The 113,532-nt window shown below is 61.2% G+C and carries 104 protein-coding genes, 1 other RNA gene and 1 pseudogene (2 of these 106 cut by a window edge); 58 read left to right on the plus strand and 48 right to left on the minus strand.

The genetic code is table 11. The features are described from left to right. On the plus strand, positions 1-534 hold the 3' portion of the coding sequence (locus tag J2Y83_RS20750; RefSeq protein WP_253397851.1) for a CPBP family intramembrane glutamic endopeptidase. It extends 258 nt beyond the left edge of the window; 534 of the gene's 792 nt are visible here — the last part of the coding sequence; its start codon lies beyond the left edge, outside the window; the stop codon is at positions 532-534. Positions 535-607: 73 nt separating this feature from the next. Next, positions 608-2,173 (plus strand): methyl-accepting chemotaxis protein, encoded by a 1,566-nt coding sequence (locus J2Y83_RS20755; protein WP_253397853.1) that lies wholly within the window; start codon positions 608-610, stop codon positions 2,171-2,173. 109 nt (positions 2,174-2,282) lie between these two features. On the opposite strand, the gene J2Y83_RS20760 is transcribed toward J2Y83_RS20755, so the two are convergent. Next, positions 2,283-2,975, minus strand: coding sequence for an alpha/beta family hydrolase (locus J2Y83_RS20760; RefSeq protein ID WP_253397855.1), 693 nt, complete (start codon positions 2,973-2,975; stop codon positions 2,283-2,285). A gap of 79 nt (positions 2,976-3,054) precedes the next feature. Between J2Y83_RS20760 and ccoN (J2Y83_RS20765) the strand changes: the two genes are divergently transcribed. The 14 genes from ccoN (J2Y83_RS20765) to hemN all read left to right on the plus strand — a co-directional run bounded on the left by ccoN (J2Y83_RS20765) (position 3,055) and on the right by hemN (position 17,229). Next, a complete protein-coding gene (gene ccoN, locus J2Y83_RS20765) occupies positions 3,055-4,479 on the plus strand; it encodes a cytochrome-c oxidase, cbb3-type subunit I (protein ID WP_253397857.1) in 1,425 nt (474 codons plus the stop codon). A 10-nt stretch (positions 4,480-4,489) separates the two neighbouring features. Further along, positions 4,490-5,098, plus strand: a complete 609-nt coding sequence (gene ccoO / locus J2Y83_RS20770; RefSeq protein ID WP_253397860.1) for a cytochrome-c oxidase, cbb3-type subunit II — start codon at positions 4,490-4,492, stop codon at positions 5,096-5,098. Between the two features lie 3 nt (positions 5,099-5,101). Continuing rightward, positions 5,102-5,308 carry a cbb3-type cytochrome oxidase subunit 3 gene (locus tag J2Y83_RS20775; RefSeq protein WP_247401676.1) on the plus strand — a complete coding sequence of 69 codons (207 nt, stop codon included), beginning with the start codon at positions 5,102-5,104 and terminating at the stop codon, positions 5,306-5,308. Next, entirely contained in the window at positions 5,305-6,252 is a 948-nt protein-coding gene (gene ccoP, locus J2Y83_RS20780) for a cytochrome-c oxidase, cbb3-type subunit III (RefSeq protein WP_247401677.1), read from the plus strand. Before J2Y83_RS20775 ends, ccoP (J2Y83_RS20780) begins: the two co-directional genes overlap by 4 nt. Before the next feature lie 483 nt (positions 6,253-6,735). After that, positions 6,736-8,178, plus strand: a complete 1,443-nt coding sequence (gene ccoN, locus J2Y83_RS20785; RefSeq protein ID WP_247401678.1) for a cytochrome-c oxidase, cbb3-type subunit I — start codon at positions 6,736-6,738, stop codon at positions 8,176-8,178. Beyond that, complete coding sequence (gene ccoO / locus J2Y83_RS20790; RefSeq protein ID WP_253397862.1) at positions 8,178-8,786, plus strand: cytochrome-c oxidase, cbb3-type subunit II; 609 nt, start codon at positions 8,178-8,180, stop codon at positions 8,784-8,786. The genes ccoN (J2Y83_RS20785) and ccoO (J2Y83_RS20790) overlap by 1 nt, the downstream gene beginning before the upstream one ends. A gap of 6 nt (positions 8,787-8,792) precedes the next feature. Next, positions 8,793-8,978 carry a CcoQ/FixQ family Cbb3-type cytochrome c oxidase assembly chaperone gene (locus tag J2Y83_RS20795; RefSeq protein ID WP_016775513.1) on the plus strand — a complete coding sequence of 62 codons (186 nt, stop codon included), beginning with the start codon at positions 8,793-8,795 and terminating at the stop codon, positions 8,976-8,978. Next, on the plus strand, positions 8,975-9,952 hold the full coding sequence (gene ccoP / locus J2Y83_RS20800; RefSeq protein WP_253397864.1) for a cytochrome-c oxidase, cbb3-type subunit III: 978 nt from the start codon (positions 8,975-8,977) through the stop codon (positions 9,950-9,952). The genes J2Y83_RS20795 and ccoP (J2Y83_RS20800) overlap by 4 nt, the downstream gene beginning before the upstream one ends. Positions 9,953-10,289: 337 nt before the next feature. Beyond that, positions 10,290-11,705, plus strand: a complete 1,416-nt coding sequence (ccoG, locus tag J2Y83_RS20805; protein ID WP_253397866.1) for a cytochrome c oxidase accessory protein CcoG — start codon at positions 10,290-10,292, stop codon at positions 11,703-11,705. Positions 11,706-11,720: 15 nt separating this feature from the next. After that, complete coding sequence (locus J2Y83_RS20810; RefSeq protein WP_253397868.1) at positions 11,721-12,260, plus strand: FixH family protein; 540 nt, start codon at positions 11,721-11,723, stop codon at positions 12,258-12,260. 115 nt (positions 12,261-12,375) lie between these two features. Then, entirely contained in the window at positions 12,376-14,826 is a 2,451-nt protein-coding gene (locus J2Y83_RS20815) for a heavy metal translocating P-type ATPase (protein WP_253397870.1), read from the plus strand. 22 nt (positions 14,827-14,848) lie between these two features. Beyond that, positions 14,849-15,067, plus strand: a complete 219-nt coding sequence (gene ccoS / locus J2Y83_RS20820) for a cbb3-type cytochrome oxidase assembly protein CcoS (RefSeq protein ID WP_253397872.1) — start codon at positions 14,849-14,851, stop codon at positions 15,065-15,067. Continuing rightward, complete coding sequence (locus tag J2Y83_RS20825; RefSeq protein ID WP_253397874.1) at positions 15,060-15,743, plus strand: sulfite exporter TauE/SafE family protein; 684 nt, start codon at positions 15,060-15,062, stop codon at positions 15,741-15,743. Before ccoS ends, J2Y83_RS20825 begins: the two co-directional genes overlap by 8 nt. Positions 15,744-15,846: 103 nt before the next feature. Next, positions 15,847-17,229: an oxygen-independent coproporphyrinogen III oxidase gene (hemN, locus tag J2Y83_RS20830; RefSeq protein ID WP_253397876.1), complete on the plus strand. Its 1,383-nt coding sequence runs from the start codon at positions 15,847-15,849 to the stop codon at positions 17,227-17,229. Between the two features lie 5 nt (positions 17,230-17,234). Here the strand turns inward: hemN and J2Y83_RS20835 are convergent, their stop codons facing one another. Continuing rightward, positions 17,235-17,732, minus strand: coding sequence for a hypothetical protein (locus J2Y83_RS20835; protein WP_253397878.1), 498 nt, complete (start codon positions 17,730-17,732; stop codon positions 17,235-17,237). A 155-nt stretch (positions 17,733-17,887) separates the two neighbouring features. On the opposite strand from J2Y83_RS20835, the gene fnr reads away from it, so the two are divergent. After that, a complete protein-coding gene (fnr, locus tag J2Y83_RS20840; protein WP_017845249.1) occupies positions 17,888-18,622 on the plus strand; it encodes a fumarate/nitrate reduction transcriptional regulator Fnr in 735 nt (244 codons plus the stop codon). Positions 18,623-18,703: 81 nt separating this feature from the next. Continuing rightward, the gene (locus J2Y83_RS20845; protein ID WP_253397880.1) at positions 18,704-19,252 is read left to right on the plus strand and encodes an adenine phosphoribosyltransferase; all 549 of its coding nucleotides are present in this window, start codon (positions 18,704-18,706) and stop codon (positions 19,250-19,252) included. 54 nt (positions 19,253-19,306) lie between these two features. Here the strand turns inward: J2Y83_RS20845 and recR are convergent, their stop codons facing one another. The 4 genes from recR to dnaX all read right to left on the minus strand — a co-directional run bounded on the left by recR (position 19,307) and on the right by dnaX (position 23,604). Beyond that, positions 19,307-19,909, minus strand: a complete 603-nt coding sequence (recR, locus tag J2Y83_RS20850; protein ID WP_017845247.1) for a recombination mediator RecR — start codon at positions 19,907-19,909, stop codon at positions 19,307-19,309. A gap of 66 nt (positions 19,910-19,975) precedes the next feature. Then, complete coding sequence (locus tag J2Y83_RS20855; protein WP_253397882.1) at positions 19,976-21,010, minus strand: NADP-dependent oxidoreductase; 1,035 nt, start codon at positions 21,008-21,010, stop codon at positions 19,976-19,978. A 169-nt stretch (positions 21,011-21,179) separates the two neighbouring features. After that, a complete protein-coding gene (locus J2Y83_RS20860; protein WP_017527493.1) occupies positions 21,180-21,518 on the minus strand; it encodes a YbaB/EbfC family nucleoid-associated protein in 339 nt (112 codons plus the stop codon). Between the two features lie 43 nt (positions 21,519-21,561). Next, positions 21,562-23,604, minus strand: coding sequence for a DNA polymerase III subunit gamma/tau (gene dnaX, locus J2Y83_RS20865; protein ID WP_253397884.1), 2,043 nt, complete (start codon positions 23,602-23,604; stop codon positions 21,562-21,564). Positions 23,605-23,736: 132 nt separating this feature from the next. Here dnaX and J2Y83_RS20870 point away from each other — a divergent pair, with 132 nt between their 5' ends. After that, positions 23,737-24,498 (plus strand): substrate-binding periplasmic protein, encoded by a 762-nt coding sequence (locus J2Y83_RS20870; protein ID WP_253397886.1) that lies wholly within the window; start codon positions 23,737-23,739, stop codon positions 24,496-24,498. A gap of 53 nt (positions 24,499-24,551) precedes the next feature. After that, positions 24,552-24,923: a VOC family protein gene (locus J2Y83_RS20875; protein WP_253397888.1), complete on the plus strand. Its 372-nt coding sequence runs from the start codon at positions 24,552-24,554 to the stop codon at positions 24,921-24,923. Here the strand turns inward: J2Y83_RS20875 and J2Y83_RS20880 are convergent. Continuing rightward, positions 24,837-25,802, minus strand: a complete 966-nt coding sequence (locus J2Y83_RS20880) for a DMT family transporter (protein WP_253397890.1) — start codon at positions 25,800-25,802, stop codon at positions 24,837-24,839. The genes J2Y83_RS20875 and J2Y83_RS20880 overlap by 87 nt on opposite strands. Before the next feature lie 102 nt (positions 25,803-25,904). Between J2Y83_RS20880 and J2Y83_RS20885 the strand changes: the two genes are divergently transcribed. Continuing rightward, on the plus strand, positions 25,905-26,774 hold the full coding sequence (locus J2Y83_RS20885; protein WP_253397892.1) for a LysR family transcriptional regulator: 870 nt from the start codon (positions 25,905-25,907) through the stop codon (positions 26,772-26,774). A 222-nt stretch (positions 26,775-26,996) separates the two neighbouring features. On the opposite strand, the gene ffs is transcribed toward J2Y83_RS20885, so the two are convergent. From ffs to J2Y83_RS20915, 6 genes are all read right to left on the minus strand, one after another. Further along, an RNA gene (gene ffs / locus J2Y83_RS20890) (signal recognition particle sRNA small type) lies at positions 26,997-27,093 on the minus strand. A gap of 144 nt (positions 27,094-27,237) precedes the next feature. Continuing rightward, entirely contained in the window at positions 27,238-28,407 is a 1,170-nt protein-coding gene (locus J2Y83_RS20895) for a zinc-binding metallopeptidase family protein (protein ID WP_253397894.1), read from the minus strand. A 102-nt stretch (positions 28,408-28,509) separates the two neighbouring features. Continuing rightward, complete coding sequence (gene ligA, locus J2Y83_RS20900) at positions 28,510-30,876, minus strand: NAD-dependent DNA ligase LigA (RefSeq protein ID WP_253397896.1); 2,367 nt, start codon at positions 30,874-30,876, stop codon at positions 28,510-28,512. An 87-nt stretch (positions 30,877-30,963) separates the two neighbouring features. After that, positions 30,964-31,827, minus strand: coding sequence for a cell division protein ZipA (zipA, locus tag J2Y83_RS20905; RefSeq protein ID WP_253397898.1), 864 nt, complete (start codon positions 31,825-31,827; stop codon positions 30,964-30,966). A 259-nt stretch (positions 31,828-32,086) separates the two neighbouring features. Further along, positions 32,087-35,575 carry a chromosome segregation protein SMC gene (gene smc / locus J2Y83_RS20910; protein WP_253397899.1) on the minus strand — a complete coding sequence of 1,163 codons (3,489 nt, stop codon included), beginning with the start codon at positions 35,573-35,575 and terminating at the stop codon, positions 32,087-32,089. Between the two features lie 2 nt (positions 35,576-35,577). Next, positions 35,578-36,237 (minus strand): GntR family transcriptional regulator, encoded by a 660-nt coding sequence (locus J2Y83_RS20915; protein WP_253397901.1) that lies wholly within the window; start codon positions 36,235-36,237, stop codon positions 35,578-35,580. Positions 36,238-36,517: 280 nt separating this feature from the next. On the opposite strand from J2Y83_RS20915, the gene xdhA reads away from it, so the two are divergent. The 4 genes from xdhA to guaD all read left to right on the plus strand — a co-directional run bounded on the left by xdhA (position 36,518) and on the right by guaD (position 42,705). Continuing rightward, the gene (xdhA, locus tag J2Y83_RS20920) at positions 36,518-37,966 is read left to right on the plus strand and encodes a xanthine dehydrogenase small subunit (RefSeq protein ID WP_253397904.1); all 1,449 of its coding nucleotides are present in this window, start codon (positions 36,518-36,520) and stop codon (positions 37,964-37,966) included. Beyond that, entirely contained in the window at positions 37,959-40,358 is a 2,400-nt protein-coding gene (gene xdhB / locus J2Y83_RS20925; protein WP_253397906.1) for a xanthine dehydrogenase molybdopterin binding subunit, read from the plus strand. Before xdhA ends, xdhB begins: the two co-directional genes overlap by 8 nt. A 190-nt stretch (positions 40,359-40,548) precedes the next feature. Further along, positions 40,549-41,388, plus strand: coding sequence for a xanthine dehydrogenase accessory protein XdhC (xdhC, locus tag J2Y83_RS20930; protein ID WP_253397909.1), 840 nt, complete (start codon positions 40,549-40,551; stop codon positions 41,386-41,388). A gap of 12 nt (positions 41,389-41,400) precedes the next feature. Next, positions 41,401-42,705: a guanine deaminase gene (guaD, locus tag J2Y83_RS20935; RefSeq protein ID WP_253397911.1), complete on the plus strand. Its 1,305-nt coding sequence runs from the start codon at positions 41,401-41,403 to the stop codon at positions 42,703-42,705. A gap of 125 nt (positions 42,706-42,830) precedes the next feature. Here guaD and J2Y83_RS20940 read toward each other — a convergent pair whose 3' ends face one another. Continuing rightward, positions 42,831-43,595 (minus strand): GntR family transcriptional regulator, encoded by a 765-nt coding sequence (locus tag J2Y83_RS20940; protein ID WP_253397913.1) that lies wholly within the window; start codon positions 43,593-43,595, stop codon positions 42,831-42,833. Positions 43,596-43,822: 227 nt separating this feature from the next. Here J2Y83_RS20940 and J2Y83_RS20945 point away from each other — a divergent pair, with 227 nt between their 5' ends. After that, positions 43,823-45,013: a benzoate/H(+) symporter BenE family transporter gene (locus tag J2Y83_RS20945; RefSeq protein WP_253397915.1), complete on the plus strand. Its 1,191-nt coding sequence runs from the start codon at positions 43,823-43,825 to the stop codon at positions 45,011-45,013. A gap of 55 nt (positions 45,014-45,068) precedes the next feature. Here J2Y83_RS20945 and J2Y83_RS20950 read toward each other — a convergent pair whose 3' ends face one another. Next, on the minus strand, positions 45,069-45,413 hold the full coding sequence (locus tag J2Y83_RS20950) for a YggL family protein (RefSeq protein ID WP_253397916.1): 345 nt from the start codon (positions 45,411-45,413) through the stop codon (positions 45,069-45,071). A 237-nt stretch (positions 45,414-45,650) separates the two neighbouring features. Between J2Y83_RS20950 and dacB the strand changes: the two genes are divergently transcribed. Continuing rightward, the gene (dacB, locus tag J2Y83_RS20955) at positions 45,651-47,111 is read left to right on the plus strand and encodes a D-alanyl-D-alanine carboxypeptidase/D-alanyl-D-alanine endopeptidase (protein ID WP_253397918.1); all 1,461 of its coding nucleotides are present in this window, start codon (positions 45,651-45,653) and stop codon (positions 47,109-47,111) included. An 87-nt stretch (positions 47,112-47,198) separates the two neighbouring features. Here the strand turns inward: dacB and J2Y83_RS20960 are convergent, their stop codons facing one another. Together J2Y83_RS20960 and rlmKL are read right to left on the minus strand one after the other, a co-directional pair. Next, positions 47,199-49,613 carry a sensor domain-containing diguanylate cyclase gene (locus tag J2Y83_RS20960; RefSeq protein WP_253397920.1) on the minus strand — a complete coding sequence of 805 codons (2,415 nt, stop codon included), beginning with the start codon at positions 49,611-49,613 and terminating at the stop codon, positions 47,199-47,201. Between the two features lie 138 nt (positions 49,614-49,751). Next, the gene (rlmKL, locus tag J2Y83_RS20965) at positions 49,752-52,022 is read right to left on the minus strand and encodes a bifunctional 23S rRNA (guanine(2069)-N(7))-methyltransferase RlmK/23S rRNA (guanine(2445)-N(2))-methyltransferase RlmL (RefSeq protein WP_253397922.1); all 2,271 of its coding nucleotides are present in this window, start codon (positions 52,020-52,022) and stop codon (positions 49,752-49,754) included. Positions 52,023-52,553: 531 nt separating this feature from the next. Between rlmKL and rmf the strand changes: the two genes are divergently transcribed. After that, on the plus strand, positions 52,554-52,769 hold the full coding sequence (gene rmf / locus J2Y83_RS20970; RefSeq protein WP_002553055.1) for a ribosome modulation factor: 216 nt from the start codon (positions 52,554-52,556) through the stop codon (positions 52,767-52,769). 124 nt (positions 52,770-52,893) lie between these two features. On the opposite strand, the gene J2Y83_RS20975 is transcribed toward rmf, so the two are convergent. From J2Y83_RS20975 to sctC, 5 genes are all read right to left on the minus strand, one after another. Continuing rightward, positions 52,894-53,922, minus strand: coding sequence for a quinone-dependent dihydroorotate dehydrogenase (locus J2Y83_RS20975; RefSeq protein WP_253397924.1), 1,029 nt, complete (start codon positions 53,920-53,922; stop codon positions 52,894-52,896). An 86-nt stretch (positions 53,923-54,008) separates the two neighbouring features. Beyond that, on the minus strand, positions 54,009-54,470 hold the full coding sequence (locus J2Y83_RS20980) for a transglycosylase SLT domain-containing protein (protein WP_301295034.1): 462 nt from the start codon (positions 54,468-54,470) through the stop codon (positions 54,009-54,011). After that, positions 54,470-54,847, minus strand: a complete 378-nt coding sequence (locus J2Y83_RS20985) for a winged helix-turn-helix domain-containing protein (protein WP_253397926.1) — start codon at positions 54,845-54,847, stop codon at positions 54,470-54,472. The genes J2Y83_RS20980 and J2Y83_RS20985 overlap by 1 nt, the downstream gene beginning before the upstream one ends. Positions 54,848-55,015: 168 nt before the next feature. Continuing rightward, entirely contained in the window at positions 55,016-55,231 is a 216-nt protein-coding gene (locus tag J2Y83_RS20990) for a FliM/FliN family flagellar motor switch protein (RefSeq protein WP_017845218.1), read from the minus strand. A gap of 14 nt (positions 55,232-55,245) precedes the next feature. Beyond that, complete coding sequence (gene sctC, locus J2Y83_RS20995; RefSeq protein ID WP_253400425.1) at positions 55,246-56,712, minus strand: type III secretion system outer membrane ring subunit SctC; 1,467 nt, start codon at positions 56,710-56,712, stop codon at positions 55,246-55,248. A 270-nt stretch (positions 56,713-56,982) separates the two neighbouring features. Here sctC and J2Y83_RS21000 point away from each other — a divergent pair, with 270 nt between their 5' ends. The 5 genes from J2Y83_RS21000 to cobA all read left to right on the plus strand — a co-directional run bounded on the left by J2Y83_RS21000 (position 56,983) and on the right by cobA (position 62,677). Continuing rightward, on the plus strand, positions 56,983-58,209 hold the full coding sequence (locus tag J2Y83_RS21000) for a CmpA/NrtA family ABC transporter substrate-binding protein (protein ID WP_253397928.1): 1,227 nt from the start codon (positions 56,983-56,985) through the stop codon (positions 58,207-58,209). 13 nt (positions 58,210-58,222) lie between these two features. Further along, positions 58,223-58,798: an ANTAR domain-containing response regulator gene (locus J2Y83_RS21005; RefSeq protein ID WP_253397930.1), complete on the plus strand. Its 576-nt coding sequence runs from the start codon at positions 58,223-58,225 to the stop codon at positions 58,796-58,798. Positions 58,799-59,025: 227 nt separating this feature from the next. Beyond that, entirely contained in the window at positions 59,026-60,237 is a 1,212-nt protein-coding gene (locus J2Y83_RS21010) for a nitrate/nitrite transporter (protein ID WP_253397933.1), read from the plus strand. Then, positions 60,237-61,907: a bifunctional protein-serine/threonine kinase/phosphatase gene (locus tag J2Y83_RS21015; protein ID WP_253397935.1), complete on the plus strand. Its 1,671-nt coding sequence runs from the start codon at positions 60,237-60,239 to the stop codon at positions 61,905-61,907. Before J2Y83_RS21010 ends, J2Y83_RS21015 begins: the two co-directional genes overlap by 1 nt. Positions 61,908-61,933: 26 nt before the next feature. Continuing rightward, positions 61,934-62,677 (plus strand): uroporphyrinogen-III C-methyltransferase, encoded by a 744-nt coding sequence (cobA, locus tag J2Y83_RS21020; RefSeq protein ID WP_253397937.1) that lies wholly within the window; start codon positions 61,934-61,936, stop codon positions 62,675-62,677. Positions 62,678-62,737: 60 nt separating this feature from the next. Here the strand turns inward: cobA and J2Y83_RS21025 are convergent, their stop codons facing one another. The 8 genes from J2Y83_RS21025 to ppsA form a co-directional block, all read right to left on the minus strand. After that, a complete protein-coding gene (locus J2Y83_RS21025; protein ID WP_253397939.1) occupies positions 62,738-63,721 on the minus strand; it encodes an OmpA family protein in 984 nt (327 codons plus the stop codon). A gap of 107 nt (positions 63,722-63,828) precedes the next feature. Beyond that, positions 63,829-64,419 carry an RNA polymerase sigma factor SigX gene (gene sigX, locus J2Y83_RS21030; protein WP_247398988.1) on the minus strand — a complete coding sequence of 197 codons (591 nt, stop codon included), beginning with the start codon at positions 64,417-64,419 and terminating at the stop codon, positions 63,829-63,831. Between the two features lie 87 nt (positions 64,420-64,506). Then, positions 64,507-65,331: a mechanosensitive ion channel family protein gene (locus J2Y83_RS21035; RefSeq protein WP_017845209.1), complete on the minus strand. Its 825-nt coding sequence runs from the start codon at positions 65,329-65,331 to the stop codon at positions 64,507-64,509. A gap of 2 nt (positions 65,332-65,333) precedes the next feature. Next, complete coding sequence (locus J2Y83_RS21040) at positions 65,334-65,579, minus strand: CrfX protein (RefSeq protein ID WP_253397941.1); 246 nt, start codon at positions 65,577-65,579, stop codon at positions 65,334-65,336. 86 nt (positions 65,580-65,665) lie between these two features. Beyond that, the gene (locus tag J2Y83_RS21045; RefSeq protein WP_253397943.1) at positions 65,666-66,661 is read right to left on the minus strand and encodes a zinc transporter ZntB; all 996 of its coding nucleotides are present in this window, start codon (positions 66,659-66,661) and stop codon (positions 65,666-65,668) included. Between the two features lie 25 nt (positions 66,662-66,686). Then, a complete protein-coding gene (rraA, locus tag J2Y83_RS21050) occupies positions 66,687-67,178 on the minus strand; it encodes a ribonuclease E activity regulator RraA (protein WP_017845207.1) in 492 nt (163 codons plus the stop codon). A 189-nt stretch (positions 67,179-67,367) separates the two neighbouring features. Beyond that, a complete protein-coding gene (locus tag J2Y83_RS21055; protein ID WP_253397953.1) occupies positions 67,368-68,357 on the minus strand; it encodes an alpha/beta fold hydrolase in 990 nt (329 codons plus the stop codon). Positions 68,358-68,463: 106 nt separating this feature from the next. Continuing rightward, positions 68,464-70,839: a phosphoenolpyruvate synthase gene (gene ppsA / locus J2Y83_RS21060; protein ID WP_253397955.1), complete on the minus strand. Its 2,376-nt coding sequence runs from the start codon at positions 70,837-70,839 to the stop codon at positions 68,464-68,466. A gap of 178 nt (positions 70,840-71,017) precedes the next feature. Between ppsA and ppsR the strand changes: the two genes are divergently transcribed. Continuing rightward, complete coding sequence (ppsR, locus tag J2Y83_RS21065) at positions 71,018-71,836, plus strand: posphoenolpyruvate synthetase regulatory kinase/phosphorylase PpsR (RefSeq protein ID WP_253397957.1); 819 nt, start codon at positions 71,018-71,020, stop codon at positions 71,834-71,836. A 65-nt stretch (positions 71,837-71,901) separates the two neighbouring features. Here the strand turns inward: ppsR and J2Y83_RS21070 are convergent, their stop codons facing one another. Next, entirely contained in the window at positions 71,902-73,326 is a 1,425-nt protein-coding gene (locus J2Y83_RS21070; protein ID WP_253397959.1) for a PLP-dependent aminotransferase family protein, read from the minus strand. A gap of 160 nt (positions 73,327-73,486) precedes the next feature. Here J2Y83_RS21070 and J2Y83_RS21075 point away from each other — a divergent pair, with 160 nt between their 5' ends. Genes J2Y83_RS21075 through J2Y83_RS21095 form a run of 5 tightly spaced genes read left to right on the plus strand, consistent with a single transcriptional unit; the run spans position 73,487 to position 78,977 of the window. Beyond that, positions 73,487-74,380: a DMT family transporter gene (locus J2Y83_RS21075; RefSeq protein ID WP_162231523.1), complete on the plus strand. Its 894-nt coding sequence runs from the start codon at positions 73,487-73,489 to the stop codon at positions 74,378-74,380. Positions 74,381-74,415: 35 nt separating this feature from the next. Then, positions 74,416-76,278: a molybdopterin-synthase adenylyltransferase MoeB gene (moeB, locus tag J2Y83_RS21080; RefSeq protein ID WP_253397961.1), complete on the plus strand. Its 1,863-nt coding sequence runs from the start codon at positions 74,416-74,418 to the stop codon at positions 76,276-76,278. Between the two features lie 23 nt (positions 76,279-76,301). Then, positions 76,302-77,216 carry a PLP-dependent cysteine synthase family protein gene (locus J2Y83_RS21085; RefSeq protein ID WP_253397963.1) on the plus strand — a complete coding sequence of 305 codons (915 nt, stop codon included), beginning with the start codon at positions 76,302-76,304 and terminating at the stop codon, positions 77,214-77,216. A 37-nt stretch (positions 77,217-77,253) separates the two neighbouring features. Beyond that, the gene (locus J2Y83_RS21090) at positions 77,254-78,246 is read left to right on the plus strand and encodes a serine O-acetyltransferase (protein WP_253397965.1); all 993 of its coding nucleotides are present in this window, start codon (positions 77,254-77,256) and stop codon (positions 78,244-78,246) included. A gap of 2 nt (positions 78,247-78,248) precedes the next feature. Then, positions 78,249-78,977, plus strand: a complete 729-nt coding sequence (locus J2Y83_RS21095; RefSeq protein WP_253397966.1) for an alanyl-tRNA editing protein — start codon at positions 78,249-78,251, stop codon at positions 78,975-78,977. A 73-nt stretch (positions 78,978-79,050) separates the two neighbouring features. Here the strand turns inward: J2Y83_RS21095 and J2Y83_RS21100 are convergent, their stop codons facing one another. From J2Y83_RS21100 to J2Y83_RS21140, 9 genes and pseudogenes are all read right to left on the minus strand, one after another. Next, entirely contained in the window at positions 79,051-79,980 is a 930-nt protein-coding gene (locus J2Y83_RS21100) for a hypothetical protein (protein ID WP_253397968.1), read from the minus strand. Between the two features lie 188 nt (positions 79,981-80,168). Beyond that, a complete protein-coding gene (gene prpD / locus J2Y83_RS21105) occupies positions 80,169-81,653 on the minus strand; it encodes a 2-methylcitrate dehydratase (protein ID WP_253397970.1) in 1,485 nt (494 codons plus the stop codon). Between the two features lie 122 nt (positions 81,654-81,775). Then, a pseudogene (locus J2Y83_RS29910) lies at positions 81,776-81,961 on the minus strand (putative methylaconitate Delta-isomerase PrpF); the annotation flags it as partial. Between the two features lie 256 nt (positions 81,962-82,217). Further along, the gene (gene prpF, locus J2Y83_RS21115; protein ID WP_253397972.1) at positions 82,218-83,408 is read right to left on the minus strand and encodes a 2-methylaconitate cis-trans isomerase PrpF; all 1,191 of its coding nucleotides are present in this window, start codon (positions 83,406-83,408) and stop codon (positions 82,218-82,220) included. Between the two features lie 11 nt (positions 83,409-83,419). Next, complete coding sequence (gene acnD, locus J2Y83_RS21120) at positions 83,420-86,014, minus strand: Fe/S-dependent 2-methylisocitrate dehydratase AcnD (RefSeq protein ID WP_253397974.1); 2,595 nt, start codon at positions 86,012-86,014, stop codon at positions 83,420-83,422. A 129-nt stretch (positions 86,015-86,143) separates the two neighbouring features. Further along, positions 86,144-87,271 carry a bifunctional 2-methylcitrate synthase/citrate synthase gene (prpC, locus tag J2Y83_RS21125; RefSeq protein WP_253397976.1) on the minus strand — a complete coding sequence of 376 codons (1,128 nt, stop codon included), beginning with the start codon at positions 87,269-87,271 and terminating at the stop codon, positions 86,144-86,146. Positions 87,272-87,312: 41 nt separating this feature from the next. Then, positions 87,313-88,206, minus strand: a complete 894-nt coding sequence (gene prpB / locus J2Y83_RS21130; protein ID WP_253397978.1) for a methylisocitrate lyase — start codon at positions 88,204-88,206, stop codon at positions 87,313-87,315. Then, a complete protein-coding gene (locus tag J2Y83_RS21135) occupies positions 88,203-88,925 on the minus strand; it encodes a GntR family transcriptional regulator (RefSeq protein ID WP_373423739.1) in 723 nt (240 codons plus the stop codon). Before J2Y83_RS21135 ends, prpB begins: the two co-directional genes overlap by 4 nt. A 48-nt stretch (positions 88,926-88,973) precedes the next feature. Beyond that, a complete protein-coding gene (locus tag J2Y83_RS21140) occupies positions 88,974-89,150 on the minus strand; it encodes a hypothetical protein (RefSeq protein ID WP_247401168.1) in 177 nt (58 codons plus the stop codon). A gap of 47 nt (positions 89,151-89,197) precedes the next feature. On the opposite strand from J2Y83_RS21140, the gene J2Y83_RS21145 reads away from it, so the two are divergent. From J2Y83_RS21145 to J2Y83_RS21170, 6 genes are all read left to right on the plus strand, one after another. Beyond that, positions 89,198-89,746 (plus strand): ATP-dependent zinc protease family protein, encoded by a 549-nt coding sequence (locus J2Y83_RS21145; protein ID WP_247401171.1) that lies wholly within the window; start codon positions 89,198-89,200, stop codon positions 89,744-89,746. Positions 89,747-89,751: 5 nt separating this feature from the next. Then, positions 89,752-91,284 (plus strand): inactive transglutaminase family protein, encoded by a 1,533-nt coding sequence (locus J2Y83_RS21150; protein WP_247401188.1) that lies wholly within the window; start codon positions 89,752-89,754, stop codon positions 91,282-91,284. Continuing rightward, positions 91,284-92,270 (plus strand): alpha-L-glutamate ligase-like protein, encoded by a 987-nt coding sequence (locus J2Y83_RS21155; protein ID WP_247401191.1) that lies wholly within the window; start codon positions 91,284-91,286, stop codon positions 92,268-92,270. The genes J2Y83_RS21150 and J2Y83_RS21155 overlap by 1 nt, the downstream gene beginning before the upstream one ends. Positions 92,271-92,369: 99 nt before the next feature. Continuing rightward, positions 92,370-93,713 (plus strand): aminodeoxychorismate synthase component I, encoded by a 1,344-nt coding sequence (pabB, locus tag J2Y83_RS21160; RefSeq protein WP_253397980.1) that lies wholly within the window; start codon positions 92,370-92,372, stop codon positions 93,711-93,713. Positions 93,714-93,940: 227 nt separating this feature from the next. Then, positions 93,941-94,243 carry a type II toxin-antitoxin system HigB family toxin gene (locus tag J2Y83_RS21165; RefSeq protein WP_046489372.1) on the plus strand — a complete coding sequence of 101 codons (303 nt, stop codon included), beginning with the start codon at positions 93,941-93,943 and terminating at the stop codon, positions 94,241-94,243. Beyond that, complete coding sequence (locus J2Y83_RS21170; RefSeq protein ID WP_017848481.1) at positions 94,243-94,599, plus strand: helix-turn-helix domain-containing protein; 357 nt, start codon at positions 94,243-94,245, stop codon at positions 94,597-94,599. The genes J2Y83_RS21165 and J2Y83_RS21170 overlap by 1 nt, the downstream gene beginning before the upstream one ends. A gap of 70 nt (positions 94,600-94,669) precedes the next feature. Here the strand turns inward: J2Y83_RS21170 and thrH are convergent, their stop codons facing one another. Then, positions 94,670-95,287: a bifunctional phosphoserine phosphatase/homoserine phosphotransferase ThrH gene (thrH, locus tag J2Y83_RS21175; protein ID WP_253397982.1), complete on the minus strand. Its 618-nt coding sequence runs from the start codon at positions 95,285-95,287 to the stop codon at positions 94,670-94,672. Between the two features lie 152 nt (positions 95,288-95,439). Between thrH and J2Y83_RS21180 the strand changes: the two genes are divergently transcribed. From J2Y83_RS21180 to J2Y83_RS21190, 3 genes are all read left to right on the plus strand, one after another. Beyond that, the gene (locus J2Y83_RS21180; protein ID WP_253397984.1) at positions 95,440-96,174 is read left to right on the plus strand and encodes a phosphoadenylyl-sulfate reductase; all 735 of its coding nucleotides are present in this window, start codon (positions 95,440-95,442) and stop codon (positions 96,172-96,174) included. Between the two features lie 462 nt (positions 96,175-96,636). Next, the gene (locus J2Y83_RS21185) at positions 96,637-98,166 is read left to right on the plus strand and encodes an NCS1 family nucleobase:cation symporter-1 (RefSeq protein WP_253397986.1); all 1,530 of its coding nucleotides are present in this window, start codon (positions 96,637-96,639) and stop codon (positions 98,164-98,166) included. Positions 98,167-98,178: 12 nt separating this feature from the next. Further along, entirely contained in the window at positions 98,179-98,901 is a 723-nt protein-coding gene (locus tag J2Y83_RS21190) for an aspartate/glutamate racemase family protein (protein WP_253397988.1), read from the plus strand. 15 nt (positions 98,902-98,916) lie between these two features. On the opposite strand, the gene J2Y83_RS21195 is transcribed toward J2Y83_RS21190, so the two are convergent. Continuing rightward, on the minus strand, positions 98,917-99,840 hold the full coding sequence (locus J2Y83_RS21195) for a LysR family transcriptional regulator (protein ID WP_253397990.1): 924 nt from the start codon (positions 99,838-99,840) through the stop codon (positions 98,917-98,919). A 126-nt stretch (positions 99,841-99,966) separates the two neighbouring features. Between J2Y83_RS21195 and J2Y83_RS21200 the strand changes: the two genes are divergently transcribed. Continuing rightward, on the plus strand, positions 99,967-100,713 hold the full coding sequence (locus tag J2Y83_RS21200) for a 3-oxoacyl-ACP reductase family protein (RefSeq protein ID WP_017848487.1): 747 nt from the start codon (positions 99,967-99,969) through the stop codon (positions 100,711-100,713). Positions 100,714-100,732: 19 nt separating this feature from the next. Here J2Y83_RS21200 and J2Y83_RS21205 read toward each other — a convergent pair whose 3' ends face one another. Beyond that, positions 100,733-101,422 carry an HAD-IA family hydrolase gene (locus J2Y83_RS21205; RefSeq protein WP_253397992.1) on the minus strand — a complete coding sequence of 230 codons (690 nt, stop codon included), beginning with the start codon at positions 101,420-101,422 and terminating at the stop codon, positions 100,733-100,735. A gap of 90 nt (positions 101,423-101,512) precedes the next feature. Beyond that, positions 101,513-102,481 carry an NAD-dependent epimerase/dehydratase family protein gene (locus tag J2Y83_RS21210; protein ID WP_253397993.1) on the minus strand — a complete coding sequence of 323 codons (969 nt, stop codon included), beginning with the start codon at positions 102,479-102,481 and terminating at the stop codon, positions 101,513-101,515. 93 nt (positions 102,482-102,574) lie between these two features. On the opposite strand from J2Y83_RS21210, the gene J2Y83_RS21215 reads away from it, so the two are divergent. From J2Y83_RS21215 to J2Y83_RS21240, 6 genes are all read left to right on the plus strand, one after another. Continuing rightward, a complete protein-coding gene (locus J2Y83_RS21215) occupies positions 102,575-103,459 on the plus strand; it encodes a LysR family transcriptional regulator (protein WP_253397995.1) in 885 nt (294 codons plus the stop codon). Positions 103,460-103,513: 54 nt separating this feature from the next. Then, positions 103,514-104,092: a DUF4337 domain-containing protein gene (locus J2Y83_RS21220; RefSeq protein ID WP_253397997.1), complete on the plus strand. Its 579-nt coding sequence runs from the start codon at positions 103,514-103,516 to the stop codon at positions 104,090-104,092. Positions 104,093-104,169: 77 nt separating this feature from the next. Then, positions 104,170-104,829, plus strand: coding sequence for a M24 family metallopeptidase (locus J2Y83_RS21225; RefSeq protein WP_253397999.1), 660 nt, complete (start codon positions 104,170-104,172; stop codon positions 104,827-104,829). Between the two features lie 18 nt (positions 104,830-104,847). Further along, a complete protein-coding gene (locus tag J2Y83_RS21230) occupies positions 104,848-105,201 on the plus strand; it encodes a gamma-glutamylcyclotransferase family protein (RefSeq protein ID WP_253398001.1) in 354 nt (117 codons plus the stop codon). 93 nt (positions 105,202-105,294) lie between these two features. Continuing rightward, entirely contained in the window at positions 105,295-105,630 is a 336-nt protein-coding gene (locus J2Y83_RS21235) for a hypothetical protein (protein WP_253398003.1), read from the plus strand. Positions 105,631-105,707: 77 nt separating this feature from the next. Then, on the plus strand, positions 105,708-106,748 hold the full coding sequence (locus tag J2Y83_RS21240; protein WP_253398006.1) for a DMT family transporter: 1,041 nt from the start codon (positions 105,708-105,710) through the stop codon (positions 106,746-106,748). Between the two features lie 30 nt (positions 106,749-106,778). On the opposite strand, the gene J2Y83_RS21245 is transcribed toward J2Y83_RS21240, so the two are convergent. Then, positions 106,779-108,338, minus strand: a complete 1,560-nt coding sequence (locus J2Y83_RS21245) for a sensor domain-containing diguanylate cyclase (protein ID WP_253398008.1) — start codon at positions 108,336-108,338, stop codon at positions 106,779-106,781. A 1,304-nt stretch (positions 108,339-109,642) separates the two neighbouring features. On the opposite strand from J2Y83_RS21245, the gene J2Y83_RS21250 reads away from it, so the two are divergent. The 3 genes from J2Y83_RS21250 (at position 109,643) to J2Y83_RS21260 (ending at position 111,177) form a co-directional block, all read left to right on the plus strand. Continuing rightward, positions 109,643-109,981 (plus strand): hypothetical protein, encoded by a 339-nt coding sequence (locus J2Y83_RS21250; protein ID WP_126589571.1) that lies wholly within the window; start codon positions 109,643-109,645, stop codon positions 109,979-109,981. 25 nt (positions 109,982-110,006) lie between these two features. Then, a complete protein-coding gene (locus J2Y83_RS21255; RefSeq protein WP_253398010.1) occupies positions 110,007-110,687 on the plus strand; it encodes an SOS response-associated peptidase family protein in 681 nt (226 codons plus the stop codon). A gap of 103 nt (positions 110,688-110,790) precedes the next feature. Continuing rightward, positions 110,791-111,177, plus strand: coding sequence for a DUF2513 domain-containing protein (locus tag J2Y83_RS21260; RefSeq protein ID WP_253398012.1), 387 nt, complete (start codon positions 110,791-110,793; stop codon positions 111,175-111,177). 74 nt (positions 111,178-111,251) lie between these two features. Here the strand turns inward: J2Y83_RS21260 and J2Y83_RS21265 are convergent, their stop codons facing one another. From J2Y83_RS21265 to J2Y83_RS21275, 3 genes are all read right to left on the minus strand, one after another. Further along, entirely contained in the window at positions 111,252-112,046 is a 795-nt protein-coding gene (locus tag J2Y83_RS21265) for a DNA adenine methylase (protein WP_253398014.1), read from the minus strand. Positions 112,047-112,203: 157 nt separating this feature from the next. Then, positions 112,204-113,253, minus strand: a complete 1,050-nt coding sequence (locus J2Y83_RS21270) for a phage portal protein (RefSeq protein ID WP_253398016.1) — start codon at positions 113,251-113,253, stop codon at positions 112,204-112,206. Next, positions 113,253-113,532, minus strand: the 3' portion of a protein-coding gene (locus J2Y83_RS21275; protein WP_253398018.1) for a terminase ATPase subunit family protein. It continues 1,478 nt past the right edge of the window; only the last 280 of its 1,758 coding nucleotides appear in the window; the start codon falls outside the window, past its right edge; its stop codon occupies positions 113,253-113,255. Before J2Y83_RS21275 ends, J2Y83_RS21270 begins: the two co-directional genes overlap by 1 nt.

Consider the following 113,532-nt stretch of genomic DNA (forward strand, 5'->3'; position numbering starts at 1 on the left):
GCCGATGCCGTGCCCTTCTCGATGTACCTCAACCAGGACAAACCGCTGATCGGTTTTTGGCTGCTGCTGGCCTGCCCGTGGATTGTGGCGCGGCGTTCATTGCGCCTGTCGATCTGCGTCACCGCCTTGGCGTTGACCCTGACAGCCATAGCGGCACTGGGCGGCGCGGCGTTGCTGGGGATCATCAGTTGGGCACCGAAGTGGCCGGAACAGGCATGGTTGTGGGTGCTGAATAACCTGTTGCTGGTGACGCTGGTGGAAGAAGCGCTGTTTCGCGGCTACATTCAGGGCGGCCTGAGCCAGCGCCTCAAACACTTGCCCTACGGCGAAAACCTCGCATTGCTGCTGGCCGCTCTGCTATTCGGCCTTGTACACCTGAGCGCGGGCTGGCAGTGGGTGCTGCTGGCCAGCATCGCTGGCGTCGGCTATGGCCTTGCTTATCGTTTTGGCGGCCTGGGCGCGGCGATTGCTACGCATTTCGGCCTTAATTTGCTGCATTTCGGACTGTTTTCCTACCCAATGCTCGCCGGCTGATTATTGCAAAAATAAGTTAAATAAATGATCGCCATCGCCGATACCCATTGAAAGCCTTGCGGATTGAATAACCATGCGTAATAACCAACCCGTTACCCAGCGCGAACGTACTTTCCCCGCTCAGCAACGGTTGATCTCCACCACAGATGCCAAGGGTGTCATCACTTACTGCAACGACGCTTTCGTCGAAATCAGTGGTTTCTCCCGCGACGAACTGGTGCGCGCCCCGCACAACCTGGTTCGCCACCCGGACGTTCCGGGGGCTGTGTTCGCACACATGTGGTCCACGCTCAAGCAAGGCTTGCCATGGATGGGCATCGTCAAGAACCGCTGTAAGACCGGCGATCACTACTGGGTTAACGCCTATGTGACGCCGATGTTCGACGGCAACCAGGTGGTCGGCTATGAATCGGTGCGCATCAAGCCCACCGCCGAGCAGATCCGCCGGGCCGAAGCGCTCTACCAACGCATCAATAAGGGCAAGTCCGCCATTCCCCAGCGGGACAAGTGGCTGCCGGTGCTGCAGGACTGGCTGCCGTTTATTCTGGTCAGCCAGCTGAGCTTCATGATTGGCGCGTCGCTCAATTCCCACTGGGGCTTTGCCCTCGCGGCGGGGTTGTCGGTGCCGTTGGGCCTGCTGGGCCTGAGCTGGCAACAGCGCGGCCTCAAGCGTTTGCTGCGCCTGGCCGAACAGACCACCTCCGATCCGTTGATCGCGCAGATGTACACCGACAGCCGTGGCGCCCAGGCGCGCCTGGAAATGTCGATCCTCAGCCAGGAGGCACGTCTGAAGACCTGTCTCACGCGCTTGCAGGACACCGCCGAACACCTCAACGAGCAGGCGGCGCAATCCAACACCTTGGCGCACAACAGCTCCAGCGGCCTGGAACGCCAGCGCGTGGAAACCGAACAGGTGGCCACCGCAGTCAACCAGATGGCGGCGACGACCCAGGAAGTCGCCAGCCATGTGCAGCGCACGGCCGACGCCACCCAGGAAGCCAATCGCCTGACCGGGCGCGGCCGCGATATTGCCGGGGAAACCCGCGCGGCAATTCAGCGGCTGTCGGCCGCGGTTGGCGAGACCGGCGTGACCGTCACCCAACTGGCCAAGGACAGCGATGAAATCGGCGGCGTGGTCGACGTGATCAAAGGCATTGCCGACCAGACCAACCTGCTGGCCTTGAACGCCGCGATCGAAGCCGCGCGTGCCGGTGAGATGGGCCGTGGTTTTGCGGTGGTTGCCGACGAAGTCCGCCAACTGGCGCAACGCACGGCTGAATCGACCGGGCAGATCCATACCCTGATCGCCAAGCTGCAGCAAACCGCTGCCGCTGCCGTACAAACCATGGACGCCGGGCATCGCCAGGCCGAAGAAGGCGTAGCGCGGGTGATGGAGGCGGATCAGGCGCTGGTGGGCATCAGCGAAGCGGTGGCCAACATCACCGACATGACCACCCAAATCGCCGCCGCCACGGAAGAGCAAAGCTCGGTTGCCGAAGAGATCAGCCGCAATATCAGCACCATCGCGCTGCTGGCCGATCAGACGTCGGAACAGGCGTTGAACTCGGCGCAGTTGAGTGAAGAGCTTACTGTTACCGCCAATACCCAGTATTCGCTGGTAGAGCGTTTTAACCGTTAAACCGCTATCGGGGGCAAGCCCCCTCCCACATTTAACCGCATACACCCCTTGGAATGCGGTCGAATGTGGGAGGGGCGGTGCGACGATTCGACTTGCCCCCGATAGGGCCCTAACAGGCGCCGAGAAACCGAGCCACTTGCACCGCCGCCGCCTCCAAATGCTGCTCATGACTGCACCCCGACGCCTTCAACGGCTTCAAATCATGATCCCCCGCCGCCAGCCACATCACCTCGATGCTCGGCGACAAGTCATACCCCTGCACCGCCGCTCGATTGCCCAACGCATCGCGCTCGCCCTGCACAATCAATGTCGGCGTCTTCAACCCGGCCAAATGCGCGACTCGCGGCTTTTCCGGCTTGCCCACCGCATAGAACGGATAGCCCAGGCACACCAGCCCATCGGCACCCAATTCATCGGCGAGCAAACTGGCCATGCGCCCGCCCATGGACTTGCCACCAATGGCCAGTTTCCCAGCGACATGGCGTCGCACCTCGGTATAGACCTCGCGCCAGCTCTGCAGCAGTTTCGGCGCCGGGTTGGGCGGGCGCTTGCCCCCGTCCACGCGGCGCTGGGCCATGTAGGGAAACTCGAAACGCAAGACGCTCACCCCCTGCACGGCAAGGCGCGCAGCCATGTCGTCCATGAAGGATGAGTCCATCGGCGCGCCGGCGCCGTGGGCCAGGATCAACGTCACCGGCGTATGCGTTGGAGCGCCCGAGGCAACATCCCATCGCCAGCCATGTTCCTGCACACACCGTGCCCATTGATCCCCGTCAATACTGGCCTTGTGCTCTTTGCCCATGCTTACCTCGCTTTTTAGTCTGCCTATAACTCCAGCCCAAGTGTCGCATCTGCTTGGGTTGAACCGTGGATGGGGAACCATGAACACTACTTTAAGTACCGCCTATAACTACAAGGTGGTCCGCCAATTCGCGATTATGACGGTGGTGTGGGGCATCGTCGGCATGGGGCTCGGGGTTTTTCTCGCAGCCCAATTGGTGTGGCCTGCACTCAACTTTGACTTGCCTTGGACCAGCTTCGGCCGCTTGCGCCCGCTGCACACCAACGCGGTGATCTTCGCCTTCGGGGGTTGTGCGCTGTTTGCCAGCTCCTTCTACTCGGTGCAGCGCACCTGCCAGACCCAGCTGTTCGCACCAAAAGTCGCTCAGTTCTGCTTTTGGGGCTGGCAACTGGTCATTGTCCTGGCAGCGATCACCTTGCCGCTGGGTTACACCAGCTCCAAGGAATACGCCGAGCTGGAATGGCCGATCGACATCCTGATCACGATTGTCTGGGTGGCTTATGCCATCGTGTTTTTCGGCACTGTGGCCAAGCGCAACACCAAGCACATCTATGTCGGCAACTGGTTCTTCGGTGCATTCATCATCACCGTGGCCATCTTGCATATCGTCAACAACATGGAAATCCCGGTCAGCCTGACCAAGTCCTACTCGCTGTACGGCGGTGCGACGGATGCCATGGTGCAGTGGTGGTATGGGCATAACGCAGTAGGCTTCTTCCTGACTGCCGGCTTCCTGGGGATGATGTACTACTTCGTACCCAAGCAAGCCGAACGTCCGGTGTATTCCTATCGCCTGTCGATCGTCCACTTCTGGGCACTGATCACCCTGTACATCTGGGCCGGTCCGCACCACCTGCACTACACCGCTCTGCCAGACTGGGCACAGTCGTTGGGCATGGTGATGTCCCTGGTGCTGCTGGCGCCAAGCTGGGGCGGCATGATCAACGGCATGATGACCCTCTCGGGTGCCTGGCATAAGTTGCGCAGCGACCCGATCCTGCGCTTCCTGGTCGTCTCGCTGGCGTTCTACGGCATGTCGACGTTCGAAGGGCCGATGATGGCCATCAAGACCGTCAACTCGCTGTCCCACTACACCGACTGGACCATCGGCCACGTACACGCCGGCGCTCTCGGCTGGGTAGCGATGATCTCCATCGGCGCGCTGTACCACATGATCCCGAAAGTCTTCGGTCGCGAGCGGATGTACAGCGTCGGCCTGATCAACGCGCACTTCTGGCTGGCCACCATCGGCACCGTGCTCTACATCGCCTCGATGTGGGTCAACGGCATCGCCCAGGGCCTGATGTGGCGTGCGATCAACGACGACGGCACCCTCACCTACTCCTTCGTCGAAGCGCTGCAAGCCAGCCACCCGGGCTACGTCGTGCGACTGGTAGGCGGTGCGGTGTTCCTCAGCGGCATGTTGCTGATGGCTTACAACACATGGCGCACCGTGCGCTCGGCACAACCTGTCGAAGCCACCCCTGCCACGCAGATGGCCTGAGGAGTCAGTGATGAAACACGAAACGATTGAAAAGAACGTCGGCCTGCTGATGCTGCTGATGGTGCTTGCCGTGAGCATCGGCGGCCTGACCCAGATCGTCCCGCTGTTCTTCCAGGACGTGACCAACAAACCGGTGGAAGGCATGAAGCCCTACACCGCGCTGCAACTGGAAGGCCGCGACATCTACATCCGCGAAGGCTGCGTACAGTGCCACTCGCAGATGATCCGTCCGTTCCGCGCCGAGACCGAGCGCTACGGCCACTACTCGGTAGCGGGCGAAAGCGTCTGGGACCATCCGTTCCTGTGGGGCTCCAAGCGTACCGGGCCAGACCTGGCTCGCGTCGGCGCACGCTACTCGGACGACTGGCACCGCGCGCACTTGTACAACCCGCGCAACGTGGTGCCTGAGTCGAAAATGCCGGCTTACCCATGGCTGGTGACGGCGCCGGTCGACAGCAGCCATACCGAGACCAAGCTCAAAGTGATGCGTACCCTCGGCGTGCCTTACACCGACGACGACATCAACGGTGCAGTGGCCAGCCTCAAGGGCAAGACCGAGATCGACGCGCTGGTTTCGTACCTGCAAGTCCTCGGCACCGCCATCAAGAGCAAGAGGTGAGCCATGGGATTTGAATTCGATGCGGGCACCATCCGCGGCCTCGGCACGCTAGTCGTCGCCATCGCCTTTATCGGCCTCTCGCTGTGGGTATTCAACAACCGACGCAATGAAGAATTCGAGCAGGCACGCCTGCTGCCGTTTGCCGACGAACCCACCGCCACCCCATCCGACGCTCAAGAAGCGCCTGCAACAAGGAGCAATCGGCCATGACTACCTTCTGGAGTACATGGATCTGCGTACTGACCCTCGGCAGCCTGATCGGCCTGACCTGGCTGTTGTTCGGCACCCGCAAGGGCGAGACCAAGGGCAGTGTCGACCAGACCATGGGCCACGCCTTCGACGGCATTGAGGAATACGACAACCCGCTGCCCCAGTGGTGGTTCATGCTGTTCGCCGGCACGCTGGTGTTTGCCGTCGGCTACTTGATCCTCTACCCGGGCCTGGGCAACTGGAAAGGCGTACTGCCGGGCTATGAAGGCGGCTGGACCTCGGCCAAGGAATGGGACAAGGAAATGGCCAAGGCCGACACCAAGTTCGGGCCGATCTTCGCCAAATTCTCGGCCATGCCGGTGGAAGAAGTCGCCAAAGACCCGCAAGCGCTGAAAATGGGCGGTCGCCTGTTTGCCTCCAACTGCGCGGTGTGCCACGGCTCGGATGCCAAGGGCGCGTATGGCTTCCCGAACCTGGCGGACAATAACTGGCGCTGGGGCGGTTCCGCCGACGCGATCAAGACCACCATCATGGGCGGTCGCCATGCGGCAATGCCGGCCTGGGGTGAAGTGCTGGGCGAGGACGGTGTGAAAAACGTCGCGGCCTATGTGCGTCACGACCTGGCCAAGCTGCCACTGCCAGCCGACAGCGGCGCCGACCTGGTCGCCGGCCAAGCCACGTTCAACACCACCTGCGTGGCCTGCCACGGCCCGCAAGGCCACGGTGTCGAAGCCATGGGCGCGCCGAACCTGACCGCGCCAAGCGGCTTTATCTACGGCACCAGCCTGGCGCAGTTGCAGCAAACCATTCGCCACGGCCGCCAAGGCCAGATGCCGGCGCAGGAAGTGCTGCAAGGCAATGACAAGGTTCACCTGCTGGCCGCTTATGTTTACAGCCTGTCCCACAACGCTGACGGCGCAACGCCGCAACGCCAGGCACAGTAACGCTTCACCCCTGAACTGCCGCCCCTGATCCAGGGGCGGTAGCTCTACCCTTCTACGCGACCAAGTGTCGCACCCTTCCAAAGCACTGCTTTCCCCTCCTGCCATTCGGGTCTACGCTTGTCTGCACAGTGGATCGGTACGGACCGGTCGACGGTCGACTTGCACTCAATGGGTTGAACGCTTCTGCAGGGATGACAGGCGCAAAGGCAGGCAGTGACCGGCTGTCGCGCCACTGACCACTCATCACCTCTGCCGCGTGCTGACACACAGCCAGTCATCCGTCGGCGTGCCCCGAAAAAATTCCTGTCCGATCGATCAGCTTTTGATTTCTGATTTTGTCCTTACATCAAACATGGAAAGGGCGCAGAATCTGGCGTTGAACGTATTGACACAGGTCACCCTTGCGTTGCAATGGCACCTCGGTTTCTACATACTTGCGACCGATTTTTATCTATAAAAAAACCTAAACCGTGGAACCTTAGAATGAGCACAGCAATCAGTCCGACTGCTTATAACTATAAGGTAGTCCGCCAGTTCGCCATCATGACGGTGGTCTGGGGGATCCTTGGCATGGGGCTCGGGGTCTTCATCGCCTCGCAACTGGTTTGGCCGGAATTGAATTTCGGCCTGCCATGGACGACCTTTGGCCGCCTACGCCCGCTGCACACTAACCTGGTGATTTTCGCCTTCGGCGGATGTGCACTGTTTGCCACCTCCTACTATGTCGTGCAGCGAACCTGCCAGACGCGACTGATCTCCGACAGCCTCGCCGCCTTCACCTTCTGGGGATGGCAAGCCGTGATCGTCGGGGCCGGTATCTCGTTGCCGCTGGGCTACACCACCACCAAGGAATACGCCGAGCTGGAATGGCCCATCGCCATTTTGCTCGCGATTGTCTGGGTGACCTACGCGGTGGTGTTCTTCGGCACCATCACCAAGCGCAAGACCAAGCACATCTATGTGGGTAACTGGTTCTACGGTGCCTTCATCCTGGTGACGGCGATGCTGCACATCGTCAACCATGCGTCGCTGCCGGTCAGCCTGTTCAAGTCCTATTCGGCCTACGCCGGGGCGACGGACGCGATGATCCAGTGGTGGTACGGCCACAACGCCGTAGGGTTCTTCCTCACCACCGGTTTCCTGGGGATGATGTACTACTTCGTGCCGAAACAGGCCGAACGTCCCATCTACTCTTATCGCCTGTCCATCGTGCACTTCTGGGCGTTGATCACCCTGTACATCTGGGCCGGTCCGCACCACCTGCACTACACCGCGCTGCCGGACTGGGCACAGTCGTTGGGCATGGCGATGTCGATCATCCTGCTGGCCCCGAGCTGGGGCGGCATGATCAACGGCATGATGACCCTGTCGGGTGCCTGGCATAAGCTGCGCACCGACCCGATCCTGCGCTTCCTGGTCGTGTCCCTGGCGTTCTACGGCATGTCGACCTTCGAAGGGCCGATGATGGCGATCAAGACCGTCAACTCCCTGTCCCACTACACCGACTGGACCATCGGCCACGTACACGCCGGCGCTCTCGGCTGGGTAGCGATGATCTCCATCGGCGCGCTGTACCACATGATCCCGAAAATCTTCGGGCGTGCGCAGATGCACAGCGTCGGGTTGATCAACACGCACTTCTGGCTGGCCACCATCGGCACCGTGCTCTACATCGCCTCGATGTGGGTCAACGGCATTACCCAAGGCCTGATGTGGCGTGCGATCAACGATGACGGCACCCTCACCTACTCCTTCGTCGAAGCGCTGCAAGCCAGCCACCCGGGCTACATCGTCCGTGCCCTGGGCGGCGCGTTCTTTGCCTCCGGCATGCTGTTCATGGCCTACAACGTCTGGCGCACCGTGCGTGCCTCCGACCCTGCAGAAGCCGAAGCCGCCGCCAAGATCGCCGTTGTGGGAGCCCACTGATGAAGCATGAAGTAATCGAGAAGAATATCGGCCTACTGGCCTTCTTCATGGTTATCGCCGTGAGTATCGGCGGCCTGACCCAGATCGTTCCGCTGTTCTTCCAGGACGTGGCCAACAAGCCGGTCGAAGGCATGAAGCCGCGTACCGCCCTTGAACTGGAAGGCCGCGACATCTACATCGCCAACGGCTGTGTCGGCTGCCACTCGCAGATGATCCGGCCGTTCCGCGCCGAAACCGAACGTTATGGCCACTACTCGGTGGCCGGTGAAAGTGTGTGGGACCACCCGTTCCTGTGGGGTTCCAAGCGCACCGGGCCGGACCTGGCCCGTGTGGGCGGGCGTTACTCCGATGACTGGCAACGCGCGCACTTGTACAACCCGCGCAACGTGGTGCCGGAATCGAAAATGCCGGCGTACCCGTTCCTCGTGGAAAACAAGCTCGACGGCAAGGACACCGCGAAGAAAATGGAAGTCTTGCGCACCCTGGGCGTGCCCTACACCGACGAAGACATCGCCGGTGCATCCGCAGCCGTGAAGGGCAAGACCGAAATGGACGCATTGGTGGCCTACCTGCAAGGCCTTGGCACCATCATCAAAAGCAAACGGTGATTCTTCATGGATATCGGGATGATTCGTGGCCTGGGCACCGTTGTGGTGATGGTGGCCTTTATCGGCCTGGCATTGTGGGTGTTCAGCCCCAAGCGCAAGTCGGAGTTTGACGACGCAACCATGCTGCCCTTTGCGGATGACCCCGAAGCCATCAAGCACGTCGAGCAAGCTTCTAGGAGTAACAAAGAATGACTACGTTCTGGAGTCTGTACGTCACAGTCCTCAGTCTGGGTACCATTTTCGCCCTGACCTGGCTGCTGCTGTCGACCCGCAAGGGCCAGCGCGCCGAGCAAACGGACGAGACCGTCGGCCACTCGTTCGACGGTATCGAGGAGTACGACAACCCGCTGCCGAAATGGTGGTTCATGCTGTTCGTCGGCACCATCGTCTTCGCCCTGGGCTACCTGGTGCTGTACCCCGGCCTGGGCAATTGGAAAGGCCTGCTGCCGGGCTACAACTACCTCGACAACGACAAGCAGACCGCCTTCGCCAACGGCCAGACCGGCTGGACCGGCGTGCATGAGTGGGAAAAGGAAATGGCCAAGTCGGACGCCAAGTTCGGGCCGATCTTCGCCAAATTCGCCGCAATGCCGATTGAAGACGTCGCCAAAGACCCGCAAGCCCTGAAGATGGGGGGCCGTCTGTTTGCCTCCAACTGCTCGGTGTGCCACGGTTCCGACGCCAAGGGTGCCTACGGCTTCCCCAACCTGACCGACGCCGACTGGCGCTGGGGCGGCGAGCCCGCCACCATCAAGGAAACCATCATGAAAGGCCGCCACGCGGTGATGCCGGCCTGGGCCGAAGTCATCGGCGAACAAGGCGTGGCCGACGTGGCGGGCTTCGTGGTGACCAACCTTGACGGCCGCAAACTGCCGGAAGGCGCCAAGGCCGACGTGGCCAATGGCGGGAAACTCTTCGCCGCCAACTGCGTCGCCTGCCACGGCCCGGCCGGTAAAGGCACGCCTGCCATGGGCGCACCTGACCTGACTCACCCGGGTGCGTTCATCTACGGTTCAAGTTTCGCCCAACTGCAGCAGACCATTCGCTACGGCCGCCAGGGCCAGATGCCTGCGCAGGAACAACTGCAAGGGAACGACAAGGTGCACTTGCTCGCGGCGTATGTTTACAGCTTGTCCCATGGGGATAAAAAGGCTCAAGAGCAGTAAGTCTGAGCAGCAACCAAAAGGCCCATTCATTGAAAAATGATGGGCCTTTTTTTGTTGCACATATTCTGAAAACACCGAAGGTTCAATGTGGGAGCAAGCCCCCTTCCACATTGGATCGTCCGTGTTTTGAAGACTGAAGCCGCAAAAACCGTCCATACTTCACAAGTCAATTGATCCACGTCACCTACACCATCAATTGATTTCCCCCAACGCGACCAAAGGTCGCACCCTTTGCGCGTCATCGGGGGCGTATCATTACGCCACTGCAAGACCCTTCATTTGACCCCGACCGGCACGTACTGGCCGAGGCAAATCTCCACCGCCGTGGGATGCAATGATGAGCAACCAAATACCGGTACAAGACGTTACTCCACCTGCCAAAAACTCCAACAACGGTGTCGACCTCTACGCGTCGCGAGAGAAAATCTACACCCGCGCCTTCACGGGCCTGTTCCGCAACCTGCGCATGCTTGGCGGCGCCGGTCTGTTCCTGCTCTACTTCGGCACGGTGTGGCTGAACTGGGGTGGCCACCAGGCCGTATGGTGGAACCTGCCGGAACGTAAGTTCTTTATCTTCGGTGCAACCTTCTGGCCCCAGGACTTCATCCTCCTCTCGGGCATCCTGATCGTCGCGGCCTTTGGCCTGTTCTTCATCACGGTGTACGCCGGACGCATCTGGTGCGGGTATACCTGCCCGCAAAGCGTGTGGACGTGGATCTTCATGTGGTGCGAAAAAGTCACCGAAGGCGACCGTAACCAGCGTATCAAGCTGGACAAGGCGCCGATGGGGGCCAACAAGTTCCTGCGCAAATTCAGCAAGCACACGCTGTGGCTGCTGATCGGCTTTGTCACCGGCATGACCTTCGTCGGTTACTTCTCACCGATCCGCGAACTGGTGTTTGACTTCTTTACCGGCCAGGCCGATGGCTGGTCGTATTTCTGGGTCGGCTTCTTCACCCTCGCCACCTACGGCAACGCCGGCTGGCTGCGCGAACAGGTGTGCATCTACATGTGCCCCTACGCGCGCTTCCAAAGCGTGATGTTCGACAAAGACACCCTGATCGTCTCCTACGACCCGCGTCGCGGCGAAGTCCGTGGCCCGCGCAAAAAAGGCAGCGACTACAAGGCCCAAGGCCTGGGCGATTGCATCGAGTGTACGATGTGCGTACAGGTGTGCCCGACCGGCATCGACATCCGTGATGGCCTGCAAATCGAGTGCATCGGCTGTGCCGCGTGCATCGACGCCTGCGACAACATCATGGACAAGATGGACTACCCGCGCGGCCTGATCAGCTACACCACCGAACACAACCTGTCCGGGCAGAAAACCCACAAGCTGCGTCCGCGCCTGATCGGCTATGCGCTGGTGTTGCTGGCAATGATGAGCCTGTTGGCCACGGCATTCTTCATGCGTTCGCTGGTGGGTTTCGACGTAAGCAAAGACCGCGTGCTGTACCGCGAAAACGCCGAAGGGCGGATCGAAAACGTCTACAGCCTGAAGATCATGAACAAGGATCAGCGCGACCACACCTACGTGCTTGACGCTGCCGGCCTGCCGGACCTCAAGCTGCAAGGCCGCCGCGAAATCAAGGTGGCTGCCGGCGACATCGTCAGCATGCCGGTAGAACTGTCGAGCGCGCCGGAACAACTGCCATCGAGCACCAACGAGGTGATGTTTATCCTCAAGGATGCCGATGACACCAGCATTCATATTGAAGCCAAGAGCCGATTCATCGGCCCACAAGTTCGTTAACGAGAGAGCAGAACAATGCCCGTAACCACTGCCGCAAGTCCCTGGTACAAGCACCTCTGGCCCTGGATCATCATCGCAATCCTGGCCTGCTCGGTGACCTTGACCTTGTCCATGGTGACCATTGCAGTGAACAACCCGGACAACCTGGTCAACGACAACTATTACGAGGCTGGCAAAGGCATCAACCGCTCCCTGGACCGCGAACGCCTGGCCCAGACCCTGCAACTGCGCGCCAAGGTGCATCTGGATGAGCTGACCGGCGAAGTCGAACTGCACCTCACCGGCTACAGCAACCCGACGAGCCTGCAACTGAACCTGATTTCGCCGACCCAGCCGGAGAAAGACCGCAAGATCAACCTGGCCCGCAGCGACAGCGAACCCGGTCGCTACATCGGTCAGGTCACCGACAAGGTCGAAGGCCGGCGCTTCGTCGAACTGCTCGGTGTGGAAGGCGACAGGACCTGGCGCTTGTTCGAAGAAGAACAGGTCAACCACGACAAGGACTTGCTGCTGGGGGATGAACCGCTGCAGGGTGCTGAAGACCTGAAGAAGTAAACAGGCTGCGCTTCGCGCATCGCGGGCAAGCCCGCTCCCATATGGACACCGCGATCCACTGTGGGAGCGGGCTTGCCCGCGATGAGGCCCTACCCGCCACCAAAGATCTAACGCCATGACCACCCCAACCCCCTGTTACCACTGCGCCCTGCCCGTTCCACCCGGTAGCCGCTTCACCGCCGTGATCCTCGGCGAGCGCCGCGAACTCTGCTGCCCGGGCTGCCAGGCAGTAGCCGAAGCAATCGTGGCGGGCGGGTTGGAAAGCTATTACCAGCACCGCAGCGAAGCCTCGGCCAACCCCGAGGCGTTGCCGGTGCAACTGGTGGACGAATTGGCGCTGTATGACCGCGCCGACGTACAAAAACCCTTCGTGCGCCACGACGGCGAACTGGCCGAAGCCACGCTGCTGATGGAAGGCATCAGCTGCGCAGCCTGTGGCTGGCTGATCGAAAAACACCTGCGCAGCCTGCCCGCCGTGGCCGAGGCGCGCCTGAACCTGTCCAACCATCGCCTGCAAGTGCGCTGGGCCGACGGGCAACTGCCGTTGAGCCAACTGCTCAGTGAGCTGCGCCACATCGGCTACGCCGCCCACCCCTATCAGGCAGACCGCGCCGCCGAGCAATTGGCCGGCGAAAACCGCCTGGCCTTGCGCCAACTCGGCGTTGCCGGCTTGCTGTGGTTCCAGGCGATGATGGCGACCATGGCCACCTGGCCGGAATTCAATATCGACCTGAGCCCGGAGCTGCATGTCATCCTGCGTTGGGTCGCGATGTTTCTGACCACGCCCATCGTGTTCTACAGCTGTGCGCCGTTTTTCAAGGGTGCCATGCGCGACCTGCGCACCCGCCACCTGACCATGGACGTGTCGGTCTCCCTGGCCATTGGCGGGGCTTACCTGGCCGGGATCTGGACCGCGATCACCGGCGTGGGTGAACTGTATTTCGACGCGGTGGGCATGTTCGCGCTGTTCCTGCTGGCCGGCCGCTACCTGGAGCGGCGTGCCCGCGAACGCACGGCCGCCGCGACCGCGCAGTTGGTCAACCTGCTGCCCGCCTCGTGCCTGCGCTTGAATGCTGAAGGTCAGAGCGAACGCATCCTGCTCCCCGAACTGGCCCTGGGCGACCGCGTGCTGGTGCATCCCGGCGCCGTGCTGCCGGCGGACGGGGTGATCCTCGACGGCCAGTCCAGCATCGATGAATCCCTGCTCACCGGCGAATACCTGCCGCAACCGCGTCAAGTCGGCGATGCGGTAACGGCCGGCACCCTCAACGTCGAGGGCGCGCTGACCGTCGAAGTCCGCGCCTTGGGCCATGACACGCGCCTGTCCGCCATCGTGCGCCTGCTGGAGCGGGCCCAGGCGGAAAAACCGCGCCTGGCACAAATCGCCGATCGCGCCGCGCAGTGGTTCCTGCTGTGCTCGCTGATCGCCGCCGTGCTGATCGGCCTGCTGTGGTGGCAGTTGGACGCATCGCGGGCGTTCTGGATCGTCCTGGCAATGCTCGTGGCGACCTGTCCATGCGCGCTCTCGCTGGCCACGCCGACCGCCCTGACCGCCGCCACCGGCACCCTGCACAAACTCGGTCTGCTGCTGACCCGTGGCCATGTGCTGGAAGGCCTGAACCAGATCGACACGGTGATTTTCGACAAGACCGGCACCCTCACCGAGGGGCGCCTGGCGCTGCGTGCGATCCGCCCCCTGGGCGCGTTGAACAGCGACCAGTGCCTGGGCCTCGCCGCCGCCCTGGAGAATCGCTCCGAACACCCGATCGCCCGCGCCTTCGGCCGCGCGCCCCTGGCCGCCGACGAAGTGCTCAGTTCCCCCGGCCTCGGTCTGGAAGGCTGGGTGGGCGAGCGCCAACTGCGCATCGGCCAGCCTGGCTATGTGTGCGAACTCAGCGGTTGCCCGATCCCTGCCGCGCCGGATGAAGCCGGGCAATGGCTGCTGTTAGGCGACCGTGACGGCGCCCTCGCCTGGTTCGTTTTGGATGACCGCCTGCGCAGCGACGCCCCTGCCCTGCTCGCGGCCTGCAAGGCGCGCGGCTGGCGCACGCTGCTGCTGTCGGGCGACAGTTCACCGATGGTCGCCAGCGTCGCCGCCGAACTGGGCATCGACGAAGCCCACGGCGGCCTGCGCCCCGATGACAAGCTACAAGTACTGCAACAATTGCACAAAGAAGGGCGCAAAGTGCTGATGCTCGGCGACGGGGTGAACGATGTGCCGGTGCTGGCCGCTGCCGATATCAGCGTGGCCATGGGCTCGGCCACCGACCTGGCAAAAACCAGCGCGGATGCGGTGTTGCTGTCCAACCGCCTGGACGCCCTGGTACAAGCGTTTACCCTGGCGCGACGCACCCGTCGGGTCATCACGGAGAACCTGCTGTGGGCTGGGCTGTACAATGGCCTTATGCTGCCGTTTGCGGCCCTCGGTTGGATCACGCCGATCTGGGCGGCGGTCGGCATGTCCCTCAGTTCGTTGACCGTGGTGCTCAACGCCCTGCGCCTGACTCGCCTGCCGAGCGCGCCGGCCGTCGGCGCCCCTTCAGTAACCCGTCCGCTACCGGCTTGAGCCACGCGGGCATGGAGTGCAGATGCCAGCTTTATACATAATGATTCCAGCGGCGCTGCTGATTGTGGCCATCGCCATCTATATCTTCTTCTGGGCAGTGGACAGCGGCCAGTACGACGACCTCGATGGCCCGGCCCACAGCGTGCTGTTCGACGATCAGGACCCAAACCACCTGGCCGCCATCGACGAGGCCAATAACCCCGAGCCCCCCGCCGACCCCAAAGATCCGCCCCATGCTTGATTTGGCGCCGCTGCTGGTCTCCGCGCTGATCCTTGGCCTGCTGGGTGGCGGCCATTGCCTGGGCATGTGCGGCGGCCTGATGGGCGCGCTGACCCTGGCGATCCCCAAAGAGCAACGCAGCCGCAGGTTCCGCCTGCTGCTCGCGTACAACCTGGGGCGTATCCTCAGCTATGCCACCGCCGGCCTGCTGATCGGCCTGGCCGGCTGGGCCGTGGCCAACAGCCCGGCGGCGATGTTCATGCGCGTGCTGGCCGGCCTGCTGCTGATCAGCATGGGCCTGTACCTGGCCGGCTGGTGGAGCGGCCTCACCCGCATCGAAAGCCTCGGTCGCGGCCTGTGGCGGCACATCCAGCCGTTCGCTAACCGTTTGCTGCCGGTATCCAGCCTGCCCCGCGCCCTGCTGTTGGGCGCGCTGTGGGGCTGGTTGCCGTGCGGGTTGGTCTACAGCACCCTGCTGTGGGCCGCCAGCCAAGGCAATGCGCTGGACAGTGCGGTGCTGATGCTGGCGTTCGGCCTGGGCACCTGGCCAGTGCTGCTGGCGACCGGGCTGGCCGCCGAACGCGTCACGGCACTATTGCGCAAGCGCAGTGTACGCATGGCCGGCGGCGTGCTAGTAATTTTGTTCGGTATTTGGACCTTGCCCGGCCCCCATCAGCACTGGCTAATGGGCCACTAAAAGGCCATGTGGCATAGCGCCGCTCCCCGTTGATGCAAATCAAGATGCCATATCCGCCACGCCCCTAGACTCGACCCATTAGTCTATCCGGGGGAACGCCCGCATGCTCGACGCCATTCGTTGGGACAGCAATCTGATTCATCGCTACGACTTGGCGGGGCCACGCTACACGTCCTACCCCACCGCCGTGCAATTCGACAGCCAGGTCGGCTCCTTCGACCTGCTCCACGCCCTGCGCGACAGCCGCAAGGCTGCACGGCCATTGTCGCTGTATGTACACGTGCCGTTCTGCGCAAACATCTGCTACTACTGCGCCTGCAACAAAGTCATCACCAAGGACCGCGGCCGCGCCCAGCCCTACCTGCAGCGCCTGGAACAGGAGATCCAACTGATCGCCTGCCACCTCGACCCGAAACAGACCGTGGAACAGCTGCATTTCGGCGGCGGCACCCCGACCTTTCTCAGCCATGACGAGTTGCGCCAGGTGATGACCTCCCTGCGTAAGCATTTCAACCTGCTCGATGATGATTCCGGCGACTACAGCATCGAAATCGACCCGCGCGAAGCCGACTGGGCAACCATGGGGCTGCTGCGCGAGTTGGGCTTCAACCGCGTCAGTATCGGCCTGCAAGACCTCGACCCCGAAGTGCAACGCGCGGTTAACCGCCTGCAAAGCCTGGAAGAGACCCGCGCCGTGATCGATGCGGCGCGCACCCTGCAGTACCGCTCGATCAACATCGACCTGATCTACGGCCTGCCCAAGCAAACCCCGATCAACTTCGCGCGCACCGTGGAAGAGGTGATCAAGCTGCAACCGGATCGCCTGTCAGTGTTCAACTATGCGCATTTGCCGGAACGTTTCATGCCTCAGCGGCGGATCAACGCCGATGACCTGCCGTCCCCGGCGGCAAAACTGCTGATGCTGCAAACCACCATCGAACAGCTGACCAACGCTGGCTACCGCTATATCGGCATGGACCACTTCGCGCTACCGGACGACGAATTGGCCATCGCCCAGGAAGAAGGCACCCTGCAACGCAACTTCCAGGGCTATACCACCCACGGTCATTGCGACCTGATCGGGCTCGGGGTCTCGGCCATCAGCCAGATCGGCGATCTGTATTGCCAGAACACCAGCGACATCAATAGCTACCAGCACGCCCTGGCCGATGCGCAACTGGCGACCAACCGCGGCCTGGTCTGCACCACGGACGATCGGTTGCGGCGGGAAGTGATTCAGCAATTGATCTGCAATTTCAGCCTGACCTTCGAGCAGATCGAACAGGCGTTCAATATCGATTTTCGCGGCTATTTCGACGAGATTTGGTCACAACTTGAGACGATGGCCGAAGACGGCCTGATCGAACTCGACGCACAAGGCATTCGCGTCCTCCCCGCAGGACGGCTGCTGGTGCGCTCGGTGTGCATGGTGTTCGATGCCTATCTGGAGCATCAGAACCGGCAGCGCTTTTCGCGGGTGATCTGAAGGTTCTATGCCATCGCCAGGGAGGCCGCCTTCATGGCGTCTTCGCCGCTCAGGCCTTTCATGGCTTTGGCCAGTGAGGCTTGTGCGGTCACCAGGCTCGCCTGCAGTGCGCTGAGTGAGGCCTGCAGGTTGCTGGCCTTGACCCGCGCCTGGTCAGGCGTCAGGTTCGTGTCCGCCATCACGGCGGCCAGCTCGGCCTGTTTCTTGGCGATCTGCTCTTTGATCTGACGGATCATTTTCAGCGTCTGCTGAATGTTATCCGGCAGGCCACTCTCTTCGATATCGCTGTTGGCTTTCTTCGCGGCACCCGCAGCCTTCAATGCCGCGCCGGAAATAGTCACGGTCACGCCCTCGACCGCCTTGGCCGGACTCAGCGGCGCTGATGTGGCGTCCTCAAGTGCTTTGGCTGCCTCGGCTTCTTTAGCCTCCGCCACTAGGTCTTTGGGCTCGCGAACCGCCGGAACCGGCAGCTTGGCAGCAGAGTTTTCACCGATGGAAAGCATGATGTGAGCCTCCAGGCTCTAAGGGACACTGACTTCTATCGGCATCGATACAATAATCTTTATCCCGGCATCGGTTTTTCGTCCATGCTGGCCTCTTCTACCCACAGTGCGTTACCCTTATGTCTTATGTGTGTTTTCCCACAAGGATTTAAGAAATGTCCGAGCCCGTTAAGCTGCGCGCTAACAGCCAGGCCCATTGCAAGGATTGCAGCCTGGCGCCCCTCTGCTTACCACTTTCATTGAATCTGGAAGACATGGATGCGCTGGACGAAATCGTTAAACGCGGGCGCCCACTGAAAAAAGGCGAGTTTCTATATCGCCAGGGCGACAAGTTCGATTCTGTCTATGCAGTACGTTCGGGTGCATTGAAGACCTTCAGCCTGAGCGACAGTGGCGAAGAGCAGATCACCGGCTTCCACCTGCCGAGCGAGCTGGTCGGGCTGTCGGGGATGGACACCGAGATTCATCCGGTGTCGGCTCAGGCACTAGAGACCACATCGGTGTGCGAAATTCCTTTCGAACGCCTGGACGAACTGGCCCTGCAATTGCCGCAGCTGCGCCGCCAACTGATGCGTGTCATGAGCCGCGAGATCCGGGACGACCAGCAAATGATGCTGCTGTTGTCGAAGAAAACCGCCGACGAGCGTATCGCCACCTTCCTGGTCAACCTGTCAGCGCGATTCCGTGCCCGTGGTTTCTCGGCCAACCAGTTCCGCCTGAGCATGTCGCGCAATGAAATCGGCAATTACCTGGGCCTGGCGGTAGAAACCGTGTCCCGGGTCTTTACCCGTTTCCAGCAGAACGAGCTGCTTGCCGCCGAAGGCAAGGAAGTGCATATCCTCGACCCGATCCAACTGTGCGCGTTGGCGGGCGGCTCCCTGGAGGGCTGATCCAGACACTTGCGGCCGCGCCAATCGGCAAGGCCGCAAGGTATACTTCGAGTCCGTTTTCCGCCCCAGGACTCTGCGACGATGACCTTCGATTCGTTCGACATCAAATCCCTGATCCGCCCTGTCATCGACTTCCCCAAGCCCGGGGTGATCTTTCGCGACATCACGCCGCTGTTCCAGTCGCCCAAGGCCCTGCGTCTGGTGGCCGACACCTTCGTCCACCGCTACGTCGAAGCCGATTTCAGCCATATCGGTGCGATGGATGCCCGGGGTTTCCTGATCGGCTCGATCATCGCCTACCAATTGAACAAACCGCTGATCCTGTTCCGCAAACAGGGCAAGCTGCCGGCCGACGTGTTGGCCGAGGGTTACCAGACCGAATACGGCGAAGCCTTCCTCGAAGTGCATGCCGACAGCCTGTGTGAAGGCGATTCGGTGCTGATCTTCGATGACCTGATTGCCACTGGCGGCACGCTGATCGCCGCAGCGAACCTGGTGCGGCGCATGGGCGCGAAGGTGTTCGAAGCGGCGGCGATTATCGACCTGCCGGAGCTGGGTGGCTCGCAACGCCTGGAAGATATGGGGATTGCGACGTTTTGCCTGACGCAGTTTGCGCTGAGCGAGCGTTGAGGATTATCACCGACACCACACAGCCCCCTCCCACACTTTGTCCTGCCGCGTGACTTAAAGCGCGATGGGTTTGCGACCGGCAAACGAATGCGCCAGGGTGCCGCCGTCCACCAACTCCAGCTCGCCACCCAGCGGTACGCCGTGGGCGATCCGCGAGGTGACCAGGCCTTTGTTGCTCAGCAGTTGGGCGATGTAATGCGCGGTCGCTTCACCCTCCACGGTTGGGTTGGTGGCCAGAATCACCTCGGTAAAGGTGCCCTGCGCTTCAATCCGCGCCACCAGTTGCGGAATGCCGATGGCTTCCGGGCCCAGACCGTCCAGCGGCGACAGATGGCCTTTGAGCACGAAATAGCGCCCGCGATAACCGGTCTGTTCCACCGCGTACACGTCCATCGGCCCTTCCACCACGCATAACAGCGTGTCATCGCGACGCGGGTCGGCGCATTGCGGGCAGAGTTCTTCTTCGGTGAGGGTGCGGCACTGGCGACAGTGGCCAACGCCTTCCATGGCCTGGCTCAAGGCCTGGGCCAACCGGGTGCCGCCGCTGCGATCACGCTCCAGCAGTTGCAGCGCCATGCGCTGGGCGGTTTTCTGGCCGACGCCGGGCAAAGTGCGCAGGGCGTCGATCAGTTGGCGAATCAGGGGGCTGAAGCTCATGGGCGAAGGGTCCGACAAAACAACGAGACGCGGTTTATACCCGCGCCTCGGATTAGCGTCAAATGCTCAATCCTGCGCGACGCGCACCACCAACTTGCCGAAGTTGCGTCCTTCGAGCAAACCGATAAACGCTTCGGGCGCCTGCTCCAGGCCATCGACCACGTCTTCGCGGAACTTGATCTTGCCGTCACGTACCCACGGCGCCATGGCACTGAGGAATTCCGGCTGGCGATCGCCGTAGTCATCGAACACGATAAAGCCCTGGATACGCACGCGCTTGGTCAGCAAGGTGCGTTGCAGCGCCGGCAGTCGATCAGGGCCACTGGGCGCTTCATGGTCGTTATAGCCGGCGATCAGCCCGCACAGCGGAATCCGTGCCTTGGGGTTGAGCAGCGGCAGCACGGCATCGAACACCTTGCCACCGACGTTTTCAAAGTAGATATCCACGCCCTTGAAACAGGCATGGGCCAATTCATCGGCGAAGTGCTCGCTTTTGTGGTCAATACAGGCATCAAAGCCCAGTTCGTCCACCACGTAACGGCACTTCTCGGCTCCGCCCGCAACACCCACCACGCGCAAACCCTTGAGCTTGGCCACCTGGCCCACCACCGAGCCCACCGCACCGGACGCGGCCGCCACCACCAGGGTTTCCCCGGCTTTGGGCTGACCGATGTCCATCAGGCCCATGTAGGCGGTCATGCCCGGCATGCCCAGCACACCCAATGCCATCGACGGACTGGCCAGGCCGTTGGGCACCGGTATCAGGTTGCGACCGTCGCAAACGCTGTGGCTTTGCCAGCCGGTGGAGCCGACCACCAGGTCGCCCACTTCGAATTTCGGGTTGCGCGACTGCTCGATACGGCTGACAGCGCCACCCGTCATCACTTCGTCGATTTCTACCGGAGCGGCGTAGGACGGAGCATCACTCATGCGCCCACGCATGTAGGGGTCGAGGGACAGGTACAGCGTCTTCAACAAGACTTGGCCGTCTGCCAGTTCCGGCAGCGTCACGCGCTCAAGGCGGAAGTTTTCCGGGGTTGGCGCGCCGTGAGGGCGCGAGACCAGAACAATGCGCTGGTTAAGAATCGGTGTTTGAGGCATCGAGGGACTCCTTTATCGATGAGCGAATTCAATGGCATTAAGTGCAGACACTGGCCAAGGCGCCGAGGTTCGACATAGTTGCCGCCCGGTAGCAAATGCAGAGGGGTGAGCAGCCAAAAAAAATGCCAGGCGCGATGCCTGGCATTTCAGTCTAGCTAAGGCTGGCCGATCAGAACGGCAGTTTCATGCCCGGAGGCAGTTGCATGCCAGCGGTCACACCGGACATTTTGTCCTGGCTGTTGGCTTCGATCTTGCGCACAGCGTCATTGACGGCCGCGGCGAACAGATCTTCCAGCACTTCACGGTCGTCATCGCTGACGCCTTCGAGCAGGCTCGGGTCGATGCTCACGCGCTTGATGTCGTGACGACCGGTCATCACCACGCTGACCATATCGCCACCGGCTTTACCGGTGACTTCGGCGTTGGCCAGCTCTTCCTGCATCTTGGCCATTTTTTCCTGCATCTGCTGCGCCTGCTTCATCAGGCCGGCCATGCCACCTTTCATCATGGGAATCACCTCAAAAGTACGTGGATCAATAAGTAGCCCGGTGTTATGACGCCTGGGGCACCGTGGCTTCGACAGGTTCAATAGTATCGTGACGGACGACCGCACCGAACTGTTGCATCAATTGCTGGATGAGCGGGTCGCCGTGGATCGACTCCTCGGCCTCGCGCTGGCGATTGAGGCGCCGGCGGGTCGCGGCCTGGGCCGGGGTTTCCTGCTCGGGCTTGATCAACTCGATGGCGATGGTCAGCGTGCGCTCGTGGTACTGGTTGAGGGCATCGTTGAGCCGGCGCTGCTGGGTCGCATTGAACAGGGCGCTGTGGGCCGGGTCCAGGTGCAGCAGCCAGTGGTCGCCCTCGATGGCGATCAGGGTGCAGTTGGCGGCGATGCTACCGGTCATGCCGGAAATCGGCAGTTTCGGGAACAGCTCCAGCCATTGCAGGGCCAGGCCGGTGGCCGGCGCCGCAGCGGGTTCCGCTTCGGGTTCGGGGGCCGGCTCGGCAGCGTGCTCACTGGCCAGTTCGTCCAGGTAGCTGTAGGCCGAATCGATATCCGGCTCGATGTAGTCTTCGTCCAGCGGCGGTTCGTCGTCGAGGTCGATGCCGTGCGTTGCGGCGTCCACCTGGGCGACGGTCGGCTCGGGGGCGGGCGCGCTGACCCACTCCGGCGCGTCCGGCACCACGCTGTCCGGGGTCGGTGTGGGCATCGGCGTCAGCTCGGGCTGCTCGCTGGCGGTTTCCAGCATGGGCTCCACGGCGGGCTCAGCCTCCACCGGGGCATTCCAGGGCAAGTCGACCACCGGGGCCGGGGTTGGCTCGACCACCGGCTCAGGCGCGACCACAGGCGCGACAACCACAGGTTCAGGTACCGGCACAACCGGTGCAGGTGCAGGTGCAGCAACCACTGGCGCGACCACCGCTGCGCCAGCCACGGGTTTGGCGGAATCAACTGTGGCCTGGCTGATCCCCACTGGCTTTAGCGGCTGTCTCGGCGCGTCTGTCGAATCGGCGGGCCGGAAGGCCAGCATGCGCAGCAGGACCATTTCGAAGCCGCCGCGCGGGTCCGGCGCGAGGGGCAAGTCCCGGCGACCGATCAGGCCCATCTGGTAGTAGAACTGCACGTCTTCGGCCGGCAACGCCTGGGCCAGGGCCAACACGCGGTCGCGGTCGCCGTGACCGTTGTCGACACCTTCCGGCAGGGCCTGGGCGATGGCGACGCGGTGCAGCACGTTGAGGATTTCCGAGAGCACGCCGTTCCAGTCCGGACCTTGCTCCGACAAGTGACGCACAGCTTCGAGCAATGCCTTGGCGTCGCCTTCGATCAGCGCGTGCAGCACGTCGAACACCTGGCCGTGGTCGAGGGTGCCGAGCATCGCTCGCACATCGGCGGCCATGACCTTGCCTTCGCCAAAGGCGATGGCCTGGTCGGTGAGGCTCATGGCGTCACGCATCGAACCATCGGCGGCGCGGCCGAGCAGCCACAGTGCGTCGTCTTCGAACGGCACGTTCTCGACACCCAGCACGTGGGTCAAGTGCTCGACCACACGCTCCGGGGTCATGTTTTTAAGGGAAAACTGCAGGCACCGCGACAAAATCGTTGCAGGAAGTTTCTGCGGATCAGTGGTGGCCAGGATGAATTTGACGTAGGGCGGCGGCTCTTCCAGGGTTTTCAACAAGGCGTTGAACGAGTGGCTGGAGAGCATGTGGACTTCGTCGATCAGGTAGACCTTGAAGCGGCCGCGGCTCGGCGCGTACTGCACGTTATCGAGCAACTCGCGAGTGTCTTCGACCTTGGTGCGGCTCGCGGCATCGATCTCGATCAGGTCGACGAAACGCCCTTCGTCGATCTCGCGGCACACCGAGCAGGTGCCGCAGGGCGTCGAGGTGATACCCGTTTCGCAGTTCAGGCATTTGGCAATGATTCGGGCAATGGTAGTCTTGCCGACACCGCGAGTACCGGTAAACAGGTAGGCGTGGTGTAGCCGTTGGCTGTCCAAGGCATTGATCAGAGCCTTGAGCACATGGGTCTGGCCGACCATTTCGCGGAACGAGCGCGGGCGCCATTTACGTGCAAGAACCTGATAACTCATCGAAAACCGTCGCAACTGAGAAGCGGAGCCGGTAATGCTAGCGGAGCAAGGGGGAAATTGCATCCGGCACGCTTGCCTAATCTGACTAAGATTGCCTGATTGGCCATGAAAAGGCCTGAACCCGGAGAGTGTATGCGCGTAGTCCTGGGCGCTTTATGGATAATCACCACGGCCTGCCTGGCGGCGCCCGCACCGTTGCGCTTCTCGGTTTCCGACAGTTGGGCGATGCCCATGGTGCAGGTGGAGGACGGCCGACCCACCCAGGGCATTTTGTATGACCTGATGTTGAGCCTGGCCACCCAGGTCGGCCGCCCGGTCGAGTTCCACGTACTGTCCCGCGCACGCATTGCCAACGCGATGGCCCACGGCGACATCGATGTGCGCTGTTATGTCACCCAGGCCTGGCTCGACAATTTGTCTGACGACTACATCTGGAGCCTACCGCTGCTGGTCCAGCGCAACGTATTGGTCAGCGCTCACAGCCATCCGGTGCAAGTGACCCGGCTGGCGCCGCAGTCGATCGGAACAGTGCTCAATTACCGCTACTCCACACTCGACCCGCTGTTCGCCAACGGCCAATTGAGGCGCGACGACGCCCGCAGCGAAGAGCAGGTGCTGCACAAACTGGTGGCCGGGCGCTTCAAGTATGCGGTGGCCAACGAATGGATCGTCGACCGCTTCAACCAGAACCTGCCGATGGATCAGCGACTGCACAAAGTTGCCATGATCGAGGAGCAAAGCCTGGGCTGCGTCGTGCGCAACGACCCGGACCTGCCGGTGCAACAAATCCTGCGCACCCTGCTGCAGATGAAGACGTCAGGCGAAATCGACGACATCATCAAGCTGTACACCGGCGAAAACGCAGTGCCCTTGCACGCTCCTGACAAGAACTGACAGAGCCACCTTATAGACTGGGCTCAACCAACCCCCGTTCTCAAGGAGCCCCCATGAACACCGTTGCTCATTACTTCCTGCTGTATGTCGACAGCCCCGCCACCAGCGCCAACTTCTACAGCCGCCTGCTGGACAAAGCACCGGTTGAATTGAACCCGACCTTTGCCCTGTTCATTCTCAATAATGGTGTAAAGCTGGGCCTGTGGTCGCGCCACACCGTGGAACCGGCGGCCCAAGCCACGGGCGGCGGCGGCGAAGTGGGTTTCGCCCTGCCCGACCAAGCCGCCGTGGACACCCTGCACGACCAATGGCTGGAACGTGGCGCCACGATCATTCAGTCACCGACCGTCGTGGACTTTGGCTACACCTTTGTCGCCCAGGACCTCGACGGCCATCGGTTGCGGGCGTTCTGCATGAGCGACTGAGCAGCGCCGCCAGCGTCCTTCCAGGCTGATGGCCGCCACACTGGCAAGCACAATCACCGCGCCGAGCATCACCTGCCCGGCAAGGTGCTCGCCCAGCAGTGTCGCCGCCATCGCCATGGCCACCGGGGGAACCAGGTACATCGCGACCGATGCACGGCTGACCTCGACATGCTTCAACACGTAGGCCCAGGCAAGGTACGCCAGGGCGCTGGGGAAAATGCCCAGGACCAGCACCGCCAGGTTTTCCGGCCAGGGCGCCTGCGCCATGGCGGCGGGCAGGCCGGGCAGGTTCACGCAGAGCATCAGGGTGCCCGACCACACCATGTAGCACGCCAGGGTCAACGGGCTGTAGCGGTGGGCATAGTGCTTCTGGATGACGAAATACACGCTCCACGACACCGCCGCCAGCAGGATCAACAGACCACGTGGATCGATGTCACCCACCCCCTGCTCACCCCAGATCACCACCAGCACGCCGAGCAACCCCAGCAATACGCAGCTCCAGCGCCAGGCGCTGATCCGCTCCTTCAAGCCAAAAAACGCAATCAGCACACTGAACAGCGGTGCCGACTGCGCCAATACACTGGATGCCGCCGCTGTCACCCATTGCTGCCCGTAGTTGAGGCAGGTGTGATGCAGGAACACCCCGAAAAATCCCAGCACCAGCAACCATGGCACATCCCGCAGGCGCGGCTGACTGATGCCCTGCACCAACGCCACACCCCCCATGAACACCGATGCGACCAGAAACCGCAACAACGCCAACTGGCCGGGGCTATAACTGTGCAGCCCCACGTGTACGCCAATCGGCGAATAGGCCCAACAGAGGATCACGCTGGCGATGACTAGCGTAAGCTTTGCGGGTGACGGGGCATTCATCGACGGCATCCAGAAACAGAAAAGGAGTGCCGCCAGTCTTGGCCGGGTCATGCGGCAGGACAATTAAGCGTTTCTGACTTCTGAAATCAGTGGAACTGAGCGATGGAAATGGCCCAACTGAAGATGGTGCGAGCCGTGGCGCAAACCGGCAGCGTGGCCCAAGCCGCGCTGCAATTGCATTGCGTGCCGTCGAACATCACCACGCGCATCAAACAGCTGGAAAGCGAATTGGGCACGCCGCTGTTCATCCGTGCCGGACGCGGGCTGGCGATCAGTGCCGCCGGTGAAATCTTCCTCGATTACTGCGAGCGCATCCTGGCACTGGTGGACGAATCCAAACGAGCGGTGGACGCCAACGCGATCCCGCGGGGCACCTTGCGTATCGGCGCGGTGGAGTCCAGTGCCAGCGGCCGCCTGCCACCGCTGCTGGCGGAATACCATCGACGCTACCCCGACGTCAGCCTGGAACTGGTGACGGGTGCCTGGGGCCAACTGCTCGACGACCTGCAACACCATCGCCTGGACGTGGCGCTGGTAGCCGCCGGTAACACACGCACCAAGCTCGAACACAGCGTGGTCTACAGCGAACGCCTGGTGCTGATCGCCAGCCCCTCCAGCGCGCCGATCAACGGCGCCGAGGACCTGGCAGGACGCACCCTGCTGGTCTGGCCGCCCGGCTGCCCTTATCGCGCCGCCCTGGAAAACTGGGTCAAACCCCACGACCTCAAGCCGGCCATCGCCAGCTACGCCAGTTGGGGCACGATCATCGGCTGCGTCAGCGCGGGGATTGGCGTGGCATTGGCGCCGGAGGGCATTCTGGCGCGCTATGAGCAGACCAGTCAGTTGGCCTCGTATCGATTCGAAGAACTGGCGGCCGTGGATAACCTGTTGTTCTGGCACAAGGACACGCAGCGACATCTGGCCAGGGATGCATTCGCTGGGCTGCTGCGCGAAACCTTCGGCCAACACTGATCGAACATCAGCTTTTCGGAGTAGCCAATCGCGCGTACTGATCCAGCCGAGGAACGACCGATCCGGAGCATTGACGAACTCGACCTGGGCCCAGCCATCCTTGAAGGCCAGCACGCCGACCACATCATAGGCTGCGCAATAAAATACCGGCAGACGACTGAAAAGAAGACAAAGGGGGTTGAAACAGAAGGGCTACTACAAGGAGGAGCGTTATGGAGGCAACCCCACCAGCCACACCCCGGCACACAATGTTCCCGCTGTGGCTGCTGCCTTCCGGCTCTGACCAGGTTCACGGGTAATCGTTGCGGGGGGACCGATGGGGTCACCATAACGACGCTCACCTCTCGGCAAGCCGCGCCATTGTACCGATCTCATCGGAAGTTACAACCATTGGTGTTGGATTAAAAAATCAAGAGGTTCAAGCACTTGCCATGGCCGTCAGCATCGCCCCTGCCACACTGGCTCATGACTGTGCCTGCAGGACCTCATCCGCCCTGCCGCCCTCTTCCTGGATCACCAGGTGAATGAAGTGCAGCTTGGCGATCACCGCCGGTGGCAATACGAAGGGGTAGAAATCCGGCTGGCCCATGGCGCGGGACAGTTCGTTGAGCATGCCGGCCAATTCGATCCAGGCATTGACGAACGAGAGGAACGCCGCGCCGCCGGGGTGTTCGGGGTCATAGAGGCTGGCGCGGGGGAACGGCTGGTAATCCAGGTCCATCTCGCGGGCGCTCATGCCGAAGCCCAGGGCGGTGTCGACGGCGTCCATCATGTGCAGGTAATGCGCCCAGGTTTCGGCCCAGTCTTCCCAGGGATGCATAGTGGCGTAGGCGCTGACGCAGGTGTGTTGCCAGTCCGGGCGCGGGCCGTTCTGGTAGTGTTGGTCGAGGGCGTCGGCGTAACTGGCGCGTTCGTCGCCGAACAGGTTGCGAAACGGCTGCAACCAGTGGCTGTTGGCGATCAGCCGATCCCAATAGTAGTGGCCGACTTCATGGCGAAAATGGCCGAGTAAGGTGCGGTACGGTTCCCGCATCTGCACGCGGATTTTTTCGCGGTGGGCGTCGTCGGCTTCCTTGATGTCGAGGGTGATCAGGCCGTTGGCATGGCCGGTGGTCGGCGCGTTGCCTTCCAGGTCGATGCCGACGAAGTCGAAGGCCAGGCCGTTGTCTTCGTCGACGCTTTTGGGCACGACGCGCAGGCCCAGGCTGATCAGTTGCGCCACCAGCCGGCGCTTGGCGGTTTCGACCTTGCACCAGCGCTCGGGGTTTTCCGCGATCGACAGGTCGGGAATGGTGCGGTTCAGGCTACACGCCACGCACAGCGAGCTGGTGCTGTGGGCGCGAATCAGCCAGTTGCAGGCGGCCGGGCTGTCGAGGTTGGCGCAGCGGCGAAAAGCGCCGGCATCGAGGTTGTCATCCAGCAGCCAGGTGTCAGCGACCGGACCCGGTTGCAGCGAGGACAGACGGCTTTGTTGCGGCTGGTAGCCCAGCAGCGCCGAGCAGGCCAGGCACTGGCTGTTGCGAAAGAACAACGACTGGCCACACCGACACTGCCAGACCTTGCTGTTGCGCGAAGATTCGGCCACGAACGGTGCGGCGATGCGCGAACTGAGTTGTTCGAAGAAGCGGTACATGGCGATCTCTCCCGGGGCGACCAAGACTAGATCATTTCGCGCCCGGGATCGTTCCCCTTTCTTCGAAGGGCTGCTTGGCAGCCCAATGGGAACAAGAAGTCGTCAGACAGTGATGTTGTGCCGGGCTAGAAAATCCACGAAAGCGGCTTCGTCCAATACCTTCAGGCCCAACTCACTCGCCTTGGCCAGTTTTGAACCGGCACCCGGCCCGGCCACCACACAATACGTCTTCGCCGACACCGAACCGGCCACCTTGGCGCCGAGGCTTTCGAGCTTGTCCTTGGCCACGTCACGGCTCATCAGCTCCAGGGAGCCGGTCAGCACCCAGGTGTGCCCCGCTTCCGGCAAGCCTTCGATCACTTTCTTCTCGCTCTGCCAGTGCATGCCGAAGTCCTTGAGCTGCTGCTCGATGGCCAGGGCAAGGTTGGCGTGGTCGGGGTTATCGAAGAACTCGCGCACGGCCTTGGCCTGCTTCTCGGGCAGCGCCTGGCGCATATCGAGCCAGTCGGCCTTGATCACGCCGTCGAGGGAACCGAACTTGTCCGCCAGTTTCTGCGCAGCGCCGGGGCCAACGCTGGGCACGTTGAGTTTGTCGAGCAAACCGCCGAGGGTGGTGCTGGCGGCGAACTCGGCGCTCAGGTCGCCTTGTTCCTGCAGTTGCAGGCCGCATTTGTCCGGCGCCAACAGCGCGCCGATCACGTCCTGGTTGTGGCGGTCTTCAAAGAAGCTGTGGATCTCGTGCGCCACTTCCAGGCCCACGTCCGGCAAGTACGTCAGCACTTGCGGCAACGCGCGCTGCACGCGCTCCAGGGACGCCAGGGAGCGCGCCAGCACCTTGGCGGTCTCCTCGCCCACGTCGGGAATACCCAGGGCGTAGATGAAGCGTGCCAGGGTCGGCGTCTTGCTGTGTTCGATGGCGCTGATCAGCTTCTTGCTGGAAACATCGGCGAAGCCTTCCAGGTCGATGATCTGTTCGTACTTGAGCGTGTAAAGGTCGGCCGGCGAGGCGATGAGTTTTTCATCCACCAATTGCTCGATGGTCTTGTCGCCCAGGCCGTCGATGTCCATCGCCCGGCGCGAGACGAAATGGATGATCGCCTGCTTGAGCTGCGCCCCGCAGGCCAGGCGACCGACGCAGCGGTACACCGCGCCTTCGCTGACGGTTTCCTTGCCCTTGCTGCGCTTGACCAGTTGCGTGCGCTCGACATGGGAGCCGCACACCGGGCAGTTTTCCGGGATATGGACCGCGCGGGCGTGTTCCGGACGGCGCTCGGTGACCACCGATACGACCTGCGGGATCACGTCCCCGGCGCGGCGGATGATCACGGTGTCGCCGATCATCAGGCCCAGGCGCGCCACTTCATCCATGTTGTGCAGGGTGGCATTGGACACGGTCACACCCGCGACCTTGACCGGTTTCAGACGCGCCACCGGGGTGACGGCGCCGGTGCGGCCGACCTGGAACTCCACATCGAGCAGCTCGGTCAACTCTTCCATGGCCGGAAATTTGTGCGCGATCGCCCAACGCGGCTCACGGGCGCGAAAACCCAGCTCGCGCTGGGAGGCAATGCTGTTGACCTTGAACACCACGCCGTCGATTTCATAGGGCAGGCTGTTACGCCGCTCGCCGATATCGCGGTAGTAGTCCAGGCATTCCTGGATGCCCTTGGCCAACTTCAGCTCATGACTGATCGGCATGCCCCACTTGCGCAACTGCTGCAAATTGCCGATGTGGGTGTCGCTGATGTCCGCCGTCACCTGGCCAATGCCGTAGCAGCAGAATTCCAGCGGGCGGCTGGCGGTGATTTTCGAATCCAACTGGCGCAGGCTGCCGGCGGCGGCGTTGCGCGGGTTGGCGAAGGTCTTGCCGCCGACTTCCAGTTGCGAGGCGTTCAGGCGCTCGAAACCGGCCTTGGACATGAACACTTCGCCGCGCACTTCCAGGGTCGCCGGCCAGCCGCTGCCGTGCAGTTTCAACGGGATATTGCGCACGGTGCGCACATTCACGCTGATGTCTTCGCCGGTGGTGCCATCGCCCCGGGTGGCGCCGCGCACCAGTTCGCCGTCCTGGTACAGCAGGCTGACCGCCAGGCCGTCCAACTTTGGCTCGCAGCTGTATTCCACGGAGGCGCCGCCGCCAAACAGGTCGCCCACCGGCAGGTCGAGACCCTCGGTGACGCGGCGATCGAACTCGAGCATGGTGGTTTCATCGAAGGCGTTGCCCAGACTGAGCATGGGAATCTCATGCTTGACCTGGGTGAACGCCGACAACGCCGCACTGCCGACCCGCTGCGTCGGTGAATCACGCGTGACCAGCTCCGGATGCTCGGCCTCCAGGGCCTTGAGCGCTTGGAACAAGCGGTCGTACTCGGCGTCCGGAATGCTCGGTTCGTCGAGGACGTGATAACGGTAGTTGTGCTGATCCAGTTCAGCGCGCAGTTCGAGGATGCGGGTGTGGGCGGCGGTCATGGGTGTTCTCTCATAAAGCAAAAGAGCAGCCGAAGCTGCTCAAATGTTGGTGCGCTTGATTCTATCGACAACGCTTGAGGCCAGACCTCAGCGTTTCTGTGTCAGGGCGCGACGCTCGAACTCGACGATGCGCTGACGGTAGTGTTCGATGGTCTGGGCGGTCAGGACGCTGCGCTGGTCGTCCTTCAGTTCGCCGTTGAGCTCCTGGGACAGCTTGCGCGCTGCGGCGACCATCACGTCGAACGCTTGTTTCGGATGACGCGGACCTGGCAGGCCGAGGAAGAAGCTCACCGCCGGCGTGCTGAACAGGTCGATATCGTCCAGGTCGAAGGTGCCTGGCTTGACCGCGTTGGCCATGGAAAACAACACTTCGCCATTACCGGCCATGCTTTCGTGGCGGTGGAAGATATCCATCTCGCCAAAACGCAGGCCGCTTTCCAGGATGTTCTGCAACAGTGCCGGGCCCTTGAAGCCGGCGGCGTCGCGGCAGATCACGCTGATCACCAGGACTTCTTCGGCGGCCGGCTGATCGTTCACCGACTGGCGCGGCACACTCTTGGTCGGGCTCTCGTCAGGGAAATCGTCATCGCGACTGCTGAAGCTCGGGCCGTCATCCACGCCCAGGTTCAGGTCGCCCTGATGCGGCTCGGCGGCGGCGGCACTGCCGCGCTTGCCACGCTTGGAGGACGGTTCGCGGGCTTCGCGCAAAGGGGCGCTCATGGACGGCAAGTCGTGCTCGTCCAACTGCGGTTCCTTATGGGTATCCAGCACACGGGGCGGCCCCAGCAGCTCCGCACCGGCGTCGTCGTCGGGCAAGTTGGACAGGTTGCGGTCCAGACGGAATTTGAGCTTACCCTTGCCACCGCGCATACGGCGCCAGCCATCAAAAAGAATACCGGCAATGACAATAATGCCGATGACGATCAGCCACTCGCGCAGACCGATTTCCATGTAATCCCGTGCCTCTAATAAAAAATGCTGAAAAATAAGGGGTTTAGCACCGTGCAAACCGCTTTAAAACGTGGCGCCAACTCTATGTTCTGACTGACGTTTTGCCCACGCATACGAAAAATTGACATTAAACTAGCACGACCAAAGATAACTTTACACCGTCTGTCAAAATGCCTTGAACAAATATGTCCATTTGCCACTTTCGTCAGACTGGTAAACCGCCCTACATCGAGCTGAAAATCTTCGCTGCTGGCGTGGATCAGGATTCCACCATCGCCATCGCTTCTTCGACATCCACCGCCACCAATCGCGAACAACCCGGCTCGTGCATCGTCACCCCCATCAACTGATCAGCCATTTCCATGGCGATCTTGTTGTGGGTGATATAGATGAACTGCACGGTCTGGGACATCTCTTTAACCAGGCGTGCGTAACGTCCTACGTTAGCGTCATCCAGTGGCGCGTCAACTTCGTCGAGCATACAGAACGGCGCCGGGTTCAACTTGAAGATGGCAAACACCAGGGCCAAAGCGGTCAGGGCTTTTTCGCCACCGGACAACAAATGGATGGTGCTGTTCTTCTTGCCCGGAGGCCGCGCCATGATCGTTACCCCTGTATCGAGTAGATCTTCGCCCGTCAGTTCCAAGTAAGCGCTGCCACCACCGAAAACTTTTGGGAATAACGCCTGTAAACCGCCGTTAATCTGATCAAAGGTATCTTTGAAGCGGTTGCGGGTTTCCTTGTCGATCTTGCGGATCACGTTTTCCAGGGTGTCCAGCGCCTCCACCAGATCGGCGTTCTGGGCGTCCAGATAACGTTTACGCTCGGACTGTTGCTGATATTCGTCGATGGCGGCGAGGTTGATCGCGCCGAGTCGCTGAATACGCGCAGCAATCCGCTCAAGTTCTTCTTCGGCGTCTTTCTCGTTGGCCTGGGCGGTCAGGGTATTGAGTACGCCGTGCAGGTCGTAGCCGTCTTCGAGCAGTTGGTCCTGCAGGGTTTTGCGGCGCACGGTCAGGGCCTGCCATTCCATGCGCTGTTGTTCGAGCTGGCCGCGAATCAGCTGGGATTGCTGCTCGGCCTGGGTCCGGCGTTTTTCCGCTTCGCGCAGTTCGCGGTCGGCGTCTTCCAGGGCGATTTGCGCGGTCTTGAGCTCTTCGTCGACGGTCATGCGCTTGTCGAGCAGTTCTTCGAGCTTGAGCCGCAACTCTTCCAGGGGCGCTTCGCCCTCCTCCAGGTTGAGGCTCAGTTGCTCGCGCTTTTCGGTCAGGCGCTCGGATTGCATCTCCAGGCGTTCCAGGGCCTGGCGCGTGGAGTCGTGCTGGGCGCGCAGGGAGCCGAGGCGCACCGCCAACTGGTGGGCGTGGTCCTTGTGCTGGCGCGCTTCCTGGCGGACCCGGTCGAGGCGTTCGCGCAGGCTGTCGCGCTGGGCCAGCAGCAGTTCGCGCTGCTCGGTGTCGAGGGCCATGCTGTCGAGGGCTTCCTGCAATTGCAGGCGTGCTTCGCCGATCTGTTCGTGTTCGAGGGCGCGCTGCTCGCCCATCTCGGCCACTTCTTCGTCGAGGCGAGTGCGGCGCAGGGTCAGTTGCTCGGCCTTGGCCTTGCTCGCGGAGAGTTGGGCTTTCAATTCGCCCTGCTGGCGCGCTTCGTCCTGCAACAGGCGGCGCAGGTGTTCGCGGCCGGTCTCTTGCTGGCGCTGGGTGGCGCGCAGGGTTTGCAGTTCGGTTTCCAGGCTTTCCAGGGTGGCTTCGCGCTCTTCACGCTCGGCGATCAGGTGGACGATTTCCTGGCCACGGGCCAATACGCCGCTCTGCGCTTCACTGGCGCGGCACACCCGCAGGAAGTGGCGGCCAACCCAATAGCCGTCGCGGCTGATCAGGCTTTCGCCGGCGCCCAACTGACCGCGTTGGGCCAAGGCCTGCTCCAGGGACTCCACCGGTTTGACCTGGCCCAGCCACGGCGACAGGTCAATCGCGGCCTCGACTTTATCCAGCAAACTGCCCGGCACACGGGTGCCATCGGCGGCGGGGCTGAGCAAGCGCAGATCGCCCTGGGCAAAGCCGGCCAGGTCGAAGCCGGCAAAATCATCCACCAGCACCGCTTGCAGGTCGGCGCCGAGCACGGTTTCCACCGCCAACTCCCAACCCGCCTCGACCTTCAAGCCCTCCGCCAGGCGCGGGCGCTCGGCCAAGTGCTGGTCGCGCAGCCATTCGGCGGTGCCGGTGCCGGGGTCCAGCGCCGCTTGCTGCAAGGCTTCGAGGGACGCCAAGCGCCCGTTGAGCCGCTGCAAATCGCCCTGGGCCTGTTGCTGGGCCTGGGTCGCCTGTTGCAGTTGCTGACGCAATTGCTCCAGGCGTTCCACTTGCTGTTCTTCGCTGGCTTCCAGCTCTTCGAGGGTCATTTCGCTTTCGGCGAGTTGCTCGCTCAGCGTCATGATCGCCGCGTCTTCCGGGTCGGCGGCGAGCAACACGCGCTCTTCCTGCAAGCGACGCTGGCGCTCGGCCAGGCGTTCCATGCTGGTTTCCAGTTGCTGGATGCGTGACTGCTGCACCTCGGCCTGGCGGCGCGGCTCGGCGGAGCGCAGGTTGAAGGTGTCCCACTGCTCCTGCCAACCGTGCATGGTGGTCTCGGATTCTTCCAGGGTGGCGGCGGCTTCTTCGGCGGCGGCGCTGGTGATTTCCTGTTCGGGGGTGAGCATCTCCAGCTCTTCGCCGAGGGTCAGCAGCAAGGTGCGGTCGTGGCCGAGGTGGGACTCGGTCTCCAGGCGCGCACGCTCGGCTTCCTTCAGATCATCCTGCAACTGGCGCAGACGCTGCTGGCCGTGCTGGATGCTCTGCTCGACCCGGGCGATGTCGCCGCCCACCGAATAGAAGCGGCCCTGCACCAGATTGAAGCGCTCGGACAGGTCATGATGACCGTCGCGCAGGCGCTCGATGCTGGCGTCGGCGTTGCGTTGTTCGGCCACCAGGGCTTCGAAGCTGATTTCCTGGGTGCCGATAATCGCTTCGCGCTGGCCGACCTGATCGTTCAGCGCCTGCCAGCGCAGGGCCGACAGTTGCGCCTTGAGCTGGCGTTCTTCGCCCTTGTATTCCTGATACTTCTCGGCGGCCTGGGCCTGGCGGTGCAGGCGCTCCAACTGGCGCTCCAGCTCGTCGCGCAGGTCGGTCAGGCGGGCGAGGTTTTCATGGGTGCGGCGGATACGGTTTTCGGTCTCGCGACGGCGCTCCTTGTACTTGGAGATGCCGGCAGCTTCTTCGATAAAGTTACGCAGGTCTTCGGGCTTGGCTTCGATCAGCTTGGAGATCATGCCCTGTTCGATGATCGAGTAGCTGCGCGGGCCAAGGCCGGTGCCGAGGAAGATATCGGTGATGTCCCGACGGCGACACTTGGTGCCGTTGAGGAAGTAACTGTTCTGGCTGTCGCGCGTCACTTTGCGGCGGATGGAGATTTCCGCGTAGGCCGCGTATTCGCCGACCAGGGTGCCGTCGGAGTTGTCGAACACCAGTTCGATGCTGGCCTGGCTCACCGGCTTGCGGCTGGTGGAGCCGTTGAAGATGACGTCGGTCATCGACTCGCCACGCAGGTTTTTCGCCGAGCTCTCGCCCATCACCCAGCGCACGGCGTCGATGATGTTCGACTTGCCGCAGCCATTGGGCCCGACCACCGCCGCCATATTACTGGGGAAGTTCACCGTGGTCGGGTCGACGAAGGATTTGAACCCCGCCAGTTTGATGCACTTGAGCCGCACGCTTAGACGTCCGCCAACGCAGCGATCACCAGCGAGCAACTGCGCTGGCCGTAGGCCGACAGCACCTGGCGAATCTGCGGCAAGTCACGGGCGAGCACGGCGGCGAGCAGTTGCTCGAACAGCGCGAGGTATTCGCTCATGGAGGCCTTGCGTTGATCCAGGGCCAGGTAGTAGGCGCGGTTCATCGCCGGCTGCAGGTTCTCGACGGTTTCCTGCAAATACGGGTTGTTGGCGAAGGGGTACGCGGCACGCATCACGCTGAAGCATTCTTCGACAAACGCGCGGATGTCCTGGCGTTCGAAATTGCTCACCAGGCGCTGCTGGATCTGCACGAACGGCGCCATGTCGGCCTGGGTCTGCCAGCCCTGCGCCACCGCATTGCCGAGCAGGATGTACAGCTCGGCCATCAGCGTACACAGGCTCTGCACCTTGTGCGCCGTGAGTTCGGTGACGTGGGCGCCACGGCGCGGCAAGATCGCGATCAGGTGGCGACGTTCAAGGATCAGCAGGGCTTCACGCACGGAACCACGGCTGACGTTGAGTGCCAGCGTAACCTTCTGTTCCTGTATCCGCTCCCCAGGCTTGAGATCGCCGCGAATGATACGTTCGGCGAGGTGGTGAGCGATTTGCTCGGCGAGACTGTCCGGCGCCTTGAACGTCATGTTTTTCCTTCAAAATCTTCTATCGATACAAGCGCGGCAGTGTAGCGCAAATGCCCGCTGATGGCGCTCGGCCCACGCTCAACAATTTGGCATGAAATAAGCAGCAGTGAACAGCCAGAAGCCCCAAAAAACGCCGGTTCCAGAAGACTGAACCATAATTGAACGTGTTGCGGCCGCACTTTCTTGACCCACAGGTCAGAAAATCGTTGACCGAAAAGTCAGACATGACTAGATTCGGCGCAAAGCGGTTAACAACAATAATGTGTCTGCGAGGCCTTCCGTGATCCAGTTTTTACTTAACCAGGAACTCCGTAGCGAGCACGCCCTGGACCCCAACCTGACCGTGCTCAACTACCTGCGCGAGCATGTGGGCAAACCCGGCACCAAGGAAGGCTGCGCCAGCGGCGATTGCGGCGCCTGCACCGTGGTGGTCGGTGAACTGCACCGCGATGAGCAAGGCGCCGAGCGCATTCGCTATCGCAGCCTCAACGCCTGCCTGACGTTTGTGGCGTCGTTGCATGGCAAACAACTGATCAGCGTCGAAGACCTCAAGCACCAGGGCCAACTGCACAGCGTGCAACAGGCCATGGTGGAGTGCCACGGTTCGCAATGCGGCTTTTGCACCCCCGGTTTTGTGATGTCGTTGTTCGCCCTGCAAAAGAACAGCGACGCCCCCGACCGCGAGAAAGCCCATGAAGCCCTGGCCGGTAACCTCTGCCGTTGCACCGGTTATCGCCCGATCCTCGCCGCCGCCGAACAGGCCTGCGGCAACAAACCCCAGGATCAGTTCGACAGCCGTGAGGCCCAGACCATCGCCCGTCTCAAGGCCATCGCACCGACGCAAACCGCTGAACTCAACAGCGGCGACAAACGCTGCCTGGTGCCGCTGACCGTCGCCGACCTGGCCGACCTCTACGACGTCTACCCCCAGGCCCGCCTGCTGGCCGGCGGCACCGACCTGGCGCTGGAAGTCACGCAGTTCCACCGCACGCTGCCGGTGATGATCTACGTCGGCAATATCGACGAGATGAAGCGCATCGAGACGTTCGACGATCGCCTGGAAATCGGCGCCGCCACCGCCCTTTCCGATTGCTACAGCGCGCTGCACCACGAATACCCGGACTTCGGCGAGCTGCTGCAGCGCTTCGCCTCCCTGCAAATCCGCAACCAGGGCACCTTGGGCGGCAACATCGGCAATGCCTCGCCGATCGGTGATTCGCCGCCGCTGTTGATCGCCCTCGGCGCGCAGATCGTGCTGTGCAAGGGCAATGTCCGGCGCACCCTGGCGCTGGAAGATTACTTCATCGACTACCGCGTCACCGCGCGCCAGGACAGCGAGTTCATCGAGAAAATCATCGTGCCCAAGGGCCACGCGCGGTTCCGGGCGTACAAGGTATCCAAGCGTCTGGACGATGACATTTCTGCAGTGTGCGCGGCCTTCAACCTGAAGATCGATAACGCGGTGATCAGCGACGCCCGCGTTGCCTTCGGGGGTATGGCCGCCACGCCAAAACGCGCCAAACACTGCGAGACCGTGCTGATCGGCGCGCCCTGGAATGCCGCCACCGTGGAGCACGCCTGCGCCGCCCTGGCCGAGGATTTCACCCCGCTGTCGGACTTCCGCGCCAGCAAGGAATACCGCCTGCTCAGCGCACAGAACCTGCTGCGCAAATACTTCATCGAGCTGCAAACGCCGCACATCGAGACTCGGGTGACCGCTTATGTCTAACCATCACGCCGTGGCAAAAACCCAGGCCGAACTGGCCGAGCTGTTTGCCCAGGACCTGACCTGCGGCGTCGGCCGCAGCGTCAAGCACGACAGCGCCGCCAAGCACGTATCCGGCGAAGCGCAGTACATCGATGACCGCCTGGAATTCCCCAACCAGTTGCACCTGTATGCGCGCCTGTCCGACCGCGCCCACGCCAAAATCCTCAGCATCGATACCGCGCCCTGCTACGCCTTCGACGGCGTGCGCATCGTCATCACCCACGAAGACGTGCCAGGGCTCAAAGACATCGGCCCGCTGCTACCGGGTGATCCGTTGCTGGCCATCGACACCGTGCAGTTCGTCGGCCAGGTGGTGCTCGCCGTGGCCGCACGCGACCTGGAAACCGCGCGTAAAGCGGCGTTGGCCGCAGTGATCGAATACGAAGACCTGGAGCCGGTGCTGGACGTGGTCGAGGCCTATCGCAACCAGCACTTCGTGCTGGACAGCCACACCCATCAACGCGGTGATTCTGCGGTGGCGTTGGCGGCCGCGAAGCATCGCATCAAGGGCACGCTGCATATCGGCGGCCAGGAACACTTCTACCTGGAAACCCAGATTTCTTCGGTCATGCCCACTGAAGACGGCGGCATGATCGTCTACTGCTCCACGCAAAACCCCACCGAGGTGCAGAAGCTGGTGGCCGAAGTGCTCGACGTGTCGATGAACAAGATCGTCGTCGACATGCGCCGCATGGGGGGCGGTTTCGGCGGCAAGGAAACCCAGGCCGCCAGCCCGGCGTGCCTGTGTGCGGTGGTCGCGCACCTGACCGGGCAGCCGACCAAGATGCGCCTGCCGCGCGTCGAAGACATGCTGATGACCGGCAAGCGCCACCCCTTCTATATCGAATACGACGTCGGCTTCGACGACAGCGGGCGCTTGCACGGCATCCAGTTGGAGCTGGCGGGTAACTGCGGCTGCTCGCCGGACCTGTCGAACTCGATTGTCGACCGCGCCATGTTCCACGCCGACAACGCGTATTACCTGGGCGATGCCACGGTCAACGGCCATCGCTGCAAGACCAACACCGCGTCCAACACCGCCTATCGCGGCTTCGGCGGTCCGCAAGGCATGGTCGCCATCGAAGAAGTGATGGACGCCATCGCTCGCCATCTGGCCCTCGACCCGCTGGCGGTGCGCAAGGCCAACTATTACGGCAAGACCGAGCGCAACGTCACGCACTACTACCAGACCGTCGAGCACAACCTGCTCGAAGAGATGACCGCCGAGCTTGAGGCCAGCAGCCAATACGCCGAGCGCCGCGAAGCGATCCGCCGCTACAACGCCCACAGCCCGATCCTGAAAAAAGGCCTGGCGCTGACCCCGGTGAAATTCGGCATCTCCTTCACCGCCAGCTTCCTCAACCAGGCCGGGGCGCTGATCCATATCTACACCGATGGCAGCATCCACCTGAACCACGGCGGCACCGAGATGGGCCAGGGCTTGAACACCAAGGTTGCGCAAGTGGTGGCCGAGGTGTTCCAGGTGCACATCGACCGCGTGCAGATCACCGCCACCAACACCGACAAGGTGCCCAACACCTCGCCGACCGCAGCCTCCAGCGGTGCCGACCTGAACGGCAAGGCCGCACAGAACGCTGCCGAAACCATCAAGCAACGCCTGGTGGAATTTGCCGCGCGTAAATTCGAGGTGAGCGAAGCGGACGTGGCATTCCACAACGGCCATGTGCGCGTGCGCGAGCAGATCCTGACCTTTGAGAACCTGATCCAGCAGGCGTATTTCGCCCAGGTGTCGTTGTCGAGCACCGGCTTCTACAAGACCCCGAAAATCTTCTACGACCGCAGCCAGGCGCGCGGTCGGCCGTTCTACTACTTCGCGTTCGGCGCGGCCTGTTGCGAAGTGATCGTCGACACCCTGACCGGCGAATACAAGATGCTGCGCACCGACATCCTCCACGACGTCGGCGCTTCGCTGAACCCGGCCATCGACATCGGGCAGGTGGAAGGCGGTTTTATCCAGGGCATGGGCTGGCTGACCATGGAAGAACTGGTATGGAACGACAAGGGCAAGCTGATGACGAACGGCCCGGCCAGCTACAAGATCCCAGCCGTGGCCGACATGCCGTTGGATCTGCGCGTGAAGCTGGTGGAAAACCGCAAGAACCCGGAAGACACAGTGTTCCATTCCAAGGCTGTGGGCGAGCCGCCCTTCATGCTCGGCATTGCTTCGTGGTGCGCGATCAAGGATGCGGTGGCGAGCCTGGGTGACTATCGCCACCAGCCGAACATCGATGCGCCGGCGACGCCGGAGCGGGTGTTGTGGGGGTGTGAACAGATGCGGCAGTTGGCTGCTGCGAAGGCGGTTGAGGCTGAAACCGAGATGGCTTCGCTGTAAATCGAGGTGCTGCCATCGGGGGCAAGTCGAATCGTCGCACCGCCCCTCCCACATTTTTCACCTGTAAATACATTCAAGTATGGGAAGGGGCTTGCCCCTCCCACATTTTTGACCTGTGAATACATTCAAGTGTGGGAGGGAGCTTGCTCCCGATGACGGTAGAACTGACAACAGAAATGTTGAGGTAGACATGAACAACTGGATCAGCGCCCTCGCCAACCTGCAAAACCAGGGCGAGCCCTGCGTACTGGTGACCATCATCGAAGAGCTCGGCTCCACGCCGCGTAATGCCGGTTCGAAGATGGTCATCAGTGCCGCACACACGTTCGACACCATCGGCGGCGGGCACCTGGAATACAAAGCGATGCAGCTCGCCCGCGACATGCTCGCCCGCGGCCAGCAACACACCCATCTGGAGCGCTTCAGCCTCGGCGCGAGCCTGGGCCAGTGCTGTGGCGGCGCGACCGTGCTGCTGTTCGAACCCATGGGCCAGGTGCAGGCACAGATCGCCGTATTTGGCGCCGGCCACGTCGGCCGCGCCCTGGTGCCGTTGCTGGCGAGCCTGCCGTGTCGGGTGCGCTGGATCGATTCGCGCGAGCAAGAGTTCCCGGAACACATCCCACAGGGCGTGCGCAAAATCGTCAGCGAAGAACCGGTCGACGAAATTGCCGACCTACCCGTGGGCAGTTACTGCATCGTGATGACCCACAATCACGCGCTGGACCTGGAACTCAGCGCCGCCCTGCTCAAGCGCAATGACTTTGCCTACTTCGGCCTGATCGGTTCGAAGACCAAGCGCGTCAAATTCGAACACCGCCTGCGGGATCGCGGCGTCGACACCGCACAGCTGCAACGCATCCGCTGCCCCATGGGCCTTAGCGAAGTGAAGGGCAAATTGCCGGTGGAAATCGCCATCTCCATCGCCGGGGAAATCATCGCCACCTATAACGCCCATTTCGGCCAGCACACCGCGAACGCCGAACCGATTGCCCAACTGCTGCCGGCTTCACGTCGCAGCCAAGCTATCTAAATTGAGATCACCATGCCTTCGACCCGCAAAGCCTACCGCGCCGCGATCCTGCACAGCCTCGCCGACCCCGCTGAAGTGGGGATCGAGGCGTCCTACGAGTATTTCGAAGACGGCCTGCTGGTCATCGACAACGGCCGGATCAGCGCCCTGGGCCACGCCCATGACCTGCTGCCGCACCTACCCGCCGGGGTCGAAATCACCCATTACCAGGACGCGCTGATCACCCCCGGCCTGATCGACACGCATATCCACCTGCCGCAAACCGGCATGGTCGGCGCCTATGGCGAGCAGTTGCTGGACTGGCTCAACACCTACACCTTCCCCTGCGAGCGCCAGTTCGCCGACAAGGCCCATGCCGAGGAAGTCGCGGATATCTTCATCAAGGAGTTGCTGCGCAACGGCACCACCACCGCGCTGGTGTTCGGCAGCGTGCACCCGCAATCGGTGAACGCGTTCTTTGAAGCCGCCGAAAAACTCGACCTGCGCATGATCGCCGGCAAGGTGATGATGGACCGCAACGCTCCAGACTACCTGACCGACACCGCCGAATCCGGCTACCAGGAGAGCAAGGCGCTGATCGAACGCTGGCACGGCAAGGGCCGCCTGCACTATGCGGTGACGCCACGCTTCGCCCCCACCAGCACGCCGCAGCAATTGGCGCTGGCCGGGCAACTGCTGGGCGAATACCCGGACCTGTACATGCAGACGCACATCAGTGAGAACAAGCAGGAAGTCGAGTGGGTCAACGAACTGTTTCCGGAGCGCAGCGGCTACCTGGATGTGTACGACCACTACAAGTTACTGGGCGAACGCTCGGTGTTTGCCCACGGCGTGCATCTGTGCGATGACGAATGCGCGCGGTTGGCGCAGACCGGCTCGGCAGTCGCATTCTGCCCGACCTCGAACCTGTTCCTCGGCAGCGGGCTGTTCAACCTGCCGATGGCCGAGAAGCACAAACTCAACGTGGGCCTGGGCACTGATGTGGGCGGCGGCACCAGTTTCTCGTTGCTGCAGACGTTGAACGAAGCCTACAAGGTCATGCAACTGCAGGGCGCACGATTGAGCCCGTTCAAGTCGCTGTACCTGGCCACCCTGGGCGGCGCGCGGGCGCTGCGACTGGAAGACAAGATCGGCACGTTGCAGCCGGGCACCGATGCGGACTTCCTGGTGCTGGACTACAACGCCACGCCGCTGCTCAGCTACCGCATGAAGCAGGCGAAGGACATTGCCGAGAGGTTGTTTGTGCTGATGACGCTGGGGGATGATCGGGCGGTGTTGCAGACCTATGCGGCGGGCAGTCTAGTCCACCAACGCTAATTCCAAGCAAACACAAAACAAATGTGGGAGGGGGCTTGCCCCCGATGGCAGTGGTTCAGTCAAAGCATCCAGTGACTGATACACCGCCATCGGGGGCAAGCCCCCTCCCACATTTTTGATTGGGTTTACAGTTTGACCGAAGAACGCCCAGGCTTCTTGCTCAGCAACAAATGCGAAAACACCGCATGCAAATCATCCGACGCACTTTCCTCATCGAGGTTGAGCTTGCTGTCGATGTGATCCATGTGATGCATCATCAAATTCACCGCCAGCGCCGCGTCCCGGGCTTCGATCGCATCGATCAACTGGGTGTGTTCATCGTAGGAACAGTGCGAGCGGTTACCGCTTTCGTACTGGGCGATGATCAACGAGGTCTGGGACACCAGGCTGCGCTGGAAGCTGATCAGCGGCGCGTTCTTCGCGGCTTCAGCCAGCTTCAAATGGAACTCGCCGGAAAGGCGGATACCGGCACCGCGATCGCCGCGGGAGAAGCTGTCGCGTTCGTCGTTGACCATCTGCCGCAACTCGGCCAACTGCTCAGCCGTCGCGTGCTGCACCGCCAGTTCCGTGATCGCCCGCTCGACCAGGCGTCGGGCCAGGAATACCTGGCGCGCTTCTTCGACACTGGGGCTGGCCACCACGGCGCCACGATTGGGCCGCAGTAGCACCACGCCTTCATGGGCCAAACGCGACAGCGCACGGCGAATGATGGTGCGGCTGACGCCGAAGATTTCGCCGAGTGCCTCTTCGCTCAATTTGGTACCGGGTGCCAGGCGTTGTTCGAGAATCGCCTCGAAGATATGCGCGTAGACGATATCGTCCTGGGTTCCGCTGCGGCCGGTCTTGCTGGCTCGCGGTTGTTTCTTGAGAGGTTGCAACTGTTCGTTCATGGGCACTCGGATCGGGAGAACGGCGGCGAATTAACGGTAATACGGCAACAAAGAGGCGCTGGCAAGTATCAGCTAAAATCAGCGCACATTGTACACAACCCCATGCGCCAACACACTGTACGGCTGTTTGCGGCCCCGGCTGTATTGCAATGAATCGTTACGTTTGAGTTTAGGCTTGAATCTGCGCCTTCACTGGCAAACTCCCAGGTAAAAGGAAACACCTCGCCATGACCGACGCCACCCAAGCGCCCTTGCGCCCGCTGGCCGATACTTCTCCCTCGGCCATCGTCGCCGGTTTCATCGCCATGATGACCGGCTACACCAGCTCCCTGGTGCTGATGTTCCAGGCCGGCCAAGCCGCCGGTTTGACCACCGCGCAGATTTCCTCGTGGATCTGGGCGATTTCCATCGGCATGGCGGTGTGCAGCATCGGCCTGTCCCTGCGCTACCGCACGCCGATCACCATTGCCTGGTCGACACCCGGCGCCGCGCTGTTGATCACCAGCCTCGGCGGCGTCAGTTACGGCGAAGCCATCGGCGCTTACATCACCTGCGCGGTGCTGGTGACGCTCTGCGGGCTGACCGGCAGCTTCGAAAAGCTGGTCAAACGCATCCCGGCGTCGCTGGCGGCGGCCTTGCTGGCGGGGATTCTGTTCAAGATCGGCAGCGAGATTTTCGTCGCCGCGCAACATCGCACCGGCCTGGTGCTGGGGATGTTTTTCACCTACCTGATCATCAAACGCCTGTCGCCGCGGTATGCGGTGCTCGCCGCGCTGGTGATCGGCAGCGTGCTGTCCGGGCTGATGGGGCTCCTGGATTTCAGCGGCTTTCACCTGGAAGTGGCAACGCCGGTGTGGACCTCGCCGCACTTCTCGCTGGCGGCGACCATCAGCATCGGCATCCCGCTGTTCGTGGTGGCGATGACCTCGCAGAACATGCCGGGCGTGGCCGTATTGCGCGCCGATGGCTACAACGTGCCGGCATCGCCGCTGATCACCGTCACCGGCCTGGCCTCGCTGGTGCTGGCGCCGTTCGGCTCCCACGGCATCAACCTGGCGGCGATCAGTGCGGCGATCTGCACCGGGCCACACGCCCATGAAGACCGCAACAAGCGCTACACGGCGGCCGTCTGGTGTGGGGTGTTCTACGGCATTGCCGGGGTGTTCGGCGCCACATTGGCGGCCTTGTTCGCAGCGCTGCCCAAGGAGCTGGTGCTGTCGATTGCGGCGTTGGCCTTGTTTGGCTCGATCATCAATGGCTTGAGCATCGCCATGAATCAGCCGAAGGAACGGGAAGCGGCGCTGATCACCTTTATGGTCACCGCGTCAGGCTTGACGTTGTTTTCCATCGGGTCGGCGTTCTGGGGGATTGTGGCGGGGGTGTTGACGCTGCTGATTCTGAACTGGCGCAAGGCCTGAGTGTTTAAGGCCCCATAACGAAACAGCGACCCGGGCGGGTCGCTGTTTCATGACATCAGACGGCCGAGTTGATCGACGTCTCTGGATGCCAAGCGTCCAACAGCGCGCTTACTTCAACGCGAGTCAGCTCTGCGCGGGCCTTGAGCCACGCTTCAACGGTTGCACGTTGCTCTTCGGTGACCGAACCACGAGTGGCTTTGCACACCAGACCGAAGTCATCGCCGCCGACGTAGTCGAGGCCATTGCCGTCCATCGCTTCGGTCAGGAATGCGTCGAGGAACGCGTCAACCGCTGCATCGTCCAAACCTTCTTTGAAATCCAGGTTCAGTTCGAAACCCAGCTCTTGAAATTCATCAACGCACAGTTTTTTGCGCAGACGCCGGGAACGGTTAGTCGCCATTGGAACAATCCTCATAAGTAATAACGGGCGGCACTTTAGCAGTTTAAGGAAGCGATTGCCCGATTCTCTAGGACAGGCGGCGAAATGCTCGAAAAAAAAACGCCGATTAGCAGCTATCGTTCAGCTACAAGTGGCTCCAGCTTGGGGCATAATGCCGACACTTTCATGACCACTGGGGGATTTTCTTACATAACCCTCGCCTTTTTCACCCTCCTCAGCAGTAGGGTCTTATTTCTTATGATCAAATCTTTGCGTCCATTGCTCCTTGCCGGCTTTCTCCTGCCGCTGGCCTTTTCCGCCACCGCCGCCCCGATCAACAACACCCTGCCACCCAATGTTGCACAGGCCCTGCAGAAGGCCAAACTGCAAAACACCGCACTGTCGCTGGTGATGCTGCCGCTGAACGGTCCCGGCACACCCACTGTATTCAACGCCGACGTCTCGGTGAACCCGGCCTCCACCATGAAGCTGGTCACCACCTACGCGGCCCTGGAAATGCTTGGCCCCAACCACCAGTGGAAGACCGAGTTCTACACCGACGGCACCCTCAGCGGTGGCGTGTTGCGCGGCAACCTGTACCTCAAGGGTGGCGGCGACCCCAAGCTGAACATGGAAAAACTCTGGCTGCTGATGCGTGACCTGCGGGCCAATGGCGTGCAGCAAGTCACTGGCAACCTGGTGCTGGACCGTGGTTTCTTTATCCCGCCGCAACTGCCGGAATTCAATGACGACGGCAATGACGAGAACAAACCGTTCCTGGTCAAGCCCGATGCCCTGCTGGTCAACCTCAAGGCCTTGCGCTTCGTGACTCGCAACGATTCGGGACGCGTGATCGTGTCGGTCGAGCCGCCGATTGCCAGCATTCGCATCGACAATCAGGTCAAGGTATCCAACGCCAAACAGTGTACCGGTGACGTGCGCTACAACCCGGTGACGGCGGCCGATGGCAGCATCACAGTGACCGTCAGCGGCCAGTTGGGCGAAGGCTGCAGCTCGCAGACCTACTTGTCGCTGCTCGACCATGCCACGTATACCGCCGGCGCTGTGCGGGCGATCTGGCAGGAACTGGGCGGCACCATCCAGGGCCGCGACATCCAGGCTTCGGTGCCCAAGGACGCCAAGGTACTGGCGCGGGCCTTCTCGCCGGACCTGGCGGAAATCATCCGCGACATCAACAAATACAGTAACAACACCATGGCCCAGCAGTTGTTCCTGAGCCTGGGCGCGCAGTTTCGCAACGATGCCGACGGCGACGATGCCAAGGCCGCCCAACGCGTGGTGCGTCAATGGCTGGCGAAGAAAGGCATCACCGCACCGCATCTGGTGATGGAGAACGGTTCCGGCCTGTCCCGTGCCGAACGCGTCAGTGCCCGTGAGATGGCGGCCATGTTGCAAGCCGCGTGGAAAAGCCCCTACGCGGCGGAGTACATCAGCTCGATGCCGATTGCCGGCACCGACGGCACCATGCGCAAACGCCTGAAGACCACCGCCATGCGCGGTGAAGCCCACGTCAAGACCGGCACCTTGAACACCGTGCGTGCCATCGCCGGGTTCAGCCGCGATAACAACGGCAATACCTGGGTAGTGGTGGCGATTCTCAACGATCCGAAACCATGGGGTGCGTCGTCGGTGCTCGACCAGGTGCTGCTGGACCTGTATCGCCAGCCGAAGCTGGCGGCAGCGGCGCCAGTCCTCTAGTGCTTGTGGCGAGGGAGCGTGCTCCCGCTGGGCTGCGACGCAGCCCTGAAGCCCGGCCCTGAATGGTCTCTGCAAGCATGCGGTGTGTTAATCGGGACCGCTTCGCGGCCCAGCGGGAGCACGCTCCCTCGCCACAGTTTCGACCCGATCCCTGCCCGCCTGCTTGGCCACGTACACCGCCGAATCCGCGCGCAGCAGCAACCCGTCGACCCCTTCGTCGACCCGCCAACTGGCCACGCCAAAGCTAGCGGTGACGGTCCCCACCGGCTCCATCGGCGCGCTGCGCAGCGACTGCCATAACTCAATCGCCAAACTGTAGGCCTGGGTGCTATCGGTATTGGGGCACAACACCATGAACTCCTCGCCGCCCAGGCGACAGAACACATCGCTGCGGCGCAGACGTTGGCTGATGCGCTTGCACAGTTCCTGCAACACCCCGTCGCCAACCGCGTGTCCGTATTGGTCGTTGATACGCTTGAAATGATCGATATCCAGCATGATCACCGACAACGCCCCCGACGTGCGATTCAGGCGGACCATCTCGGCCTTGAGACGATCCTGGAAATACCGGCGGTTGTGAATCCCGGTGAGGGCGTCGGTGATGGACAGCGCGCGCAGTTCTTCTTCCACCCGCTTGAGATCGGAAATATCAGACACATAACCATGCCACAGCGTACCGCCGCCCGGCAGTTCCTCCGGCGTGGCCTCACCGCGAATCCAGCGCAGGCCGCGTTGCGGCAACTGCACGCGGTACTCTTCGCACCAGTGGCTCAATTGCAGCGCGGATAAGCGGATCGACGCACGCACTCGCTCGACGTCCAGGGGGTGGATGCGCGCCAAGACCTGTTTCGCATCCTGTTGCAGCACCCCTGGCTCGATCTCATAGATATCGCGCATGCCATCACTGGCATAGATAAACCGCCAGTTGTCCTGGGGTTCCAGGGTGAACTGGAAGATCCCGCCAGGCACATGGGCGCTGAGTTTTTTCAGCAGGCGGTCCCGCACGGCCAGGGCCTCATAGGCGCGTTTTTGCTCGGTGACATCCAGGTACATCGCCAGGTGCCCGACCCATAAGCCATGCTCATCCAGCAACACGGTGCCGAGCATATTCACCGTCAACTGGCTGCCATCCTCGCGTACCAAGGTCCACTCACGGGCCTCGTGCGGGTTGTCCGGGCTTTCCACCAGCATCGCCTGGCTCGGCGGGATTCGCCGGCCCAACGCCACGCTCAAATTCGTCGCGCGCGCTTCCAGCTCCGCTGCCACATGCAGGCTCTCCAGGGTCGAGTGGCCGATTACGTGCTCGGCCTTGAACCCCAGCATCTGCTCGGCGCCGGCGTTGAAGGTGTTGATCACGCCATGCAAATCGGTGGCAATGATCGCAACCTGCGTCGCGGCGTTCAGCACGCTGCGCAACTGGCCGTGGGCGCCGCGCAGTTCCTGCTCGCGCAGGCGCAACTGCACGGTACGCTGCTCCACCAGTTTCAAGGCGCGCTGACGCTGACTGACCAACATATAGAGCAAGACGCTGAGCAACAGGCTGAAGAGCCCGCCCATGGCCAGGATCGAGACCAGGGAGAAACCGCTGCCCTGTTCGAACACCAGACTGGGGCGCAGCGTCAGGGCGTAGACATGATCGCCGAGGGTGAGGCGGCGCGTGGCCACCAGATCGCTGTTGGCCAAGGCATTGCTGGACTCGTACAGCAGGCGCTTTTGCTGGTCGGAAGTGTCGACAATCTGCGTCACCAGATTATCGCGATCCGGCTTGGGCAAGCCGTCAGCCATCAACTGGCGCATGCTGATCACGGCCATCACAAAGCCGTAGGGTTCTGTCCCGCCTAGGGAGACGACTGGTGCGACTAATAACACGCCGGTGGCATAGGCCGGCTCCACACCCACCAACTGCATGGGCTGGGACACTGCCAGCTTACCGCTCGCTTGTGCGCGCTGAAGGGTCGAGCGCCGCAGAGGCTGGGCCAGCAGGTCAAAGCCCAGGGGCGAACCGAGCAGGCTGTGGGTCTGGCTGTACAGGATCGGCACGTATTCATCGCGCTCCACCGCCGGGGCCAACTCACCGAGTGAATTCAGTTCACGTATGCTGAAGGGCAGACCGCGCTGGCGCGACACCTCCTGTTCAAACTGAACGCGCTGATCACGCAGCACCCGCGGCGCCCAGACATACGCACGGGAACGCAGCAGCAGGGGCTGGGCGAAACCATCGAACTCGTCCTGGGACACGTCACTGGAATTGACGAAAAAGCGTTGCAGGCTGGCCAGACGTTGCTCCTGGTCCTCGAAACGCTCCTGCAGACGGGTGAATCGCTCATTGACCAACAGCTGGAAACGCTGGCGCTCCTGCTGTTGATAGAGGTCGGATGTCGCCCAGGCAATGATGATCGTCAAGGTGCTGCCTGCCAAAAACACCACCAATGCCATCAGCCAAGCCGATACCTGCTCACTGATAAAACCTAGGATCTTGGGGCGAACGGCTTGCAACGGCATAGGCAACACTCACAACGCCAGCGTGCGGGGGTGTCACTTTGGCTGGACGTTTAGTTATAGCTAGCGGCCCTGTGTTTGACCAGCGTAAAAAACCGCAAGACCCGATTATTCGAGGCTTGCGGCTTATGGGAGGAGCAATCAGCGAGCGGTGATTTTCCAGGCCCGATGGATCTTCGCGTTACGCGCAAAATCCGGGTCGAGGGTCTTGTCGCTGATTTCCTCGACCGCGTAGCGTTCGCTGAGGTTGTCCTCAAGCACGAACTTGCGGAAGTTGTTCGAGAAGTACAGCACGCCACCCGGTGCCAGGCGCGCCATGGCGAGATCGAGCAACTGCACGTGGTCGCGCTGCACGTCGAAGATACCTTCCATGCGCTTGGAGTTGGAGAAGGTCGGCGGGTCGATGAAGATCAGGTCGAACTCATCGCGACTGGCTTCCAGCCACGCCATCACATCACCCTGCTCCAGGCGGTTCTTGTCGGAGAAACCGTTGAGGGAGAAGTTGCGACGCGCCCAGTCCAGGTAGGTCTTGGACAGGTCGACGCTGGTGGTGCTGCGCGCGCCACCCTTGGCGGCGTGCACGCTGGCGGTGGCGGTGTAGCAATACAGGTTGAGGAAACGCTTGCCGGCCGCCTCTTTCTGGATGCGCATGCGCATCGGACGGTGGTCGAGGAACAGGCCGGTGTCGAGGTAGTCGGTGAGGTTGACCAGCAGCTTCACGCCGCCTTCGCTGACCTCGGTGAACTTGCCCTGGGCGCTCTGGCGCTCGTACTGCTTGGTGCCGCTCTGACGCTCGCGGCGCTTGACCACCACGCGGTTCTTGTCGATGTTCAGCGCCTGGGGAATGGCCGCCAGGGCATCGAACATGCGTGCGGAGGCTTTTTCCGGGTCGATGGATTTCGGCGCGGCGTATTCCTGCACGTGGACCCAATCGTGGTAAAGGTCGATGGCCATGGAATATTCCGGCATGTCGGCATCGTAGACGCGGTAGCAATCCACGCCCTCACGCTTGGCCCACTTGCCCAGTTGCTTGAGGTTCTTTTGCAGGCGGTTGGCGAACATCTGCCCGCCTTCGCTCAGGCGCGCCTGTTCGACCACGGGGGCTGGCGCCGCTGCTGGTTTGATCGGGTTGCCGTTCTTGTTGTACTGGCGCTCTTGCGGCTCGGTCGGGGCCTGGTCGTAGGCGGCTTGTTCGCGTTCGGCCTGGCGCTGCTCCGGGGTGCGGCGCTCGCCGGTGACGAACTGGTCCGGGTTGACCTTGATCAGCAGCAATTTGCACGGCAAGGCGCCGTTCCAGAACGAATACTGCTTGTGGCTGCGGATGCCCATGCGCTTGCCCAGGTCCGGCGCGCCGGTGAATACCGCCGCTTCCCAGCCCATGCACGCTTGGCGCAGACGCTCGCCGAGGTTCTGGTAAAGGTACAACAAGCTCGCTTCGTCACCCAGGCGCTCGCCGTAGGGTGGGTTGCAGATCACCAGGCCTTTCTGGTTCTGGTCCGGACGCGGCTCGAACGTAGCGACTTCGCCCTGGTACACCTTGATCCAATGGCTGAGGCCAGCACGCTCGATGTTGTTACGAGCAGGCTGGATCAAGCGCGGATCGGCTTCGTAGCCACGAATCCACAACGGCGGCTTGTTCATGCCGATGGCGGCACGCTCGCTGGCCTCGGTGTGAAGTTTCTTCCACAGCGCCGGGACGTGACCGAGCCAGGTGGTGAAACCCCACAGTTCGCGATTGAGGTTGGGCGCCATATCGGCGGCGATCATCGCGCCTTCCACCAGGAAGGTGCCCACGCCACACATCGGGTCGGTCAGCGCGCCGCCTTCAGCAGCGATGCGCGGCCAGCCGGCACGAATCAGGATCGCTGCCGCGAGGTTTTCCTTCAACGGTGCGGCGCCCTGCTGCAGGCGGTAACCGCGCTGGTGCAGGCTGTGGCCGGACAGGTCGAGGGACAGGATCGCTTCGCCACGATCCAGGCGCAGGTGGATGCGCAGGTCCGGGTTGATCTTGTCGATGGACGGACGCTCGCCGGTTGGCGTGCGCAGCTTGTCGACAATTGCATCCTTGACCTTCAGCGCGCCGAAGTGGGTGTTGTCGATGCCCGAGCCGTGACCGCTGAACTCCACCGCCAGGCTGCCGTCCGGGACCATGTGATCGGCCCAGTCGATATCCAGCACGCCGTGGTAGAGGTCTTCGGCGTCCTTCATCGGGAAGCGCTTGAGTACCAGCAATACGCGGTTGGCCAGGCGCGACCAGAGGCACAGGCGGTAGGCGGTTTCCATGTCGGCCATGCCGCGCACGGCCGAGGTGTGCTCGCGGGCTTCCTCAAGGCCAAGCCCGACGGCTTCCTCGATCAGCAGGCCTTCGAGGCCTTTGGGGCAGGTGAGGAAGAGTTCAAAACGGTCCGACATGGGTAATCCAGGCTTTTCAGCAATAAATGAACGGGCGACGCATCGCCGGCTCGGTTTTCAATCAAGCACTTTTCTTGAAGAGTGCTCGCGTGGCACGAATGTGCCGTCCCACCCCGTCTGCCGGGCCTTTGGGCCTTGATTGACGGGGCAGAGAGATAATTTTTGCAACAAAAAGAAATATTCAGACCCTTCGTCGAATAGTGACCGACCGTGACGGGCGGGCTTTCTCACCGCAGGAAAAAGCCCATTCTCTTCGTAAGGCACATCATAGCTGGCTTTGCCCAATAAAAGGGGCGAAAAGCCATCCCAGCTTATGGCTATAGCATCACTATTGTGACGTGCTTATGACAAAACGATCATTGAATCCATGTGACCTATTGGTTAGAACTCAACACAGGTCAGCGCCACAACGACGTTGACACATTGGCTCGCCACGCCGGCAGCGAGCCGCACCAACGGCAGAAAAACTCTGCCCGGCCCCAGACGAGGCCGAAGGATATCAAGACAGTCAACAAGTGAGGGAAACACCCTATGAGAAGACTTAAGCGTGATCCGTTGGAAAGAGCATTTTTACGCGGATATCAATATGGCGTTCATGGCAAATCCCGTGAGCTTTGCCCATTTACTCTACCGTCGGTACGCCAAGCCTGGATCAACGGCTGGCGAGAAGGACGCGGCGACAACTGGGACGGTATGACAGGCACTGCGGGCATCCACAGACTCAACGAACTTCACGCGGTCGGCTAATCAAGGGCATTTAATTCCGACACCAGCACGAATACAGGTAACCACTTAACCACGCACGCCCTATCCAGGCGGCGGGCTTCGGCCCAGGGGCTCCTCTTGAGGAGCCCTTTTTATTGGGCGTGTGTCAGGCCTTTTTTGGCAACGCCGCAATCGCGTCCACCGCCTCGCGAATCAGCGCCGGGCCTTTGTAGATAAAGCCGGAATACAGCTGCACCAGGCTCGCGCCGGCGGCGATTTTCTCGGCCGCGTGTTTGCCTTCGGTAATACCGCCGACCGCGATGATCGGCAAACGCCCTGCCAGCTCGGCAGCCAGCACCGTGACAATATGCGTGCTCTTGTCACGCACCGGGGCGCCCGACAAGCCGCCCGCTTCGTCGCCATGGGCCAGGCCTTCAACACCGACACGGCTGAGGGTGGTGTTGGTGGCAATCACCGCATCCATCCCGGAATCCACCAGGGCCTGGGCGACCAGTACGGTTTCTTCATCACTCATGTCCGGGGCGATCTTGATCGCCAGCGGCACGCGTTTGCCATGGCGCACGGCGAGGTCTTCCTGGCGCTGGCGCAAGGCTTCGAGCAATTGCTTGAGGGAATCACCAAACTGCAGGCTACGCAGGCCAGGGGTGTTGGGCGAGCTGACGTTCACCGTGACGTAGCTGGCGTGGGCGTAGACCTTGTCCAGGCAGATCAGGTAGTCATCCACCGCGCGCTCCACCGGCGTGTCGAAATTCTTGCCGATATTGATCCCGAGAATGCCCTTGTACTTCGCCGCTTGAACCCGCGACACCAGGTGATCGACACCGAGGTTGTTGAAGCCCATGCGGTTGATGATCGCCTCGGCTTCCGGCAGGCGAAAGATGCGCGGCTTGGGGTTGCCCGGCTGAGGGCGCGGGGTCACGGTGCCGATTTCGACGAAACCGAAACCCAACTGCGCAAAGCCATCGATGGCCGTACCGTTCTTGTCCAGGCCGGCAGCCAGCCCGACCGGGTTGGGGAAGTCGAGGCCCATCACCGACACCGGCATTTTCGCCGGTGCCTTGCATACCAGGCCATTGAGCCCCAGGCGGCCACCGGCACCGATCAGGTCCAGGGACAGATCATGGGAGGTCTCCGGGGAGAGTTTGAACAACAACTGGCGGGCCAGGGTATACATGGGCGGGCTAGACTCGGATGGCAGCGATAAGTGGTGGCGATTATAGCCGGGCTGGCGGGCTGCGTGCGAGGCGTGCCACCCAATCGTCAGTAGCGATGCGCGACCAACGCTTCGTAGCGGGCCCAGATCTTCTGTGCGTACTGCAGGCGTAACGCCTCACGCTGCGGACCGGGGCCCGGGCCTGCGTTATAGGCGCCTATGGCCGTCCAGTTATAGCCGAAACGCTGAATGAATTCGGCAAGAATCGAGGCCCCGACCTCTACCGACAGGCAAGGCTCACTCAACAGCCGCTCTTCAGTGATGCCCTGTTTGAGCAGGCGGGGCAAATGGATGCTGTTGATCTGCATCAGACCGATATCGCGGGTGCCATTGCGATTGTTGTAATTCATCGCGCCCGCGCGATACCCCGACTCTACGGCGGCAATGGCCTGCAGCAACTCCGGCTCGAGATCGTAACGACTGGCCACCTCGTCCCAGCAATACGCCAGTGCCTGATTGCTTCCCATCAGTACCACCAGCAACAGGCCCCTGCGCCACACGTCGCGCATTACCTGCCACAGGCCGAGCAAACATGGATGGGCAACGACGGGGGGCGCTCAGCAGGTCGCACCGGGCACGTAAAGCGATAGCCTCTGCCATAGACCGTCTTGATAAACCCTTTGTCGGCACGCAGATGCTTACGCAATGAATAAATGCAGCGAGTCAGCGACTCCTCCGACACCTCCCCCTGGCGCCAAGCCATTTCAAGCAAACAGTCTTTGGTCATCAGCGCACCACCAGACACCAACAGCAAGCGCAGCACCTGCCACTCCTTGGGCGGCAACTGGATATCCGCGCCCTCACCGGTCAAGCGGCCATCGCCATGCAGGGTCCAGTGGCCAAAGACCAGGGAAGTCGTCATCCCTCCATCATTCACGACGGCCATACACACCTCTGCATCCAACCACTGACATTAAAATCCTAATTTCCAGAACCGGCTCATACGCCGACGGCACGACTATAAAAAAGGCGGCCCCTACCCACCCTAGGAAAAAACCCATATCAGCAAGGCTTTCAGGAATAGCCTTGTAAGAAATCTCACTGGAGCTAACAACTAAGGCGATACCCACTCCTGGTACACCTCAAGCAGCTCAACTCCCAGGCGGTCTTCCAACTGCACCAGCTCGCCCAGAGCCAACAATTGGCCATTGACCCGCACTTCCACGCAATGGATGACTTCCGGCGCCAAAGGCAGCACTTTCCCCGGTGCAAACAGCGCCAGCCGCTTGCGCGTGATCAGTTGTTCCTGCAAAAGAATTTCCAGATGCATGGCGAACGCCTACCTCATTGATCGACATCGCGAATCGACCGCACAAACGCACGTTGCACCCGTTCGTATTGCGGCTGAGTCAGCGGCGGAGGCCCGATAGCTCCACCCAAGGTCTTAAGCTCGTTGCCCACGGCCCGGGCCTGAATCACAAACAGCCGGACCTCGGCACGCTGGCCAGACGCAGTGGCACGCCCTTCTGCATCAACATCCCGACGAAAACCGCCTAACCACAGACGTTTACCCTGAGGCATCCGAACGACGCTGCTAACGCTCACCCGCCCGACTGCGGTCATTTTCTGACGCTGCCGCGCCTCGCCCATCTGGCGATCATCCTCAAGGCTCAACAGCATCTCGATCTCGTTCGCCTCAGCAAACCGCGGCAACACGCTGACCTGGGTGCCATAGCGCACGGGTTTCCAGGCGGTGCGTCCGGCGGGAGGGGCCGGCAAGTAAAGTGTGTGGTTATCCTGGAAGACCGCAGGAACGTTCTCCTGGGTGAGAATCACGGGCAGTGTCACCACCCGCGCCCGCCGCCGCCGCTCCAGCACGGCGATTTGCGCCATCAAGCGATTGTCCTCCAACGGCTCCAGCACCCGGGTCGCCGAGACTGATGTGTGGGTTTCCTCGGCCCAGGCCTGGTCGATTTTCTTGAGTTCGTCACGGTCCACATCCACCAGCCACAGCGAAACCTCGATCGGGCGCTTGGGCACGTCCAGCTCCGCCACCAATTGCTCGATAAAACTCACCTGGGCAGGCTTGCCCTTGATGAGCAGGCTGTTGGTATCCGGGTAGGGGATCACTGCAAGGCTCTTATCGGCCAGCAAGCCGGGCGGCCGTTGCGCAGGGGCCTGTTGTTCGCGGGAAAGCACGGTCTCGATCAGCGAGGCCATGCCCGGCACATTGACCTTTTCATCACCCATGACGTACTCACGGTCCGCCACATGGGTATTGAGCACCTGCACCACGCCAAACCCCTGCTTGCCCACGCGGAGCCCGGCCCGCTGGCGGTCCATCAATTGGGCAAGGTGCAGCACCTGGTCGACATAGTTCGCCGGCCCGGACACATAGAACATCCGCCCCCCGCTCTCCCGCAGGGGGTAGCGGGACTCATCGAGCCCCGAGCGACGCATGAGCTCACGCAGCCGTGAGACGGAAATATGCCGCAACGTCACAGCCGAGCTCTTCGCTTCATCTGCGGCGTAGAGGTAGAGCACCTGCCCGTCGCTGTACCAGATCAGGTGATGCTGCTCGGCCACCGCCTCCAGCACCTGCTGTGCCTGGCTGAAATCGTAGGTTCCGGAAACGCGTTGGCGGGCCACCGCCCGGCTGACAACGACCGGCAGGCCAAGGGGCAGCGACAACGCGCTAAAAAACGTATGCAAGCTTTCGTCCCGCGCCTGATAGGTCTCGCCCCAGGCAGACGCGCAGCCCAGCATCAACACCGCGCAAAACAGCCAGCGGCGGAGCCGGTGGGCGGCCATCGTTGTGGGAGAGTCGTACACCGTGGGGTTTCCTGGGCAGTCTGGCATAGGGAAGCGGCCATACTGAAAGCCTGCGGCGTTTCAATCTTGATGGAAAGTTGACGGCGTACCGCGCCGATCTGCCCGTGGCATGTGCCTTGCTACGCACTCTGCATCAGAGCGCGCGCCAACGTCGGAGCGGGCTTACGGACAAAGGCGTCGTTACCCGCAATGGCCCGCACCGCCATCTGAGGGAACGACGCTTTTTTTTGAACGAAAAGGTAGGTGTTGATGAACGATTCGGACGGCAACAGCCCGATAAACGACCCGCTGGCCTGGGTCAACGGCAGTGACGCCCCGGAAAAGAGCAGCCTCGACCTGGGCTTCATGGCCTTGAGCGATTGCGCCTCGCTGGTGGTCGCGGCTACCCAGGGCTTCGCGCAACCTTATGGCTTGACGCTGAACCTCAAGCGCCAGTCGTCGTGGGCCAACCTGCGCGACAAACTGGTCAGCGGTGAACTGGATGCCGCCCACAGCCTGTATGGACTGATCTACGCCGTACACCTGGGCATCGGCGGCGTGGCCGCCACCGACATGGCAGTGCTGATGGGACTGAACCAGAACGGGCAGAGCATCAACCTGTCCCACGATCTGCAACAGCAAGGGGTGGTCACTCCTGAGGCACTGGATCGCCACGTGCACCAAAGCCGAACAAAACTGACCTTCGCCCAGACGTTTCCCACAGGCACCCACGCCATGTGGCTGTACTACTGGCTGGCAAGCCAAGGCATTCATCCATTGCAGGATGTGAACAGTGTGGTGGTCCCTCCGCCACAAATGGTGGCGCATCTATTAGCCGGGCGCATTGACGGTTTTTGTGTCGGCGAACCCTGGAGCGCCAGCGCGGTGAAGCAGAACCAGGGTTTCACCCTGGCGACCACCCAGGCGATCTGGCCCGATCATCCGGAAAAAGTGCTCGGCTGCACCCAGGCGTTCGTCGACCAATACCCCAACACCGCCCGCGTGCTGGTGATGGCGATCCTGGAGGCCAGCCGCTTTATCGAGGCGAGCCACGAAAACCGCCATTCCACCGCACAGTTGCTCAGCGCCCGCGAGTACCTCGACGCACCGCTCGACTGCATCGAACCGCGTCTGCTCGGGGCCTACGACGATGGCCTCGGCAACCAGTGGCAAGATCCCCATGCGTTGCGCTTTTTCGCCGATGGCGAGGTGAACTTGCCCTACCTCTCCGACGGCATGTGGTTCATGACCCAGTTTCGCCGCTGGGGCCTGTTGCGCGAAGACCCGGACTACCTGGGCATTGCCCGCCAAGTGCAGCAACTGGATCTGTATCGCCAGGCGGCCGATGCCGTCGGCGTCCCCGCAAACGCCCAGGACATGCGCAGCAGCCAGTTGATCGACGGCAAGATCTGGGATGGCTCCGACCCTGCCGCCTACGCCCGCAGCTTCCGCCTGCATGCCCTGGCCGACCACGCCAGCCGCCACGCCTTGCGCTGACAGGAGGACCGATATGTTGCGAATCCTGTTGATCAACGACACACCGCGCAAGGTCGGACGCCTCAAGGCGGCACTGACCGAGGCCGGGTTTGAGGTGATTGATGAGTCGGGCCTGACCATCGATCTGCCTGCGCGCGTCGAAACGGTGCGGCCGGACGTGATCCTGATCGATACCGAGTCACCCGGCCGCGATGTGATGGAGCAAGTGGTGCTGGTCAGCCGCGACCAACCGCGTCCAATCGTGATGTTCACCGACGAGCACGACCCGGACGTCATGCGCCAAGCCATCAAATCCGGCGTCAGCGCCTACATTGTCGAAGGCATCCAGGCCCAACGCCTGCAGCCGATCCTCGACGTGGCCATGGCCCGTTTCGAAAGCGACCAGGCCCTGCGCGCCCAGTTGCAGGCCCGCGATCAACAACTGGCCGAGCGCAAGCGCATCGAACTGGCCAAAGGCATGCTGATGAAAATGAAGGATTGCAACGAGGAAGAGGCCTACACCTTGATGCGCCGCCAGGCCATGAGCCGCCAGCAGAAACTGATCCAAGTGGCGGAGCAGATCATCGCCATGAGCGAGTTGCTTGGCTAAAAACCCATCGTGGCCAGTTGGCCCAGGACTTGCTAAGTATTCAACACAGGTAACCAACGGCGGTTGCCCCTCCACGACAAAGACGTCGCACACCCGGTTTGCCCTCGCGAACCCGGTGGCGGCGTTTTTTCGTTTTGGCCCCCGTAACACGGGGCCGGTGGGGCGGCCTTAGCCGGCTGTTCCATCACCAGGCCTTCTTACAAGACTCCCAACCGTTGAGGTGCGTGATGAAATCAAGCTTCTGGAAATCCGGGCACACCCCGACCCTGTTTGCCGCGTTCCTGTATTTCGACCTGAGTTTCATGGTCTGGTACCTGCTGGGCCCGCTCGCGGTGCAGATTGCCGCCGACCTGCACCTGACCACGCAACAACGCGGTCTGGTGGTGGCGACACCCATCCTGGCAGGCGCGGTGCTGCGCTTTCTGATGGGCATGCTGGCAGACAAACTCTCACCCAAAACCGCCGGGCTGATTGGTCAGGTGATTGTGATCGCCGCACTCTTCGGCGCCTGGAAACTCGGCATCCACAGCTACGAGCAAGCACTGCTGCTGGGGCTGTTCCTGGGGATGGCCGGCGCCTCCTTCGCCGTCGCCCTGCCATTGGCGTCCCAGTGGTATCCCGCTGAGCACCAGGGCAAAGCCATGGGCATCGCCGGCGCCGGCAACTCCGGCACGGTGTTCGCCGCCCTGCTGGCACCGGTACTCGCGGCGGCGTTCGGCTGGAGCAACGTGTTCGGTTTCGCCCTGATTCCGTTGATCCTGACGCTGATCATCTTCGCCTGGCTCGCACGCAATGCCCCCGAACGCCCGAAGGCCAAATCCATGGCCGACTACTTCAAGGCTCTGGGCGATCGCGATAGCTGGTGGTTCATGTTTTTCTATAGCGTGACCTTTGGTGGTTTTATCGGCCTGGCCAGCGCCCTGCCCGGCTACTTCAACGACCAATATGGCCTGAGCCCGGTGACCGCCGGCTACTACACCGCCGCCTGCGTGTTTGGCGGTAGCCTGATGCGCCCACTCGGCGGCGCCCTGGCCGACCGTTTCGGCGGGATTCGCACGTTGTTGGGCATGTACAGCGTGGCGGCGATTTGCATCGCAGCGGTGGGTTTCAACCTGCCCAGTTCCTACGCGGCCCTGGCCCTGTTCGTCTGCACCATGCTCGGCCTCGGCGCCGGTAATGGCGCGGTGTTCCAGTTGGTGCCCCAGCGTTTCCGCCGCGAGATCGGTGTAATGACCGGCCTGATCGGCATGGCCGGCGGTATCGGCGGCTTTGCCCTCGCGGCGGGCATGGGCGCGATCAAACAAAGCACCGGCAGCTATCAATTGGCCCTGTGGTTATTCGCCAGCCTCGGCGTACTGGCCTGGTTCGGCCTGCACGGCGTCAAGCGTCGCTGGAGAACCACCTGGGGTTCGGCCGCCGTGACCGCCGCGCGCGTCTGATGAGCCTGCACCTGAGCGTCGCCCAGGCCAGCGCCATCGGCCCACGGGCCGAGAACCAGGACGCCCTGCGCGTGGTCACGCCCCTGGCGGAGCTGGCCGCGAGCAAGGGTTACCTGTGCGCCCTCGCCGATGGCGTCAGCCAATGCGCCGACGGTGGCCTGGCCGCACGCTCGACCTTGCAGGCGCTGGCCCTGGACTACTACGCCACACCGCAAACCTGGGGCGTGGCCCAGGCGCTCGAACGTCTATTGCTCGCGCAAAATCGCTGGCTGCAGGCCAATGGCGGCGGCCAGCCGTTGCTGACCACCCTCAGTGCCCTGGTGTTTCGCGGGCAACGTTTCACCCTGGCCCACGTCGGCGACTGCCGGGTGTATCGCTGGCTGGACGGCGAGTTACAGCGCATCAGCGAAGATCATGTGTGGGAACAGCCGGGCATGCAGCATGTGCTCAAGCGCGCCCTCGGCCTGGATCAACACCTAGTGCTGGATTTTCTCGACGGCCAATTGCGCGAGGGCGAATGCTTCCTGCTGCTCAGCGATGGCGTGTGGGCAACCTTGGGTGATCACAGCATCAGTGCGATCCTGCGCGAGCAGACCGACCTCGATCTGGCGGTACACACCCTGGTCACTGCCGCACACCTGGCCGGCAGCCAGGACAACGCCAGCGCCCTGCTGGTACGCATCGATAAACTCGGCGCCGCGACCCTGGGCGACGCGTTGGTGCAGTTGCAGCAATGGCCGCTGCCACCCGCGTTGAAAGCCGGGCAACAGTTCGAAGGCTGGCAGGTGGAAAGCGTACTGGCCCAGAGCCGACAGTCGTTGCTGTATCGGGTACGCGATGCCCAACGGCAACCCTGGCTGCTGAAAACCCTGCCCCTCAGCCGTGACGATGACAACGACGCCGGCCAGGCCTTGCTGTCGGAGGAATGGTTTCTGCGGCGGGTGGCCGGGCGTGCGTTTCCTGAAGTCCACGCGGCCAGCGCGCGTCAGCATTTGTACTACGTGATGCGTGAATATCCGGGGCAAACCCTGGCAGAACTGTTCGAGCAACAGGGCCCATTGCCCCTGGCGCAATGGCAATCCGTGGCCGAACGCTTGCTACGGGCGGTGGGTCTGTTGCATCGCCGGCAAATCCTGCACCGCGACATCAAACCGGAGAACCTGCTGCTGGGTGACGATGGTGAATTACGCGTGCTGGATTTCGGCCTGGCCTACTGCCCGGGTCTCTCGGAGGACCGGGCTCATGTGCTGCCCGGCACGCCGAGCTTTATCGCGCCCGAGGCGTTCCATGGTGAGCGTCCTACGGCCCAACAAGATTTATACAGCGTAGGCGTCTGCCTGTATTACCTGCTGACCGGGCATTACCCCTACGGTGAAATTGAGGCTTTCCAACGGCCCAGGTTCACCCATCCGGTCAGCGCCAGCCGCTACCGTCCCGACCTGCCGGACTGGTTACCGCTCAGCCTCGACCGCGCGGTGGCGGCTCAACCGGCGCAACGCTATGAAACCGCCGAAGAATGGCTGCTGGTTCTCGAGCAGGCAGACCGACGCGAACTGAGTGTCCGCCCCCGACCGTTGCTGGAGCGGGAACCCTTGAAGGTCTGGCGCACCTTGGGGTTGCTCTCGATGCTGATCAATCTGGCGCTCCTCTATTTACTCTTTCACCGCTGACGTCATCTCTAGACGAGGAAAACCACATGAACGCAAAAGTCTGGCTGGTGGGCGCGGGCCCCGGCGACCCGGAGCTGCTGACCCTCAAGGCTGTACGGGCAATGAACACGGCCGATGTGGTGCTGATCGATGACCTGGTCAACCCGGCAGTACTGGAACACTGCGCCGCGGCGCGGGTGATCACGGTCGGCAAACGCGGGGGCTGCCGCTCTACCCCGCAAGACTTTATCCACCGCCTGATGCTGCGTTATGCCCGCCAGGGAAAGTGCGTGGTAAGGCTCAAAGGCGGTGATCCATGCATTTTCGGGCGTGGTGGCGAAGAGGCTACGTGGCTGCGCGAACGCGGCGTCGAAGTCGAGTTGGTCAACGGGATTACAGCCGGGCTGGCGGGCGCGACGAACTGCGCAATTCCGCTGACCTTGCGCGGTGTCAGCCGCGGCGTGACCCTGGTCACAGCCCACACCCAGGACGACAGCAGCCTCAATTGGCGCGCGCTGGCGGAAGGCGGGACGACGCTGGTGATCTATATGGGCGTAGCGAAGCTGGAAGAGCTTCGTCAGCAATTGCTGGAAGGCGGGATGGCTGCGGATATGCCGGTGGCAATGATCGAAAATGCCTCGTTGCCGCAGCAGCGGGAGTGCCGTAGTCATTTATCGCGGATGCAGGACGACGCGCTGGCGTTCGCCTTGAAGAGCCCGGCGATCCTGGTGATCGGCAGCGTCGCCGCCATCTCGCAGGCCGCCTACGTCGCAGCGGCAGCCAGCGCCTGAGGCAAATCCAGGGCGAAAAAAAACCCGGCCGAAGCCGGGTTTTTTTCTACTACTCAGTAATTACTGAGCAGCTTGAGCTTCAACCGCAGCTTCTACGCGACGGTTAACAGCACGACCAGCTTCAGTTGCGTTGTCAGCAACTGGACGGGATTCGCCGTAACCTACCGAAGTAACGCGGTTAGATTCTACGCCGTCTTTAACCAGGACTTGCTTAACAGCGTCAGCACGACGCTGGGACAGCTTCTGGTTGTAAGCGTCTGGACCTACGGAGTCAGTGTGACCAGCCACTTCTACGTGGGTAGCTGGGTACTGCTTCATGAAGTCGGCCAGGTTTTTCACGTCGCCGTAGCTGTTAGGCTTAACAACGGCCTTGTCGAAGTCGAACTTAACGTCCAGCTCAACACGAACAACGCTAGCAACTGGAGCTTCTGGCTCTGCAACTGGCTCTGGAGCCGGTGCTGGGGTAGGAGCTGGAGCAGCTGCGCCAGCGTTACCGCCGAAGTTCACGCCCAGGCCGACCAGTGCGGAGTAATCCCACTTGCCGTTGTCCAGTGCGTAGTCAGCTTCAACACCGGCACGAGCGTACAGGTTGTTGGTGAAGTAGTACTTCACGCCAGTACCAGCAATCAGCTGGGTGGACTGGTCGCGACCGCTGTGGCCATCAGCCTGAACGTTGCCACGGCTCTGATGACCAACACCGCCTTCTACGTATGGACGCAGGGAGTCGACGCCAGCTTGACCGAAGTGGTACTGGGCCACGAGGCTGGTGGTATCGCCTTTGATCTTCTGGTTACCGGTACCGTCGTTCGAACGGGTGTGGTTGGTCTTGTCGTAGGACAAGTTCAACGACAGGTCGTCGGTCAGGAAATAACCAATGCGAGCGCCTGGGTTGAAGCCGTCTTCGATGTGCTTGACGCTATCGTTGTACTGCTTCTTGTAGAACAGCTCGCCTTCAACTGCGCCTTGGCCTTGTGCCAGAACGCCGAAAGAAGTAGCGGCAATAAGAGAACCAATGGCCAAGCCCAAGGTGTTTTTCAGTTTCATCCGTTAAATCCCCATCTGGTGATTGTAAAGCAGTCCCACAAACCGGGGGACAACTCGGCGACAAGTCTAACAGAACTTGCCTACACGTAAGAGATATTTGCCACGCACTAAGTTTCAGTCTCGCCCGCAAATTTCTCACGTAATTTATCAAGAGCACGTTTGTAACGCATTTTTGTAGCACTCAAACCCATATGCATGATGTCAGCGATTTCCTGAAATTCCAGCTCTGCGACAAAACGTAGCACCAGAATTTCGCGGTCAATCGGGTTCACATGCACCAACCAGCGATCAAGTCCGCCCTTATCCTCGGGTGCCGGCGCCTTTTCTTCAGACGCCTCCTCAAGGGGGTCCAGACTCAAAGCATCCATCAAGCGACGCTTTCGCCGTTCCTTCCGATACTGCGTGATGCACTCGTTGTACGTGATGCTGTACAGCCAGGTCTTGAACTTCGATTTGCCCTCAAAGTTCTTCAGGCCATACAACACCTTGAGCATCACTTCCTGACAGACATCATCCGCATCTCTATCGTTCCCTAAATACCTTGAACAAACGTTGAACAGAGTGCGTTGATACCTGCGCATCAATTCTTCATACGCGCGTGTTACGTGAAACAGCTCCGTGTGTGCGCGCGCGACCAACTCCTCATCAGAGAGCTCACGGGGGTCATAGCGCGTGGACAGCGTTTGGGCTTTATTCAAAACAAGTCGTGCCGACAGTCAGGTCAATGTCCGCCACAGCCCGGTCACCCGGGTTCGCGGCGGCGTACATTAGCAGGGTTTACCGGGTTAGCGGCTACTGACCTGCTGCTCCAGGAGAATCCGATTGGACAGCGACACCAGGTCGCCGTCATCGGTCAGCACGGTTGTCTTGACCGTACCGATCTCCTCGATTTGCCCTTCGACCTCGCCCACACGCACGTGCTGCCCTACCTGATACAACTCACGCACATAGATTCCCGCCAGAATCTGACCGGCAATTTCACGACTTCCCAGGCCCATGGCCAGCGCAACGGCCAGACCAACGGTAATCAAAACAATCACAATCACATGGTTGAGCAGGTCAGTCTTGACCTCCAACTGGCTGATCGCGACCGAAATACTGATGATGATCACCAGCCCCTGGGCGATTCGCCCCAGGCCTGCCGCGTAGTCCAGCCCGACGCCTTCAGCAGCCCCGCGTACCAGCCCGTTGGCCAATTGTGCGAGTAAAACGCCGACGAGAAGTACCAGCGCGCCGCCAAATACCTTCGGCAAATACAGTGCCAGCATGTCGAGCGTAGCTGAAACTCGCTCAAGGCCAAGGGATTGAGCCGCAGAAACCAGAAAAATCAGCAAAACGAACCAATAAACGATCTTGCCGATCAGGGTCGAGATCGGCACTTGCAGCCCTGCACGGCCCAGCAGCTTGGTCAGGCCGGTGCCTGCCATCAAGCGGTCCAGGCCGAGTTTGGCGAGCAGCTTGGACAGTAGGGTGTCGAGCAGCTTGGCCACGACAAACCCCAGCAATACCAGGACCAGCGCACCAAACAGGTTGGGAATGAAATTCGCCACCTTGGTCCACAATGCGGTCATCGCGGTGACCAGGCTCTGGGTCCAGAGATCAAGTTCCATATTCAATCAGCCTTATCAGCAGTGCGAGCAAGAGGTTTACGACGGGAAACCGGCGAGACGTGGGCCGAACCGTTGTTCAGGGCCATCATCAACGCCGGCAGCCAACGACCGAGCATACCGAACAGATCCCCCGCCCCGACCTGACGGTTGGCGGTTTTCAACACGCGGCCCAGGCAGGCATCGTCATCACGGTTGGATGGCGACGCATTGAGCATGTCACGCAAAGACTGTTCGAACGGATCGTGCATAAAGACCTCTCGCAAGTGATTTAAAAGACGAGGGTTAAATTCCCGAGGTCACATCGACCCCTTCCTACGTTCAGGTCATATTCAGCTCAAACCCAGCGCAATCGTCGAAATAGCCACCATTGTCCGAGCGCCACCGAGATCATCAGCAAGCAGGCAATCACAAATCCGTAAGGGCTGGCAGAGAACGGTATGCCCCCCACATTGATACCTAACAAGCCGGTCAGAAAACTCATCGGCAGGAAGATCCCGGTGATGATCCCAAAGCGGTACATTGTACGGTTCATGCGCACGCTCAAGCGCCGATCTTCGGCCTCCAGCACAAGCCCCACGCGCTCCCGGGTCAATTCGAGTTCTTCCAGGTAGCGGGTCAGGCTGTTGTTCAATTCGTTCCAATAGTCGGCATCGTCATCACAGAACCACGGCAATTTGATCCGCGTCAGTTGGGCAAATATATCCCGCTGCGGCGACAGGAATCGCTTGAGTCCGGCCGCTCGCCGACGGATCTGCAAAATGCTGCCATGCTCCGGGGTATACCGTTCGTCGGTATCGAGTTTTTCTTCCTCTACGTCGACGATTTCAGACAGGTCGGACACCAGATCCTGGACTTTGTGAGTCAGGTACTGCGCCATATAAAGGATGAGTTCAGACGCGGTTTTTGGCCCCTTGCCATCCGCCAACTGCACCAGCAGTTCATCGGTGGCGCGCAGCGGGCGCAAGCGCAGGGAAATCACCCGGCTGGCCGCGGCGAAGATACGCACCGAAACCATGTCTTCCGGCTCTGCGCCCGGATTGAGGTTGACCCCGCGCAGGAACAGCAGGAGTTCCGCGTCCGGCAACGGCAACAGGCGCGGGCGGGTGTTCTCCTCCAGCAGCAGGTCACAGGCGAACTCACTCAAGCCGCTGGCCTTGCGCAGCCAGGTCTGGGTTTGCGGGTGGCTGCGATCCCAATGCAGCCACAGGCTTTCCTGGGGCTGCAGTTGCAATTCGTCAAGCTCAGTCCGGGCAATCGAACGCGCACCGCCTTTACCATCCAGCACCAGGGCATGCACCAGCCCCCATTGCGCGTTGTCTTCCTCGAACATCCTCACCCCTGTCGGCTATTGCGGTTTATTCAGGCATTTTCAGCGGGCTGGGCGACACGATCACGCCGTTATTGTCGGCGTAGATGTATTCACCCGGGCGGAATGTCACGCCGGCAAAGGTCACTGCCACGTTCAAGTCGCCAATGCCGCGCTTGTCGGTCTTCATCGGGTGGCTGGCCAAGGCCTGCACGCCGAGGTCGGTCTGGGCGACGACGTCGACATCCCGGATGCAACCGTAGATCACCAGCCCTTCCCAACCGTTTTTCGCGGCTTTCTCGGCGATCATGTCGCCCAGCAGCGCACGGCGCAGGGAGCCACCACCGTCGACTACCAGCACCTTGCCGGCGCCCGGCTGGTCGGCCTGTTCCTTGACCAGGGAGTTATCCTCAAAGCATTTGATGGTGACGATCTCGCCGCCAAAGGAATCGCGGCCGCCGAAGTTGCTGAACATCGGCTCGGCCACCTGCACCAGTTCCGGGTAGGCGTCGCAAAGATCGGGAGTGACGTAGTGGTTCATTGAAAAATTTCCTTTCTGTCAAAGACGTGTCTTTCGAAAGAGGCGCCGGCCGATGCAGCGGCAAAACATCCCATCCGTTTCGCCGCTACGCAATAGCCACTGCGCGACTGAATATGACCAGAAGCGTTTAACGCGTCATATCTTAGCCGCAACCACAGACGAGCGAAACGCCCTTGGCAGAGCGCTGCGTCAAACTACGACCAATGCCTCAGCCGGAGCATCAAACAACGGTGTGAGCGGATCTTTCAGCCATTGCTCCACCAGCGGCCAGACTTCGGCCTGGGCCGCTTTGCTGACCAACATCTCCACGTGCCCAAAATCCTCAGTAAAACCTTGTTGGCGTCCCAGGCAAAGGTATTGGCGATGCTCCGAGCCGACTTGTTCGAACAGCTTGCGGCAAGCCCAGTCCGGGTCCTGCAGGTCACCGGCGGCACTGACGGCCAGCAGCGGCACGTTGACTTCCGCGAGGCCTTTCCACCAATCACGGCCAGCCTCGCCAAACCGTCCGAACAGGCCGTGCCAGCGCATGGTTTCGATCATCACGCCCACCGGCTCGTCCTCGGGGCCGCGCTTTAGCCGTGGGCCGGACAACTGGCCAAACCGCTTCAGGAGCAAGCGACCGCCCCACTCCACCGGTGGAATTTTCAACGGCCAGAAGGAGCGACTGACCTGGCTGCCGAACAGCGCCACTGAAGCCACCGCCGGCGCACCGAGGTACTGGCCACCCAAGGCCGCAGCCAGGGTGGTACCGCCAAGGGAGTGCCCGATCCAGTGGGGAATCTGCGCGCTTTGCTCGCGCACAAACGCGCCGATCGCCGGCAAATCGTAGCGGGCGTAGTCGGCGACCCGATTCCGGGCGTAGTCCTGGTTGCGCTTGGACAGGCCATGGCCGCGCATTTCCGGTATCCACACATCAAACCCCTGGCGTGCCAGGTAGGCGCCCAGGCCGATACCCTTGGGTGAGTACCAAAAGCGCCGATTGGAAAAGCTGCCATGTAACAAAATCACGGGGATGCCCCGGCTTTCCGGGACATCGGCCAGGCCCAAACGCGTCACGGCCAGCTCGACGGTGCCGTCGGGACTGTTGCCGGGTTTGAGCCGGTATACATCTTCACTCAGGTCGCCACGACGTTCAGCGCTGATCAAGGCGACGGGAAACAGGTTGCTGCTGCTTTGCATAATGCTCTTGCACAAAAAAGGGCGGCGTCCGGAAGGAGTTCCGCCCTGTACAGATAAGAAATGCCGGTCAACCTGACGATTGACCGGCACTTTTGACGCGTCGACCTTAGGCGGACGCTTGGCCTTCCGCCAGGAAGAACCAGGTTTCCAGCACCGAATCGGGGTTCAGCGAGACGCTTTCGATGCCCTGCTCCATCAGCCATTTGGCCAGGTCAGGGTGATCGGAAGGGCCTTGGCCGCAAATGCCGATGTACTTGCCAGCCTTGTTACAGGCCTGGATGGCGTTGGCCAGCAGCTTCTTGACCGCCGGGTTACGCTCGTCGAACAAGTGCGCGATGATCCCCGAGTCGCGGTCCAGGCCCAGGGTCAGCTGGGTCAGGTCGTTGGAGCCGATGGAGAAACCGTCGAAGAACTCCAGGAACTCTTCGGCCAGGATGGCGTTGGACGGCAGTTCGCACATCATGATCACGCGCAGGCCGTTTTCACCACGGGACAAGCCGTTTTCGGCCAGCAGGTCCACCACCTGGCTCGCTTCGCCCAGGGTGCGCACGAACGGCACCATGATCTCGACGTTGGTCAGGCCCATCTCGTTGCGCACGCGCTTGAGGGCGCGGCACTCGAGTTCGAAGCAGTCACGGAACGCTTCGCTGATGTAACGCGAGGCGCCACGGAAGCCCAGCATCGGGTTTTCTTCTTCCGGCTCGTAGAGCTTGCCGCCGATCAGGTTGGCGTATTCGTTGGACTTGAAGTCCGACAGACGCACGATGACCTTTTTCGGGTAGAACGCTGCAGCCAGGGTGCTGATGCCTTCCACCAGCTTCTCGACATAGAAGCCCACCGGGTCGTTGTAGCCGGCGATGCGCTTGTCGACGCTGTCCTTGATCTCCGGCGGCAGGCCGTCGTAGTTCAACAGGGCCTTGGGGTGGACGCCGATCATACGGTTGATGATGAATTCCAGGCGAGCCAGGCCCACACCGGCATTCGGCAGTTGCGCGAAGTCGAAGGCACGGTCCGGGTTGCCGACGTTCATCATGATCTTGAACGGCAGATCAGGCATCGCATCGATGGAGTTTTGCTTGATGTCGAAGCCCAGCTCGCCTTCGAAGATGAAGCCGGTGTCGCCTTCGGCGCAGGATACGGTCACGCCCTGGCCATCCTTGAGCAGTTGGGTGGCATTGCCACAACCGACTACCGCAGGAATCCCCAGTTCACGGGCAATGATCGCCGCGTGGCAGGTACGCCCGCCACGGTTGGTGACGATGGCGCTCGCGCGCTTCATCACGGGTTCCCAGTCCGGGTCGGTCATGTCGGAGACCAGTACGTCGCCTGGCTGGACCTTGTCCATCTCGGACGCGTCCTTGATGATCCGTACCTTGCCGGCGCCGATGCGCTGACCGATGGCGCGGCCTTCCACCAGCACGGTGCCGGTTTCTTTAAGCAGGTAGCGCTCCATGACGTTGGCCGAAGTGCGGCTCTTCACGGTTTCCGGGCGGGCCTGCACGATGTACAGCTTGCCGTCGTCACCGTCTTTGGCCCACTCGATGTCCATCGGGCACTTGTAGTGCTTCTCGATGATCATCGCCTGTTTGGCCAGCTCGCTGACTTCAGCGTCGGTCAGGCAGAAGCGCGCGCGCTCGGCCTTGTCCACATCAACGGTTTTCACCGAGCGACCGGCCTTGGCCTCGTCGCCGTAGATCATCTTGATGGCCTTGCTGCCCAGGTTACGGCGCAGGATGGCCGGACGGCCAGCCTCAAGGGTGTGCTTGTGCACGTAGAATTCGTCCGGGTTCACCGCACCTTGTACGACGGTTTCACCCAGGCCGTAGGCGCCAGTGATGAACACGACGTCACGAAAGCCCGATTCGGTGTCCAGGGTGAACATCACGCCGGCGGTGCCGGTTTCCGAACGCACCATGCGCTGCACGCCGGCAGACAGGGCCACCAGTTTGTGGTCGAAACCTTGGTGTACACGGTAGGAAATGGCGCGATCGTTGAACAGCGAAGCGAACACTTCCTTGGCTGCGCGGATCACGTTTTCCACGCCGCGGATATTGAGGAAGGTCTCCTGCTGGCCTGCAAAGGAGGCGTCGGGCAAGTCTTCGGCGGTAGCCGAGGAGCGCACAGCGACCGCCATGTCCGGATTGCCGGCCGACAGCGTGGCAAACGCGGTACGGATTTCTTCGTTGAGTTTCTCGGGAAACTCGGCGTCCATGATCCACTCACGGATCTGGGCGCCGGTCTTGGCCAGGGCGTTGACGTCATCGACGTCCAGAGCGTCCAGCGCGGCGTGGATCTGAGCGTTGAGGCCGCTCAGTTCGAGAAAATCACGGTAAGCCTGGGCGGTGGTGGCAAAACCACCTGGCACCGAGACACCAGCGCCTGCAAGATTACTGATCATCTCGCCGAGGGATGCGTTCTTGCCCCCTACGTGCTCCACATCATGGACGCCGAGCTTATCGAGGGAAACTACGTACTCTACCAAGGTGATCTCTCCACTTTCTGTATTGGAAAAGCTCAGGACGCCGGCTGCTCAGTAGGAGCATTCGCCAGCGCTTGTGGCCTGGACCTGGAAAATAAGTGAGAATGCGGCCCACTGTGGGACGGCAAAATCGCGCCTATCATATCCAAGATTCGCCATCAGCTTAAGGCCCAGGGCTCAAATGAAACGATCTGCTTTCTTTATTTCCGACGGCACCGGCATCACAGCCGAAACTCTGGGTCAAAGCCTGCTCGCGCAGTTTGAAAACGTTACCTTCGCCAAATTCACGCGGCCTTATATCGACAACGCAGATAAAGCGCGGGCTATGGTACAACAAATCAATCTGGCAGCAGAAAAAGACGGCTTTCGTCCGATCATTTTCGACACCATCGTCAATCAAGACATTCGTGAGATCCTCGCAACCTCCAATGGTTTCATGATCGACATTTTCTCGAGCTTCCTGGCGCCGCTGGAACAAGAGTTGAGTGAGCACTCCTCCTATTCCGTAGGAAAGTCCCATTCCATTGGGCATAACTCCAACTATATGGAACGTATCGAGGCGGTGAACTTCGCCCTCGACAACGATGATGGGGCCCGCACCCACTACTACGACAAGGCCGACATAATCCTGGTCGGCGTGTCGCGCTGCGGCAAGACCCCCACCTGTCTATACATGGCTATGCAATTCGGCATCCGCGCGGCCAACTATCCGCTGACCGAAGACGACATGGAGCACCTGACACTGCCGGCCGCCCTGCGCTCGCATGCACATAAGCTGTTCGGCCTGACCATCGACCCGGATCGCCTGACAGCCATCCGCAACGAGCGCAAGCCCAATAGCCGCTACTCCAGCTATGCCCAGTGCGAATTCGAAGTGCGCGAAGTGGAAAATCTGTTCCGTCGCGAGAACATTGCGCACATCAATTCCACGCATTTCTCAGTGGAAGAGATCTCGGCGAAAATTCTGGTGGAGAAAGGCGTCGAGCGCCGGTTTAAATAATTAGGTTGTCTGAACCGACGCCATCGCGAGCTTGCTCGCGATGGACGATAACTCGGTGAACCTGCCTAAAGATGGAACCGCCCGCCCCCCTGGCCCAGTGCAGTGGCCAGCGCATCGAAGCCCGCCCGCAACAACTGATCATCGCCCGACGTATTGCAAATACTCGCCCGAATAAACTGCGGCACCGCTGTCTGCCCCACAGCAAAGGCCTCGGCGGTGGCGATCAGGTAATTATTCTGCTTGAGTTCCGCCTCAATTTCCGACGCACGCCAGGGCTCCGGGACTTCAATCCAGAAGTGCGGGCTATTGAGGTGCGTGCGGTATTCCAGGCCGACCAACAGGCCCTGCACCAAGGCTTTGCGCCGACTGATCTCGTTGATCTGCTGGCGCAGCAGGTATTCCGCCGTGCCGTTCTCGATCCACTGGGTGGCCAGTTCCAGGGTCACCGGCGTGGCCATCCAACAGGTCGAACGTAGCGCCGCCGAAATACGACTGACCAATGCCGGCGGCGCATGCACATAGCCAACACGCAGCCCCGCCGACACGGCCTTGCTCAAACTGCTGATCAAAATCGTACGCTCGGGCGCGAAATAGCTGAGGGGCGGCGGTCGGTCTTCGACCAGCACACCGTGGGCTTCATCTTCAAGAATCAGCAGGTTGTGTTCGCGACACACTTTGACCAGCGCCTCGCGGCGTGCGACCGATAACACCGCTGTGGTCGGGTTCTGGATAGTGGGCGTGCAGTACAAGGCCGAAACCCGGTGATTGCGACAGACTTCATCCAGAGCCCCGGGCAACACACCTTCTTCATCCATTTCCAGGCCGATCAGCCGCACACCGAGCATGCGCGCAGCAGTGATCAGCCCGGGATAAGTCAGTTGTTCGGTGACCACCGTATCGCCTGCGCGCAGCAGCGCCATCATCGCGCAGAGCAACCCATGCTGGCCGCCGTTGACGCAAATGACCTGCTCCGGGATGGGATGAAAATCGCGCTGCACCAGCCACTGCGCGCCCGCTTCCCGGTAACGCGGCAGGCCGGCGTCCGGCGTGTAGGCACTGATGTCCTGGAGAAACTTGGCGTTGGTCGACAGGGTTTGGAAGCTCTGCGCCAGGAACACCGTCTCCTGCCCCGGAATATGCATGTTGCGGCTCATGTCGAAGTACTGGCGCGGCTCCTCGCTGAAGTTGCGAAAGCCTTCATCCCGCTGGCGCTCCATCCCACGCTTGCGCACGAACGTGCCGTCACCGACCCGCGCCACCACCAACCCCAGGCGTTCCAGCTCGCCGTAAGCCCGGCTGATGGTGCCGATGGTCACCCCCAAATTGTCGGAAAGCACCCTATGGGGCGGTAGTTTTCGTCCCGGCTCAATCAAGCCTTCGAGGATGCCCCGTTCCATGACATCGGATAGGCGCTTGTACTTAACGCCCTGCCCGTTGGACAACCCCTCACGCATAATTGACACCATGTCAATATTTGTTTTGACAGCCATCTTTCGCCCTAATAGTGTGCTTTTACGGGTTCAATCGCCGAAAAAAATAACTTATTACAAGTTCAATATAGAGTTCAATTCCGGCTCAGGGAAGTAATAAACGATGCCAATGTCCGCCGTTCTCGAAAACGCCGCAAAAACAAAAACTCAAAAACAGTGGTTGGCCGGCCTGGTGACCAGCGTGATGTTTCTCATCGTGTGCCTGAGCTGGGGCACCACCTGGCTGGGTATCAAAATCGCCGTGGAGAGCGTGCCACCGCTGACCTCCGCCGGCCTGCGCTTCCTGATCGCGTTCCCGCTGTTCCTGTGTTTCGCCATGGTGCGCCGCGAGCCGATCCTGTTCCCCCGGGAAAGCCGTTGGTTCTTCGTCTTCGTAACCCTGTCCTACTTCAGCGTGCCCTATTACCTGCTCAACTACGGCGAGATGCATGTCTCGTCCGGCCTCACTGCCCTGCTGTTCAGTTGCATGCCGGTGTTCATCCTGATTTTCTCAGCGCTGTTCCTGCGTGAACGCATCTACTTTTCCCAGGTGGTCGGCATCGGTATCGGCTTCGGCAGCCTTTACATGATCATCAGGAGCCAGGGCCTGCACCTGGACCACGCCGAGTTCTTCGGGGTACTGGCGATTCTGAGCGCTGCAATCATGCATGCCTTGTGCTACGTCATTACCAAGCAAAAAGGCAGCGCCATCAGCGTGATCACTTACAACACACTGCCCATCGGAATCGCCGGTCTGATGCTGTTCGTCGCCGGCCTGTGGTTTGAAACGCCGACCTTCGAAGCCATCACCCTGCGCTCGTGGGGCGCCTTGTTCTACCTGGGCCTAGTGGCGTCGGTGGGTGGTTTCATCGTGTATTTCATGCTGCTTAAGCGCCTGAGCCCGATCATCCTCTCGTTCGTGTTCATCATCTTCCCGGTGTTCGCAGTGATCATCGGCGCCTGGTACGAAGGCGTGGCGATTTCCCGCGACCTCATGCTGTACTCGGCCATCCTGCTGGCCGGTTTTGCGATCACCAAGTTGCCCATCGAAAAACTCATGGCCAAGAAAAATTGACCCTCCCGGCCCTCACACAGCAACGCGAGAGAAACATGGACGTCCTCCGCCCAGAAGCCCTGGAACAGATCTACGCCCACGCCAGCCGCAGCTACCCCGAAGAATGCTGTGGCTTCGTCTTCGCCGACGGCAGCGTGTACCTGGGCAGCAATATCCAGAACGAGCTGCACCGCAAGAACCCCGAGATGTACCCGCGCAGCGCGGCCAACGGCTACACCTTTTCAGTGGCCGACACGCTGCTGCTGAACAAAGCATTTCGCAGCGACAACCCGGTGGTGGTGATCTACCACTCCCACCCCGACGTCGGCGCCTATTTCAGCGACGAAGACCAGGACAAGGCGCTGTTCATGGGCGAACCGATCTACCCCGTCAGCTACCTGGTGGTGGACGTTCGCCAGGGCCAGGCCCTGGGCTCAAAGCTGTTTGCCTGGGATGGCAAGCATTTCGCCCTTCACCCCCTCAACGACCTGCACACGGAGTTGTCCATGAACGCTGTCTCTTTCCCCGACATTCTGGTTCGCGTGGCCAAGCTGCCGGAATCGACCCTTGAGGGCACCGGATCGACATTGCGCGAAGTCATTGAAAACCTCTGCAGTAGCCACCCGCAGTTGCGTGCGCACCTGTTCCACGAAAAGAACAACCAGCTCAAGGAACACTTCCTGTTTACCGCCGAGGAAGCGTTGCTCAACGCAGACGACCCGCTACCGGAAAAGGCCAGGATCGAAGTGTTGCTCGCCACCTCCGGCGGCATCGACGTCGACAGCCTGAGCAATGAAGAAGTGCAGCGTTACGTGCGCCATATCACCCTGCCCGGCGTCGGTCGCGAAGGTCAGTTGAACCTGAAAAAAGCCAAGGTACTGATCATCGGCACCGGTGGCCTGGGCTCGCCCATCAGCCTGTACCTGGCCGCGGCCGGCATCGGCACCCTGGGGCTGGTGGATTTCGATGTAGTCGAGAGCAGCAACCTGCAACGCCAGATCGTCCACGGCAACAGCACCTTGGGCATGTCCAAGGTCGCGTCCGCCAAGCAACGCTTGCAAGACCTCAACAGCCACATCCAGATCAACGCCCACGACACCGCGCTGACCGCCGACAACGCTCTGGAACTGGTCGGCGCCTACGACCTGGTAATCGACGGCACCGACAATTTCGATACGCGCTACTTGGTCAACGACGCCTGCGTACAGTTGGGTAAACCCCTGGTATATGGCGCCATCTACCGTTTCGACGGGCAGATCAGCGTGCTCAACTACAAGGGCGGGCCGTGCTACCGCTGCCTGTTCCCCCAGGCGCCCCCAGCCGAACTGGCGCCTAATTGCAGCGCGGGCGGGGTGATCGGCGTGTTGCCGGGGGTGGTCGGGATGATCCAGGCCACCGAGGCGATCAAATTGCTGATCGGCATCGGCGAACCCTTGTCCGGTCGCCTGATGCGCTTCGATGCGCTGGCGATGAAATTCAGCGAGATCCGTTTCAAGCGACGCGCCGACTGCCCTTGCTGCTCGGAACTGCGCCATAGCGAAACCCTGGCGCCCGCAGTCTGCGCCGACGCCATACCGAGCAAACCCAGCCTGGCCGAAGAGCGCTACATCAAGCCGCAGGTACTCAAGCAACTGCTCGAACGCCACAGCAGCGCCGACGTGCTGCTGGATGTGCGCGACGCCAGCGAGCTGGAGGTCTGCAAATTGCCGGGCGTGGTGCATATCCCCCTCGCCGAACTGGACGGCCAGCTCGACAGCCTCAGCCGAGACAACACCCACTACCTGATCTGCTACGCCGGAACCCGCGCCGAGCAAGCCGCCAGCACCCTGCTGGCAGCCGGCTTCGCCAACACCAAAGTTCTGCAAGGCGGCATGAAACACTGGGTTCGCGACGTCGAACCCGACATGCCTTTGTACTGATCACGGCCCTGGGTAACGACCTGATGCTGCATAACTCAATTCTCGACGCCATCGGCCACACGCCGATCGTGCGCCTGGCGCAGTTTTCCGAAGACCTCGGCATCGAGGTCTACGCCAAACTGGAATCCCTCAACCCCGGCGGCAGCCATAAGGCACGCATCGCCTTGGGCATGATCCTCGACGCCGAGCGCCGCGGCGTGCTGATGCGCGACGCCGGGCAAACCATTATCGAACCCAGCGGCGGCAACACCGGCATTGGCCTGGTGATGGCGGGCAACGTGCTCGGCTACAAAGTGGTGCTGGTGATCCCCGATAACTACAGCCCCGAAAAGCAGAAACTGCTGCGCCTGTACGGCGCCAAGGTGGTGCTGTCGGACAGCCGCCTCGGCAACAATTCCCATGGCGAAAAGTGCATGGAGTTGCAGCTGGAAAACCCTAGCTACGTGATGCTCAACCAGCAACGCAACGGTGCCAACCCACAGACCCACCGCGACACCACCGCGCCGGAAATCCTGCGCGCCTTCGGTGAGCAGCGTGTGGATTACTTCGTCAGCGGCATCGGCACCGGCGGCCATATCACCGGCATCGGCGAGACCCTCAAAGCCGCCTGGCCGGCCCTGCGCGTGATGGGTGTGGAGCCGGAGGAATGCGACCTGCTGAAAAACCAGCACGCAGCGCACCATATCCAGGGCCTGTCGATCGGCTTGATCCCGAGCATCCTCAACCTGGATGTGCTGGACGGCATGCTCAAGGTGTCGCGTGAGGAATGCCTCGACATGATGAAACGCATCATGCGCACCGACGCCATCAGCCTGGGCCTGTCCTCGGCCGCCAATATGGTGGCCATCGCCAAGCTCGCCCCCGAGTTACCGCCCGAAACGGTGGTGTTGACCATGGTCTACGACAATGCCGACAGCTACCTGCCCAGTTTCGAATAACCGGTTATCCAACCATCCAGAATGCGGGGGTGCCTCCATGGGCGGCTTTATCGACATGCAACATCTGCACGATGAATTGCTTACCCACCTCATCAAAACCCTCACGCCCACGCAAATGAAGCAACTGGAGCCGCACTTGGCGCCGTTGGTCCAGAACGCCGCCCAGGCAGTAGCCGAGGACCTGATTGCCTACGCCTACCGCGACCCCGCGTCGCGCGGGCGTGGCGAGTTGATCCTGGAGTCCTATGCCTCGTTCAAGGCGGTGCTGTTCTATCGCCTCGCGCACCAGGTGTGGCATTTCCCCGACCAGACCAACGGGATGTTTTCGCGCATCGCCCTCAAGCTCAGCAACCAGGGCAAGATCCTCTCCGGCGCCGAAATTCACCCGGCAGCGCGCATCGGTCGGCGCTTTGTGCTCGACCACGGCTACGGCACAGTAATCGGCGAAACCTGCGAAATCGGCAACGACTGCTACATCCTCTGCGGCGTAACCCTCGGTGCCCGGGGCATCGCCAACAACCCCGATGGCAAGCGCCACCCGCGCCTGGGCAACAACGTCGAAATCGGTTCCGGCGCCCGCGTGCTGGGCTACGTGCAAATCGGCGACAACGTGTTTATCAGCCCAGCGTGCGTAATCACCCAGGACGTGCCGGCGGGAACCAAGGTCAAGGTGGTCAACCAGATCCAATTGCAAAAGAACGACGAATCGGAGCACAGCAGCTACCTCGGCGCCTTCGCCCTTGATGAGCGCCTGCACGTGGTCGGCGAGATCAGCACCAGCCACAAGGTCACGGTGCTGGACGCTGACTTTCACCCGTTGCAGGGGCTGATGCTGGAACCCACGGTGAAAGAACGCCATCACCTGCAATTTCGCTTGCGCCGCGTCGAAATGACCGACCGCCTGCCACGCCTGCCGCTGAACCTGAAAGTCTGCGGACCGGAATTTGAAATCACCCTGCTTTCCCCTCCTGGCTTGAGCGCAATGGTGCGTCACCTGCTGCAAGCCAGCCCATTGATTGTCGGAGGTTGAACATGTCTGTGCACACCATGGAAACCCTGGCGCTGTTTGACAGCGCGCCCTACCAGAACGCCTTCAGCGCCCGGGTGATTGCCGTCAGCGAATACGGCATCGCCCTGGAACACACGCTGTTCTACCCCACCGGCGGCGGGCAACCCGGTGACACCGGCCACTTCACCCTGGCCGACGGCACGCGCGTCGACATCGTCGGCACGGTGCGCGACCCGGTGCAGCGTTCAATCATCTGGCACCAGGTGGAACACTGTCCCGAGCAGTTGACCGCAGGGGAGCAAGTGGACGCCAGCCTCGATTGGGACCGGCGTTACCAGCACATGAAGATGCACACCTGCCTGCACTTGCTGTGCTCGATCATCGACGCCCCGGTCACCGGCTGCAGTATCAGCGCCGACAAGGGACGACTGGATTTCGATCTGCCGGAAATGACCCTGGACAAGGACAGCATCACCCGCGACCTCAACGCGCTGATCGAACAGGCCCATCAGGTGCAAACCCTGTCGATGCCCGCGTCGGAGTACGCGACCCTACTGCAGATCACCCGCACCCAAGCGGTAGCTCCGCCCGTGATCCAAGGCTCGGTGCGCGTAATTGAAATTGCCGGGATCGATATCCAGCCATGCGGCGGCACCCATGTGATCAACACCGAAGAAATCGGCCGGGTGTTTTGCGAGAAGATCGAGAAGAAGAGCAAGCATAACCGTCGGGTTATTTTGCGCTTTGAATGAATGTTCAGCAGAACGGGGTCGATGCAGGTGCGGGCTTACTGCCCCACATTGACCCGTTTTTTTATCGCTGACCTTAACCCTTCAGCGAATTGATCTGGTTATTCAGCTGTTCGATTTGCTTCTGCAGTTCGGAAATCACCTTGGAAAATTCAGCCATCATCTGGTCGATGCGCGCGCGAAGTTGCTCATTGTCGCGTGCGAGATCCTCGAGGGTACGAGGCGCCTGGTTTGCTTCATCGGACCGGGCCGACGGGTTGCTTTCGTTGGACTGCGCCGCATCTTGCTTGCCTTGGCCCGAAGCAGCCCCCTGATTGGCCTGCCCCTGACCCTGTGCCGCACCTTGCTTGCCTTGACCCGAAGCAGCGCCCTGATTGGCCTGCCCCTGACCCTGACCCTGACCCTGACCCTGCGCCGCGCCTTGCTGACCCTGCGCCGCGGGAGGCGTCCGGGTCTGGGGGGTACCCGCCCCGCCCAACTTCTTACTCAAATCACCGATCTGGTCTTGAAGCCCTTTAACGACCGAATTGAAACGGGACTCCATCTGATTGAGCCTCTCACCCAGTTGCTTATTTTCGGCAGTCAAACGCTCAAGGGAGGAAGGAGCATCACGCCCGGATGCTTGTGTATTCTCCGAACGGCCGCGCGCGTCAGGCGACGTGCCGCTCTGCTTCGCCGCAGGATCACCACGAGTACCTGGGTTCGACGGTGCCGCCTCTTTTCCAGGTGTTGTCTTCACGTTGTGGTGTTGCGCGAGCTGGTTCACTTGCTCCTGAAGCTTCATAATTTGCGGCGTTACTTTGGCGACCATCTGATCATATTTTTCGAGCAACTGTTTGTTCTGGCCAGCGAGATGTTCGAGATAAGCGGGTACGGCGTTTTTTGCCACAGACGACGCATCGGCCAGGCGGTTGTCAGTCCCTTTTAAGGCCTCTTCGGCGCGACGGAGCTGAGGGTCATTGTTGATGGCGTAGTACATTTGCTGGCGATTGTTTACGCTATTCATAGAAGGGCCTTTTCAGATTCAGGTGTTTAATCCGCAAGCATCGCTTGCCAGATGATCTGCCCCTACAGGGCATCTGACACCTGATTGGCTTCTATCTGAAAACGGTTCCGAAGATGTAGGACGCATCAATCGCAAAGTATGTCAGTGTCAAAACCTGCCCTTCGCGAGCGTGCGCAACCACGGCGCTTTCATATCACCCATAAATCCACAAAGCGATTCACCGGCGTCGCTTCAAGCCGCGCCTGATCCTTGCACAACGCAAAAATCCCGGCACTGCGCTGGGCCGTAAAGCGCGTCGCCAGGTTGGCCTTGAACTTGTCTTCCAGCAACGGAATGCCGTCCACCCGGCGACGGCGGTGCCCGATCGGGTACTCCACCGCGACCTGCTCGGTGTGGCTGCCATCGTTGAAGAACACCTGCACCGCGTTGGCGATGGAACGTTTGTCCGCCTCCAGGTATTCGCGGCTGTAGCGCGGCTCTTCGACGATCACCATCTTTTCGCGCAGCTCGTCGATGATCGGGTGCGCGGCGTGGAATTCATCTTCGTACTGCTCGGCCACCAGCGTGCCGAAGGCCAGGGGCACGGCGGTCATGTATTGCAGGCAGTGGTCGCGGTCGGCAGCATTGGCCAATGGGCCGACCTTGGAAATGATCCGAATCGCCGACTCATGGGTGGTGATCACGATGCGTTCGATGTCATGCAGGCGCTCGACAACCTGCGGGTGCAAGGTCACCGCAGCTTCGCAGGCGGTTTGCGCGTGGAACTCGGCGGGGAAACTGATCTTGAACAGCACGTTTTCCATCACATAGGTGCCGTAGGGTTGGGACAGGCTGAACGTGCGCTTGTCTTCGGGTTTGAGCGCCAGGTCCTTGTTGGTGTGGCTGAACAGCACGTCGTAGAAGCCCCATTGCGGCGCACTCAACACGCCGGGAATGCCCATCTCGCCACGCAGCGCGATGTCCGCCAGGCGCACGCCGCGACTGGAGGCATCGCCCGCCGCCCAGGATTTGCGCGAACCGGCATTCGGTGCGTGCCGGTAGGTGCGCAATGCCTGACCGTCGACAAAGGCGTGAGACAGCGCCGAAAGCAGCTGTTCGCGGTTGGCGCCCATCAGCTTGGCGGTGACCGCCGTGGAGGCGACTTTCACCAGTAGCACATGGTCGAGGCCGACGCGGTTGAAGGCGTTTTCCAGGGCAATCACACCTTGGATCTCGTGGGCCATGATCATCGCTTCCAGCACTGCGCGCATGGTCAGCGGCGCATCGCCGTTGGCCACGCGCTGTTGCGAGAGGTGATCAGCCACGGCAAGGATGCCGCCGAGGTTATCCGAGGGGTGGCCCCATTCGGCGGCGAGCCAGGTGTCGTTGTAGTCGAGCCAGCGCACGATGCAACCGATGTCCCAGGCGGCCTTGACCGGGTCCAGCCGGAACGACGTGCCCGGCACCCGCGCGCCGAACGGCACCACCGTGCCCTCGACCAGCGGCCCCAGGTGCTTGGTGCATTCCGGGAACCGCAGCGCCAGCAGGCCGCAGCCGAGGGTGTCCATCAGGCAGTTGCGCGCAGTGTCCAGTGCGGCTGGGGAGTCGATCCGGTAGTCGAGGACATAGTCGGCGATGTCCTGCAGGACCTGGTCGTAGTCGGGACGGTTGTTCTGGTCGACGTTGGCGCTCATGGCTGTTCTCCAAAGTGGGTGGGGGTCAGTCCTCGGGCTCACGGTTACTGGAAGCAGATCTTGGATGCCTGCCTTGGAATAGAGATTCCTTGTGGGAGGGGGCTTGCCCCGATGACGGCGGGTCAGTTAACGAATGTGTCGACTGGCACACCGCTATCGGGGGCAAGCCCCTCCCACAGGGGATTGGTGTTGGCCTTCTTCACCACCCATTCGCCGTTGACCTGGGTGGCTTCGGCGCCGACACGCAAAGTGCCGGACGGATGCCCGAAGCGCACCGCATTGCGCTCCACGCCGCCCGCCGTCAGCGATGTCCTGCAAAACCTGGTCGTAGTCGGGACGGTTGTTCTGGTCGACGTTGGCGCTCATGGCTGTTCTCCAAAGTGGGTGGGGGTCAGTCCTCGGGCTCACGGTTACTGGAAGCAGATCTTGGATGCCTGCCTTGGAATAGAGATTCCTTGTGGGAGGGGGCTTGCCCCCGATGACGGCGGGTCAGTTAACGAATGTGTCGACTGGCACACCGCTATCGGGGGCAAGCCCCCTCCCACAGGGGATTGGTGTTGGGTTTTAGAACGCGTCGCCTGGCACGCGCACGAAGCCTTCCATCAACACCCGCGCACTGCGGCTCATGATGGCCTTCTTCACCACCCATTCGCCGTTCACCTGGGTAGCTTCAGCGCCGACCCGCAAGGTGCCGGACGGATGCCCGAAGCGCACCGCATTGCGCTCCACGCCGCCCGCCGCGAGGTTGACCAAGGTCCCGGAAATCGCTGCAGCGGTGCCGATCGCCACCGCTGCGGTGCCCATCATCGCGTGGTGCAACTTGCCCATGGACAAGGCACGCACCAGCAGGTCGATATCGCCGGCCTTGATCGCCTTGCCGCTGGACGCCACGTAATCCGCAGGCTTAGCCACGAACGCTACCTTCGGCGTGTGCTGGCGCTGGGCGGCTTCGTCCAGGTGCTTGATCAGCCCCATGCGCAACGCGCCATGGGCCCGCACGGTCTCGAACATCGCCAGGGCCTTGGGGTCACCGTTGATCGCGCCTTGCAGCTCGGTACCGGTGTAACCCAGGTCTTCGGCGTTGATGAAGATCGTCGGGATGCCCGCGTTGATCAGCGTGGCCTTGAAGGTGCCGATACCCGGCACCTCCAGGTCGTCGATCAGGTTGCCAGTGGGGAACATCGAACCACCGCCGCCCTCTTCTTCCGCGGCCGGGTCCATGAACTCCAACTGCACTTCGGCAGCCGGGAAGGTCACGCCGTCCAGTTCGAAGTCACCGGTTTCCTGCACCGCACCGTCGGTGATCGGTACGTGGGCGATGATGGTCTTGCCGATATTGGCCTGCCAGATCCGCACCACGGCCACGCCGTTATGCGGCACACGGGCTGGATCGACCAGGCCCGCGCTGATGGCGAAGGAACCCACCGCCGCCGACAGGTTGCCGCAGTTGCCGCTCCAGTCGACAAACGGTTTGTCGATGGCGACCTGGCCGAACAGGTAATCCACGTCATGCTCGGCGCGGCTGCTCTTGGCGAGGATCACGGTTTTGCTGGTGCTCGACGTGGCGCCGCCCATGCCGTCGATCTGCTTGTCGTAGGGGTCGGGGCTGCCGATCACCCGCAACAGCAGGGCATCGCGCGCAGCACCCGGCACCTGCGCCGACTCGGGCAGGTCCTGGACGCGGAAAAACACGCCCTTGCTGGTGCCGCCACGCATGTAGGTGGCGGGGATCTTGATTTGCGGTACGTGTGCCATGGTTATCCTCTTCAGACGGTCGCCGCCGATTCCAGGAAGTCCTGGGCAAAACGTTGCAACACGCCGCCCGCCTCGTAGATCGACACTTCTTCAGCGGTGTCCAGACGGCAGGTCACCGGCACTTCGACACGTTCGCCATTCTTGCGGTTGATCACCAGGGTCAGTTGCGCACGCGGGGTGCGTTCGCCGACCACGTCGTAGGTTTCGCTGCCGTCGATCTTCAGCGTGTGACGGTCGGTGCCCGGCAGGAACTCCAGCGGCAACACGCCCATGCCCACCAGGTTGGTGCGGTGAATGCGCTCGAAACCTTCGGCGGCAATCGCTTCCACACCCGCCAGGCGCACGCCCTTGGCTGCCCAGTCGCGGGACGAACCCTGACCGTAGTCGGCGCCGGCGATGATGATCAGCGGCTGCTTGCGTTCCATGTAGGTTTCAATGGCTTCCCACATGCGTGTGACCTTGCCTTCCGGCTCGATGCGCGCCAGGGAGCCCTGCTTGACCTTACCGTTTTCCACCACCATTTCGTTGAACAGTTTCGGGTTGGCGAAGGTCGCGCGTTGCGCGGTCAGGTGGTCGCCGCGGTGGGTTGCGTAGGAGTTGAAGTCAACTTCCGGCAGGCCCATTTTCGCCAGGTATTCGCCGGCGGCGCTGTCGAGCATGATCGCATTGGATGGCGACAGGTGGTCAGTGGTGATGTTGTCCGGCAGCACCGCCAGCGGGCGCATGCCCTTGAGCGGACGCGCACCGGCCAACGCGCCTTCCCAGTACGGCGGACGGCGGATATAGGTGCTTTGCGGGCGCCACTCATACAGCGGCGCGACTTTCGGGCCGGTGTCTTCGTGGATCGCGAACATCGGGATATACACTTTGCGGAACTGTTCCGGCTTGACCGACGCCTTGACCACCGCGTCGATTTCTTCGTCGCTCGGCCAGATGTCTTTCAGGCGGATTTCCTTGCCGTCGGCGTCGAGGCCCAGCACGTCCTTCTCGATGTCGAAACGGATGGTGCCGGCAATCGCGTAGGCCACCACCAGCGGCGGCGAAGCCAGGAACGCTTGCTTGGCATACGGGTGGATACGCCCGTCGAAGTTGCGGTTCCCCGACAACACGGCGGTGGCGTACAGGTCACGGTCAATGATCTCTTGCTGGATCACCGGGTCGAGCGCACCGGACATGCCGTTGCAGGTGGTGCAGGCGAAGGCCACCACGCCGAAACCGAGTTTTTCCAGTTCGTGCCCAAGGCCGGCTTCTTCCAGGTACATGGCCACGGTTTTCGAACCGGGCGCCAGGGACGACTTGACCCACGGCTTGCGGCTCAGCCCCAGCTTGTTGGCGTTGCGCGCCAGGAGGCCGGCAGCGATCACGTTGCGCGGGTTGCTGGTGTTGGTGCAACTGGTGATCGCGGCAATGATGACCGCACCGTCGGGCATTTGCCCCGGCACGTCATCCCACTGGCCGGAGATCCCTTTGGCGGCGAGGTCGCTGGTGGCGACACGGGCGTGCGGGTTGCTCGGGCCGGCCATGTTGCGCACGACGCTGGACAGGTCGAAGGTCAGGCCGCGCTCGTATTGGGCGCCTTTGAGGTCGTCGGCCCACAGGCCGGTCTGGCGGGCGTATTGCTCGACCAGGGCGACTTGCGCGTCTTCACGGCCGGTGAGTTTCAGGTAGGCGATGGTCTGCTGGTCGATGTAGAACATCGCCGCCGTCGCGCCGTATTCCGGGGCCATGTTGGAGATGGTCGCACGGTCGCCCAGGGTCAGTGCCGATGCACCCTCGCCGAAGAACTCCAGCCACGCGCCCACCACTTTCTGCTGACGCAGGAACTCGGTCAGCGCCAGCACCATGTCGGTGGCGGTGATGCCCGGTTGCAGCTTGCCCGTCAGCTCCACGCCGACGCTTTCCGGCAGGCGCATCCATGACGCGCGGCCGAGCATCACGCTCTCGGCTTCAAGGCCGCCGACGCCGATGGCGATCACGCCGAGGGCATCCACGTGCGGGGTGTGGCTGTCGGTGCCGACGCAGGTGTCGGGGAACGCCACGCCGTCACGCACCTGGATCACCGGAGACATTTTCTCCAGGTTGATCTGGTGCATGATGCCGTTGCCCGGCGGGATCACGTCGACGTTCTTGAAGGCCTTTTTGGTCCACTCGATAAAGTGGAAGCGGTCTTCGTTGCGGCGGTCTTCGATGGCGCGGTTTTTCTCGAACGCCTGCGGGTCGAAACCACCGGCTTCGACGGCCAGGGAGTGGTCGACGATCAGTTGGGTCGGCACCACCGGGTTGACCTGGGCGGGGTCGCCGCCTTGCAGGGCGATGGCATCGCGCAGGCCGGCGAGGTCGACCAGGGCGGTTTGGCCGAGGATGTCATGGCACACCACCCGCGCCGGGAACCAAGGGAAGTCGAGGTCGCGTTTGCGTTCGATCAGTTGGCTCAGGGAAGCATTGAGGGTGGCCGGGGCGCAACGGCGCACCAGGTTTTCCGCGAGTACGCGGGAGGTGTAAGGCAAGGTGGCGTAGGCGCCGGGGGTGATTGCCTCGACAGCCGCGCGGGCGTCGAAGTAATCGAGGCGGCTGCCGGGGAGCGATTTGCGAAATTCAGTGTTCATCGTCGGGACTCGGTCACGGTGATTACAAAAGGGACCCACTGATCCAGATTTGAAATGCGATTCAAATGTGGGAGAGGGCTTGCCCCCTCCCACCTTTTGAGCTCATTTCAGTCTTGGAATCGTCGGCCTTCAGCGACGTTCGATTGGCACGAACTTGCGCTGCTCGACGCCGATGTAGTCGGCGCTTGGACGGATGATGCGGTTGTTGGCGCGCTGTTCGAACACGTGAGCGGCCCAGCCAGTGAGGCGCGAGCACACGAAGATCGGCGTGAACAGCTTGGTCGGAATGCCCATGAAGTGGTACGCCGAGGCATGGTAGAAGTCGGCGTTGGGGAACAACTTCTTCTGCTCCCACATGACCTTGTCGATGGCCTCGGAGACCGGGAACAACACCTTGTCGTCGACTTCTTCGGCGAGCAGTTTCGACCAGCCCTTGATGACCTCATTGCGCGGGTCGCAGTCTTTGTAGATCGCGTGGCCGAAGCCCATGATCTTGTCCTTGCGCGCCAGCATGGCGAGGGTGCCGTCGACGGCGTCCTCCGCCGACAGGAAGCGCTCGATCATTTCCATCGCCGCTTCGTTGGCACCGCCGTGCAGCGGGCCGCGCAGCGAGCCGATCGCGGCGGTGACGCAGGAATACAGGTCGGACAGGGTCGACGCGCAGACACGCGCGGTAAAGGTCGACGCGTTGAATTCGTGCTCGGCGTAGAGGATCAGCGACACGTTCATCACTTTGACGTGCAACTCGCTCGGCGCCTTGCCGTGCAGCAGGTGCAGGAAGTGACCGCCGATGGAAGGTTCGTCGGTCACGCAGTCGATGCGTTTGCCGTCATGGCTGAAGCGGTACCAGTAGCACATGATCGCCGGGAAGGCAGCGAGCAGACGGTCGGTGACATCGCGCTGTACGCTGAAGTCCTGCTCCGGCTCGAGATTGCCGAGGAACGAGCAACCGGTACGCATCACGTCCATCGGGTGGGCGTCGGCCGGGATGCGCTCGAGCACTTCTTTGAGCGCCAGGGGCAGGTCACGCAGCTTGCTCAGCTTGGCGCTGTAGGCAGCCAGTTCGGTCTTGGTCGGCAATTCGCCGTACAGCAGCAGGTAGGCGACTTCTTCGAACTGCGCATCAGCGGCCAGTTCGCGCACGTCGTAGCCGCGATAGGTCAGGCCGGCACCGGCCTGGCCCACGGTGGACAGTGCGGTCTGCCCGGCCACCTGGCCACGCAGGCCAGCGCCGCTCAGTACTTTTGCTTCAGCCATGGTTACTCTCCAATTTTGTAGTTATCCGGGAGGCGCGTTCGTTACTTCTTGGCGGCGAACAGCGCGTCGAGCTTCTGCTCGAAGGTGTGGTAGTCGATGCGATCGTAAAGCTCCATGCGGGTTTGCATGGTGTCGATCACGTTCTGTTGGGTGCCATCGCGACGGATCGCGGTGTAGACGTTCTCGGCAGCCTTGTTCATGGCACGGAAGGCCGAGAGCGGGTACAGCACCAGGGAAACATCGGCAGATTTCAACTGTTCGACGGTGTACAGCGGGGTTGCACCGAATTCAGTGATGTTAGCCAGGATCGGCGCCTTCACCTTTGACGCGAACAGCTTGTACATGTCCAGCTCGGTGATGGCTTCCGGGAACACCATGTCGGCGCCGGCCTCGATGCAGGCGGCGGCGCGTTCCAGGGCGGATTCCAGGCCTTCGACGGCCAGCGCATCGGTACGCGCCATGATCACGAAGCTGTCATCGGTGCGCGCATCCACGGCGGCCTTGATGCGGTCGACCATTTCCTGCAGGGACACGATTTCTTTGTTCGGACGATGACCGCAGCGCTTGGCGCCGACCTGGTCTTCGATATGGATAGCGGCGGCGCCGAACTTGATCATCGACTTGACGGTACGCGCCACGTTGAAGGCCGAGGAACCGAAACCAGTGTCCACGTCCACCAGCAGCGGCAGGTCGCACACATCGGTGATGCGGCGCACGTCGGTCAGCACGTCATCGAGGCCGGTAATGCCCAGGTCAGGCACGCCGAGGGAACCTGCGGCCACCCCGCCACCCGACAGGTAGATCGCCTTGAAGCCAGCGCGCTTGGCCAGCAGTGCGTGGTTGGCATTGATCGTGCCGACCACCTGCAATGGGTGTTCGCTGGCGACCGCGTCACGAAAACGCTGGCCTGGAGTGCGGTTGTTAGTGGAACTCATGACTCACCTCGCTGAGTGGCTGTCTGGGGAGCACCGCCTGGAAAGTGGCGGGCGATATTGCGTTTGGAGGCGCCGATGTGACGACGCATCAACAACTCGGCCAGTTCACCGTCGCGATCGGCGATCGCGTCAAGAATTCGGTGATGCTCGGCAAAGGCCTGGCGTGGACGATTGGGGGTCGCGGAGAACTGGATGCGGTACATGCGCACCAGCTGGTACAGCTCGCCGCAGAGCATTTGGGTCAAGGTGCGGTTGCCGGCGCCCTGGATGATCCGGTAATGAAAGTCGAAGTCGCCTTCCTGCTGGTAATAGCCGACACCGGCCTGGAACGCCGCATCCCGTTCGTGGGTGTGCAGCACCTGGCGCAGTTCTTCGATCTCGGCATCAGTCATGCGCTCGGCGGCCAGGCGGCACGCCATGCCTTCGAGGGATTCGCGGATTTCATAGAGTTCGATCAATTCCGCGTGGCTCAACGACACCACGCGAGCGCCGACATGGGGCACGCGCACCAGCAGGCGCTGGCCTTCGAGGCGGTGGATCGCCTCACGCAACGGGCCGCGGCTGATGCCATAGGTGCGCGCCAGTTCCGGCTCGGAGATCTTGCTGCCGGGGGCGATCTCACCTTTGACGATAGCGGCCTGTATACGCCTAAAGACGTTCTCCGACATTGTCTGGGATTCTTCCGGGGAGACCACCGGAGATTCCGATTGATCCAGCATATTGTCGACACCTTTAAAAGCAATGTCGCAAAAACTAGCCAATTAGCCCTACTTAGTCAAAGAATAAATCAACATTGTCGACAATCGTCTAATAACCAACGTTGCAAGCAGCACGAGCATGGCCGCCTGCCAGCGCTGGCGCCAAAAAAGCATCATGTTAGAATAGCCGCCGCTTTTGCCTGACATCTCTTGATGAAACGGCGCACGAGGGAGCTTGCGCAGCAATGCCAGTCGCCTTGAATTGAACATCGCACTGCACCGCCTCAGGATTTATGAGACTCAAGCCCTTCCCCCGATTGTTTTGCCTACTGTTCATACCGGGACTTATACCGGGGCTCTGTGCTGCCGCCGAGAAGACCGTGTATGGCCTCAACGAATACGCCAAGCTGGCAGATATCGACCTGGAAGTGGCGGCCAAACTCGACACCGGCGCCAAGACCGCCTCGTTGAGCGCCCGCGATATCAAACGCTTCAAGCGCAACGGTGAATCCTGGGTGCGCTTCTACCTGGCCATCGACACCGCCCATTCCCACCCCATCGAACGCCCACTGGCCCGCGTCAGCAAGATCAAACGCCGCGCCGGTGACTACGACCCCGATGAGGACAAGAACTACACCGCCCGTCCAGTGATTGCCCTGGACATCTGCATGGGCAGCGCTTTACGCAGCATCGAAGTGAACTTGACTGACCGCAGCGCTTTCCAATTCCCGCTGCTGATTGGCTCCGAAGCGCTGAAACGCTTCGATGCGCTGGTCGACCCCAGTCTTAAATACGCAGCGGGCAAACCTGCCTGCGCCGCCGACGCTCATACTGCCGAGTAAACCGAATGCGCTCTCTGACCCTGCACCTGAAAATCCTGATCACCCTCCTGGTGGTGCTGGGTATTTCGGTCACCGCCTACCAGATCTTCGTGCTGGGCATTCCCGTCACCGAGGACGCCACCGACGACTTGTGGAACATCGACGCCAAGGTCGAGTTCGTCGCCAACCCGAAAGACCCGGTGAAGATCCAGATGTTCGTGCCGCCCCTGAGCCGCGACTTCGTCAGCCTCAATGAGAGTTTCATCTCGAATAACTATGGGGTCAGCGTCAACCGCATCGATGGCAACCGCAAGGTCACCTGGTCGGCGCGCCGGGCCAAGGGCAACCAGACCCTGTATTACCGCCTGGTGCTGACCAAGCGTTACAGCGGCGAAAAGGTCAAGATCAAGGGCCCGACCTTCCGCGACAGCATTGCCGTGGAAGGCCCGGAAAAAATCGCCGCCGAAGCCCTGCTGGCGCCGATCCGCCAGCACTCGGCCGATGTTGAAACCTTTATTACCGAAGCCATCAAGCGCACCAACAACCTCAACGACGACAACGTCAAGCTGCTGCTGGCGGGCGACCCCTCCACGCCGCACAAGGCCAAGATCGTCGAACTGCTGCTGTCCATCGCCCACGTGCCGGTGGAAAAAGTCCACACCATCCGCCTCGTCGCCGACCAGCCGCAAACCCCGGAACTGTGGCTGCGCAGCTTCAATGGCAATGACTGGCTGTACTTCAACCCGGAAACCGGCGAACCAGGCCTGCCCGCCGACCGCCTGCTGTGGTGGACCGGCGATGAAAACCTGATCACCGTCGATGGCGGCAAGAAAGCCATGGTCACCTTCAGCCTGAACAACAGCGAAATGAACGCGATTCGCCTGGCCAAGTTGACCGACGAAAACACCGACGCCAACTTCCTCGAATACTCGCTGTACGGCCTGCCACTGCAAACCCAGCAGACCTTCATGATCATGGTGATGATCCCGATTGGCGTGCTGGTGATCCTGATCCTGCGCAACCTGATCGGCCTGCAGACCCTGGGCACGTTTACCCCGGTGCTGATCGCCCTGGCGTTCCGCGAGACCCAGTTGGGCTTCGGGATTGTGCTGTTTACAATCATCACGGCGCTGGGCTTGTCGCTGCGCTCGTACCTGGAACACCTGAAACTGCAGATGCTGCCGAGGCTGTCGGTGGTGCTGACCTTCGTCGTGGTGCTGATCGCGGCCATCAGCCTGTTCAGCCATAAACTGGGGCTGGAGCGCGGGCTGTCGGTGGCGCTGTTCCCGATGGTGATTCTGACCATGACCATCGAACGCCTGTCGATCACCTGGGAAGAGCGCGGTGCCGGGCATGCGATGAAAGTGGCGATCGGCACGCTGTTCGCAGCGTCCCTGGCGCACCTGATCATGAGCGTGCCGGAGCTGGTCTACTTTGTGTTCACCTTCCCGGCGATCCTGCTGATCCTGGTGGGCTTCATGCTGGCCATGGGGCGTTATCGCGGCTATCGCCTGACCGAGTTGGTGCGCTTCAAGGCCTTCCTCAAGGCTGACTCGTAATGTTCGGCTTCTGGAAGACCTGGAAGGCCCTGGAAGCACGGGGCATCATGGGCATCAACCGGCGTAACGCCGACTACGTGCTCAAGTACAACAAGCGCAGCCTGTACCCGATCGTGGATGACAAGATCATCACCAAGGAACGGGCCCTGGCGGCCGGTATCCACGTGCCGGAAATGTACGGGGTGATCTCCACCGAGAAGGAAATCGACAAGCTCGACGAGATCATTGGCGGGCGCAGCGACTTCGTGATCAAGCCGGCCCAGGGCGCTGGCGGTGACGGCATCCTCGTCATCGCCGACCGCTTTGAAGGGCGCTATCGCACGGTGTCCGGCAAGATCATCAGCCATGAGGAAATCGAGCATCAGATCTCCAGCATCCTCACCGGGCTGTACTCCCTGGGCGGCCACCGCGACCGCGCGCTGATCGAGTACCGCGTGGTGCCCGACCAGATTTTCAAGAGCATCAGTTACGAAGGCGTGCCGGATATCCGCATCATCGTGCTGATGGGCTACCCGGTGATGGCCATGCTGCGCTTACCGACCCGCCAGTCCGGCGGCAAGGCCAACCTGCACCAGGGCGCGATCGGCGTGGGCGTAGATTTGGCCACCGGCCTGACCCTGCGCGGCACCTGGCTGAACAGCATCATCACCAAACACCCCGACACCACCAACGCGGTGGATGGCGTGCAACTGCCGAACTGGGACGGGTTCATGAAACTCGCCGCAGGTTGTTATGAGTTGTGCGGGCTGGGCTACATCGGTGTGGACATGGTGCTGGACCAGGAAAAAGGCCCGCTGATCCTCGAACTGAATGCGCGGCCGGGGCTGAATATCCAGATCGCCAACGACTGCGGCCTGACCCTGCGCACCCATGCGGTCGAGGCACGACTGGAAGAGTTGAAAGCTGCCGGCGCGACGGAAACGCCGGAAGAACGGGTGAAGTTCGTGCAGGCCATGTTCGGGCACATCCCCGCCGTCGAAGGCTGAGCCGGCCTTCGATCTGTCTATCCCCGACATCCCCTCTAGGACCAAATCCTACAGGGGTCTACAATCCCCTCCCCCACGCCATCAGCTGATCCACCCCGCATGTTGACCTGCTCTGTACACCCACTGCCCTACCGGGCCAACCCCGCCGAGTATTTTGCGGCGATTCGCCACGCCCCTGGCGCAGTGCTATTGGACAGCGGCCGCCCGGTGGCCGAGCGTGGGCGTTATGACCTGCTCAGCGCCTGGCCCAAGGCGACGCTGGCGGTGCGGCCTGACGAGAGCGGCAGCGAGTTCCTGCAACGCCTGCGGGAAAACCTTACGCAGTTGGGTGAAGCGGCATTGCCGGCTGGGTACGAATTGCCGTTTGCCGGCGGTCTGATCGGTTACCTGAGCTACGATTTCGGCCGGCACCTGGAACAACTGCCGCACCAGGCGGTGGATGATCTGCACCTGCCGGACGCACGTTTTGGGCTGTATGCCTGGGCCCTGGTCAGCGATCACCAGGCGCAAACCAGCCAGTTGGTCTTTCACCCGGCGCTGGTCGATGGCGAGCGGCAGCGACTGATCAGCCTGTTCAGCCAACCAAGTGCAGAGACAGCGACCGCTTTCAAACTCCACGGCCCCATGACACCGGACCTCAGCGCCCAGACCTACGCACACGCCATCGCACGCATCCATGCCTACATCCAGGCGGGCGACTGCTACCAGGTCAACTTCACCCAGCGCTTTCGCGCAGCGTGCAGCGGTGATCCCTGGGCGGCCTATTGCGCCTTGCGCGAAGCCTGCCCGACGCCATTTTCCGGGTTTCAGAGCCTGCCGGATGATGGCGCGGTACTGAGCCTGTCGCCGGAACGCTTCATCAAGATCAGCCAGCGCCAGGTCGAAACCCGCCCGATCAAAGGCACCCGCCCGCGCGGCCTGACGCCTGAAGAAGACGCCGCCAACGCCGCCGAACTGCTGGCGAGCCCCAAGGATCGTGCCGAGAACCTGATGATCGTCGACCTGCTGCGCAACGACCTCGGTCGCACCTGCCGCACCGGCTCGGTGAACGTGCCGGAGTTGTTCAGCCTGGAAAGCTACCCCAACGTGCATCACCTGGTCAGCAGCGTCACCGGCGAATTGGCCGACGACAAGGACGCCCTGGATCTGATCGCCGGCAGCTTCCCCGGCGGCTCCATCACTGGCGCACCGAAAATCCGCGCGATGCAGATCATCGACGAACTGGAGCCGACCCGGCGCGGGCTGTACTGCGGCTCGCTGGTGTACCTGGACGTGCGCGGCGAGATGGACAGCTCCATCGCCATCCGCAGCTTGCTGGTCAAGGACGGCCAGGTGTGCTGCTGGGGCGGCGGCGGGATCGTCGCCGACTCGGAATGGCAGGCGGAATATCAGGAGTCGCTGACCAAGGTGCGGGTGTTGTTACAAACGCTGGAAAACCTCTAGCGCAGCGCCCTTCCTGGCTTCGGGGCGTAGCGCCCGAGCGCAGAAAAAACCTGAATCAGAAGCGCTGTGGACGGCGTATGAGCTGGAGGATAGCGTCCGGTTTCGACCGTCCACCCGCCATCTGTGAAGGATCACATGAAGCGATTGCTTACTCGTCAGAAAATATTTCCAAGATTGCATCTGCACTTGCCTGAGACTAATATCTCCCAAATTGGGAGGTCCAGCTCATGCGGATAATCGCGTTCTCGACCTTACGTCTCTTCTGGGAGAGCCACCCAGCTTACATCGACGCCAAAACACCGCTGGTCGAGTTGTATCGCCATATGGAGAAGGCTGCATACCCAACGCCGCAAGCGCTCAAGGCGGAGCTCGGAACCGCGAGCATCCTCAAAGGCAGCAGGGTTGTATTCAACGTGGGCGGCAACCGGTATCGAGTGATCATGGCGATCAATTATCAGCGTCAGCTTGGGTTCATACGTTTCGTCGGGACCCACGCACAGTACGATCAGATCAACGCGGAGACCGTGTGATGAACATCAAACCCATACATTCCCAAGAAGACCTCACCGCCGCGCTCGCACGCGTCGAACAGATATGGGAAGCGCCAATCGGCTCGCCCGAGGGCGATGAGCTGGAAATCCTTGCGGTCCTCATTGAAAAGTACGAGGCCGAACATTATCCAATGCCGCCGTCGGACCCGGTGGAAGCCATCCGCTTTCGCATGGAGCAACTCGGCATGACGGCGCGCGACCTGGAGGCATTCATCGGCACCAGCGGCCGGGTGTCCGAAGTGCTCAACCGTAAGCGCAAGCTGAGCCTGTCAATGATCAAGCGCCTGCATGAAGGCTTGAGCATCCCGTATGAGCGGTTGCTGGCAGGCGCCTAGGATCTCAGGCGTTTATAGAGGCCTCATCGCGAGCGAGCCCGCGATGGGGCCGTCGGCTTCGCTGAACGACTTACAGACTCAACGGCCGATTCGAAGCCTTGATGAACTCGTTCTTCAGCGCTTCAAACGTATGCACCGCCGGGAACTGCGGGAACTCGCGGATCACATTTTCCGGCGCATGGAACAGAATCCCACGGTCAGCCTCGCCCAACATGCTGGTGTCGTTGTACGAATCCCCGGCAGCGATCACGCGGTAGTACAAGCTCTTGAACGACAGCACCGACTGGCGCTTGGGGTCTTTCTGGCGCAGTTGGTAGCTGACCACGCGATCGGTTTCGTCGGTGATCAGGCGGTGGCACAACAGAGTCGGGAAGCCCAACTGACGCATCAGCGGCTGGGAGAATTCGTAGAAGGTGTCCGACAGGATCACCACCTGGAAGCGCTCACGCAGCCAGTTGACGAACTCGATGGCGCCGTCCAGCGGTTTGAGGGTGGCGATCACTTCCTGGATATCGGCGAGCTTGAGCCCGTGTTCGTCGAGGATGCGCAGGCGCTGCTTCATCAGCACGTCGTAGTCGGGAATGTCCCGGGTAGTCGCCCGCAGGGATTCAATACCGGTTTTTTCAGCGAAGGCGATCCAGATTTCCGGAACCAATACCCCTTCCAGGTCGAGACAGGCAATTTCCACGAGACACTCCTATTTGTATTGTTCAAGCCGAGCGAGCAAAAAGACTGCCGAACTCTAGCGATTCAAGGCGGCGGCCGCAACGCAGGGCGGATTTTGATACCATCGCTCCCCTATAGAGCGCTCAGCGCCACTGACCTGTAGGAACCGTCCTGATGAACCAAGCCTTCGACGTCGTTGAACTCGCCACGACCTATGCCAACAAATCCGCCCAGGACATTCTCAAGCTGGCGTTCAGCCAGTTCGGCGATGACTTGTGGATTTCCTTCAGCGGTGCCGAGGATGTGGTGCTGGTAGACATGGCCTGGAAGCTGAACAAGAACGTCAAGGTGTTCAGCCTCGACACCGGCCGCCTGCACCCGGAGACCTACCGCTTCATCGAACAGGTGCGCGAGTTCTACAAGATCGACATCGAGCTGATCTCGCCGGACCAGAGCAAACTGGAACCTTTCGTCAAAGAAAAAGGCCTGTTCAGCTTCTATAAAGACGGCCATGGCGAATGCTGCGGCGTGCGCAAGATCGAGCCGCTGCGCCGCAAGCTCTCCGGCGTGCGCGCCTGGGCCACCGGCCAACGCCGCGACCAGAGCCCCGGCACCCGCAGCCAAGTGGCGGCGCTGGAAATCGACACGGCCTTTTCTACACCGGAACGCACCCTGTACAAGTTCAACCCGCTGGCGCAGATGACCAGCGAAGAGATCTGGGGTTACATCCGCATGCTGGAGCTGCCGTACAACAGCCTGCACGAGCGCGGTTTTATCAGCATCGGCTGCGAGCCCTGCACCCGCCCGGTGTTGCCAAACCAGCATGAGCGCGAAGGTCGCTGGTGGTGGGAAGAAGCCACGCAGAAGGAATGCGGGCTGCATGCCGGGAATCTCATCAGCAAAGGCTAAACACTGTGTGGGAGGGGGCTTGCCCCGATGGCGGAGTATCAGGCACTGCATGGGGTGACTGGAACGCTGGCAAGTCGAATCGGCGCACCGCCCCTCCCACACTTGTCTTGTGCCGAACGCAAAAAATGTACACATAGATGTAACCATCGGTGCCATTTTTGTGTGCAATCATTCTTTACAAGCACCAAAACGTAACATCTCCGTCCTGCCATTGTTTATCCTCTAAACAGACGACCTCCCCCGCTAGAAATAAATACCTGTTCAAACGGTCAATTTATATCGCTTTGAATTCAGTCAGTTATTTATAGAGCCTGCAAAAACGAAATTAACCAAGGTTTTCATAGATCAAAAACTGGCACGCATGTGGCTTAAGGTGAAATGCGATTTGTATACAATAAATACAAAACATACATACACTTTACCCGCTGCGGCATTGCTGCAGTTGTGCTGGAGCCTGCCGGAATGCGTACACGCCTCTCGAACACCCTCGCACTGGATCTGCCCTCCTCCGCCCTGAACCCCGAGGCCGCAAGCCCCGGCCCACTGGTACTCAGCCCACGCCTGCACAACCGGGACCTGGCGCCGACCAAGGTCGAAGGCCGACGTTGGGGGCGCTACAGCATCTTTGCGTTATGGACCAACGACGTACACAACATCGCCAATTACTCGTTCGCCATCGGCTTATATGCCCTGGGCCTGGGTGGCTGGCAGATTCTGTTATCCCTGGGGATCGGCGCGGCGTTGGTGTACTTCTTCATGAATTTATCGGGCTATATGGGGCAAAAGACCGGGGTGCCGTTTCCGGTGATCAGCCGCATCAGTTTCGGCATTCACGGCGCGCAGATTCCGGCCTTGATCCGGGCGGTCATTGCGATTGCCTGGTTTGGTATCCAGACCTACCTGGCCTCAGTGGTTTTCCGAGTGTTGCTGACGGCGATTCATCCAGGGTTTGCCGACTATGACCACAACTCGATCCTGGGCCTGTCGACCCTGGGTTGGGCATGTTTTGTGACGATCTGGTTCGTGCAACTGGTGATCCTGGCCTACGGCATGGAGACGGTGCGGCGCTATGAAGGCTTCGCCGGGCCGGTGATTTTGCTGACCGTCGCTTCGCTGGCTGGCTGGATGTATTTCCAAGCCGACGGCCACATCGCCTGGTCGATTCGCGAGCCGCTCACCGGTGGCGAGATGTGGCGCAATATCTTTGCCGGGGGCGCGCTGTGGCTGGCGATCTACGGCACGTTGATTCTCAACTTCTGCGACTTCGCGCGCTCTTCGCCGTGCCGCAAGACCATCCAGGTCGGCAATTTCTGGGGCCTGCCGGTGAACATCCTGGTGTTCGCCGCCATCACCGTGCTGCTCTGCGGCGGGCAGTTCCAGCTCAATGGCCGGGTGATCGAAAGCCCGACCGAGATCATCGCGGCGATCCCCAATACGTTCTTCCTGGTACTCGGCTGCCTGGCGTTCCTGATCGTCACCGTGGCGGTGAACATCATGGCCAACTTCGTCGCCCCGGCCTTTGTGCTGAGCAACCTGGCGCCCAAGTACCTGAACTTCCGCCGCGCCGGGTTGATCAGCGCAGCCGTGGCGGTGCTGATCCTGCCGTGGAACCTCTACAACAGCCCGCTGGTGATCGTGTACTTCCTTTCCGGCCTGGGCGCGCTGCTGGGGCCGTTGTACGGGGTGATCATGGTCGATTACTGGCTGATCCGTAAAAGCCAGGTCGACGTGCCGCAACTGTACAGCGAAAACCCGAAGGGTGTTTATTACTACAGCCGTGGCGTGAATATGCGCGCGGTGGCGGCATTTATTCCTGCGGCGGTGATCGCCATCCTGCTGGCGCTGTTGCCGGGATTTGCCAGTGTCTCGCCGTTTTCCTGGTTGTTTGGCGCCGGTATTGCAGGGCTGTTGTACCGGCTGATCGCCAAGCGCCAGCCGTTCTACGCTGATGTCAGCGGTGAAAGCATTGCAGTCGATAACGTCAGTCATTAAAAAGGACATTCCATGCGCATCCTCGTGGTCAACGTCAACACCACCGAATCCATCACCCAAACCATCGCCGAGCAAGCGCGGGCCGTGGCCTCGCCGGGCACCGAGATTATCGGGCTCACCCCATACTTCGGCGCCGAATCGGTGGAAGGCAATTTTGAGAGCTACCTGGCGGCCATCGCGGTGATGGACCGCGTGATGGCCTATGACCAACCGTTCGATGCGGTGATCCAGGCCGGGTATGGCGAACATGGGCGCGAAGGCCTACAGGAATTGTTGAACGTGCCGGTGGTGGACATCACCGAAGCGGCGGCCACCACCGCGATGTTCCTCGGCCACGCCTATTCGGTGGTGACCACCCTGGACCGCACGGTGCCGCTGATCGAAGACCGCCTGAAACTCGCCGGCCTGTATCAACGCTGCGCCTCGGTGCGGGCCAGCGGCATGGCGGTGCTGGAGCTGGAAGAACACCCGCTGGCGGCCATGGAGGCCATCGTGCGGCAGGCGGAACTGGCGATCCGCGAGGACAAGGCCGAGGTGATCTGCCTGGGGTGCGGCGGCATGGCCGGGCTGGACGAACGCATTCGCCAGCGCACCGGAGTGCCGGTGGTGGATGGGGTGACGGCGGCGGTGACGATTGCCGAAGGGTTGGTGCGACTGGGGTTGTCGACGTCGAAGGTCAGGACCTACGCCACGCCACGGCCGAAGAACGTCATCGGCTGGCCGCGCAGCCGATAGAACGGGGCGCGGCGATCAAATCGCGCTGAAGCGCTGCGCCAGTCCCGCGATTAAAAACTGCTCGAGGATGAAGTCGACAAACGCCCGCGTCTTACCGGGCAGCAGTTTGTGTTCGGCGTAGTAGAGGGAGATGTTGCCGTCGTCGACATACCAGTCGGGCAGCACCCGCACCACCGCGCCGCTGTCGAGGAACGGCACCGCCATCGGCATGCTCACCAACGCGATGCCCAGGCCCTGGGCGGCGGCGCAACAGGCGGCCTCCGAATCGCTCAGGGTCATGCGCGGCTTGAGCACCAACGGGCGCTGTTCGCGCTCACGGTTGCTCAGTTGCCAGGAGCGCACGCGGCCGGTTTGCGGGGAGCGGATCAGGATGCCCAGACAGCGCGCCAGATCCTCCGGCGCCAGTACCGGCGGGCGTTGCGCCAGGTACTCCGCTGACGCCACCAGCACCCGGTGCGCGGGCGTGAGCTTGCGCGCCACCACGCCCTGGGGCAGCTCAAAGCCACCGCCGATGGCCGCGTCGAAGCCCTGGCCGATCAGGTCAACCTGGCGGTTATCAAAATGCCAATCCGGGCTGATATCCGGAAAACGCCGGACGAACTCCCCCAGCAACGGCATGACATAGCGATTACCGAACACTGTGCCCATGCTGACCTTGAGCGTCCCCACCGGCCGACCCTCGGCGCTGGCCAGGTTGGCCACGGCGTTCTGAATGGTGATGAGGCTGTCGCTGACTTCGGCGAGGAACCGCTTGCCGGCTTCGGTCAGGGTCAGGCGCCGGGTGCTGCGCTGGAACAGCCGCACACCCAGGCGCGCTTCCAGCTTGGCGACACTTTTGCCCACCGCCGCCGGGGTCAGGCTCAAGTGCCGGGCCGCTTCGGCAAAGCTGCCGCCTTCGGCGCTGCGCACAAAGCATTCGATACTGCCGAAGCTCTCCATATCCGCCCACTCTAAACTTTTGGTTTACACAGACTATAGCAATCAGGGTCTACCGACAGCGCAGGGTGAGGTCGATACTCGGCTCCATCAACAAGGCATCCCGCCTTGAACAGCTAGGAGATCGACATGACCACCCAGAACCTCAGCGGCAAAGTCGCCTTGATTCAAGGCGGTTCACGCGGCATCGGCGCCGCCATCGTCAAGCGTCTTGCGGCGCAAGGTGCAGCCGTCGCCTTTACCTACGTCAGTTCGGCCGCCAAGGCCGCAGAATTGCAGAACAGCGTGATCAGCGCCGGCGGCAAAGCCTTGGCGATTCAGGCCGACAGCGCCGATGCCACGGCGATTCGCAACGCGGTCAACGCCACGGTCCAAGCCTTCGGCCGCCTGGATATCCTGGTGAACAACGCAGGCGTACTGGCCATCGCCCCGCTGGAAGACTTCAAGCTGGAGGACTTCGACCAGACCCTGGCAATCAACGTGCGCAGCGTGTTCATCGCCACTCAGGAAGCGGCCAAGCACATGGGCGAAGGCGGCCGCGTGATCAACATCGGCAGCACCAACGCCGAGCGCATGCCGTTTGGCGGCGGCGGGCCGTATGCGATGAGCAAGGCGGCGCTGGTCGGTTTGACCAAGGGCCTGGCGCGGGACCTGGGGCCGCGTGGCATTACTATTAACAACGTGCAGCCAGGGCCGGTGGACACCGACATGAACCCGGCGAACAGTGAATTCGCCGAGAGCCTGATCGGGTTGATGGCGGTGGGCCGTTATGGCCATGTCGAGGAGATCGCCAGCTTTGTGGCCTACCTCGCCGGGCCGGAAGCCGGATATATCACCGGAGCCAGCCTGACCATTGATGGTGGGTTCAGTGCATAACCGCCTGTAGGAGCCCGGGTCAGGACATTGGCGGCAAGCCGTAGGCGGCGAGGTCGAAGTCCGCGAGTTTGCGGATGATCTGGTCGGCGTGGTGGTACTTGCTGTCGGCCATGGCTTCATCGGGCACGGCGATGGCGGTCATCCGGGCCGCCTTCGCCGCGGTGACGCCGAACGGCGAGTCTTCAAACACCAGGCAATCTTGCGGCGCAATGCCCAGGCGCCGCGCGGCGGTGAGGAAGATGTCCGGCGCGGGTTTGGCCGCGCCGACTTCCGGGTCGTCAGCCGTGACGATGGTGCCAAACAGGCCAAACCACTCGCGGTGCAGCGTGGTCTTGTGGCCAAAGGAGTTGCGCGACGAACTGGTGCCCACCGCAATCGGAATATTGTGCGCACTCAGGTGCCGTACCAACGCTTCGGCACCGGGCATGCCCAATGCCCTGGGGAAACGTTCGCTCATCAGCGGCTCACGGATTTCGAGGAACTCAGCCGCCGTGATCGGCAGGTCCAGCGCCTTGACCACGTAGTCGGCCAGGTCCTGGGCACCGCGCCCGATGATGTGCTGTTTGATCCCCCAGTCATAGGTACGCCCGAAGCGCTCGGCGATGATCTGCGTCACTTCGGTGTAGATGCCTTCGGTATCCAGCAACAAGCCGTCCATATCGAAAATCACGGCCTTGATCGGACCGACTGCGCTACGCGGTGCATTCATCACAACAAAACCCTGGAGGAAGGACTAAAAGGATTCAGCACAATACCGGCCACGCTTGTCGGCAGGCAACCCTTTAGGCTGTGCGCCTGATCAGGCAGGCGTGGGCAGGCAGCCCAGGCTGGTCAATGCGGCCTCCACCGCGTGTTCCAACGGCGTATGGGGTTCGTGGCCCAGGGCCGCAAGCAAGCGTTGGTTATCCATACGCAACGGGGTTTGCCACAGATAACGCATCTCCTGTATCTCGCGAAAGGTCACGACAAACGGTGCAGCCAACGTCAACAACCACCAGGGAAATACGCCTACACGCGGTTGCAGGCCCGTCCTGCGTAACACTACGCGCTGGATCGCCTGGCTCATCTGCGTGCCATCACTGTCCACGTGCCCGGCCATATGAAAGCAGGCAAAGGCCTCGAGGGTGGCGCGACGCTCAATCAACTCGAGCATGGTGCGCGCCACATCCGGTAGGTAGGCCCATTGGTGGGCGACGCCAGGCACGCCTGGTTCGCTGACGGCGCGCACCGGTTTACCGGGTTTGACCAGGCCTTGGGAGAACCAGTTGTTGGCCGCTCCGGCGCCGAAAAAATCCCCGGCACGCACGATCACTACACGAGCGCCCTCGCGGGAAGACTGCAGCAAGCGCTGCTCCAGTTGCACCCGTATCGCGCCCTTGCGGGTCAGCGGGTGCTGGGGTGAGTCTTCGGAAAGCACCGGGAACGCATCCGGCCCGAAGTTGTAGACCGTACCGGGCAACACGATGGTCGCGCGCTCGGCGATGGCGGCCGCTATGGTGTTGTCGATCATCGGCAGCACCTGCTCGGCCCAATTGCGATAGCCCGGCGGGTTCACCCCATGGATGATCACCGCGCAGCCACGGGCGGCAGCGATCACTTCGTCGCGATTGAGCGCATCGCCTTTGAGCCAGGTATAGGCGGCATTCTGGCTACGGGCCTTGACGACATCCCGGGTCAACGCACACACCTGCCAGCCCGCCGCGCTCAGCTGTCGCGCCACTTCGCCGCCGATACCGCCGGTTGCACCCAATACCAGAACCTTGCTCATCATCCGCTCCCACGTTGGTTGGAGCGGCCATTCTGTTCGCAGCACAGCTATAGAGGAATTGCCGAAGACCATCCAGACGCTATACATTTACGCATGGCATTGAACATTGGTTGGGAGCTTTACCGATCGTTTCTTGGCGTACTCAAGGAAGGATCGCTGTCGGGGGCCGCACGGCAGCTCGGCATCACACAGCCCACCGTCGGTCGGCATATTGCCGCGCTGGAAACGGCCTTGGGCGTGGTGCTGTTCACTCGTTCCCCCACCGGACTGCTGCCGACGGCAGTGGCCCACACCATGAGAGCCCACGCCGAGACAATGGAGCGCACGGCCGCCGCCCTCGAACGTAGCGCCTCCGCCCAAGGCGACGAGGTCCGCGGCGTGGTGCGCGTATCCGCCAGCGAGGTGGTCGGCGTGGAAGTACTGCCGCCAATCATCACGCGGTTGCGCCAACAGCATCCTCAGCTCAAGGTCGAACTGGTCCTGACCAACCGCCTGAGCGACCTGCTGCAATTGGAAGCTGACATCGCCGTGCGGATGGTCCGCCCCAGCCAGGAGCAACTGCTGGCACAGCGCATCGGCCTGATCGAAGTCGGCCTGCATGCCCGCGACGATTACCTGCACCAGCACGGTACGCCGCAAGAGTTGAAAGACCTGACCGACCACGCGGTGATCGGCTACGACCGGGAAAACGCGTTTATCCGCAGCCTGGCCGTTAAAGGCTTCGAACGCAGCACCTTCGCCCTCAGCAGCGACAGCGACCTGGCGCAACTGGCGCTGATCCGTGCCGGCGCCGGCATCGGCGGATGCCAGGTCAAGCTGGCCCAACAAGACACGCGCCTGCGTCGGGTACTGCCGGAAGCATTCGCGCTCAAACTCGACACCTGGGTCACCATGCATGAAGACCTGCGCAACAGCCCACGCTGCCGGGCGACGTTTGACGCGCTAGTCGCGGGTTTACAGCATTACGTACAGGATTGAGACAGCTTCGCTGAGGAAGAATCAAACGCCCTCAATCCCTTCATAGCCGCCCCCATGACCGAAGCCTTCGAAGTCCCCAGCCCCCACGAAAAACACATCGAACACACCACCGAACATGCCCACGCGCGCGGTGACAATTTCGCCAGCCGCATCGCCGTGATGACCGCGCTGATGGCCACCCTTGGCGCCATGCTCAGCTACCAGGCCGGCTCCACCGAAAGCGAAGCGGCGATGGACAAGAACAACGCCGCCATTTTCAAGACCGAAGCCGCCAACCAGTGGAACTACTACCAGGCCAAATCCAGCCGGCAAAACCTGGCGGAACTGGCTACCCATATTCCCGGTGTGGACGCCGCGCACTACAAGGATGAGAGCGAGCGCTACAAGGGCCAGAAGGAAGACGTGCGTAAACAGGCCGAGAAACTTGAGGCAACCTCACGGGAATGGGATCAGAAATCCGAAGAAGCGCTGCACCAGCATCACCGCTGGGCCCAGGCGATGACGGCGATTCAGATCGCGATTTCGTTGGCGGCGATTACGTTGTTGACGCGCAAGGAATGGTTGAAGCGCATGTCGTATACCGCTGGCGGTGTCGCCGTGGTGCTGGGCAGCCTGGCGTGGCTGCATGTCTAATAATTTCGCTTGGGCGCCCAATACCAGTCGCTATATAGTAAACCTCATAACGCTACCCACCGCACAAGGAGATAACGGTGTCGGAACAACCCAAAGAAGCCGTGGGCGCCGCCTACAGTATCGAATCCATGCGCCATGCCCAGGCCATGACCTGGCAAGCCATCGAACAACTGGCCCAGCGCATCCGCCCCGGCATGCTCGAATCCGAAGCGCGCGAGCTGGGCAAGCACGTCCTCGCCGACCTCGACATGCAACGCATCTGGCACCCGCTGCTGGTGCGCTTCGGCGCCAATACCCTCAAGACCTTCAAGCAACGCTCCGACGGTGACCCGGTACTCGGTGAAAACGACATGTTCTTCATCGACATGGGCGCCGTCTGGCAAGGTCACGAAGGCGACGCGGGTGCCACCTTCAGCACCGGCACCGACCCGGACATGATCGCCTGCGCCAACGCGGCCAAAGAGCTGTTCGACCGCGTGCAGGCGCGCTGGAAAAACGACCAGGTCATCGGCCTCGAACTCTACCGCTACGCCGAAGCACAAGCCCAGGCCATGGGCTGGCAGTTGAACCTCGACATCAAGGGCCACCGCGTCAGCGACTTTCCCCACGCGATCCATCGTGGCGGCGACCTCGGCGACTTCGAGCACTACCCGAATGCGGGGCTGTGGATTCTGGAAATCCAGATCGCTCACCCGAGCAAGCCGTATGGCGCATTCTATGAAGACCTACTCGCTTAATCGTTCAAAGGAACCAAAATGGAACGCTGCGCCGAATTCCCCGTACTGTTGTTTTCCTACGGCACCTTGCAGGACAAGGCCGTCCAACTCGCCCACTTCGGCCGAGAACTGGTAGGCCAGCACGACGCAATGTTGGGCTACTCGAAAAACTGGGTAGAGATTACCGACCCGCAAGTGCTGGCCACCAGTGGCAAGACCCATCACCCGATTGTGGCGCCGAGCACCGACCAAGGCGCCAGCGTTGAAGGCAGGGTGTTTCAGATTACCGAGCAGGAGTTGGCGGCGGCGGATGCGTATGAAGTGTCCGACTACAAGCGGGTCAGCGTGGCGTTGGCATCGGGCCTGACGGCTTGGGTGTATGTGCAAGCCTGAACGACCGGCAATTGTTTTCAATCTGTTACAGGAGCGTTTAAAGTATCGCCCCCCGAGAATTGAATCTCGGGATTCAGCCCATGGAGTTACTCAGTGAAGTACGTCAGTAAAGTGGTTGCAGCAGCAGTTCTCGGTTTCACCCTCGCAGGCTGCACCGGCACCGCCATCAAATCCCCGCAATATGACAGCAGCCAATACACCGTGCTGGGTCACAGTGAAGCCACCGCCACCGGCATCATGCTGTTCGGTGTGATCCCAATCGGCCAGAACAGCCGTTTCGTCCGCGCCCAGACGGCTGCCATCCAGGCAAAAGGTGGCGACGCGCTGATCAATACCGAAGTCCAGGAAAAATGGTTTTGGGCTTGGGTGCTGAGCGGTTACACCACCAAGATCTCCGGTGATGTGGTTAAGCTGAAAGCTGCGCACTAAACCGAACGATGCACTATTTGCCCGGGATTTAACCTGAGCGTGCGACGTATCATGGACCAACCTTTCGAGGAGGGTCCATGAACCTCAGTATCCTTTACGCACTCGCCGCCGCCGCGCTGTTCGGCGCCAGCACCCCGCTCGCCAAAAGCCTCGGCCTGGGCCTCTCGCCCGTGCTGCTCGCAGGCCTGCTTTACCTCGGCAGCGGCGCCGGACTCGCCATCGTGCGCCTTATCCGTGATCGCGGCTGGACCCCCACCGGGCTGACGCCCTCCGAATGGCCGTGGCTGCTCGGCGCCATTGCGTTCGGCGGCATCTTCGGGCCCGTGGCCCTGATGTTAGGCCTCACCCGAACCTCCGGCGCCACCGCGTCGCTGATGCTCAACCTTGAATCGGTATTGACCGCGTTGATCGCCTGGCTGGTCTTCAGGGAAAACGCTGACCGTCGCATCGTCCTCGGGATGATTGCGATTGTGCTGGGTGGCGTGGCGTTGTCATGGCCCCAAGGCGGCGCCGACAGTCACGATTGGACCGGGCCACTCGCGGTTGCCGTGGCCTGCCTGTGCTGGGGGATTGATAACAACCTGACACGCAAGGTGTCGGCCTCGGACGCGCTGTTTATCGCCGGCGCCAAGGGCTTGATCGCGGGTGTGGTCAATTGCAGCCTGGCACTGTACCTCGGCGCGCAGATCCCCGGCCTGGCGCAGCTCGCGCCGATTTTGCTGGTCGGGTTTCTCGGCTATGGCATCAGCCTGGTGCTGTTTGTGTTGGCGTTACGCGGGCTGGGCAGTGCGCGCACCGGCGCCTATTTTTCTACCGCGCCCTTCCTCGGCGCTGCACTGGCCTTGCTGGTGCTGGGCGAGTCGGTGAGCGGCGCGTTCTGGATTGCTTCGGCGCTGATGGCTGTGGGGGTGTGGCTGCACCTGACCGAGCGCCATGCCCATGCACATCAGCATGAGGCGACGGAACACGGGCATCGGCATGTCCACGATGAACATCATCAACATGAACACGCGTTTGAGTGTGACCCGGCAATGCCGCACACTCATGTGCATACCCATAACCCGATCAAGCATAGCCATCCGCATTTTCCGGACATTCATCATCGGCATCGGCATTGAAGGCGTGTCCCGAGACTGGCGGGCCACCCATCAAGCCTGTTCCGCCACCACCCGATTACGACCGTTTTGCTTGGCCTGGTACAAAAGCTGGTCAGCCCTCTCAAGCACAGCGGATATCGAATCGCCATCGGGATGCCATAACGCGACGCCCAGCGACACGGTGATGTGCCCGACAGTAACAATGTCTGCGGCTTCGATCGAGGCACGCAATCGCTCGGCGACATCCGTTGCAGCCTGAAGCGAACTGTTGGGCAATAACAATACGAACTCCTCTCCGCCGACCCGGCAGGGCAAGTCGTTGGACCGTGAGTTCTGGTGCATGAGTTGCGCGATGGCCCTCAGCGTTTCATCACCCACACCATGACCAAACGTATCGTTCACACGCTTGAAGTGGTCGATGTCCATGGAAACGACTGCGAACGCTTTGTCGGCGTCCTGCCAGCGCGACAGCACGTCCTGCATCGCTCGACGATTGGCCAGCCCTGTCAGCACATCAGTTTGTGCCTCCTGGTTTAGCTTGCCGATCTTTTCCTGTAGCAGGGTGGCGCCAAGCAACAGTGCTCTGCGAATCTGCCAGCTTTCGAAATAGCGCGACGGGATTGCGCTGATACGTTCGTAGCTGTCCGGTGAGTCCAGCCGTTTGGCGCAATCGGCAAGCCTGGACAATGGCGCCGAGATCCGTGCGCCCAACCACCAGATCAACACGATTCCGAACAGCGCCAGGGGCGCGATACCCTGCGCCACCTTGGCCATGGTGTGTCGCAGGATGGCTTGTATGTTTTCGAGTGGCTGCTGCGAGATCACCCCCCAACCACTGCTGGGCACCCTGGCGAAACCCGCGAGCATGTCCACGCCATTGGCATCCGTCGCCTGCAACGTTCCCGCGTCCTGACTAAGTGCCGCGTCGACGATCAACCCCACTCCAGTGACGTTCCCGATGCGCTCGGGATCGGTGTGATAGAGCACCCGGCGAGCGCTGTCGACGAGATAAACATGCGCCCCGTCCTTACGCACATTGGTGTCCATCAGCGCCTGGAGCGTATTCCTCTGTTCAAGTTGGATACTGCCCCCGATCAGGCCCAGGTACTCTCCTTTCGCGTCAAATATGGGCTGGGAGATAAAGACCACCAGATTGCCGGCGATGGACTTGAACGCGTTGCTGATTATCGGCGTGCGAAGACTGAGAGGCTCCCTGTGTTGCAGCGTCCGTCCATCGAGATGGAGGTTCTCGGGAACTGAGGCAATGACTGTTCCCGCCGCATCGGCGATCAACACCGAGTTGAAACTGGCGTCTTGCCCAAACAGTCGCTGGACTTCATCTGCCAGTTTTTGCTTGTCGCCAAAGGTTTTGCCAATGACGCCCGAGCCATATTTCAGCTTATCGAGGTCGGAGTTGAGTACCTGCTCCACACTCCGGGCGATCCGAGAGCCATAGGCTTTGTTCACTTCCAGCGCATTCTCGATCAATTCCTGCTTCTGAATCTTGAACATCACCCAGAAACTGTTGCCCAGGGTTGCGATTGCCGAAAGCAGTACAAAGATAAGAATCAGAATGCGAAGGTTGAGTTTCGGCTTCGGTCGGGTGGTCATTTTACGCAGTCCGGATGGGCAGAAGAATTGCGAACGATTCGATGCAGGATGAATCCTCCTAGTTTTCGCAGGCACCTGATCGACCAGTTTTGGCCGAAAGCAGCCTGCTTAACAAGCATAAAAGCCCACCTGTCAATTCTGAACCCGCCGAACAGCCGTGTCTGAAGACAGACGGCAAAAAACACCGTCAGTCCCACATTGGGCCTATATGGCCTTTTTTTCAGCCACAAAAAACCACAAACCCCCGACTTTCACTAGGAAAATCAGGGGTTTGTGTTTGTAGAATGTGGCGGTGAAGGAGAGATTCGAAAGTACCCGCACCCTCCATCACACAACAAACACCCCGGTTTACGAGGGCTCCAGCGGTGCTGGCTGCGGGAAATCATTCCCACGCCATTCCCACGGGCTCAAGCACGCATCTAAGTTCGCGGGCGCATCATACGTGTAGGGGCATAAAATTCAAGGTGTAGGGTGGGGGCTAAAAAAAGAGTAACATTAGTAATCTTGACCAAAAAAACCATCTAAGTCATTGAAATATATGGTTTTATGTCAGTGGCGAAAAGGTAATATTTAAGTAATATTGAAGTAATCTGATTACTCTTTATAACTGTAACCCTCGCCATATTTAAAACCCTTTAAAATCAATAACTTGATAGAAAATTACTTTTTTAATTACTTCTCTGTTACTCCTTTTTGTAATACCTAACCCCACGGAATACGCGGCCTCCAGCCCATTCCCCAGAAGTGGTTACCGAAATTACTCTTTCTGAAACACCCTCCCTCTACCGCCGCAGCAAAGCCTCCAGGCCTTTCGAAAAAAATCCCCCGGTGCAGGGTTCCGCAGGCTTTCAACCTCCCCACAACGCAAAGCAAGCGCCCAGCCTGAGCCGCCGCGAGTGGTCCGCAGGAACGCGGAAAAAACGACCCATTTAGCCCGCAGGCGAGGTGGGGGGACGACGGCGCGCGCCGAGTGCTGAAGCACGTCACCGCCCCGATGTGGCACGCCTGTACCCCGATATCTGGCACGCCAACTCCCCACGTTGTCGGCAGCTCGCTGGGTGCCAACCGCGCAGCCTCCGAAGCCCCGTGTTTATTGGGCCGCGCAGCCGCTTTGGCTTGCCGTGACATCCTGCAAATGCTATGTTGAACTGGGTTTTTTCATGCTGCTGAAGGGTGAACTTTCATCTATCCCAGCTGATTTTTCTGACCCAAAGCCCCCCCTCCCTCCTACAGTTCGTCGCCTCAAATCGCGTCATGGGAAAACCTCGATTACTGTATGCGTATACAGTATTGGATTCGCCCCCATGAATAACGATGAAGACACCCTCGGCTGGCTTGGCCTCCCTACCCCATTGCAAATGTACCGGCAGCACTGTCGCCTCCTGGAGAACGAGATCCAGGAACTGAACGTGCAACTGCGCAAAGCGCGGGAGGATGTTTTCGGAATCAGTCAGATGCTGCTGACTACCCAGGCGAAGAACACCGAGTTCGCCGGATACCTCCGTCAGAGAGGCGGCGAAGCGGCTGAGATGCGAAAGCAGATCGACACGCTGACGACGTCACTGCGCGCAAGTCAGCGTGAAGCCGAAGGCCTGAAGCGAATCGTCAACGAGATGAGACCTCGACCGACAACGATTGTCTAAGATCAAACGGAAGGAGGGTTTGGCTATGTGCGGAAGGCTGTCGCAGTACAGGGGAATCCATGACTTCGTTGCGGCGCTGAGCATGCCCAACGCCCTGGCAAACTCAGTGGGTGACCAACCGATCGAACGGTACAATGTTGCTCCGACGACCCAGGTGGCATTACTGCACATGCAAGGCGAATTGCTGCACGCCGATCCAGTTCGCTGGGGCTGGCGACCGCATTGGGCGAAAGACCGCGCCGCACCGATCAACGCACGCGTCGAAAAGGTCGCTCACGGCCCATTCTTCCGGGCGATCTGGCCGCACCGTGCGATCACGCCTATCGACAATTGGTTTGAGTGGGTGGATGAAGGCGGCACAAAGAAACAGCCATATCTGATCCGCAGGCGGGACGGAGAACCGATCTTATGCGCGGCCATCGGCCAACTCCCGGACGCCGATGAAGGCCCGGGCGAGCATGATGGTTTTGTGATCATCACCGCCGATAGTGCCGGCGGCATGGTGGACATTCACGACCGGAGGCCCGTGGTGCTGACGCCGGACCTTGCCCGCGAGTGGCTTGACCCGGCAACGCCAAAAGAGCGCGCCGAGCAGATAGTGTTGCACCAGGGCGAGCCGACCGAGGCCTTTGAATGGTTCAAGGTCAGCACCGCCGTAGGCAACGTAAGAAACAAGGAAGCCAGTTTGATTCAGCCAGTACCTTAAGAAACTATTGCCACCAGAGATATAAGCATTCGTGCTAGTGGCGTTGTAGTATCAAGGGGCGCTTGGTGTTGAGCGAAGCCTGAGACAACGTAAGGAGACACACATGCAAAGAGATATGGATTTAATGAGGCTCGTAGTGCTTGAGGTTGAGAAAGACCATCAGGGACCAAACGATTTAGTAAGTTACGAAGATTTTGACACCGATATGGTGATTGATGGATTTACTCCAGCCCAGGTTGAATATCACCTCAAACTGGCTATCCAGAGCGGGCTTTTTGAGATACCAGGCGGTGCCGGGGGCTTTTATATTTTTTCTGGGCTGACACCGTCTGGACACGATTTTGCCGACTCAGTAAGGGACGATAAAATCTGGAATATGACAAAACAAGGGGCGCTCAAAGCCAGCGGCTTCACATTCGAACTACTGGGCCAATTAGCGAAGGGATTGGTCAAGCAGCAACTCGAAAAGCATACAGGGGTAGCCCTTTGAAGAAATAACCAGCCGCTACCTCGGCAGCGGCTTGGTTACGCGGGTATAGACTCATACCCGCGGCCCTTCTTGATTCAGAACAACCCGCCCAGTGCTGCTGGCTCCCAATTCATGATTACCAGCTCTCCGCTGACTTCAGTCTTCGCCTGCCGCTGATTCGCCGTGCTATAGCGAATGTCCACCGTCTCAAAGTGGAATCCGTCGAACACACGCCGGATATCCGGGTGGTCGTTGATGCTGACCATCACCTTGCCCTTGCAGCGGCGCATGAAGTCGGCCATCCGCTCGTAGTTTTCAAAAGGAAAGTCCACGCCATAGCCTGCGGTCTGCCAGTAAGGCGGGTCCATGTAGTGGAACGTATGCGGTCGGTCGTACCGCTCCGCGCATTCCAGCCAGCCCAGGTTCTCAACGTAGGTGCCTGAGAGGCGCTGCCACGCAGCGGATAGGTTCTCCTCGATCCGCAGGAGGTTGATCGCCGGCCCCGTGGTGGCTGTGCCGAATGTCTGCCCGCTGACCTTCCCCGCAAACGCATGGTGCTGCAGGTAGAAAAAACGCGCTGCCCGCTGGATGTCGGTAAGTGTTTCCGGCCTGGTCATCTTCTGCCATTCGAACACCTGGCGCGAGCTAAGCGCCCACTTGAACTGGCGCACAAACTCTTCCAGGTGGTTCTGTACGACCCGGTACAACGTCACCAGGTCGCCGTTGATGTCGTTTAGAACTTCAACCGGCGCAGCCTGGGGCCGCATGAAGTAAAGCGCGGCGCCGCCGGCAAAGACCTCGACGTAACATTCATGCGGCGGGAACAGCGGGATAAGACGATCTGCCAGGCGACGCTTGCCGCCCATCCACGGGATTATTGGTGTGCTCATAAGTGATCCTTGTTTCGACAATTGGATTCGCTTAGGCTTCGCACCCCCTGCGCAGTGGGGCGAGGCCTTGGTTGGAGCACTCGGCGTGTTCGAGTGTTTCAGCGTCGAACCGGTGTTGACGCACCGGTTCGTCGCCTCGTTTGCTGCGCAGGGGTTTTTAGTCCCCCACGGGAATTTCATAGGGCTTGAACCGCACCACCTCCTCCCCGAGCCAGTCATTCACCTGCGCCATGCGCGCCTGAATCGGCTCCAGCTCATTGGCCGCATAGATCTGCGCCGCCTCCCTGATCGACCCAAACCCACCAGCGTTCTGCGGCACAATGCCCATCAACTGCGGCGGAATGCGCAAGCTGGCCAGCACGTCGTCGCGGGTCTGGTTTTTGATCGAGTTGAATTCGTCCTTGGCCGTCACTTCGCTGACCGGGATGATCTGCAACCCGTCCTTTTTGCCGTTCGGCGAGTACACAAACAGGTTGCGGAAGTTGCCAGGCCCCTTGGAATCCTTGAGCGCCTTGCGCAGGGAGTCGACGTCCGCTTCGTTCTGCGCGGCATCGGTCATGTAGAGGATGAAGCCGGCATGACTGCCGTTTTCGTAGTACTTGCGCCGAAACAGCGTGGCCGACTCGTTCAGCAATGCCGACTGCAAGGCGCTGATCCACTCAGGCAGGCCGTACACTTCCTGGTGCAGATCCGCCTCCCGCAGGTGGAAAACGGTGCCCGGCTCAAATTCGTGCTCTTCCTTCCAGCCCTGGACCATGAACTGCCGGCCATCCTTGCCCGAGCGCATGTACTTCGCCAGAGGCGGTACCAGCTCGCGCACCGGGCCGAGCATCGAGCGCCGTCCTTCCAGATACCCGTTACCCAGGCACAGGAAGTCCAGGGCGAACTGCTCGAACGCCGCGCGCGACAACAGCCGGTGCGGGATAAACGTCTTGCTCAACAGGTTGCGCTTGAACATCAGTCCCGAATGCAGATGCACGCTGGAACCCACCGAACGTGCCAGGCCATCCAGAGACAGCGGCGGCTCGTACCAGCGCCCGTTAAACCAGCACTCCAGATAATCAAACACCTCTCGGCCACTCAGCACCGGTGACGGATCGCCGAAGCTGAACGCCTCCATCTTGCTGTCACTGCGCGGAATAAACTCCTGCGTTGCAACCGTGGAAGGCTGGGCCACTTGCTTGGTATTTCTGCGGCGGTTCGACATCAAAAAATCTCCATCCGCCCGGTGTTGGCAGACGTCTGCCCCTCCAGCGGTTCGTTGTGCAATGCGTGAAAGAGCGCCCATGCCAGGTCGGCGTGGCCGGTGTTGTCGTTGCGGCCGGCGGTGTAGGTGAATTGGCGACCGCCTGCGGTGATGGTCTTGCGGATCGCCATCAATGACTGCGCCATGTCGGTCCAGCCGGCGTCGAACTCCAGCCGGCCCCGGTGGATCACGTCGTAGGCCTTCAGCACCAGGCGGGTCTTGACCTCAGGCGAATAGCTG

The organism is Pseudomonas marginalis, from assembly GCF_024169655.1.
Classification (GTDB): Bacteria; Pseudomonadota; Gammaproteobacteria; order Pseudomonadales; family Pseudomonadaceae; genus Aquipseudomonas; species Aquipseudomonas paraveronii.

What these genes read in the sequence shown, in the direction of transcription:
- J2Y83_RS20755 (WP_253397853.1), top strand. Translation starts at nt 608, where the DNA reads ATGCGTAATAACCAACCCGTTACCCAGCGCGAACGTACTTTCCCCGCT.
- J2Y83_RS20760 (WP_253397855.1), bottom strand. Translation starts at nt 2,975, where the DNA reads ATGGGCAAAGAGCACAAGGCCAGTATTGACGGGGATCAATGGGCACGG.
- ccoN (WP_253397857.1), top strand. Translation starts at nt 3,055, where the DNA reads ATGAACACTACTTTAAGTACCGCCTATAACTACAAGGTGGTCCGCCAA.
- ccoO (WP_253397860.1), top strand. Translation starts at nt 4,490, where the DNA reads ATGAAACACGAAACGATTGAAAAGAACGTCGGCCTGCTGATGCTGCTG.
- J2Y83_RS20775 (WP_247401676.1), top strand. Translation starts at nt 5,102, where the DNA reads ATGGGATTTGAATTCGATGCGGGCACCATCCGCGGCCTCGGCACGCTA.
- ccoP (WP_247401677.1), top strand. Translation starts at nt 5,305, where the DNA reads ATGACTACCTTCTGGAGTACATGGATCTGCGTACTGACCCTCGGCAGC.
- ccoN (WP_247401678.1), top strand. Translation starts at nt 6,736, where the DNA reads ATGAGCACAGCAATCAGTCCGACTGCTTATAACTATAAGGTAGTCCGC.
- ccoO (WP_253397862.1), top strand. Translation starts at nt 8,178, where the DNA reads ATGAAGCATGAAGTAATCGAGAAGAATATCGGCCTACTGGCCTTCTTC.
- J2Y83_RS20795 (WP_016775513.1), top strand. Translation starts at nt 8,793, where the DNA reads ATGGATATCGGGATGATTCGTGGCCTGGGCACCGTTGTGGTGATGGTG.
- ccoP (WP_253397864.1), top strand. Translation starts at nt 8,975, where the DNA reads ATGACTACGTTCTGGAGTCTGTACGTCACAGTCCTCAGTCTGGGTACC.
- ccoG (WP_253397866.1), top strand. Translation starts at nt 10,290, where the DNA reads ATGAGCAACCAAATACCGGTACAAGACGTTACTCCACCTGCCAAAAAC.
- J2Y83_RS20810 (WP_253397868.1), top strand. Translation starts at nt 11,721, where the DNA reads ATGCCCGTAACCACTGCCGCAAGTCCCTGGTACAAGCACCTCTGGCCC.
- J2Y83_RS20815 (WP_253397870.1), top strand. Translation starts at nt 12,376, where the DNA reads ATGACCACCCCAACCCCCTGTTACCACTGCGCCCTGCCCGTTCCACCC.
- ccoS (WP_253397872.1), top strand. Translation starts at nt 14,849, where the DNA reads ATGCCAGCTTTATACATAATGATTCCAGCGGCGCTGCTGATTGTGGCC.
- J2Y83_RS20825 (WP_253397874.1), top strand. Translation starts at nt 15,060, where the DNA reads ATGCTTGATTTGGCGCCGCTGCTGGTCTCCGCGCTGATCCTTGGCCTG.
- hemN (WP_253397876.1), top strand. Translation starts at nt 15,847, where the DNA reads ATGCTCGACGCCATTCGTTGGGACAGCAATCTGATTCATCGCTACGAC.
- J2Y83_RS20835 (WP_253397878.1), bottom strand. Translation starts at nt 17,732, where the DNA reads ATGCTTTCCATCGGTGAAAACTCTGCTGCCAAGCTGCCGGTTCCGGCG.
- fnr (WP_017845249.1), top strand. Translation starts at nt 17,888, where the DNA reads ATGTCCGAGCCCGTTAAGCTGCGCGCTAACAGCCAGGCCCATTGCAAG.
- J2Y83_RS20845 (WP_253397880.1), top strand. Translation starts at nt 18,704, where the DNA reads ATGACCTTCGATTCGTTCGACATCAAATCCCTGATCCGCCCTGTCATC.
- recR (WP_017845247.1), bottom strand. Translation starts at nt 19,909, where the DNA reads ATGAGCTTCAGCCCCCTGATTCGCCAACTGATCGACGCCCTGCGCACT.
- J2Y83_RS20855 (WP_253397882.1), bottom strand. Translation starts at nt 21,010, where the DNA reads ATGCCTCAAACACCGATTCTTAACCAGCGCATTGTTCTGGTCTCGCGC.
- J2Y83_RS20860 (WP_017527493.1), bottom strand. Translation starts at nt 21,518, where the DNA reads ATGATGAAAGGTGGCATGGCCGGCCTGATGAAGCAGGCGCAGCAGATG.
- dnaX (WP_253397884.1), bottom strand. Translation starts at nt 23,604, where the DNA reads ATGAGTTATCAGGTTCTTGCACGTAAATGGCGCCCGCGCTCGTTCCGC.
- J2Y83_RS20870 (WP_253397886.1), top strand. Translation starts at nt 23,737, where the DNA reads ATGCGCGTAGTCCTGGGCGCTTTATGGATAATCACCACGGCCTGCCTG.
- J2Y83_RS20875 (WP_253397888.1), top strand. Translation starts at nt 24,552, where the DNA reads ATGAACACCGTTGCTCATTACTTCCTGCTGTATGTCGACAGCCCCGCC.
- J2Y83_RS20880 (WP_253397890.1), bottom strand. Translation starts at nt 25,802, where the DNA reads ATGAATGCCCCGTCACCCGCAAAGCTTACGCTAGTCATCGCCAGCGTG.
- J2Y83_RS20885 (WP_253397892.1), top strand. Translation starts at nt 25,905, where the DNA reads ATGGAAATGGCCCAACTGAAGATGGTGCGAGCCGTGGCGCAAACCGGC.
- J2Y83_RS20895 (WP_253397894.1), bottom strand. Translation starts at nt 28,407, where the DNA reads ATGTACCGCTTCTTCGAACAACTCAGTTCGCGCATCGCCGCACCGTTC.
- ligA (WP_253397896.1), bottom strand. Translation starts at nt 30,876, where the DNA reads ATGACCGCCGCCCACACCCGCATCCTCGAACTGCGCGCTGAACTGGAT.
- zipA (WP_253397898.1), bottom strand. Translation starts at nt 31,827, where the DNA reads ATGGAAATCGGTCTGCGCGAGTGGCTGATCGTCATCGGCATTATTGTC.
- J2Y83_RS20915 (WP_253397901.1), bottom strand. Translation starts at nt 36,237, where the DNA reads ATGACGTTCAAGGCGCCGGACAGTCTCGCCGAGCAAATCGCTCACCAC.
- xdhB (WP_253397906.1), top strand. Translation starts at nt 37,959, where the DNA reads ATGTCTAACCATCACGCCGTGGCAAAAACCCAGGCCGAACTGGCCGAG.
- xdhC (WP_253397909.1), top strand. Translation starts at nt 40,549, where the DNA reads ATGAACAACTGGATCAGCGCCCTCGCCAACCTGCAAAACCAGGGCGAG.
- guaD (WP_253397911.1), top strand. Translation starts at nt 41,401, where the DNA reads ATGCCTTCGACCCGCAAAGCCTACCGCGCCGCGATCCTGCACAGCCTC.
- J2Y83_RS20940 (WP_253397913.1), bottom strand. Translation starts at nt 43,595, where the DNA reads ATGAACGAACAGTTGCAACCTCTCAAGAAACAACCGCGAGCCAGCAAG.
- J2Y83_RS20945 (WP_253397915.1), top strand. Translation starts at nt 43,823, where the DNA reads ATGACCGACGCCACCCAAGCGCCCTTGCGCCCGCTGGCCGATACTTCT.
- J2Y83_RS20950 (WP_253397916.1), bottom strand. Translation starts at nt 45,413, where the DNA reads ATGGCGACTAACCGTTCCCGGCGTCTGCGCAAAAAACTGTGCGTTGAT.
- dacB (WP_253397918.1), top strand. Translation starts at nt 45,651, where the DNA reads ATGATCAAATCTTTGCGTCCATTGCTCCTTGCCGGCTTTCTCCTGCCG.
- J2Y83_RS20960 (WP_253397920.1), bottom strand. Translation starts at nt 49,613, where the DNA reads ATGCCGTTGCAAGCCGTTCGCCCCAAGATCCTAGGTTTTATCAGTGAG.
- rlmKL (WP_253397922.1), bottom strand. Translation starts at nt 52,022, where the DNA reads ATGTCGGACCGTTTTGAACTCTTCCTCACCTGCCCCAAAGGCCTCGAA.
- rmf (WP_002553055.1), top strand. Translation starts at nt 52,554, where the DNA reads ATGAGAAGACTTAAGCGTGATCCGTTGGAAAGAGCATTTTTACGCGGA.
- J2Y83_RS20975 (WP_253397924.1), bottom strand. Translation starts at nt 53,922, where the DNA reads ATGTATACCCTGGCCCGCCAGTTGTTGTTCAAACTCTCCCCGGAGACC.
- J2Y83_RS20980 (WP_301295034.1), bottom strand. Translation starts at nt 54,470, where the DNA reads ATGCGCGACGTGTGGCGCAGGGGCCTGTTGCTGGTGGTACTGATGGGA.
- J2Y83_RS20985 (WP_253397926.1), bottom strand. Translation starts at nt 54,847, where the DNA reads ATGGCCGTCGTGAATGATGGAGGGATGACGACTTCCCTGGTCTTTGGC.
- J2Y83_RS20990 (WP_017845218.1), bottom strand. Translation starts at nt 55,231, where the DNA reads ATGCATCTGGAAATTCTTTTGCAGGAACAACTGATCACGCGCAAGCGG.
- sctC (WP_253400425.1), bottom strand. Translation starts at nt 56,712, where the DNA reads ATGGCCGCCCACCGGCTCCGCCGCTGGCTGTTTTGCGCGGTGTTGATG.
- J2Y83_RS21000 (WP_253397928.1), top strand. Translation starts at nt 56,983, where the DNA reads ATGAACGATTCGGACGGCAACAGCCCGATAAACGACCCGCTGGCCTGG.
- J2Y83_RS21005 (WP_253397930.1), top strand. Translation starts at nt 58,223, where the DNA reads ATGTTGCGAATCCTGTTGATCAACGACACACCGCGCAAGGTCGGACGC.
- J2Y83_RS21010 (WP_253397933.1), top strand. Translation starts at nt 59,026, where the DNA reads ATGAAATCAAGCTTCTGGAAATCCGGGCACACCCCGACCCTGTTTGCC.
- J2Y83_RS21015 (WP_253397935.1), top strand. Translation starts at nt 60,237, where the DNA reads ATGAGCCTGCACCTGAGCGTCGCCCAGGCCAGCGCCATCGGCCCACGG.
- cobA (WP_253397937.1), top strand. Translation starts at nt 61,934, where the DNA reads ATGAACGCAAAAGTCTGGCTGGTGGGCGCGGGCCCCGGCGACCCGGAG.
- J2Y83_RS21025 (WP_253397939.1), bottom strand. Translation starts at nt 63,721, where the DNA reads ATGAAACTGAAAAACACCTTGGGCTTGGCCATTGGTTCTCTTATTGCC.
- J2Y83_RS21035 (WP_017845209.1), bottom strand. Translation starts at nt 65,331, where the DNA reads ATGGAACTTGATCTCTGGACCCAGAGCCTGGTCACCGCGATGACCGCA.
- J2Y83_RS21040 (WP_253397941.1), bottom strand. Translation starts at nt 65,579, where the DNA reads ATGCACGATCCGTTCGAACAGTCTTTGCGTGACATGCTCAATGCGTCG.
- J2Y83_RS21045 (WP_253397943.1), bottom strand. Translation starts at nt 66,661, where the DNA reads ATGTTCGAGGAAGACAACGCGCAATGGGGGCTGGTGCATGCCCTGGTG.
- rraA (WP_017845207.1), bottom strand. Translation starts at nt 67,178, where the DNA reads ATGAACCACTACGTCACTCCCGATCTTTGCGACGCCTACCCGGAACTG.
- J2Y83_RS21055 (WP_253397953.1), bottom strand. Translation starts at nt 68,357, where the DNA reads ATGCAAAGCAGCAGCAACCTGTTTCCCGTCGCCTTGATCAGCGCTGAA.
- ppsR (WP_253397957.1), top strand. Translation starts at nt 71,018, where the DNA reads ATGAAACGATCTGCTTTCTTTATTTCCGACGGCACCGGCATCACAGCC.
- J2Y83_RS21070 (WP_253397959.1), bottom strand. Translation starts at nt 73,326, where the DNA reads ATGGCTGTCAAAACAAATATTGACATGGTGTCAATTATGCGTGAGGGG.
- moeB (WP_253397961.1), top strand. Translation starts at nt 74,416, where the DNA reads ATGGACGTCCTCCGCCCAGAAGCCCTGGAACAGATCTACGCCCACGCC.
- J2Y83_RS21085 (WP_253397963.1), top strand. Translation starts at nt 76,302, where the DNA reads ATGCTGCATAACTCAATTCTCGACGCCATCGGCCACACGCCGATCGTG.
- J2Y83_RS21090 (WP_253397965.1), top strand. Translation starts at nt 77,254, where the DNA reads ATGGGCGGCTTTATCGACATGCAACATCTGCACGATGAATTGCTTACC.
- J2Y83_RS21095 (WP_253397966.1), top strand. Translation starts at nt 78,249, where the DNA reads ATGTCTGTGCACACCATGGAAACCCTGGCGCTGTTTGACAGCGCGCCC.
- J2Y83_RS21100 (WP_253397968.1), bottom strand. Translation starts at nt 79,980, where the DNA reads ATGAATAGCGTAAACAATCGCCAGCAAATGTACTACGCCATCAACAAT.
- prpD (WP_253397970.1), bottom strand. Translation starts at nt 81,653, where the DNA reads ATGAGCGCCAACGTCGACCAGAACAACCGTCCCGACTACGACCAGGTC.
- prpF (WP_253397972.1), bottom strand. Translation starts at nt 83,408, where the DNA reads ATGGCACACGTACCGCAAATCAAGATCCCCGCCACCTACATGCGTGGC.
- acnD (WP_253397974.1), bottom strand. Translation starts at nt 86,014, where the DNA reads ATGAACACTGAATTTCGCAAATCGCTCCCCGGCAGCCGCCTCGATTAC.
- prpC (WP_253397976.1), bottom strand. Translation starts at nt 87,271, where the DNA reads ATGGCTGAAGCAAAAGTACTGAGCGGCGCTGGCCTGCGTGGCCAGGTG.
- prpB (WP_253397978.1), bottom strand. Translation starts at nt 88,206, where the DNA reads ATGAGTTCCACTAACAACCGCACTCCAGGCCAGCGTTTTCGTGACGCG.
- J2Y83_RS21135 (WP_373423739.1), bottom strand. Translation starts at nt 88,925, where the DNA reads ATGCTGGATCAATCGGAATCTCCGGTGGTCTCCCCGGAAGAATCCCAG.
- J2Y83_RS21145 (WP_247401171.1), top strand. Translation starts at nt 89,198, where the DNA reads ATGAGACTCAAGCCCTTCCCCCGATTGTTTTGCCTACTGTTCATACCG.
- J2Y83_RS21150 (WP_247401188.1), top strand. Translation starts at nt 89,752, where the DNA reads ATGCGCTCTCTGACCCTGCACCTGAAAATCCTGATCACCCTCCTGGTG.
- J2Y83_RS21155 (WP_247401191.1), top strand. Translation starts at nt 91,284, where the DNA reads ATGTTCGGCTTCTGGAAGACCTGGAAGGCCCTGGAAGCACGGGGCATC.
- pabB (WP_253397980.1), top strand. Translation starts at nt 92,370, where the DNA reads ATGTTGACCTGCTCTGTACACCCACTGCCCTACCGGGCCAACCCCGCC.
- J2Y83_RS21165 (WP_046489372.1), top strand. Translation starts at nt 93,941, where the DNA reads ATGCGGATAATCGCGTTCTCGACCTTACGTCTCTTCTGGGAGAGCCAC.
- J2Y83_RS21170 (WP_017848481.1), top strand. Translation starts at nt 94,243, where the DNA reads ATGAACATCAAACCCATACATTCCCAAGAAGACCTCACCGCCGCGCTC.
- J2Y83_RS21180 (WP_253397984.1), top strand. Translation starts at nt 95,440, where the DNA reads ATGAACCAAGCCTTCGACGTCGTTGAACTCGCCACGACCTATGCCAAC.
- J2Y83_RS21185 (WP_253397986.1), top strand. Translation starts at nt 96,637, where the DNA reads ATGCGTACACGCCTCTCGAACACCCTCGCACTGGATCTGCCCTCCTCC.
- J2Y83_RS21190 (WP_253397988.1), top strand. Translation starts at nt 98,179, where the DNA reads ATGCGCATCCTCGTGGTCAACGTCAACACCACCGAATCCATCACCCAA.
- J2Y83_RS21195 (WP_253397990.1), bottom strand. Translation starts at nt 99,840, where the DNA reads ATGGAGAGCTTCGGCAGTATCGAATGCTTTGTGCGCAGCGCCGAAGGC.
- J2Y83_RS21200 (WP_017848487.1), top strand. Translation starts at nt 99,967, where the DNA reads ATGACCACCCAGAACCTCAGCGGCAAAGTCGCCTTGATTCAAGGCGGT.
- J2Y83_RS21205 (WP_253397992.1), bottom strand. Translation starts at nt 101,422, where the DNA reads ATGAATGCACCGCGTAGCGCAGTCGGTCCGATCAAGGCCGTGATTTTC.
- J2Y83_RS21210 (WP_253397993.1), bottom strand. Translation starts at nt 102,481, where the DNA reads ATGAGCAAGGTTCTGGTATTGGGTGCAACCGGCGGTATCGGCGGCGAA.
- J2Y83_RS21215 (WP_253397995.1), top strand. Translation starts at nt 102,575, where the DNA reads ATGGCATTGAACATTGGTTGGGAGCTTTACCGATCGTTTCTTGGCGTA.
- J2Y83_RS21220 (WP_253397997.1), top strand. Translation starts at nt 103,514, where the DNA reads ATGACCGAAGCCTTCGAAGTCCCCAGCCCCCACGAAAAACACATCGAA.
- J2Y83_RS21230 (WP_253398001.1), top strand. Translation starts at nt 104,848, where the DNA reads ATGGAACGCTGCGCCGAATTCCCCGTACTGTTGTTTTCCTACGGCACC.
- J2Y83_RS21240 (WP_253398006.1), top strand. Translation starts at nt 105,708, where the DNA reads ATGAACCTCAGTATCCTTTACGCACTCGCCGCCGCCGCGCTGTTCGGC.
- J2Y83_RS21245 (WP_253398008.1), bottom strand. Translation starts at nt 108,338, where the DNA reads ATGACCACCCGACCGAAGCCGAAACTCAACCTTCGCATTCTGATTCTT.
- J2Y83_RS21250 (WP_126589571.1), top strand. Translation starts at nt 109,643, where the DNA reads ATGAATAACGATGAAGACACCCTCGGCTGGCTTGGCCTCCCTACCCCA.
- J2Y83_RS21255 (WP_253398010.1), top strand. Translation starts at nt 110,007, where the DNA reads ATGTGCGGAAGGCTGTCGCAGTACAGGGGAATCCATGACTTCGTTGCG.
- J2Y83_RS21260 (WP_253398012.1), top strand. Translation starts at nt 110,791, where the DNA reads ATGCAAAGAGATATGGATTTAATGAGGCTCGTAGTGCTTGAGGTTGAG.
- J2Y83_RS21265 (WP_253398014.1), bottom strand. Translation starts at nt 112,046, where the DNA reads ATGAGCACACCAATAATCCCGTGGATGGGCGGCAAGCGTCGCCTGGCA.
- J2Y83_RS21270 (WP_253398016.1), bottom strand. Translation starts at nt 113,253, where the DNA reads ATGTCGAACCGCCGCAGAAATACCAAGCAAGTGGCCCAGCCTTCCACG.